Origin of the sequence: Oceanobacter sp. 1_MG-2023, assembly GCF_030689025.1 — a bacterium.
Classification (GTDB): Bacteria; Pseudomonadota; Gammaproteobacteria; order Pseudomonadales; family Oceanobacteraceae; genus Oceanobacter.
The window spans coordinates 1-115,343 of the sequence record NZ_JAUYWA010000004.1 but is presented as its reverse complement, the minus strand read 5'-3'; the positions used below and the strand labels follow the sequence as shown (position 1 = coordinate 115,343).

General features: G+C 53.8%; 95 protein-coding genes (1 of these 95 running past the window's edge). 59 read left to right on the top strand and 36 right to left on the bottom strand.

Annotation, left to right across the window (positions count from 1 at the left end; translation table 11 throughout):
* The 10 genes from eno to rpoS all read left to right on the top strand — a co-directional run.
* On the top strand, positions 1–1,164 hold the 3' portion of the coding sequence (gene eno / locus Q8W22_RS04495; protein ID WP_303432209.1) for a phosphopyruvate hydratase. It extends 129 nt beyond the left edge of the window; the window shows 1,164 of its 1,293 coding nt (coding positions 130–1,293); the start codon falls outside the window, past its left edge; it ends in the stop codon at positions 1,162–1,164.
* Positions 1,165–1,233: 69 nt separating this feature from the next.
* Positions 1,234–1,527 (top strand): septum formation initiator family protein, encoded by a 294-nt coding sequence (locus tag Q8W22_RS04490; RefSeq protein ID WP_303432208.1) that lies wholly within the window; start codon positions 1,234–1,236, stop codon positions 1,525–1,527.
* A complete protein-coding gene (gene ispD, locus Q8W22_RS04485; protein ID WP_305451712.1) occupies positions 1,524–2,255 on the top strand; it encodes a 2-C-methyl-D-erythritol 4-phosphate cytidylyltransferase in 732 nt (243 codons plus the stop codon). The genes Q8W22_RS04490 and ispD overlap by 4 nt, the downstream gene beginning before the upstream one ends.
* Positions 2,252–2,731, top strand: coding sequence for a 2-C-methyl-D-erythritol 2,4-cyclodiphosphate synthase (gene ispF / locus Q8W22_RS04480; RefSeq protein WP_303432206.1), 480 nt, complete (start codon positions 2,252–2,254; stop codon positions 2,729–2,731). Before ispD ends, ispF begins: the two co-directional genes overlap by 4 nt.
* A 103-nt stretch (positions 2,732–2,834) precedes the next feature.
* Positions 2,835–3,935: a tRNA pseudouridine(13) synthase TruD gene (gene truD, locus Q8W22_RS04475; RefSeq protein WP_303432205.1), complete on the top strand. Its 1,101-nt coding sequence runs from the start codon at positions 2,835–2,837 to the stop codon at positions 3,933–3,935.
* Entirely contained in the window at positions 3,932–4,672 is a 741-nt protein-coding gene (gene surE, locus Q8W22_RS04470) for a 5'/3'-nucleotidase SurE (RefSeq protein WP_303432203.1), read from the top strand. The genes truD and surE overlap by 4 nt, the downstream gene beginning before the upstream one ends.
* Before the next feature lie 43 nt (positions 4,673–4,715).
* Complete coding sequence (locus Q8W22_RS04465; RefSeq protein WP_370694162.1) at positions 4,716–5,351, top strand: protein-L-isoaspartate(D-aspartate) O-methyltransferase; 636 nt, start codon at positions 4,716–4,718, stop codon at positions 5,349–5,351.
* A 27-nt stretch (positions 5,352–5,378) separates the two neighbouring features.
* Positions 5,379–6,284 (top strand): DUF368 domain-containing protein, encoded by a 906-nt coding sequence (locus tag Q8W22_RS04460; protein WP_305451710.1) that lies wholly within the window; start codon positions 5,379–5,381, stop codon positions 6,282–6,284.
* A 142-nt stretch (positions 6,285–6,426) separates the two neighbouring features.
* On the top strand, positions 6,427–7,341 hold the full coding sequence (locus Q8W22_RS04455; RefSeq protein WP_305451709.1) for a peptidoglycan DD-metalloendopeptidase family protein: 915 nt from the start codon (positions 6,427–6,429) through the stop codon (positions 7,339–7,341).
* Positions 7,342–7,430: 89 nt separating this feature from the next.
* Complete coding sequence (gene rpoS, locus Q8W22_RS04450) at positions 7,431–8,354, top strand: RNA polymerase sigma factor RpoS (RefSeq protein WP_303432197.1); 924 nt, start codon at positions 7,431–7,433, stop codon at positions 8,352–8,354.
* 145 nt (positions 8,355–8,499) lie between these two features.
* Here rpoS and fdxA read toward each other — a convergent pair whose 3' ends face one another.
* The 4 genes from fdxA to Q8W22_RS04430 all read right to left on the bottom strand — a co-directional run bounded on the left by fdxA (position 8,500) and on the right by Q8W22_RS04430 (position 13,126).
* Positions 8,500–8,823 carry a ferredoxin FdxA gene (gene fdxA / locus Q8W22_RS04445; RefSeq protein WP_303432195.1) on the bottom strand — a complete coding sequence of 108 codons (324 nt, stop codon included), beginning with the start codon at positions 8,821–8,823 and terminating at the stop codon, positions 8,500–8,502.
* A gap of 204 nt (positions 8,824–9,027) precedes the next feature.
* A complete protein-coding gene (mutS, locus tag Q8W22_RS04440) occupies positions 9,028–11,622 on the bottom strand; it encodes a DNA mismatch repair protein MutS (RefSeq protein WP_305451708.1) in 2,595 nt (864 codons plus the stop codon).
* A gap of 279 nt (positions 11,623–11,901) precedes the next feature.
* Positions 11,902–12,342 (bottom strand): alternative ribosome rescue aminoacyl-tRNA hydrolase ArfB, encoded by a 441-nt coding sequence (gene arfB / locus Q8W22_RS04435; RefSeq protein WP_303432192.1) that lies wholly within the window; start codon positions 12,340–12,342, stop codon positions 11,902–11,904.
* Between the two features lie 76 nt (positions 12,343–12,418).
* Positions 12,419–13,126, bottom strand: a complete 708-nt coding sequence (locus Q8W22_RS04430; protein WP_303432190.1) for a hemolysin III family protein — start codon at positions 13,124–13,126, stop codon at positions 12,419–12,421.
* Between the two features lie 67 nt (positions 13,127–13,193).
* Here Q8W22_RS04430 and Q8W22_RS04425 point away from each other — a divergent pair, with 67 nt between their 5' ends.
* From Q8W22_RS04425 to gspD, 4 genes are all read left to right on the top strand, one after another.
* Positions 13,194–13,532, top strand: a complete 339-nt coding sequence (locus Q8W22_RS04425; RefSeq protein ID WP_305451707.1) for a GIY-YIG nuclease family protein — start codon at positions 13,194–13,196, stop codon at positions 13,530–13,532.
* Between the two features lie 141 nt (positions 13,533–13,673).
* The gene (gspN, locus tag Q8W22_RS04420) at positions 13,674–14,435 is read left to right on the top strand and encodes a type II secretion system protein N (protein ID WP_303432186.1); all 762 of its coding nucleotides are present in this window, start codon (positions 13,674–13,676) and stop codon (positions 14,433–14,435) included.
* Positions 14,436–14,462: 27 nt separating this feature from the next.
* Entirely contained in the window at positions 14,463–15,326 is an 864-nt protein-coding gene (locus Q8W22_RS04415; RefSeq protein ID WP_303432185.1) for a type II secretion system protein N, read from the top strand.
* Positions 15,327–15,330: 4 nt separating this feature from the next.
* Positions 15,331–17,214 (top strand): type II secretion system secretin GspD, encoded by a 1,884-nt coding sequence (gene gspD / locus Q8W22_RS04410; protein ID WP_303432184.1) that lies wholly within the window; start codon positions 15,331–15,333, stop codon positions 17,212–17,214.
* Positions 17,215–17,333: 119 nt separating this feature from the next.
* Here gspD and Q8W22_RS04405 read toward each other — a convergent pair whose 3' ends face one another.
* Together Q8W22_RS04405 and sodB are read right to left on the bottom strand one after the other, a co-directional pair.
* On the bottom strand, positions 17,334–17,942 hold the full coding sequence (locus Q8W22_RS04405; RefSeq protein ID WP_305451706.1) for a nucleoside triphosphate pyrophosphatase: 609 nt from the start codon (positions 17,940–17,942) through the stop codon (positions 17,334–17,336).
* Between the two features lie 138 nt (positions 17,943–18,080).
* Positions 18,081–18,665 carry a superoxide dismutase [Fe] gene (gene sodB, locus Q8W22_RS04400; protein WP_303432180.1) on the bottom strand — a complete coding sequence of 195 codons (585 nt, stop codon included), beginning with the start codon at positions 18,663–18,665 and terminating at the stop codon, positions 18,081–18,083.
* Positions 18,666–19,055: 390 nt separating this feature from the next.
* Here sodB and Q8W22_RS04395 point away from each other — a divergent pair, with 390 nt between their 5' ends.
* The 4 genes from Q8W22_RS04395 to Q8W22_RS04380 all read left to right on the top strand — a co-directional run bounded on the left by Q8W22_RS04395 (position 19,056) and on the right by Q8W22_RS04380 (position 25,465).
* The gene (locus tag Q8W22_RS04395) at positions 19,056–19,811 is read left to right on the top strand and encodes a hypothetical protein (RefSeq protein ID WP_305414506.1); all 756 of its coding nucleotides are present in this window, start codon (positions 19,056–19,058) and stop codon (positions 19,809–19,811) included.
* Positions 19,812–19,974: 163 nt separating this feature from the next.
* The gene (locus tag Q8W22_RS04390) at positions 19,975–21,486 is read left to right on the top strand and encodes a fumarate hydratase (protein WP_303432177.1); all 1,512 of its coding nucleotides are present in this window, start codon (positions 19,975–19,977) and stop codon (positions 21,484–21,486) included.
* Positions 21,487–21,851: 365 nt separating this feature from the next.
* Positions 21,852–23,705 carry an alkaline phosphatase PhoX gene (locus Q8W22_RS04385; RefSeq protein ID WP_305451705.1) on the top strand — a complete coding sequence of 618 codons (1,854 nt, stop codon included), beginning with the start codon at positions 21,852–21,854 and terminating at the stop codon, positions 23,703–23,705.
* Positions 23,706–23,875: 170 nt separating this feature from the next.
* Positions 23,876–25,465, top strand: coding sequence for a hypothetical protein (locus Q8W22_RS04380; RefSeq protein ID WP_305451704.1), 1,590 nt, complete (start codon positions 23,876–23,878; stop codon positions 25,463–25,465).
* 22 nt (positions 25,466–25,487) lie between these two features.
* Here the strand turns inward: Q8W22_RS04380 and ppnN are convergent, their stop codons facing one another.
* Positions 25,488–26,870 carry a nucleotide 5'-monophosphate nucleosidase PpnN gene (gene ppnN / locus Q8W22_RS04375; RefSeq protein ID WP_303432172.1) on the bottom strand — a complete coding sequence of 461 codons (1,383 nt, stop codon included), beginning with the start codon at positions 26,868–26,870 and terminating at the stop codon, positions 25,488–25,490.
* Positions 26,871–27,294: 424 nt separating this feature from the next.
* Here ppnN and Q8W22_RS04370 point away from each other — a divergent pair, with 424 nt between their 5' ends.
* From Q8W22_RS04370 to Q8W22_RS04360, 3 genes are read left to right on the top strand one after another with little or no spacing between them, the layout of a single operon-like run.
* Positions 27,295–30,018 carry a hypothetical protein gene (locus tag Q8W22_RS04370; protein WP_305451703.1) on the top strand — a complete coding sequence of 908 codons (2,724 nt, stop codon included), beginning with the start codon at positions 27,295–27,297 and terminating at the stop codon, positions 30,016–30,018.
* A gap of 51 nt (positions 30,019–30,069) precedes the next feature.
* Positions 30,070–31,944, top strand: coding sequence for a DUF1302 domain-containing protein (locus Q8W22_RS04365; protein ID WP_305451702.1), 1,875 nt, complete (start codon positions 30,070–30,072; stop codon positions 31,942–31,944).
* 33 nt (positions 31,945–31,977) lie between these two features.
* A complete protein-coding gene (locus Q8W22_RS04360) occupies positions 31,978–33,339 on the top strand; it encodes a DUF1329 domain-containing protein (protein ID WP_305451701.1) in 1,362 nt (453 codons plus the stop codon).
* Positions 33,340–33,473: 134 nt separating this feature from the next.
* Here the strand turns inward: Q8W22_RS04360 and Q8W22_RS04355 are convergent, their stop codons facing one another.
* The 3 genes from Q8W22_RS04355 to Q8W22_RS04345 form a co-directional block, all read right to left on the bottom strand.
* Entirely contained in the window at positions 33,474–33,971 is a 498-nt protein-coding gene (locus Q8W22_RS04355; RefSeq protein ID WP_303432164.1) for an outer membrane beta-barrel protein, read from the bottom strand.
* Positions 33,972–34,076: 105 nt separating this feature from the next.
* Positions 34,077–35,060, bottom strand: coding sequence for a serine/threonine protein kinase (locus tag Q8W22_RS04350; protein WP_303432161.1), 984 nt, complete (start codon positions 35,058–35,060; stop codon positions 34,077–34,079).
* A 30-nt stretch (positions 35,061–35,090) separates the two neighbouring features.
* Positions 35,091–35,909: a ComF family protein gene (locus Q8W22_RS04345; protein WP_305451700.1), complete on the bottom strand. Its 819-nt coding sequence runs from the start codon at positions 35,907–35,909 to the stop codon at positions 35,091–35,093.
* A 452-nt stretch (positions 35,910–36,361) separates the two neighbouring features.
* On the opposite strand from Q8W22_RS04345, the gene Q8W22_RS04340 reads away from it, so the two are divergent.
* Positions 36,362–38,170, top strand: a complete 1,809-nt coding sequence (locus Q8W22_RS04340; protein WP_305451699.1) for an acyl-CoA dehydrogenase C-terminal domain-containing protein — start codon at positions 36,362–36,364, stop codon at positions 38,168–38,170.
* A gap of 318 nt (positions 38,171–38,488) precedes the next feature.
* Here the strand turns inward: Q8W22_RS04340 and Q8W22_RS04335 are convergent, their stop codons facing one another.
* On the bottom strand, positions 38,489–38,851 hold the full coding sequence (locus tag Q8W22_RS04335; RefSeq protein ID WP_303432156.1) for an HPF/RaiA family ribosome-associated protein: 363 nt from the start codon (positions 38,849–38,851) through the stop codon (positions 38,489–38,491).
* 457 nt (positions 38,852–39,308) lie between these two features.
* Between Q8W22_RS04335 and Q8W22_RS04330 the strand changes: the two genes are divergently transcribed.
* From Q8W22_RS04330 to trpC, 5 genes are all read left to right on the top strand, one after another.
* Positions 39,309–39,986: an HAD family phosphatase gene (locus tag Q8W22_RS04330; RefSeq protein WP_303432155.1), complete on the top strand. Its 678-nt coding sequence runs from the start codon at positions 39,309–39,311 to the stop codon at positions 39,984–39,986.
* Between the two features lie 214 nt (positions 39,987–40,200).
* Positions 40,201–41,685 (top strand): anthranilate synthase component I, encoded by a 1,485-nt coding sequence (gene trpE, locus Q8W22_RS04325; RefSeq protein ID WP_303432153.1) that lies wholly within the window; start codon positions 40,201–40,203, stop codon positions 41,683–41,685.
* Positions 41,686–41,757: 72 nt separating this feature from the next.
* Positions 41,758–42,345 (top strand): aminodeoxychorismate/anthranilate synthase component II, encoded by a 588-nt coding sequence (locus tag Q8W22_RS04320; protein ID WP_303432152.1) that lies wholly within the window; start codon positions 41,758–41,760, stop codon positions 42,343–42,345.
* A gap of 13 nt (positions 42,346–42,358) precedes the next feature.
* Positions 42,359–43,405 carry an anthranilate phosphoribosyltransferase gene (gene trpD / locus Q8W22_RS04315; RefSeq protein WP_303432150.1) on the top strand — a complete coding sequence of 349 codons (1,047 nt, stop codon included), beginning with the start codon at positions 42,359–42,361 and terminating at the stop codon, positions 43,403–43,405.
* A 29-nt stretch (positions 43,406–43,434) separates the two neighbouring features.
* Complete coding sequence (gene trpC / locus Q8W22_RS04310) at positions 43,435–44,241, top strand: indole-3-glycerol phosphate synthase TrpC (protein ID WP_303432149.1); 807 nt, start codon at positions 43,435–43,437, stop codon at positions 44,239–44,241.
* A gap of 119 nt (positions 44,242–44,360) precedes the next feature.
* Here the strand turns inward: trpC and crp are convergent, their stop codons facing one another.
* Positions 44,361–44,999: a cAMP-activated global transcriptional regulator CRP gene (gene crp, locus Q8W22_RS04305; RefSeq protein WP_303432147.1), complete on the bottom strand. Its 639-nt coding sequence runs from the start codon at positions 44,997–44,999 to the stop codon at positions 44,361–44,363.
* A gap of 389 nt (positions 45,000–45,388) precedes the next feature.
* Between crp and Q8W22_RS04300 the strand changes: the two genes are divergently transcribed.
* Together Q8W22_RS04300 and speD are read left to right on the top strand one after the other, a co-directional pair.
* Positions 45,389–45,808, top strand: coding sequence for an OsmC family protein (locus tag Q8W22_RS04300; RefSeq protein WP_303432145.1), 420 nt, complete (start codon positions 45,389–45,391; stop codon positions 45,806–45,808).
* Between the two features lie 78 nt (positions 45,809–45,886).
* Positions 45,887–46,681 carry an adenosylmethionine decarboxylase gene (gene speD / locus Q8W22_RS04295; protein ID WP_303432143.1) on the top strand — a complete coding sequence of 265 codons (795 nt, stop codon included), beginning with the start codon at positions 45,887–45,889 and terminating at the stop codon, positions 46,679–46,681.
* 117 nt (positions 46,682–46,798) lie between these two features.
* On the opposite strand, the gene Q8W22_RS04290 is transcribed toward speD, so the two are convergent.
* From Q8W22_RS04290 to Q8W22_RS04280, 3 genes are read right to left on the bottom strand one after another with little or no spacing between them, the layout of a single operon-like run.
* Positions 46,799–48,808, bottom strand: coding sequence for a TonB-dependent siderophore receptor (locus tag Q8W22_RS04290; protein ID WP_305451698.1), 2,010 nt, complete (start codon positions 48,806–48,808; stop codon positions 46,799–46,801).
* Between the two features lie 35 nt (positions 48,809–48,843).
* Positions 48,844–49,860, bottom strand: a complete 1,017-nt coding sequence (locus Q8W22_RS04285; RefSeq protein WP_305451697.1) for a class I SAM-dependent methyltransferase — start codon at positions 49,858–49,860, stop codon at positions 48,844–48,846.
* Positions 49,857–50,780: a MerR family transcriptional regulator gene (locus Q8W22_RS04280; protein WP_303432138.1), complete on the bottom strand. Its 924-nt coding sequence runs from the start codon at positions 50,778–50,780 to the stop codon at positions 49,857–49,859. The genes Q8W22_RS04285 and Q8W22_RS04280 overlap by 4 nt, the downstream gene beginning before the upstream one ends.
* Positions 50,781–51,003: 223 nt before the next feature.
* Here Q8W22_RS04280 and Q8W22_RS04275 point away from each other — a divergent pair, with 223 nt between their 5' ends.
* Entirely contained in the window at positions 51,004–51,468 is a 465-nt protein-coding gene (locus Q8W22_RS04275) for a PAS domain-containing protein (RefSeq protein ID WP_303432137.1), read from the top strand.
* Positions 51,469–51,554: 86 nt separating this feature from the next.
* Here the strand turns inward: Q8W22_RS04275 and ppa are convergent, their stop codons facing one another.
* Positions 51,555–52,088, bottom strand: a complete 534-nt coding sequence (ppa, locus tag Q8W22_RS04270; RefSeq protein ID WP_303432135.1) for an inorganic diphosphatase — start codon at positions 52,086–52,088, stop codon at positions 51,555–51,557.
* Positions 52,089–52,243: 155 nt separating this feature from the next.
* Between ppa and Q8W22_RS04265 the strand changes: the two genes are divergently transcribed.
* Genes Q8W22_RS04265 through Q8W22_RS04255 form a run of 3 tightly spaced genes read left to right on the top strand, consistent with a single transcriptional unit; the run spans position 52,244 to position 57,309 of the window.
* Positions 52,244–54,484, top strand: a complete 2,241-nt coding sequence (locus tag Q8W22_RS04265) for a TonB-dependent siderophore receptor (protein ID WP_305451696.1) — start codon at positions 52,244–52,246, stop codon at positions 54,482–54,484.
* An 18-nt stretch (positions 54,485–54,502) separates the two neighbouring features.
* Positions 54,503–55,405 (top strand): hypothetical protein, encoded by a 903-nt coding sequence (locus tag Q8W22_RS04260; protein WP_305451695.1) that lies wholly within the window; start codon positions 54,503–54,505, stop codon positions 55,403–55,405.
* Positions 55,402–57,309 carry a response regulator gene (locus Q8W22_RS04255; RefSeq protein ID WP_305451694.1) on the top strand — a complete coding sequence of 636 codons (1,908 nt, stop codon included), beginning with the start codon at positions 55,402–55,404 and terminating at the stop codon, positions 57,307–57,309. The genes Q8W22_RS04260 and Q8W22_RS04255 overlap by 4 nt, the downstream gene beginning before the upstream one ends.
* Positions 57,310–57,338: 29 nt before the next feature.
* Here Q8W22_RS04255 and Q8W22_RS04250 read toward each other — a convergent pair whose 3' ends face one another.
* Complete coding sequence (locus Q8W22_RS04250; protein ID WP_303432129.1) at positions 57,339–58,307, bottom strand: class 1 fructose-bisphosphatase; 969 nt, start codon at positions 58,305–58,307, stop codon at positions 57,339–57,341.
* A 201-nt stretch (positions 58,308–58,508) separates the two neighbouring features.
* Here Q8W22_RS04250 and mpl point away from each other — a divergent pair, with 201 nt between their 5' ends.
* The 3 genes from mpl to Q8W22_RS04235 are packed head-to-tail and all read left to right on the top strand — an operon-like array spanning position 58,509 to position 60,884.
* Positions 58,509–59,879: a UDP-N-acetylmuramate:L-alanyl-gamma-D-glutamyl-meso-diaminopimelate ligase gene (gene mpl / locus Q8W22_RS04245; RefSeq protein ID WP_305451693.1), complete on the top strand. Its 1,371-nt coding sequence runs from the start codon at positions 58,509–58,511 to the stop codon at positions 59,877–59,879.
* The gene (locus Q8W22_RS04240) at positions 59,876–60,511 is read left to right on the top strand and encodes a flavin prenyltransferase UbiX (RefSeq protein WP_303432126.1); all 636 of its coding nucleotides are present in this window, start codon (positions 59,876–59,878) and stop codon (positions 60,509–60,511) included. The genes mpl and Q8W22_RS04240 overlap by 4 nt, the downstream gene beginning before the upstream one ends.
* Entirely contained in the window at positions 60,504–60,884 is a 381-nt protein-coding gene (locus tag Q8W22_RS04235; RefSeq protein ID WP_303432125.1) for a hypothetical protein, read from the top strand. The genes Q8W22_RS04240 and Q8W22_RS04235 overlap by 8 nt, the downstream gene beginning before the upstream one ends.
* Positions 60,885–61,066: 182 nt before the next feature.
* On the opposite strand, the gene Q8W22_RS04230 is transcribed toward Q8W22_RS04235, so the two are convergent.
* Positions 61,067–61,807: a glutathione peroxidase gene (locus Q8W22_RS04230; RefSeq protein ID WP_303432123.1), complete on the bottom strand. Its 741-nt coding sequence runs from the start codon at positions 61,805–61,807 to the stop codon at positions 61,067–61,069.
* Positions 61,808–62,016: 209 nt separating this feature from the next.
* On the opposite strand from Q8W22_RS04230, the gene Q8W22_RS04225 reads away from it, so the two are divergent.
* Both Q8W22_RS04225 and Q8W22_RS04220 read left to right on the top strand, forming a co-directional pair.
* Complete coding sequence (locus Q8W22_RS04225; protein ID WP_303432121.1) at positions 62,017–62,394, top strand: hypothetical protein; 378 nt, start codon at positions 62,017–62,019, stop codon at positions 62,392–62,394.
* A 27-nt stretch (positions 62,395–62,421) separates the two neighbouring features.
* Positions 62,422–63,246 carry a sugar nucleotide-binding protein gene (locus Q8W22_RS04220; protein WP_303432120.1) on the top strand — a complete coding sequence of 275 codons (825 nt, stop codon included), beginning with the start codon at positions 62,422–62,424 and terminating at the stop codon, positions 63,244–63,246.
* An 89-nt stretch (positions 63,247–63,335) separates the two neighbouring features.
* Here the strand turns inward: Q8W22_RS04220 and Q8W22_RS04215 are convergent, their stop codons facing one another.
* The 4 genes from Q8W22_RS04215 to leuS all read right to left on the bottom strand — a co-directional run bounded on the left by Q8W22_RS04215 (position 63,336) and on the right by leuS (position 68,285).
* Positions 63,336–63,929, bottom strand: a complete 594-nt coding sequence (locus Q8W22_RS04215) for a hypothetical protein (RefSeq protein ID WP_303432118.1) — start codon at positions 63,927–63,929, stop codon at positions 63,336–63,338.
* Between the two features lie 242 nt (positions 63,930–64,171).
* Complete coding sequence (gene holA, locus Q8W22_RS04210) at positions 64,172–65,194, bottom strand: DNA polymerase III subunit delta (protein ID WP_305451692.1); 1,023 nt, start codon at positions 65,192–65,194, stop codon at positions 64,172–64,174.
* Positions 65,191–65,691, bottom strand: a complete 501-nt coding sequence (gene lptE / locus Q8W22_RS04205) for an LPS assembly lipoprotein LptE (RefSeq protein ID WP_303432114.1) — start codon at positions 65,689–65,691, stop codon at positions 65,191–65,193. Before lptE ends, holA begins: the two co-directional genes overlap by 4 nt.
* A 14-nt stretch (positions 65,692–65,705) precedes the next feature.
* Entirely contained in the window at positions 65,706–68,285 is a 2,580-nt protein-coding gene (leuS, locus tag Q8W22_RS04200; RefSeq protein ID WP_305451741.1) for a leucine--tRNA ligase, read from the bottom strand.
* 283 nt (positions 68,286–68,568) lie between these two features.
* Between leuS and Q8W22_RS04195 the strand changes: the two genes are divergently transcribed.
* The 4 genes from Q8W22_RS04195 to Q8W22_RS04180 all read left to right on the top strand — a co-directional run bounded on the left by Q8W22_RS04195 (position 68,569) and on the right by Q8W22_RS04180 (position 76,265).
* Positions 68,569–69,210, top strand: coding sequence for a c-type cytochrome (locus tag Q8W22_RS04195; protein ID WP_303432113.1), 642 nt, complete (start codon positions 68,569–68,571; stop codon positions 69,208–69,210).
* Positions 69,211–69,252: 42 nt separating this feature from the next.
* On the top strand, positions 69,253–73,038 hold the full coding sequence (locus Q8W22_RS04190) for a hydantoinase B/oxoprolinase family protein (protein ID WP_305451691.1): 3,786 nt from the start codon (positions 69,253–69,255) through the stop codon (positions 73,036–73,038).
* A 90-nt stretch (positions 73,039–73,128) separates the two neighbouring features.
* On the top strand, positions 73,129–73,449 hold the full coding sequence (gene grxD / locus Q8W22_RS04185) for a Grx4 family monothiol glutaredoxin (protein ID WP_303432107.1): 321 nt from the start codon (positions 73,129–73,131) through the stop codon (positions 73,447–73,449).
* Positions 73,450–73,670: 221 nt separating this feature from the next.
* Positions 73,671–76,265 (top strand): LuxR C-terminal-related transcriptional regulator, encoded by a 2,595-nt coding sequence (locus Q8W22_RS04180; protein ID WP_305451690.1) that lies wholly within the window; start codon positions 73,671–73,673, stop codon positions 76,263–76,265.
* An 86-nt stretch (positions 76,266–76,351) separates the two neighbouring features.
* Here Q8W22_RS04180 and Q8W22_RS04175 read toward each other — a convergent pair whose 3' ends face one another.
* The 6 genes from Q8W22_RS04175 to Q8W22_RS04150 form a co-directional block, all read right to left on the bottom strand.
* Complete coding sequence (locus Q8W22_RS04175; RefSeq protein WP_303432103.1) at positions 76,352–77,320, bottom strand: LysR family transcriptional regulator; 969 nt, start codon at positions 77,318–77,320, stop codon at positions 76,352–76,354.
* 172 nt (positions 77,321–77,492) lie between these two features.
* Complete coding sequence (locus Q8W22_RS04170; RefSeq protein ID WP_305451689.1) at positions 77,493–79,568, bottom strand: TonB-dependent siderophore receptor; 2,076 nt, start codon at positions 79,566–79,568, stop codon at positions 77,493–77,495.
* Between the two features lie 146 nt (positions 79,569–79,714).
* Positions 79,715–81,178 carry a deoxyribodipyrimidine photo-lyase gene (gene phrB / locus Q8W22_RS04165; RefSeq protein WP_305451688.1) on the bottom strand — a complete coding sequence of 488 codons (1,464 nt, stop codon included), beginning with the start codon at positions 81,176–81,178 and terminating at the stop codon, positions 79,715–79,717.
* Entirely contained in the window at positions 81,171–82,067 is an 897-nt protein-coding gene (locus tag Q8W22_RS04160; protein ID WP_305451687.1) for a MerR family transcriptional regulator, read from the bottom strand. Before Q8W22_RS04160 ends, phrB begins: the two co-directional genes overlap by 8 nt.
* Positions 82,064–83,041, bottom strand: coding sequence for a DUF523 and DUF1722 domain-containing protein (locus tag Q8W22_RS04155; protein ID WP_305451686.1), 978 nt, complete (start codon positions 83,039–83,041; stop codon positions 82,064–82,066). Before Q8W22_RS04155 ends, Q8W22_RS04160 begins: the two co-directional genes overlap by 4 nt.
* A 290-nt stretch (positions 83,042–83,331) precedes the next feature.
* The gene (locus tag Q8W22_RS04150) at positions 83,332–83,721 is read right to left on the bottom strand and encodes a sirohydrochlorin chelatase (RefSeq protein ID WP_303432092.1); all 390 of its coding nucleotides are present in this window, start codon (positions 83,719–83,721) and stop codon (positions 83,332–83,334) included.
* A 601-nt stretch (positions 83,722–84,322) separates the two neighbouring features.
* Between Q8W22_RS04150 and Q8W22_RS04145 the strand changes: the two genes are divergently transcribed.
* From Q8W22_RS04145 to Q8W22_RS04070, 16 genes are all read left to right on the top strand, one after another.
* Positions 84,323–85,252: a TIGR01777 family oxidoreductase gene (locus tag Q8W22_RS04145; protein ID WP_305451685.1), complete on the top strand. Its 930-nt coding sequence runs from the start codon at positions 84,323–84,325 to the stop codon at positions 85,250–85,252.
* A 141-nt stretch (positions 85,253–85,393) separates the two neighbouring features.
* The gene (locus Q8W22_RS04140; protein ID WP_303432088.1) at positions 85,394–85,723 is read left to right on the top strand and encodes a hypothetical protein; all 330 of its coding nucleotides are present in this window, start codon (positions 85,394–85,396) and stop codon (positions 85,721–85,723) included.
* Positions 85,724–85,888: 165 nt separating this feature from the next.
* Positions 85,889–87,367 (top strand): FMN-binding glutamate synthase family protein, encoded by a 1,479-nt coding sequence (locus Q8W22_RS04135; protein WP_303432292.1) that lies wholly within the window; start codon positions 85,889–85,891, stop codon positions 87,365–87,367.
* Positions 87,368–87,847: 480 nt separating this feature from the next.
* Positions 87,848–89,215 (top strand): V-type ATP synthase subunit B, encoded by a 1,368-nt coding sequence (locus tag Q8W22_RS04130; RefSeq protein ID WP_305414541.1) that lies wholly within the window; start codon positions 87,848–87,850, stop codon positions 89,213–89,215.
* A gap of 1 nt (position 89,216) precedes the next feature.
* Entirely contained in the window at positions 89,217–89,822 is a 606-nt protein-coding gene (locus Q8W22_RS04125) for a V-type ATP synthase subunit D (RefSeq protein ID WP_305451684.1), read from the top strand.
* Positions 89,819–91,675: a V-type ATP synthase subunit I gene (locus Q8W22_RS04120; RefSeq protein ID WP_305451683.1), complete on the top strand. Its 1,857-nt coding sequence runs from the start codon at positions 89,819–89,821 to the stop codon at positions 91,673–91,675. The genes Q8W22_RS04125 and Q8W22_RS04120 overlap by 4 nt, the downstream gene beginning before the upstream one ends.
* Positions 91,668–92,126: an ATP synthase subunit C gene (locus tag Q8W22_RS04115; RefSeq protein WP_303432081.1), complete on the top strand. Its 459-nt coding sequence runs from the start codon at positions 91,668–91,670 to the stop codon at positions 92,124–92,126. The genes Q8W22_RS04120 and Q8W22_RS04115 overlap by 8 nt, the downstream gene beginning before the upstream one ends.
* A 57-nt stretch (positions 92,127–92,183) precedes the next feature.
* Positions 92,184–92,873, top strand: a complete 690-nt coding sequence (locus Q8W22_RS04110; RefSeq protein ID WP_303432080.1) for an HrpE/YscL family type III secretion apparatus protein — start codon at positions 92,184–92,186, stop codon at positions 92,871–92,873.
* A 28-nt stretch (positions 92,874–92,901) separates the two neighbouring features.
* On the top strand, positions 92,902–93,684 hold the full coding sequence (locus tag Q8W22_RS04105) for a hypothetical protein (RefSeq protein ID WP_303432079.1): 783 nt from the start codon (positions 92,902–92,904) through the stop codon (positions 93,682–93,684).
* A complete protein-coding gene (locus Q8W22_RS04100) occupies positions 93,681–95,576 on the top strand; it encodes a V-type ATP synthase subunit A (protein ID WP_303432078.1) in 1,896 nt (631 codons plus the stop codon). The genes Q8W22_RS04105 and Q8W22_RS04100 overlap by 4 nt, the downstream gene beginning before the upstream one ends.
* 945 nt (positions 95,577–96,521) lie before the next feature.
* The gene (locus tag Q8W22_RS04095; RefSeq protein WP_303432076.1) at positions 96,522–97,982 is read left to right on the top strand and encodes a circularly permuted type 2 ATP-grasp protein; all 1,461 of its coding nucleotides are present in this window, start codon (positions 96,522–96,524) and stop codon (positions 97,980–97,982) included.
* Positions 97,982–98,917 carry an alpha-E domain-containing protein gene (locus tag Q8W22_RS04090; RefSeq protein ID WP_303432075.1) on the top strand — a complete coding sequence of 312 codons (936 nt, stop codon included), beginning with the start codon at positions 97,982–97,984 and terminating at the stop codon, positions 98,915–98,917. The genes Q8W22_RS04095 and Q8W22_RS04090 overlap by 1 nt, the downstream gene beginning before the upstream one ends.
* A gap of 102 nt (positions 98,918–99,019) precedes the next feature.
* A complete protein-coding gene (locus Q8W22_RS04085; RefSeq protein WP_303432074.1) occupies positions 99,020–102,397 on the top strand; it encodes a DUF2126 domain-containing protein in 3,378 nt (1,125 codons plus the stop codon).
* Positions 102,398–102,542: 145 nt separating this feature from the next.
* Entirely contained in the window at positions 102,543–105,080 is a 2,538-nt protein-coding gene (locus Q8W22_RS04080; RefSeq protein WP_303432073.1) for a circularly permuted type 2 ATP-grasp protein, read from the top strand.
* Positions 105,080–105,961, top strand: coding sequence for a transglutaminase family protein (locus Q8W22_RS04075; protein ID WP_305451682.1), 882 nt, complete (start codon positions 105,080–105,082; stop codon positions 105,959–105,961). The genes Q8W22_RS04080 and Q8W22_RS04075 overlap by 1 nt, the downstream gene beginning before the upstream one ends.
* Before the next feature lie 42 nt (positions 105,962–106,003).
* A complete protein-coding gene (locus Q8W22_RS04070; RefSeq protein WP_303432071.1) occupies positions 106,004–106,981 on the top strand; it encodes a magnesium transporter CorA family protein in 978 nt (325 codons plus the stop codon).
* Between the two features lie 125 nt (positions 106,982–107,106).
* Here Q8W22_RS04070 and metG read toward each other — a convergent pair whose 3' ends face one another.
* Both metG and menA read right to left on the bottom strand, forming a co-directional pair.
* Positions 107,107–109,224, bottom strand: a complete 2,118-nt coding sequence (gene metG, locus Q8W22_RS04065; protein ID WP_305451681.1) for a methionine--tRNA ligase — start codon at positions 109,222–109,224, stop codon at positions 107,107–107,109.
* Between the two features lie 109 nt (positions 109,225–109,333).
* Positions 109,334–110,209 carry a 1,4-dihydroxy-2-naphthoate octaprenyltransferase gene (gene menA / locus Q8W22_RS04060; RefSeq protein WP_305451680.1) on the bottom strand — a complete coding sequence of 292 codons (876 nt, stop codon included), beginning with the start codon at positions 110,207–110,209 and terminating at the stop codon, positions 109,334–109,336.
* A 174-nt stretch (positions 110,210–110,383) separates the two neighbouring features.
* On the opposite strand from menA, the gene Q8W22_RS04055 reads away from it, so the two are divergent.
* Positions 110,384–111,265 (top strand): bile acid:sodium symporter family protein, encoded by an 882-nt coding sequence (locus Q8W22_RS04055; protein WP_305451679.1) that lies wholly within the window; start codon positions 110,384–110,386, stop codon positions 111,263–111,265.
* A gap of 57 nt (positions 111,266–111,322) precedes the next feature.
* Here the strand turns inward: Q8W22_RS04055 and Q8W22_RS04050 are convergent, their stop codons facing one another.
* From Q8W22_RS04050 to Q8W22_RS04025, 6 genes are all read right to left on the bottom strand, one after another.
* Positions 111,323–112,615, bottom strand: a complete 1,293-nt coding sequence (locus tag Q8W22_RS04050) for an HlyC/CorC family transporter (RefSeq protein ID WP_303432067.1) — start codon at positions 112,613–112,615, stop codon at positions 111,323–111,325.
* A gap of 146 nt (positions 112,616–112,761) precedes the next feature.
* Entirely contained in the window at positions 112,762–113,142 is a 381-nt protein-coding gene (locus Q8W22_RS04045; protein ID WP_305451678.1) for a hypothetical protein, read from the bottom strand.
* A gap of 53 nt (positions 113,143–113,195) precedes the next feature.
* The gene (locus Q8W22_RS04040; RefSeq protein WP_305451677.1) at positions 113,196–113,792 is read right to left on the bottom strand and encodes a glutathione S-transferase family protein; all 597 of its coding nucleotides are present in this window, start codon (positions 113,790–113,792) and stop codon (positions 113,196–113,198) included.
* A 53-nt stretch (positions 113,793–113,845) separates the two neighbouring features.
* A complete protein-coding gene (locus tag Q8W22_RS04035) occupies positions 113,846–114,307 on the bottom strand; it encodes an EVE domain-containing protein (protein ID WP_305451676.1) in 462 nt (153 codons plus the stop codon).
* 225 nt (positions 114,308–114,532) lie between these two features.
* Positions 114,533–114,958, bottom strand: a complete 426-nt coding sequence (locus Q8W22_RS04030; RefSeq protein WP_305451675.1) for a CZB domain-containing protein — start codon at positions 114,956–114,958, stop codon at positions 114,533–114,535.
* Between the two features lie 90 nt (positions 114,959–115,048).
* Positions 115,049–115,264: a hypothetical protein gene (locus Q8W22_RS04025; RefSeq protein ID WP_305414552.1), complete on the bottom strand. Its 216-nt coding sequence runs from the start codon at positions 115,262–115,264 to the stop codon at positions 115,049–115,051.
* Positions 115,265–115,343: the final 79 nt, after the last annotated feature.

Here is a 115,343-nt window from a genome sequence, read left to right as displayed (position 1 = left end):
GGAACTCGTGAAGCACTTGAACTGCGTGATGGTGATAAAAGCCGTTACCTGGGCAAAGGCGTACTGACGGCCGTTGCTAACGTCAATGACATTATCAAGCCTGCTCTGATTGGCATGGACGCAACCGGGCAACGTGCCCTGGATGAAAAAATGCTCGAGCTGGATGGTACCGACAACAAAGCCAAATTGGGTGCTAACGCCATTCTGGCCGTGTCTCTGGCAGCTGCCAAAGCGGCGGCTGTGTCCAAGGGTGTTGAACTGTACGAACACATTGCTGATCTGAACGGTACCGCTGGCCAGTACTCCATGCCAGTACCCATGATGAACATCATCAATGGTGGTGAGCACGCCGACAACAACGTCGATATTCAGGAATTCATGGTTCAGCCCGTTGGCGCTGCAAGCTTTGCTGAAGCGTTACGTGCCGGTGCTGAAATCTTCCACAGCCTGAAAAAAGTGCTGGGCAACAAAGGCCTGAGCACTTCTGTTGGTGACGAAGGTGGTTTTGCTCCGGATCTGGCCTCCAACGCCGATGCCTTGGCCGCCATTCAGGAAGCGGTTGCCGGAGCCGGTTACGAACTGGGTAAAGACATCACTCTGGCACTCGACTGTGCTTCTTCTGAGTTCTACAAAGATGGCAAGTACGATCTGAAAGGCGAAGGTAAAGTCTTCACTGCAGAGGCGTTCTCGGATTACCTGTACGACCTGTGCGAACAGTATCCGATTGTCTCTATTGAAGACGGCCAGGATGAGTCCGACTGGGATGGCTGGAAATACCAGACTGAAAAACTTGGTGCCAAGGTGCAATTGGTTGGCGATGACCTGTTTGTTACCAATACCAAGATCCTGCAAGAAGGTATTGACAAGCACATTGCCAACTCCATCCTGATCAAGTTCAACCAGATCGGTTCTCTGACCGAAACACTGGAAGCCATTAAAATGGCCAAGGACGCCGGTTACACTGCAGTGATCTCGCATCGCTCTGGTGAAACGGAAGATACCACCATTGCCGATCTGGCCGTGGGTACCTGTGCTGGCCAGATCAAGACCGGTTCGCTGTGTCGCTCTGACCGTGTATCCAAGTACAACCGCCTGTTGCGAATCGAAGAGCAGCTGGGTGCCAAGGCCCCTTATAATGGCCTGAAAGAGATCAAGGGTCAGTAATCGACACCTGATCAAATAACAAAGCCGGGCGATTGCCCGGTTTTTGTTCGCCTGACTTCCGGAAATACCATGAGCACTACGACCCAGCGAGTCATGTTATTCACCGGTACCCTGTTGGTACTGGTGCTCCAGTACCGCATTTGGTGGGATGACAGTGGTATATTGGCCAGCCGGACGCTGGCGCATCTGATTGACCGTATCGCCGAAGATATCGATGTACTGGAAGGCCGTAACGATCAGTTAACACTGGAAGTCGACGATTTACGCCATGGCAGTGCCATTCTCGAAGAAAAGGCCCGTGAAGATCTTGGTCTGGTACAAGATGGCGAAACCCTGATCCTGTTTGTTGAGCCACAACCATGACGACCTGGCCATTAGTTGTTGCCGCAGGGGTTGGCCGCCGTATGCAGGCCGATCGCCCGAAACAATATTTACGTCTGAATCAGCGCCTGCTGATGGACTATACCCTTGATACCTTGCTGACCTATCCGGGCATAACACGCCTGGTGCTGGTGCTGTCTGAATACGATCCTTACTGGCCTGATAGTGAATTTGCTGATGATGCGCGGATTCTGCGTGCCTGTGGTGGAGCGGAGCGGTGTGACTCGGTATTAAACGGCTTGCGCGCCTTGCAGACACTGGCAGCAGAAGATGACTGGGTGATGGTGCATGACGTGGCCCGTCCATGCCTGCAGCACAGTGATCTGGACGCCTTGCTGGAAGCGTTATGTTTTCCCGGTGCCATTCTGGCCAGCCCGACCCGCGATACCATGAAGCGTGGCCGGATCAACGCCCAGGGGCAGGCCGATATTGTCGCCACGGTGGAGCGGGAACAGCTCTGGCATGCGCTGACACCACAGGTGTTTCCGCTGGGGTTATTGATCCAGGCACTGGAGTACTGCCGGGCTGAAGGTCTGGCGGTGACCGATGAAGCCTCTGCCGTTGAACACTTGGGGTATGCGCCCAGGCTGGTCGAAGGCCGGGCAGATAACATCAAGGTCACTCGTCCTGCCGATCTGGCATTGGTGGCTTTTTATTTACAGCAGACCTCAGAGTCTGACCAGGCAATCAATAAACGAGGTGCGTTGTGAGAATTGGCCACGGTTTTGATGTTCATGCGTTTGAGGACGGTGACTGTATTACCTTGGGAGGCGTTACGATTCCTTATCATCAGGGCCTCAAGGCGCACTCGGATGGGGATGTAGCCTTGCATGCGTTAGCCGATGCACTGCTGGGCGCTGCTGCCCTGGGGGATATTGGCCAGCATTTTCCGGATACCGATGCACAGTGGGCCGGTGCCGACAGCCGCTTGCTGTTGCAACACGTGGTGAGTCTGTTGGCTGACCGAGGTTATGGGATTGGCAATGTGGATATTACGATTATTGCCCAGGCCCCGAAAATGGCGCCTCATATTGCCCGGATGCGTCAATTGATTGCCGCAGACCTGAATGTGCGGCTGGATGATGTCAACGTCAAAGCCACAACCACCGAGAAGCTGGGGTATGTGGGCCGCAAGGAAGGCATTGCGGTGCATGCTGTGGCACTGATTCTTGCGCTGCCCGGATAATCTCCGGCTATGGCTGTTGGCAAGTATATAATCGACCGTCTGTTTTAACTTCTTTGGTTTGGCCCCGGTGGCTACCAGAACTGATAACTGAGTAACTGATTCTTTGACTGATTCCATCGATAGCACTGCTGCTCCTGCTTCTGCTTCATCAGCAGAACCTGACGTCACCACGGCGAACCATCACTGGCCCATTGGTTGGCCTGCATCCTTACCGGACACCGCTGCCCACGGCATACTCAAGCAGGTGCCGGAGGACTTTATCGTTGATGAGCTGCCGCTGGCCTTGCCTCAGGGAGAAGGTGAACATATCTGGCTGTGGGTCGAAAAGCGTGGAGCCAATACCGCATGGGTGGCGTCGGAGCTGGCGCGTTACGCAGGTGTGCGCGATATGGATGTCGGTTTTGCCGGCCTCAAGGATCGTTATGCGATCACCCGCCAGTGGTTCAGTGTGTATTTTCCCAAGGGAGAGACGCCGGACTTTCTGGCCCTGCAGCACGATGAATTCCGTGTGATGCAGCAGCAACGCCACTCGAAAAAAATACGCCGGGGTGATTTGCTGGGCAACCGTTTTGAATTATTGCTCCGTGAGGTCGAAGGATCCCAGGCAGCGATTGACGCCAACCTGACCGCTATTCGTGACCGGGGCTACCCCAACTATTTTGGTGCCCAGCGTTTTGGTCATGGCGGTGCGAATGTGCCTCAGGGGGTGGCCATGTTGCGCCGTGAAATCCGGGTACGGAATGCCAATAAAAAAGGCCTTTATCTATCGGCTGTTCGATCCTGGATGTTTAATCAGGTGGTGGCAGCACGAATCGTTGCCGGTGACTGGACAACGCCCATGTTGGGCGAACCCCTGACTCCAGCCGGTGAGACGACCGCACCGATGTGGGGGCGGGGCCGTTCGCTGGCCACGGAGGAGGCGCTGGCGTTTGAAGCAAAAGTCCTGGCTCCCTATAGCGACGTACTGGATGCTCTGGAACACAGCGGCTTGAGCCAGGAGCGGCGAGCGCTGGTGGTGAAACCGGAGCGCATGAGTTGGCAATGGCAGCAATGTGATGACGAGACATTGCAATTGCGAGTCTGTTTTTCGCTGGGAGCCGGGTATTATGCGACGTCACTATTACAAGAAGTACTGACAGTCCGTGAGCCGGACCGTATGGCGGCGGCTGTTATCGACACCACAGCAGCAGGAGAAATCCCATGAGCCGGTTGATGCTTTCCAACGACGATGGTGCCCATGCACCGGGGTTACGGACTCTGGCGGAATATCTGCAACAGGCCGGCCATGAGTTATCGGTGATTGCCCCGGATCGTGATCGCAGCGGTGCCAGTAATTCCCTGACACTGGATGGCCCGTTACACCCGGTATTACTTGAAAACGGCTTTTATTGCGTTAACGGTACACCGACGGATTGTGTGCATCTGGGCACCAACGCCCTGTTTCGCGATCAGTGTGAACGGGTGGTTTCAGGCATCAATGCCGGGGCCAACCTGGGTGATGACGTATTGTATTCCGGCACCGTGGCAGCGGCGATGGAAGGTCGTTTTCTGGATAAGACACCGATTGCGATTTCCCTGGTGGGCAAACAGCATTTTGATACTGCTGCCCGTGTTCTGGTGGCATTGTTCCCCCAACTGGAACAGCTGCAGCTGCCTCCGCACTCGGTGATCAATATCAATGTGCCGGATCGACCATACGCTGAACTGAAAGGTCATCGGATAACCCGGTTGGGTCATCGCTACCGTTCGGATAATCCGGTGTTGGCGACCAATCCGCGGGGTAAAGAGTGTTACTGGATTTCTGCTGCTGGTGCTGTCGCGGATGCCGGGCCGGAAACCGATTTTTTTGCAATAGAAGCGGGGTATGTTTCGATTACCCCGATTCAAATGGACATGACTCGGCATGCGGTGCTGGAGCATATGCAATCAGTGCTTGGTTAATGGAGATAGGTGGTTGGATACGCAACAACTGAGTGGAATAGGAATGACATCCCAGCGCACCCGGAATCGGCTGGTGCAGCGCTTACGGGAAGCGGGTGTAAGTAATGAGCAGGTGCTCAGCGTGATAGCGTCAACGCCACGGCATGTATTTATCGATGAAGCCCTGGCACATCGGGCCTATGAAGACACTGCCTTGCCCATTGGTTATGGTCAGACCATCAGCCAGCCCTATACCGTGGCCCGGATGACGGAAATCCTGCTGGGTAATCAGCAACGTCTTGGGCGGGTACTGGAAGTTGGAACCGGCTGTGGTTATCAGGCGGCGGTCTTGTCACCGCTGGTGGATCATCTCTTCAGTGTTGAGCGCATAGAACCACTGTTTTCTCGTGCCAGAAACCGTCTTTCTGAACTGGAATACCGTAATATCCATTGCTCATTATCGGATGGAAGCTGGGGACTGCCAGAAAAAGGCCCGTTTGACGGTATTATCGTTGCCGCGGCCCCGGAACAGGTGCCCAGTGCGCTACAGGAACAACTGGTCGATGGTGGCCGGATGGTGATTCCAGTAGGGGGTGAGCAGCAAAAACTGACTCTGATTACCCGTGATGGTGACACCTTTGTCACTGAGATTCTGGAAGATGTGTTGTTTGTCCCTTTTCTGTCCGGGATTCAGCGTTAGTTTTCCCTTTGTTAACAAGGATTTTACATGCACCACTTCTGGCTGTTTCTGAAAGGTATCGCGATGGGATCGGCCGATGTGGTTCCTGGCGTCTCTGGCGGTACGATCGCATTTGTCACCGGTATTTATGATCAGTTGCTGGGTTCTATCCGCAAGGTCGATGCCGAGGCGGTGAGGTTGTTGTTCAAGCAAGGCCCGAAAGCCGCCTGGCAGCATATCAATGGCACCTTTCTGGTTATTCTGGGAGCCGGGGTGCTGACTGCACTTCTGAGCCTGGCCAAAGGCATTCATTATTTGCTGGTGCATTACCCGGTCTGGCTGTGGGCTTTCTTTTTTGGTTTGATTATCGCGTCGGTGGTGCATGTTGGCCGTGAGATTCGTCAATGGAATGCGCCCACTCTGTTATTACTGGCGGCAGGAGCCGTGGTGGCAGGCTGGATCAGCATGGCCGCTCCAACCTCGATTGAAGCCACACCGCTGGTGGTTTTTCTGGCGGGGAGTATCGCTATCTGTGCCATGATTTTGCCGGGTATATCCGGCAGCTTTATTTTATTGTTGATGGGGTTGTACGAACCGATTCTGGGGGCATTAAAAAGTTTTGATCTGGGCATTATGGCTCTGTTTGGTGCTGGAGCCGTGATCGGACTGTTGAGTTTTTCCCGCTTTCTCAGCTGGTTGCTGGCCGGTTGGCGAGAGGCAACCTTTGCGATTTTGACGGGATTTATGATCGGCTCGCTGGTCAAGGTCTGGCCCTGGAAAGAAACGCTGACCACCCGCCTGAACAGCAAGGGAGAGACAGTGCCGGTGTATCAGCAGAATATTCTGCCAGATATCGGTACCGATTTACTGCTGGCGCTGTTGTTGATGGTGGCCGGGCTGGCGACGGTGCTGTTGCTTGAATGGATCGCCAAACGTCAAGGTGATGCCGACTGACTCATCTTTGCTGATGGCCGGAACCGGCCGTCAGGGGTTAAGGGTCTATTATTACATAGTGTCGTTAGACTGGTTCAACGTGCGCCTGCTAATGAAAATCTGTCACTCCAAGGTGTCAAGAACCAACCAATCAGGAAACACCATGAAACGCCTGACTGTGATTATTGTCGCCGTGATTATTGGCACACTGGCTGGCTGCTCTTCAGGCAGCGGCTTTATTTCCACCGAAGAAAAATTCGGCGGCTCTGAAGGCTCGATCTATCAGCCGACCGGGAGCGTCAATAATTCGTCAGGCTATCATGTCGTTAGAAAAGGCGACACGCTCTACTCCATTGCCTGGCGTTACGGTCTGGATTATCAAGGTCTGGCCAGAGCCAATGGTATTTCCAGCCCCTATACGATATTTCCGGGTCAGAAAATTGACGTTCGAGCGAAGTCATCGACCGTTGCCGTGAGTAATCCATCGTCTGCTTCTACCAGCGTCAGTAAACCGGCACCTGCAGCACCAGCCCCCGTTATTTCTGCACCGACGGCTCCGCCAGCGGCCGTTTCAACCACTGTTACGTCGACACCTGTTGTTTCAACACCCTCAACACCGGTGGTCTCCGGCCCTGTTGCTACCACTCCTGTTGCCACTGCTCCGGTACCGATTGTCGTCACACCGGTAACCACCGAACCGGTTAGCAGTGCTGCGTGGCGCTGGCCTGTGCCTGGCAAGATACTGGCTCAATTTTCGACCTCAAAACCCGTCAATAAAGGGATTGATCTGGCAGGAGTGCAGGGAGAATCGGTGTCTGCCGCCGCTGGAGGCACCGTGGTGTATGCCGGTCAGGGACTGCGGGGGTACGGCAACCTGGTGATTATCAAGCACGATGAAACCTATCTCAGCGCCTATGCCCACGCCAGCCGCATACTGGTTAAGGAAAAAGATCAGGTCAAGGCCGGGGAGGTGATTGCTGAGGTTGGCTCTACCGGCACAGACAGCGTGAAACTGCATTTTGAAGTCCGTAAAAACGGTAAGCCGGTGGATCCCTTGCTGTACTTGCCAGCGCGCTAACCGCACCAATTATTCTGTGAACAGTTGTTCTGGCATGGATCATGTTTAACTCTTTGTACAATAAAAGAATTAAACAGGCGGGAAGGATTATGGCGGTACAACAGCAGCGTGACGAACGAGAAGGTTCGGACAGTCACCAGGACGGAAAACGAATTACCGACGACAGCACTTACAAGTCAATGGATGCAACCCAGTTGTATCTGAATGAAATTGGCTTCTCTCCGCTGTTATCTGCAGAAGAAGAAGTGCATTACGCTCGCCTGGCGATCAAGGGTGACGAGATGGGACGCCGTCGCATGATTGAAAGCAATTTGCGTCTGGTGGTAAAAATCTCTCGCCGTTATCTCAACCGGGGTCTGGCTTTGCTGGATCTGATTGAAGAAGGCAATCTGGGGCTGATCCGGGCGGTCGAAAAGTTCGATCCTGAGCGTGGTTTCCGTTTTTCAACCTACGCTACCTGGTGGATTCGTCAGACCATTGAGCGTGCCATCATGAACCAGACGCGGACGATTCGCTTGCCAATTCATGTGGTGAAAGAGCTGAATGTGTATTTGCGCGCGGCCCGTGAACTGACCCAAAAGCTGGATCATGAGCCAAGCGCTGAAGAGATCGCCTTGCTGATGGACAAGCCGGTAGCCGATGTAAAACGGATGCTGAAGCTGAATGAGCGAGTTACTTCGGTGGATACGCCATTGGCTGGTTCACCCGACAAGTCCTTGCTGGATACCATTGCTGATGAGCGCAGTGCTGATCCTGGTGAAGAGCTGCAGAAAAACGATATCCAGAACAATCTGGAACACTGGATTGATGAGCTGCCAGAAAAACAACGGGAAGTGTTATCCCGTCGTTTCGGGCTGCGAGGTCATGATATCAGCACGCTGGAAAAGGTTGGTCATGAGATCGATCTGACCCGTGAACGAGTACGCCAGATTCAGGTTGAAGGGTTAAAACGCCTGCGCGATATCATGGAAGGTCAGGGATTGAATGCCGAGACCCTGTTCGGCGAAGCCTGACACGCCGCCCCTGACACTCGTTCGTCGTACCGCCTGCGGTGAGCGAATGACAGGGGCAGTTCAAGCCATTCAGCCTGGCAATGGCCAGACTGAATGCAGTGGCCGCCAGACATACGGCCCGAATAATCCGCTGGATTCTTGCGCCCTAGCGCTCCAGCATGGCAATTTTGTTTTCTTTACCATCCCACTCTTCGGCATCTTTCAGCGGCTCTTTGCGCTCGGCGATGTTCGGCCATATTTCTGCCAGCTCGGCATTCAATTCAATAAACTGTTCCTGACCTGTCGGGATTTCGTCTTCGGAATAAATCGCTTCTGCGGGGCATTCTGGTTCGCATAATGCGCAATCAATACATTCATCCGGGTGAATCACCAGAAAGTTAGGGCCTTCGTAAAAGCAATCGACCGGGCAGACTTCAACACAGTCGGTGTATTTGCATTTGATGCAGTTGTCGGTGACAACAAAAGGCATGGAATATCTCCTCATGGTGCGCCAGAGACAGTGAGTTGGCGCAGGCTAATCGGTTGGATACCTGAGTTCTTTGCTCAGGCTTGGAATAAGCGTTCATTCTAGGTATCCGTCTGTCAGGTCGCAAGCCAAACAAGGGGTTGGTGTGGTTGTTGGCTTGCGCGGTGGTGGCAACACTCTGTTTTTCGACCTGTCTGTCAGCTCTGCTCAGACCAGCCGCTTGAGTTCATACAGTAACTCCAGGGCGGCACGGGGCGTCAGGTTGTCTGGGTCCAGTTCTGCCAGGCGGGTTTCGGCTGCGGAAGGGACACTGGCGAACATATCCGATTGGAGAGGTGGCTCGGCAATACCGGGTGTCACTGATGCCGGGCTGCTGGTTGGGGGCAAGCTGCCTTGTTCCAGTTTCTGCAATTGCTGCCGTGCATTGTTGATCACTACAGCGGGCACGCCGGCCAGTTGTGCGACCTGCAAGCCGTAACTTTGACTGGCCGGGCCGTCTTCTACCGAATGGAGGAAGATAATCCGGTCTTCGTGTTCTGTTGCCTTGAGGTGTACGTTCGCCACCTGGGGGTGAGACTCCGGCAGTGCCGTCATTTCAAAATAGTGGGTAGCAAACAGAGTATAGGCGGCGGTTTTTTCGGCCAGATAGGCAGCACTGGCCCAGGCCAGCGATAGGCCATCAAAGGTGCTGGTACCGCGTCCGACTTCATCCATCAATACCAGGCTGTTGGCGGTGGCGTTGTGGAGAATATTGGCGGTTTCGGTCATCTCTACCATAAAGGTCGAGCGGCCACCGGCAACATCATCGGCCGAACCCATGCGGGTAAAAATACGGTCAACCGTGGTCAGGGTACAGTGTTCGGCGGGGACATAGCTGCCGATATGGGCGAGCAAGACAATCAAGGCCACCTGACGCATATAGGTCGATTTACCGCCCATATTGGGGCCAGTGATAATCTGCATCTTGCGGCGGTTATCCAGGTGGGTGTTGTTGGCCACAAACGGATCGTCGAGCAGGGCTTCGACCACCGGATGGCGCCCCTGGCGAATATCAATCACCGCGTCACTGGTCAAGGTCGGGCAGGTCAGCTGCAGGGTGTCGGCCCGTTCACTGAGGTTGACCAGCACATCCAGCTGCGACAGTGCTGCGGCACAGGTTTGTAACCCCGGCAGTGCCAGACCCAGGTCGATGACCAGCTGATCATAGAGGTGTTTTTCCCGACTCAGGGAACGACTTTTGGCGCTTAATGCCTTGTCTTCGAAGGTTTTTAATTCCGGGGTAATAAAGCGCTCGGCGTTTTTGAGTGTCTGGCGGCGAATATATTCAGTTGGTGCATCGGCGGATTGGGCTTTGCTGATCTCGATGTAATAGCCGTGCACCCGGTTGTAACCGACTTTCAAGGTGCTGATGCCGGTGCGTTCCCGTTCGCGGGTTTCCAGTTGCAGCAGAAAATCACCGGCGTTTTCACTCAGGCTGCGTAACTCATCCAGTTCGTCATCATAACCCGGAGCAATCACCCCGCCGTCTCGAATAACGACCGGCGGGTTGTCGATAATGGCGGCTTGCAGGCGTTCAACCCACTGTGGGAACTCCTGAATCTCGCTCCACAGTTGTTGGGCCAGCAGGCTGTCGACAGGCTCAAGCAAACTGCGAACGGCTGGCAAGACGGTCAGGGCATCGCGCAGGCGAGCGAGATCGCGAGGGCGGGCCGACCCCAGAGCAACGCGGGACAGAATCCGTTCAATATCACCAATCTGGCGTAACAAGGGTTGCTGGTCTTGCCAGCTGCCGGTCTCTAACAACTGTTTGATGAGTGTCTGGCGCTGCTCCAGTAGCGTGAGGTTGCGGATTGGCCGGTTGAGCCAGCGTTTCAGCAAGCGACTGCCCATGGCGGTGGCGGTTTTATCCATTACCCAGGCCAGGGTATGGCTGTTGCCGCCTTGCTGGTTGATGTCTATTTCAAGGTTTCGGCGACTGGCCGGATCAATCACAATGGCATCGTCGCACAGTTCAACCTGCAATGAGCGGACGTGGGGCAGGTCATTACGCTGGGTTTCCCGGGCGTAATTCAGCAGCGCACCGGCGGCACGTACCGCCAGGGTCATGTCTTCACAGCCAAAGCCCCGTAAATCCCTGGTTTTTAATTGCTGGGTTAACAAGCGGAAGGCGCTGTCGGCATCAAAATGCCAGGGCGACTGGCTCCGTGCGCCAGCGCGTGCTGGCAGTTCTGCGGGTAGCTGCTGGTCTTCGGCATAGAGCAGTTCGGCCGGGCGCAGGCGTTCGATTTCGGCCAGTAGCTCAGCCTCGGTGGTGACTTCCAGTACCGAAAAACGTCCGCTGGAGATTTCCAGTACCGAGAGACCATAGGTTGTGTGCTGGGCGCAGACGGCGACGATCAGGTTGTCACTGCGCTCATCGAGATAGGCTTCGTCGGTGAGGGTGCCAGGAGTGATTACCCGCACAACTTTGCGTTCTACCGGGCCCTTGCTGGCGGCCGGATCGCCAATCTGTTCAGCAATGGCAATCGAGACACCTTGTTTGACCAGTCGGGCGATGTAGTTATCGGCGGCATGGTAAGGCACACCGGCCATCGGTATCGGCTTGCCGCCGCTCTGGCCACGGGCGGTGAGGGTGATATCCAGCAGTTGCGCTGCTTTTTTTGCGTCATCAAAAAACAGTTCGTAGAAGTCTCCCATGCGATAAAACAGCATGGTGTCCGGGAACTCGGATTTGATTCGCAAGTATTGCGTCATCATCGGGGTTTGAGCGGGTTTTGAGTCTTTTTTTGCTGTGGCTTGCATACGCACCGAGGACAATAAGGGGTTTAGAGGCTGTGCCAGCGATAGCTGGAAATCGAGCCGCTAAGATTACCAAACCAGCCCCCACTAGAACACCTGCCAGTGTTCAGGTCATACCACCAGGGTGGCCGGCTGTTGTTGAATGAAGACCGGCGGCTTGCTGGATCGTGCCAGCGGCATCCGGGGGCATGAGCAGCTAGCAATGGGGCCGAGAGGGAATTCGGGTTGTTTGACGTGGTGGATTCTGGCAAGGATGCAACGTTTTTATCGTTGGCTCATTGGTTAGCCATCGTATTTGTTCACCTTGCCTCTCATGTTCTTGATCTGGCCGCGGCGGGTTTTCTGGTCGACCCGTTTACGCTGTGATGAACGCGTCGGGCGAGTAGCAACCCGGGGTGGCAAGACCACCGTGGCTTTGCGGATCAGCTCTGCCAGACGATCCAGTGCATCCTGGCGGTTTTTTTCCTGGGTGCGGTGTTGCTGGGCCTTGATCACTATGATGCCGTCCTTGCTGATCCGGCTGTCCGAGATGTTGGCAAGGCGTTCCTTGATATAACCAGGCAGGGACGATGCACCGATATCAAAGCGCAAATGGATGGCACTGGATACCTTGTTGACGTTCTGGCCACCGGCACCCTGGGCACGGATGGCTTGCAGGTCAATCTGATACAGTGGAATGGAGAGGCGGCTGGAAATTTCCAGTTCGGTTTCGGAATCAGTCATGGCGTTCTGTTGGTTGAGAATGGGTCAGCCCGTGGTGATGGCAGAGTTGCTGTTCGCATTGGTCATGGTCGCTTTCTCATGCAGGCGACGATGGAGGAACGGGTAAATCCGCGAGGCCAAAGGCAATCGCCCAAAAATGACAGAATACGCCGGCCAGTACAAATAAATGCCAGATTTCATGGAACCCCAGATGATCTGGCCACGGGTTGGGCCACTTGAAAGCGTAAATCATTGCACCAACGGTGTAGAAGCCGCCGCCAGCGGCCAGCCATAACAGGGCGTCAACCGGGATACGTTCCATGGCGGGCTGCGCTGCGACAACCACTAGCCAGCCCATGGCAACATACACCAGAGTTGATAGCCAGCGTGGTGCGGTAATCCAGACCAGTTTCAGTACCACGCCAAATCCCGCCAGCGTCCATACGATTGCAAACAACCACCAGCCCATCGGGCCATGGAGTGGAATCAGGCAAAACGGGGTGTAGGTTCCGGCGATCAGTAAAAAAATCGCGATATGATCCAGCCGCTTGAGCCGGGTGATTGTTTGCCCGGAGCCTTGTACCAGGTGGTACAGGGCACTGCTGGCAAACATCAGCAGCATGGTGATGCCAAAAAGACTGAAAGATACAATGTGCCAGAGGTTGCCGTACTGCGCTGCCCGGCTATACAGAATATAAAGTGCTACCAGCGAAAGAAGAGCGCCGGCAAGATGGCTAAAGCCGCTGACTGGCTCACGAAAAAGGGCTTGGGGGCTGGCAGATGAGTGCGCGAGTATCCGGGTCATGGAGCATTCCTTGACGTGCAGGGCTGATAGCACCGGCATCGTCATGATCAAAGCAGAGAGTATATCGATGGCAGAGTTACAGTATGACGCCAATGTTGCGGCCGGTGCCAGTGCTGCCGACACGCGCTGGTTTCTGTATTTTATCCGTACTCGCCACGATACCTTGTATTGTGGCGTCAGCACGCATGTGATCCGGCGTTTCCGTGAGCACAGTGCCGGAGGCGTGCGGGCGGCGCGGGCGTTACGGGGCAAGGCACCCTTGCAGCTGGATTTCAGTTGGGAACTGCCAAACAAGTCTGTCGCCTTGAAAGTCGAGTATCGGGCCAAGCAATTGAGCCGTACGCAAAAGGAACGGTTGATTGCTGGCGATGCAGCGATGCAGCGGCGTTTGTTGGCAGGTTTATAGAAACGAGACGAACGGGAGCAGAATGTTTGTTACCGTCACATTGTGTAATTGTTACATGGATGTCATAACTTCGCTTTAGACTCCGGCGTCCTGTCAGTAGAATGGCATGCAATTTGTAGCGATACGGACACAATAATCATCATGTTTTCAGCTATTTGGGCAGCTCGCTGGTATCTGCTGCTTGGTTTGTTTGCCTTCTTGATCTTTCTGGTCGTCAATGCGCCATTACATTTTGTCTGGCGCATGTTGGAACCCGAGCTAAAGAATTTGCCGGTTGATGTCAGGTCTGTGTCTGGAACGATCTGGCACGGGCAAGTACAGGCTGAGCAACGGGATTTGGGTTTGTTGGATGCCGAGTGGCGTTTATCGCCTGCTTCGCTTCTGGTGGCGGCACCCGAAGTGGATTTGACCCTGACATCACCTTTCGTGCGATTGCAGGGTCTGGCTCGTCTGGGGGCTGATCAAGCGCTGCATATCCGTGGCCTGGATGGTTTTCTGGATACCGAGCTGTTACGGCCGCTGCTGAGACCGTCCCGGGTGGAATTGTCTGGCAATATCGAAGCCAGCGACCTGTCGGCGGTGATTCATCTGGATACCCGGGTAATCAGTGCTCTGGATGGTCGCCTGGTGTTTGGTGGCGGTAGCGCAGTATTTCCGGTACAACGCAAGCGTATCTCTGCCGACGTGCCGATGCTGGTCGGACAACTGGGCATGACACAGGAACAGGCGGTGCTGGATGTGACAACCGTTGAAGGCCAGCCGCTGGTACAAGGATTTGTACAGCCCGATGGCTGGGCAGGGGTGGCAGTACGACGCCGGATGATTGATGTATTGGGGCAAACCTGGCCGGACAAAGCCGAAGTAGACACCGTGATTTTTGAAGTGTCGCGAAAGATTCTATAACCTTGGCGCCGATTCGGAGCAGTCGATTTGGAAAAGAATGTGGTAGAGCCGCTGTTATGGCAAAAGTGGACATTACTGACGGGCAAGCTGGTGCTGACGGTTTTATTAAGCTGGCAGAGTGCACAGTTGGCCTGGATGGTTATCGCCCCGACGCCGTTAGTGTTGAAAGCGCCGGCTCAGGCAAGTACTGACAGTGACGATGGGCAGGTGCGCGGAACGGCGGCTTACCATCTGTTTGGCGAGGCAACGGCAGTTGCCCCCCGAGTCGTACAAAAAGCGGTGGAAGCACCGGATACCCGCTTGAAGTTAACCTTGATGGGGATCAATCAGTCCTCTCGGGAAGAGTTATCCAGTGCGATTATCTCGGCTGCCGGTCGTTCCGGCGAATTTTATCGTATGGGTGATACGGTACAGGGCCGCACCCGCCTGGCCGGGGTGTACCCCGACAAGGTCATTCTGGACACCGCTGGCAAGCTCGAAACGCTCAAATTTGAAGAGCACACCAGTCGGGGGTCAGATGTGCGGGCGGTGCCGGAGGCCAAATCAAGGTCCGGCGCCAGCTCGTTGAAAGAACGCTTCAGCAAGGTCCGTAATGCCACCGAACTGGTCGACCTGGCAACGTCCGAGCTGGAGGATGATCCGCTGGAAGCACTGGGTCGTATGGGGCTGGCAGCACAAGGGAGTGGTCAGGGGTATCGGGTACAACCCGGCTCGCCCCTGATGCAGTTCAAACTCCGACCCGGAGATTTGCTGTTGTCCATTAATGGCCAGTCACTGGGCGATCCGGCCAGTGACCAGAGTCTGTTGGCTGACTTGCAGAATACTGAAAGTGTGCGTATCGAAGTACAACGCGGCAATGATCGTTTTACCGTTAACCACAGGCTGAATTAAAGATATGGGTGTGTTTAAACATTGGGTAGTGGCTGTCCTGGTCTCGCTGAGCTTTACGGTCAGTGCCCAGGAAAGCTGGCAGATCAATCTGAAAGAAGCCGATATCGGTGCTTTTATCAGCCAGGTGGCGGACATTTCCGGCAAAAGCTTTGTGGTTGACCCGCGTGTCAAAGGCAAGGTCAACGTCCTGACCAGTGAAGCACTGGATTCTACCGGGGTGTATGAACTGTTTCTTTCCGTGCTGCAGGTACACGGTTATGCCGCGGTTCCGGCAGGAGACGTGGTGCTGATTGTGCAGCAAAACGAGGTCAAGCAGGTTGGCCGTGACCTGAATACGCAATCAACCAACGACAGCCAGGAAATGCTCACCAAGGTGATCATGATCAAGAATACCCCGGCTCTGGATCTGGTGCCTATCTTGCGTCCGCTGGTGGCCAAGTACGGCCATCTTGCCGGGGTAAAGTCTGCCAATGCGCTGATTATTTCCGACCATGCCATGAATATTCGTCGTATCGAGCAGATCATCGACCGGCTTGATAAATCCGGCAACGATGAGCTGGAAGTGGTGCAGCTGAAAGAAGCCTGGGTGGGGAATGTTGTTACCATGTTGCAAAGCCTGGACCCATCCAAGGTGGTGCAAGGTAACGGAGAAAGCGATAACACCGCAGGCACCATCCGTGTTGTGGCCGATGAGCGCAGCAACCGGTTGATTATCAAAGGTGAAAAAACCGCCCGTGACCGTATTCGGGTATTAATTGAACAGCTCGACCAGCCGTCGTATTTCAGTGGTACGGCCCAGGTGATTCGCCTGCAATATGCAGATGCCACCAAGTTGGCTGATTTGTTGAAAAACCTGATGAGCGAAGCCACCAGTAGCGATAAAGACGCCGAACAGGTGAAAGGTACGGTGGGTATCCATGCGGATGAAGAGCTGAATGCGCTGGTCGTACGTGCAGAGCCATCATTGATGAAAGAAATCCAGGAGCTGGTGGCATCGCTGGATGTGCGCCGTGCCCAGGTGCTGATTGAGTCTGCAATTGTGGAAGTCACTGGTGACGTCAGTGATGCAATGGGGGTGCAATGGATATCCGGCGATTTGGATAACCCGGTCGCGATGACCAACTTCAGCAATGCCGGGCCGTCGCTCAGTACCATTGCCACCAGCATTGCGTCGGAGACCTACACCAGCGCCGTCAGCAGTGGTCTGACCCTGGGGGCTTACAGCGAGGACAATGGCTTGCTGGACTTTGGCCTGATTCTGCAGGCGCTGCAAAGCGACAGCAATACCAATCTGCTGTCGACGCCCAGCATCATGACCATGGACAATCAGGAAGCGGAAATCATTGTTGGCCAGAACGTGCCCTTTATTACCGGCTCGACATCATCCAGCAGTAATTCCAACCCTTTTACCACCATCACCCGCGAAGATATTGGTGTGACGCTGAAGGTAAAACCACATATTCATGATGGCACTGCCATTCGTCTGGAAGTGGAAGCCACCGCAGAATCGGTATCAACCACGACCGTTTCGGGCAGCGCTGATTTGATTACCAACAAGCGTTCGATCAAAACCATGATTCTGACCGGTAACGAAGAAACAATCGTACTGGGGGGACTGATTCGTGATGATATCGTCGAAAGCACCAGCAAGGTGCCGCTGCTCGGGGATATTCCGGTACTGGGCTGGCTGTTCCGTTCATCCAGCAGTGAGCATGTCAAAAGTAACTTGATGGTGTTCCTGCGTCCGACCATTGTGAACAGTGCCGAGACATCCCGTGACGTGACCCGTGAGAAGTACAATGGTATCTGGGAGTTTGAGCTATCCGATCAACTGGGTAGTGATGATATTGATGCCTCGCTTGAACGTTTGTTTGATGGACGTCCTTAACAACCGTTAGCCAAACAACCATTAGTCGATGATTGTTGATAGAGCGTTCCCCGTGCCGGGGAACGGCTTGCCGTTATTCTTGTGTTGCCGCTGATGCTGTTTGTTGATGTCGCTTGCTGTTATGCCAAACGAGTCGTCTTGCGGTAATGGGCAGCCAGACCCAGAGGATTCAGCCCGGCCGCACGCATCAGGTCACACAAGCGAATCAACGGCAGTCCGATCAGGCTGTTGATATCGCGCCCGTGCAAGGCATCAAACAAATGGATGCCCAAGCTTTCAACCTTGAAACTGCCAGCACAATCGTACGGCTGTTCAAGCATCAGATAATCCTCAATCTCTTCCGCAGACAATGGCCGGAACTGCACCTCAACATGCTCGACTGCGCTGGTGATTTCACCGGCATGCCACAAGGCCACACCGGTCGAAAAACAAATACGCTGGCCTGAACTGGCCAACAGTTGTTGCCGGGCTTGCTCATGATTCCCCGGTTTGCTGACCACTTCGCCATTGAGAGAACAGGCCTGGTCGCTGCCGATGATCCAGTGTTGCGGGTATTGTGCTGCCAGTGCCCGTGCTTTTTGTTCAGAGAGCCGCTGCACACAGGCATCAACGCTTTCATCAGGGTATGGGGTTTCGTCAATATCTGGACTGGCCCAGTCAAACGGCAGGCCCAGCTGGGCCAGCTGTTGGCGTCGGTAGGGGGATGAAGAGGCGAGTAACAGTTGCATGGAAACTCCGGCAGCGTGATAGAAAACAAACAACGCCAGGACGTCAGCGTAGTGGCTGGTCGCTGATGGTATGCCTGCGTCAGTAACGTGTTGACATAAAAAAAGGAGCCGAAGCTCCTTTTTTTATTGGCGTGGTGATCAGGCAGCGAAGTTAGCGTTCGCAAATTCCCAGTTCACCAGTGCCCAGAAACCTTTCAGGTAATCCGGGCGTACGTTGCGATAGTCGATGTAGTAGGCGTGTTCCCACAGATCAACCGTCAGCAGAGGCGTCAGGCCTTCTTCTGTGATTGGTGTAGCGGCGTTGGAAGTGTTGACGATGTCCAGAGTGCCGTCTGCTTTTTTCACCAGCCAGGTCCAGCTGGAGCCGAAGTTGTTGACAGCCATGTCGTTGAACTTGGCTTGAAACTCTTCGAAAGAACCAAAGGCAGCGTTGATTGCATCTGCAATTGCACCTGTTGGAGCACCACCGGCATTAGGTGCCAGGCTGTTCCAGTAGAAGGTGTGGTTCCAGATTTGAGCGGCGTTGTTGAATACGCCACCGGAGGAAGACTTGATGATCTCTTCCAGGGTTTTACCTTCAAATTCGGTACCACCAATCAGGCCGTTCAGTTTGGTGACGTAGGTGTTGTGGTGTTTACCGTGGTGGAACTCGAGGGTTTCTGCGGAAATGTGAGGTTCCAGAGCAGTTTTTTCGTATGGCAGAGCAGGCAGTTCGAAAGCCATGAGCGTTCTCCATTATCAGGCTGGGTGGTTGCATTCAGGGGTAGATGGGGCTTTATAAAAATAATTCAACGGCTCCATCCCGCCTTCCGAAGTCGCAGCATGATAACACCGGCGCGGGCAGAGGGGCTATGTGTTACTGATAGTGAATATCTATCGAGCATGGTTGCCATGAATGATGGTGAGTTTATGTTGTCGTACCGCCTGTCGCCGTCCTTCGTGCTGTTGCTTGGGGTCTGTTGCTCCGGCTGTGGTCGTGGCTGCTGGCGTGGTGGTGAGCTGGCCGCCCGGGCGGCAACGCGGAGGAAAAATTCCAGTCCCATCAGTATTTCAGCGCTAATGTTTGTATACTGCGGGCCATTTATTTTTTGATCTCCAATTGCGGAAATCCTTATGGACAACGTTAAAGAACCGCTTATTCCTGATATCAAACCATCGCAAGACGATATCGAAATGCGTCAGCGGCAAACCAAACCGCGCCGTACATCACCGGCCAAAGCTGACAGTAAACCCAGTGGCTCCTCCGGCTTGGCGGTGGTCGCTGTGTTGCTGGCGCTGGCTGCCCTTGGGGGTGGTGCCTACCTTTTTAAAATGCTGCAGGCACAGCAATATGAACTGCTGGAAGCCCGACAGATTATCGAGGAGCAGTCGAGCAATCTGAAGCTGCTGAACGAGCGATTATCTGCTACTGGTGAAAACGCCAGTTTGTCGCTGGATGCGCTGAAGGTGTTGTTAAAAGAACACGATTCCGAAATTCGCAAATTGTGGGATGTGGCCAACAAGCGCAACAAGGGCCTGATTGCCAGTAATGAAAAGGCCATTGCTGCAAGCATTGCGTCGCTGAAGGCGCTCCAGTCAAGGATAGAGACTAGCCTGACAGAACAACAAACGCTGCTGGAACAGCAGCAACTGGCGAGCAGTGCCTTGTCTGAGCGAGTCTCGGCCAACGAAGCGGGGCTGCTATCCTTGCCGGAATCCGAGCTGCGTATCGCCCAGAACAGCGAGGCCGTACAAATGGCGAGCCGGAATGTCGCCAGTCTGAAAACATCGCTGGCCAGTCGTCAGCAGGAAATCGACAGCCTGCGTAAGCAATTACGTCAGGTCGAGTTACGTATCACCACGTTACACGCGCCCGCCGCCACGAAGTGATATGTGACTAAAGGCGTTGTCTAGCGCATTTGAGCCGCTTGTTCCTTCGGGTACAATCGGCCACCGTTCGCGCCAGCATCGGTCTGGCGCATTGCACTGCTGAGCGTTTTGTCGCAAGACGGAGCCAGGGCACCCGTGAGAGAGCACAGAGAGAGAACCCACCATGACAGTGATCAAGCAAGAAGACCTGATCCAAAGCGTCGCTGATGCGTTGCAGTACATTTCCTACTACCACCCAAAAGACTTTATCGATGCGGTTCACGCCGCGTACGAGCGTGAAGAGTCCAAGGCCGCCAAAGACGCCATGGCCCAGATTCTGATCAACTCTCGTATGTGTGCCATGGGCAAGCGCCCGATCTGTCAGGACACTGGTATCGTCACCGTTTTCCTGACCATTGGTATGGACGTCAGATTTGAAAGCGACATGTCGGTAGAAGACATGTGTAACGAAGGTGTACGCCGTGCTTACCTGAATCCGGACAACGTCCTGCGCGCTTCCGTGCTGGCGGACCCGGACGGCAAGCGGACCAACACCAAAGACAATACGCCTGCCGTGATTCACATGAAGCTGGTACCCGGTAATACCGTTGACGTGCACGTGGCAGCCAAAGGCGGTGGTTCTGAGGCCAAGTCCAAGTTTGCCATGCTGAACCCGTCTGACGATGTGGTGGAGTGGGTACTGAAGCAAATCCCGACCATGGGCGCTGGCTGGTGCCCGCCAGGCATGTTGGGAATTGGTATTGGTGGCACAGCAGAAAAAGCCATGGAAATCGCCAAGGAATCGCTGCTGGAGCCGGTCAATATCCAGGAGCTGCAAGCGCGTGGTGCCAGCAATCGTGCCGAAGAACTACGTCTGGAATTGTACGAAAAGGTCAACAAACTGGGGATTGGTGCCCAGGGGCTGGGTGGTCTGACCACGGTTCTGGATGTGAAAGTGGCAGATTATCCGACACACGCAGCCAACAAGCCGGTTGCCATTATTCCTAACTGCGCAGCAACGCGTCACACGCATTTTGAGCTGGATGGCTCCGGCCCGGCGGTACTGCCGGTACCGAAGCTGGAAGACTGGCCAGAAATCAGCTGGGAAGTGGGTGACAGCGTACGTCGTGTGGATCTGAACACAGTGACGCCAGAAGACGTAAAAGACTGGAAAACCGGCGAAACCGTACTCTTGTCCGGCAAGATGCTGACTGGCCGTGACGCGGCCCACAAACGTATGGTGGAAATGCTGGCCCGTGGTGAAGAGCTGCCAGTGGATCTGAAAGGCCGCTTTATTTATTACGTGGGTCCGGTCGACCCGGTACGTGAAGAAGTGGTTGGCCCGGCTGGCCCGACTACCGCAACCCGTATGGACAAGTTTACCCGCACCATTCTTGAAGAAACCGGACTGCTGGGCATGATTGGTAAATCCGAGCGTGGCCCTCTGGCGATTGAGGCCATCAAGGACAACGAAGCGGTGTACCTCATGGCCGTAGGTGGTGCTGCTTATCTGGTATCCCAGGCGATTCGTGCGGCCAAGGTACTGGCATTTGATGACCTGGGTATGGAAGCTATCTATGAGTTCGACGTGGTGGATATGCCGGTGACAGTTGCCGTGGATACCAAAGGTGAATCTGTTCACATGACTGGCCCGATTGAGTGGGCAGCCCGTATTGCGGCGAAAGAAGTGGATTGATCACGTTTATGTGACCGAATAACCGGCTTTGCGTGTTCGCAACGCCGGTTTTTTTGTGTTTGACATATATTGACAAAACTGACACCCGTTGTTTATTTCTTTACTCTTCTCTGGCTTCTACAGTATCGTTGATCCGATCAAGTCCTCTCGCCACTGTGTTGCTCTGAGAGGTAAATCAGATCCGGGGGCATTTGCCTGTTCCGCGTCCACTGCCACATGAGTCCATCCACTTTCGTCAGCAGGTACCTGCTAACGACCGTCACAATAATGTCTTTTTTTTGACATGAAATCTCACTTAATTTGTCATTTTTCGAAGCTAGCCTGTGCCGCACTAAACATCCATATAAAAGATGAGAGAGAGCGTTATGGAACTAAAGAAAAATGCACTGCTACAAGCATTGCTGATGGCCGTTTTGGCTACTGGCTTGTCTGCTTGCGGTTCAGATGGTGATGACGGCACTGATGGTGTTGACGGTACCAATGGTGTTGACGGTACCGACGGTGTTGACGGTACCGATGGTGTTGATGGCACCGATCTGACCGTAGCCGATCATACTACCGCAACCTACGGCACTGAGCTGACGTTTGAAGGTGTTGATGCACCTGCAACCGATGCTGACAAGCGCGCTATTTTCGCTGCTACAGCCACTGTTGGAGAAGGCACCTTTGGTGGCTCTTTTAACACTCTGGCACGCTCCGGTACCGATTATAATGGTGTGACTTTTGGACAGCTGATTAATGAATCCGGCACTGTGCTGCAAAGCACTGACGGTAGCATCAACGTCACCAACAGCAACGAACACACGTCACTGTTGCCTATCGGTGACAAGTTGTTCTCTGTTTCTCAAATGGAATCTACTCCTGGAGCCATGTTCCTGATGGAACTGAATCAGGATGACGATACTGGCGCTCTGTCTGTTAAAAGTATGAAGCAGATTGATCAGTCTGGTGTGAACGGTGGTTGGGTACATTGTGCAGCTTCTGTTACTCCATGGACCACTCACCTGGCCTCTGAAGAATATGAACCGAATGCCCGTAACCCGGATAGCGGCCAACGTAGCATGCTGTCCTACTACGAGGACGAAGCTTCCTGGAACCCGTACTTTTACGGCTGGAATATCGAAATCGAAGTCTCTGAAGATGCATCTACCGATCTGACCAAGCATTACGCCATGGGTCGTCTGGCATTTGAGCTGGCTTATGTAATGCCAGATTCCAAAACAACTTATATGACAGATGACGGCACCAACGTTGGCTTCTATATGTTTGTTGCGGATACCGCTGGTGATCTGACCGCTGGTACTTTGTACGCCGCCAAGTGGACACAGACTTCTGCTGATAATGGCGGAACGGCAGACATCAGCTGGATCGACTTGGGCCACGCATCTGATGATGATGTGAAACCTTATGTTGTTGGTACTGATACACAAGAACAGCTGACCTTCACTGACCTGTTTGACAGCGAAGATGTCACGGATGGTGCTTGCGCAACTGACGGCTTCACTTACGTGGATACTGCTAGCGGTGGTGCTGAGTGTTTGAAAGTGATCGAAGGTATGGAAACTCAGGCCTCTCGTATGGAAACCCGTCGTTATGCTGCGATAAAAGGTGCTTCCATCGAATTCAAGAAAGAAGAAGGCGTTACGTTCGATCCAACTCGTAGCAAGTTGTACGTTGGCATGTCCAGTGTTGGTAGTGGCATGAGCGATAGCAGCGGTGACATTCAGCTGGCTGAAAGCAATGATTGTGGCATCGTCTATCAGCTGGATGTAGCAGCAGATACAGACATCGGCTCTGACTACGTTGCCAACTCTATGTACTCACTGGTAGAAGGTGTTCCTGTTTCTGAGTCAGAGCAAGTGACTGGTTTCGCAGATAACAACTCTTGTCATATTGATGGCATCGCCAACCCGGACAACGTGACGTACATGTCTGGCTACGACAAGCTGATTATCGGTGAAGACACGGGTTCTGGTCACCAGAATGATGTGATCTGGTCTTATGAGTTTGATGATGAATCACTGACTCGTATCCAGACTACGCCTTACGGTGCAGAAACCACGTCTCCTTACTGGTACCCGAACATCAATGGCTGGGCTTATCTGATGTCGGTTATTCAGCATCCATATGGTGAGTCTGATCGCGATATGGACACAGGTGCTGGTGAAGACATGGCTTATACCGGTTATGTTGGTCCTTTCCCTGGCATCGCTGAGTAATAATATCAGTATGAGTTTATAAGGGCGGGGAGACCCGCCCTTTTTCCGTTTGTGAGGTTGTTGTGAGAATTTTCCATTTGTTGTTAACATCCGGTTCTATGGTTGCTGGATTACTAGCGTTTGATGTCGTTGCTGAAACCTCGTCAAATAGCAGTCTTGTAAAAAAGCAGGTGAGTGATTACCTGACCGCGGATCGCCTTGATAACAAGACTCCTTATTTACTACCTCAGTGTTATACCGACCCGGTAGATGACAGTGGATCTTATAACCCTTGTTATGCCTGTCATACCGAGAGCAAAGAACCTAATTATTTTAGTGATATTGATGTTCAGGTGGCCTATAACATGCCCGAACCCGGGGTTAATAACCCTTGGATGAATGTCTTTAAAGATCGTACCCAAGCTATTCAAAATATCAGTGATGAAGATATCCTGAGCTATGTACGAGAGGATAACTACGCCAGTCGTCATGGTGAGATTTATCTGGCAGAGAAATTGAAGAATGTCCCTGCAGAATGGGATCGCAACAAAAACGGTCAATGGGATGGCTATATCCCGGATGTCTGGTTCGATTTCGATAATCAGGGATTTGATCATGACCCTTCTGGCAACCCGACAGGCTGGCGTGTATTTGCTTACTATCCGTTTCTGGGTACCTTTATGCCAACCAACGGTTCAACGGACGACGTGTTGATTCGCTTGCCTGAAGCGTTTCGTGAACTCAAGCCGGGGGAATATGATCAGGAAACCTACATAATCAACCTGGCCATTGTGGAAAGCCTGATGAAGCAGCAGGATGTGGTTATCCCTGAAGTGGATGAAAATCGCTATGGCGTTGATCTGAATAAAGATGGAAAGCTTGGTAAAAGCCATCTAATTCGTTATGAATGGGCCCCACTTGACAAAATCTATATGAGCTATGTGGGTCAGGCCAAAAAACAGCTGGAAAATAAACAGGTGCATTTGGCGGCACGTTTATATCCAGAAGGAACAGAGTTTGTACATACCGTGCGTTATATCGATGTGGATGATCAGGGTAAAACCAGTATTGCTCCACGGATGAAAGAGCTTCGATATGGCCGTAAAGCCAGCTGGCGCACTTATTTTAATTTGCAGCGCTATGTGGAAAAAGAAGAGAAAGAACGCTACGACTTCCCGGAACGTACCAAAACGGTTATTGGTAATATGGAAGAAGGCCTGATTGTTCCTCTGGGCTGGGTGTATCAAGGATTTATTGAAGACAAGGCCGGTGACCTAAGACCACAAAGTTACGAAGAAAACTACTTCTGTGTTGGCTGCCACTCCGGTATTGGGGCGACCAATGACTCAACTTTCGCCTTTACGCGCAAACTGGATTCCGGGCATTCATTCCAGAATGGCTGGTACCATTGGATGGAAAAAGGCTTTGAAGGCGTTAAGGATCATGTCCGTGAAGACGGTCAGGGAGAGTACGCTTTTTATCTGGAGCACAATCCAACGGGGAATGAATTCCGCACCAACGACGAGGTGCTCAACAAGTTCTTCCATTCGGATGGCAGCAAAAAACCAGAAGCGTTCGAGCGTTTGAAAACCGATGTCAGCTATCTGCTGATGCCAAGTCGTGACAGGGCCCTGACGTTGAACAAGGCGTATAAGGCCATTGTCGACGAGCAAAGCTACAAGCTGGGACGGGATGCGGTAATCACTCCTATGAATGTGGTGCATAAAGAAGTGGAGCTGTACGGCCCTACTGGTATCACTGAAGTATTGAACCTCTATTGACTGAGCGTGTGTGCAGGATGGCCTAACGGTCGTTCTGCACAGCATCGTCAGCGGTTGTAATTTCATAACACGGGGTATATTCCCCGGTCATCTTCATACGTCCACTCGCGACCATATGAGCCAGCAAGGCGTTCATTTCTTCCATGATTTTCGGGTCACCCTGTAACTGATACGGGCCATGCTCCTGTACCCGTTGAATGCCAGCGGCCTTAACATTGCCGGCGACAATACCAGAAAAGGCACGGCGTAAATCCGCAGCCAATTGGTGCCCCGGTGCATCGAAGGACAGATTCAGAGCAGACATGGCCTTATGAGTGGGGTCGAACGGGTGTTGGAATTCGGCCGGGATGTGCAAGGACCAGTTAAAAAAGTAGGCATCCTTTTGTTGCTGGCGCCAGAGCTGGACACTGTGAATCCCTGTCTTCATGGCCTGGGCAACCGCCTGGGCGTCATTAATGATCAACTGGTAACGGGCCTGGGCCGGTGCCCCCAAAGTGGTACCGATAAAACGGTCAATGGCACGCAGGTAGTCACCGCTTTCTTCTGGCCCGGTGATGATAACGGGGAAGGGCAGTGTGATGTTCTTCGGGTGCGTCAGAATGCCCAGCAAATACAGTAATTCTTCTGCTGTGCCTGGCCCGCCAGGGAAAATAACAATGCCGTGCGCCATGCGCACAAAAGCTTCCAGACGTTTTTCAATATCCGGCAAAATGACCAGTTCATTAACAATGGGGTTGGGCGCTTCGGTGGCGATAATACCAGGCTCGGTAATGCCGATATAACGACCGTCGCGATTGTGCTGCTTGGCATGGCCGATGGTGGCACCCTTCATCGGGCCTTTCATGGCGCCCGGGCCACAGCCGGTACCGATGTCGAGGCCTCGCAGGCCGAGGTGATAACCAACTTCCTTGCAGTATTTGTATTCATTGCGGGGAATGGAATGTCCCCCCCAGCACACCACCAGGTTGGGCAGCCGGTCGGCGCAGAGTACATCGGCATTTCGCAGCAAGTGAAAAATCGCATTGGTGATGCCATCGCTGTCGTTCAGATCAAAGCGCTGGGGCTTGATAATGGAATCCTGCGCATAGAGGACATCGCGCAAGACCGAAAACAGTTGCTCCCGCACACCGCGGATAATGTCGTTGTCGACAAAGGCACTGGGAGGCGGGTTGACCAGTCGTAATACCAGCCCACGATCTTCCTGTTCAAAATGAATATCGAACGGCTGATAGGCCGCTTCCATATCAATATAGCTGTCACTCTGGCTGCCAGCATTCAGGACGGCGTAGCAACAACGGCGTACCAGATCGTGCTCCTGGCTGCTGACATCGCGTAGCTGCTGAATTTCGTAGCGCGATAAAACACGCAGGTGAGTTTTCGGGTGAATCAGTTCGTAGCTGCTCATAATGCGATTATTTCCTGCCGTCGGTCGTATTATTACTATACGACACCTGTGAGGAATCGGCCGTATTTGTGTTCCGTGCATGGTGTTGCCGGCGGTGTTGCAGGGGGTGTGTGGTTACGGAGCGCGGTTTTAGCGTCGGATGACGGCCGAAATCCAGCAGATTTTTTCCCGAATCAAGGTTCTTTGTCTACGCTTGTAGATACTGCTGATGATCCTTGATGATCATTTGTGTCGTCAGATCGCATTACTTTTGTTACATATAATTACAAAAGGAATGGGCATTCTCAGCGGAATCATACTTTGGAGGGATGAGTGTGGTTGCTTGGGCAGATTATATTCCTCTTACAGTTGTGACATCGCTGTGACAGAGGATGTTTCCTTGCTGGGTCACAGCACTAATAACAATAAAACGACAGGTAGTAATATGGTTAACAAGACGATTCTCAGTCTGGCCATGGCGGCAGCAACCGCAGGCTTGGTTGGCTGCAACATCAGCAGTGTGGATGGTAACAGTGACGTTGAGCAGACACCGGTGCAGGCCGGTAGCGGTGACAGTCTGGATGCCTTTGTTTCTCCGGTATTTAATCCGGCGACGTCAGAACTGCCGCTGAATATCGATTTTCTGTTCCAGACCTACCCAACCAATGATGATGGTTCGGCTGTTGATGCCACCGATGCCGATGGCACGCTGTATTATGAAGCGGGTAAAGACATTGAGCCGCTGACGGCGACGGGCAGCATCAATCCAGACTACAACCCGGTCTATGATGCCATTAACGATCTGGATGGATTCTCGGCAACGGCTCCGTTTGATATCGCTTTTGATGGTGAATTATCGACCGAGGTACCGAGCGGTTCGGTTTATCTGGTGCCACTGAACTACGACGGTGGCCCCAAACTGGGCAGCCTGGTCAGTAGTTCGCCGTATTTGTATCAGGATATCCCGGCCATTCGTGCCGAGGTGGTGAGTTATACCGATGGCAGCCTGAATAACAACGTGCTGCGTATCAGCCCCGAAGAACCGTTGCTCGAAAGTACCCGTTATCTGGTGGTTGTGCTCGACAGCCTGTTGGGTGCCAACGACAACCAGATTGATGCCTCGACGCAATACAAATATTTGTCTGACCCGGATCTGGATGCCTACGTTGATGAGCTGGCCTCTGCCAAAGTCGCGATTGAAGGCTGGCAGCAGCTGGCAGAGGGTTTTGTCGGTAGCGTATTGCAACGTAACGACGTGAATGTCGCTCTGGCCTATACCTTCACTACCGGTGGTTCAACGTCGGTGATGAACGCGATGGCCGCACCGGGCAATGCCAACAGCGCCTTGAGTAACAAGGATATTCCGGCGTTGGTGCAGCATTACCTGAATACCACCGACGATGATGCCACAACCCAAATGGCCACCGTCACCATGATGACCAGTGGCGACACCGAAGCAGCGACGGCCCTGATTCAGGGGAATGCGCTGTTATCGACCTTACCGGCCCCGGCCCCCCGCAAAACCGATTTCAGCAGCAGCGCTTCAGTACCTTCTGCGTTGCTGGCCGACGGCTTGCAGGCGACTTTCCGTAGTGGTCGTATCGAATTACCTTATTATCACAGCGCGCCGGACGGTGCTTACAGTGGCGAAGACCCAACCAGTGGTTATGCCTGTACGCCGACAAGCGATACAGATGATAGCTGTTTGTCGCAACAGCTGAGCGCCGCCAATGTAATCACCTCCCAATGGCAGTCGGATGCGGAAGTGATCAGTAATATCCAGCTGGCGCTGGGCGCTGATGCTGCTACCGCTGCGGCTTATACCGCACCGTCAGAAAACGTCACCGACCTGTTTCCATTTGCTGCTGCCCAAGGCACGGTATCGGCCCCGGTACTGGTGGTTGAACCTGTCGCCAGTTGTGAAAAACCGGCCACTGGCTGGCCGGTGGTGATTTACCAGCACGGCCTGAACTCCCAGCGACTGGATACTCTGCCACTGGCCGACCAGTTCGCCCAGAACTGCTATGCCACCGTCGCGATTGATCTGCCCTTGCACGGTGTGATGCCGACCGACACCGTCGATTTGTCTGCGCTGTTGGGGGCTGAATTTGCCGCCGTACCGGCTCTGGCGATTGTCGAAGGCAGTGAGAACAGTGACAACAGTGCTTCCAGCCTGTACGCGCTGGCACAAACCGACGGCACGACGGCATTACTGGAAAAAGTCACCGAGATAGTAACGGCGCAAACCTACAGTCAGCGCCACTTTGGCTTGACCGCAGATGGCGTGGCGCCGACAGCCGTCAGCGCCACCGATGCTTCGGCCAACAGCTCCGGCTCCTTGTATATCAACTTTGTCCGCTTCCAGACCACCCGGGATAACACCCGTCAGGCAGTGATGGACTTGCTTAACCTGAATGCCTCGATTCCCTTTATGGATATTGATGGCGACGGCAATGGGGTGTTAAACAGTGCCCCGGATTTTGATGCCAGCCATATCTATTTTGCCGGTATCTCACTGGGTGCCATTGTGGGGACGGAATACGTGGCGATTAATAACGCCAATACCCTGACGGCTAACGCAGCAGGCAACAGCGCGCTGAATCCGATTCAAGCGGCAGTGTTCGGGGTGCCCGGAGGCGGATTGGCGAAGATGCTGGAAAGCTCAGACGCTTATGGCCCGACGATTGTGGCAGGACTAACCGACCCGGATAGCTTTAATCTCACCCAGGGCGGGTCAGATTATGAATCCTTGTTGTACGTGTACCAGGCTACCGTCGATGCGTCTGATCCGGTTAACTATGCCGCGCAACTGACTGCGACCGGAACGCCTTATACGCTGATCGAAGCCGTCGGTGATCACGTGATTCCCAATGCGGTGGATGCTGCGCCGTTGGCGGGTACCGACCCACTGATCGATGTACTGGGTGCCACATTGGTGGATACCTCCTCGGATTTGTCGGCCAGCAGTCCGGTACAGATTGCCTTCCGTCTTGCCGATGAGTTGAGCAGTCATAGCTCCATGGCAGTACCGGATAGCAATGATGCATCGACAGAAACGGCGGCGACCTTTGGTGTTATCGCCAACCATATTGTGAGCCTGTTTGACGATCCTGCTGCTCCGACTCTGGTCGATGACGGCGCGGGTATTGTTGAAGCAGTGACAGAATAAGGCTGAGAAACCGAGGCGACTATGAATAATAAGAATACAGGCGGGCACGCTATGAAAAAGCTTCCATTGGCTCTGGCCATTTCGGCTCTTGCAGCCACTTCAGCCCAGGCTACCGAGTTTTCGGTGGGCGCGGTCGACATGCGTCTGGACAACACCATTAGCGCCGGGATTGCCTGGCGACTGGAAGAGCCGGGGGCAGAGCAAATCATGCCGGGTAACGGCGCGGCTACGGGCAACAGTGCATCTGGCTCATCGTATAACTATGACGACGGTACGCTGAATTATGGCAAAGGTGATGTCTACACCCGGGTGATCAAGTGGACATCCGACCTCGAAATGAGCTACGAAAACTATGGTGGCTTCTTTCGGCTGCGGGCGTTTTACGATGACGCCATCATGAATGACTCAACCGATTTCAAAGACCTCAGTGATGAAACCAAAGACGCTGCCGGTAGTGGTTACGACCTGCTGGATGCCTACGTCTGGGGGGATTTTGATTTCGGTGAAACACCGGTATCGGTGCGCCTGGGGCGTCAGGTATTAAGTTGGGGTGAGAGCACCTTTATCCAGGGTGGTATCAACAGCATTAACCCGGTGGATGCCTCGGCCTTCCGCAAACCGGGCGCTGAGCTGAAAGAAGGCTTGCTGCCCGTCAATATGCTGTATACCTCCGTCGGTTTGACGCCAGACCTGTCGGTAGAGGCTTTTTATCAGCTGCAGTGGGAAAAAACCCGTACTGACCCTTGCGGTACGCTCTTCTCAAGCTCGGACTTTGTCGCTGATGGCTGTGGCCCGGTGATCTTGTCGGGCACGTCCAGCGAGCTGGATATTCTGGCGGCACGGGATCAGGAAGTGGCCGACAACCAGCCGTTGTCTGAGCGTGTGGCGCCGGTGGCTGAACGCTTGCCAGATGGTGAACCCAAAGACTCTGGCCAGTACGGTCTGGCCTTTCGCTGGTATTCCGAAGCGCTGGGTGACACGGAATTTGGTGCTTACTACATGAATATTCACAGCCGCTTGCCGTTTATTAATGGTGTGGTGGTGAATAAATCCGACAGCAGTTATTACAACGCTGATGCCACCTATGAGAGTAACTATCCGCTCTACCAGATCGCCTACCCGGAAGACATTCAGGTCATGGGGTTAAGCTTTGCAAGGGCCACGGAAGGCGGTGCTTCCATATCCGGTGAGGTCAGCTATCGTCCGGATATGCCTCTGCAGTGGAATGCCTTCGAGCTGTTGTTGGCGGGTAACGCCGCACCTTATAGCCGTTTGTATCAACAACGACTGGCGGAAGCCGGTGGTGATCCAACGGATCTGTCGGGTGAGTTTGCCATTGGTTACGACGAGTTTGATATGTGGCAGGCCCAGGCAACCTATATCACCTTCCTGGACCGGATACTGGGTGCTGATCGGGCGGCGCTGGTGGCCGAAGTGGGGGTGAGCTTTATTCCTGATCTGCCCGATACCGATGATGCACGTTATGGCCGTTCCGGTGCCTATGGCATCGGTAACAACGATGGCGTTTACAGCGCCGCCGGAGATACCAACTTCTGTACGGCCGATACCGTTCCAGGGACGGACGAAGCCAACAGCGGCCAGAATGCCAACACCGACAACTGTACTGACGATGGTTATGTGACCCAGTTGTCCGGGGGCGTGCGCTTCCGTATGTCGTTCGACTACAACAATGCCTTGGCCGGGGTGAATATCACTCCGATTGTCTCGTTGGCGTATGACAAGGGGTATGGCCCGGAGCCGGGTGCCCAGTTTATTGATAACCGCCTGACCACAGGTTTGGGGCTACGCTTTGTATACCTGAACACCACGTCGGTTGACGTGAGCTACAGCAACTACTCTGGTGGCGATTACAACACCATGAAAGACCGCGACAATATCAGCCTGTCTGCAGCCTACTCATTTTAATTGGCAGCCAGCGGAACAAGCGAGGAATACAGCATGATCAAATCAACGATTCGCGTACTGGGCAGTGCCTTGATTCTGTCACTGCCGATGTTGGCAGTTGAAGCAGCCGTCCCGGCAGCAGAAGCGGCCAAACTGGGTAAAGAACTGACACCGGTGGGAGCCAACAAGGCCGCATCCGGCGATATTCCAGCCTGGACAGGAGGGCTGTTACAGCCTCCTGCGGGGTACACCAAAGGCGGCAAACTGGTCGATCCTTTTACCGATGAAAAGCCGCTGTTTGTGATCGACAGCAGTAATTACAAACAGTATGCCGATCACATATCGGATGGCCAGCAAGCCATGTTCGAGAAATATCCGGATAGTTATCGCATGCCGGTGTACCCGACTCACCGGACTGCGGCCTACAGCGACAGCATTTATCAGGAAACCGCCCGTAACGCCACAGCCACCAAGCTGGTGGATGGCGGTAACGGCCTGGAAAATTACGTTCAGGGGACACCATTCCCGATACCGTCCAATGGTCTGGAAGTTATCTGGAACCATATCGTCCGTTATCGTGGTGGCAGTGTTGAACGTACCATTGGTCAGGTGACACCGCAGGAAAACGGTGCCTATACACTGGTACGCTTTCAGGAAGAGTTTACCTTCAGGGACAAGCTGACCGACTATAATCCCGACAAGGATGACAACGTCCTGTTCTACTTCAAGCAGGATGTACTGTCACCGGCGCGTTTGGCGGGCAATGTGCTGCTGGTGCATGAGACTCTGGATCAGGTTAAAGAACCCCGTAAAGCGTGGATCTATAACGCCGGATCGCGCAAGGTGCGCCGTGCTCCTGCCATCGCCTACGACAGCCCCGGAACCGCGTCTGACGGCATGCGTACCTCGGACAACTTCGATTTGTACAACGGTGCGCCTGACCGTTATGAGTGGAAGCTGGTGGGTAAACAGGAAATGTACATTCCCTATAACAGCTACAAGCTGAAGTCTGGCCAGCTGAAATATGACGATATCGTTCAGCCCGGTCATATCAACCAGGATGTCACCCGTTACGAATTACACCGGGTCTGGAAGGTGGAAGCGACGCTGAAAGACGGTATGCGCCATGTCTATGCCAAGCGGGTGTTCTATATCGATGAGGATTCCTGGCAAGCGGCAGTGATTGATCATTATGACGGTCGTGGCCTGTTATGGCGGGTAGCAGAAGGACATGGCGTGATGTACTACAACGCCACTGTGCCATGGTACGGACTGGAAGTGTTGTACGACCTGACTTCTGGCCGTTATCTGGCACTGGGACTGGATAATGAGGAAGAGGGTTCGTTTGTATTTGGTGGCGAGCGCTCATCCCGGGACTATTCAACATCGGCCTTGCGTCGTTCTGGTCGCCGTTGATTGTATAGGCCAAAGGTAACCACCGCTTGCAGATGACCTCGTGGTCATCGCTGGCAATACGATCCATAACGTTTGCTTAACAGCACCGTGTGAGTACTCACACGGCGCTGTTTTTTTTGGCGGAAACCTGAACGTCAGAGATGAATCACCAAGCTGGCCAGGTATTGATTGGAAGCATCCTTGTTTACAAACTCTCCGCGTACTTGCAGTTGGCTGTTCAGCCGATAACCCACTCCGACGCCGGTCAGAATGCCGTCGTCATCGCCGACATCAATACCAACCCGACCAATCAGGGATAACTCCGGATTGATTTCCGGCAGGTCTTTTTCCACAACCGCCGCAATCCACAGGCCGCTGATGCTCTCATCGGTGTTGTCAAAGTCATCGGTCTGGCTGATACCCAGCTCCATGCTGGTGTGAATGCCTCCATCGATTGACCCCATGTCATACCCGACCAATCCCTGCAGGCCTCCAGCATCGGCACTGCTACCGCCGAACGGAGAATCAATGGTGTTATAGGAGAGACTGCCACCGAGATACAGTTTGCTGGTGTCCATGCCATCGGCTTGAACGGCCGTTGCCGCGCAGAACAGCGTGGGCAGCAGGAGAGTGGGTAGCATTAAACGAGTCATAATAATTCCTTAACACGTGTTAGATAACAATAAGTGAGCGTATCACTGCCATAACAGACCCATAACAGGCCCATAACAGGCCCGGCGCTGGTTCAGGCAAACGGTTCAGGCAAACAGTACCAACGGCTCCTGTTGCAGCGCGGCCTGCTGTTCGCGCAAGGTCAGGATGTGTTCAGACCAGAAGCGGTGGCTGTCAAACCAGGGAAAGGCGATAGGGAAGGCCGGGTCATCCCAACGCTGGCACAACCAGGCAGCGTGTTTCATTACGCGTATGGTTCGAAGGCACTCCACCAGTGAAAGTTCCGTATAAGGGAAGGGGCGGAACATCTCGTAGCCGTTACGAATCACATTGAGCTGGGACACCTGTTCATCACGGGCGCCGCTCAACAACATCCAGATATCCTGCATGGCCGGGCCTTGTAAACAATCATCGAAATCGACCATCCACAGCTGTTCATTACGTAATAACAGATTGCCGGGGTGTAAATCGCCATGTAACCGGATGGTACGGAACGACCTGGAAGACATCTGTTGCTCCAGGCTTGCTACCAGTTGCGGCCAGATGCTTTGGTAAACAGCGTGGTAGTCCAGAGGCATATGACCTGAGGCCAGTACCGTGTCGGCGGCCTGGGCCAGATCCTCAGCTCCCAAAATCAGTGGGCGATGATCAAAGTTCTTCCAGCTGCCTACCTGGTGCAAGCGCGCCAGCCAGCGACCGAGCAACTCCAGGTCGGCATTGGAGGACAGTTCCGGGGCATGACCACCACGACGTGGAAACAGCGCAAACAGAAACGGCTCGCTGTAGAACAGGCTTTCGCCGTCGATTTGAATCGGGGCAACCACCGGAATTTCTTCTTCGACCAGATCAAACATGAAAGCGTGTTCTTCCAGAATCGCCGCACGGCTCCAGCGATCGGGGCGATAGAACTTGGCGATCAGTGGTTCGCTGTCTTCGATGCCGACCTGGTATACCCGGTTTTCATAGCTATTCAGCGGGAATACCCGGGCGTCACAGAGATAGCCTACGGACTCAATGGCATCCATCACCCGCTCCGGGGTCAGGTTGGCGTAAGGATGTGTGGTAGACATAATCGGCCCTCGTCTGGATTCAACGGGCGATTATGCCTGACTCTCTGGCAAGCCACATCCATGCAATGCTAACGGCATGGTCATTCCAGGGGGTGGTGTTCGCGCCAGTGTCCAGACGCCAACAATGGCTGCCCCTTGCTGCTTCAGCAAGGTCGCTACCGCATCGGCCGTGGCACCGGTGGTGAGTACATCGTCAATCAGCAGCAGGTGCATGCCGTGCAGGGATTGCTGGCCGCTGTCGAACTGTTGCCGGGCTTGCTGCAAGCGGGAAGCGCGGTGCTGGCCTCGTTGTGGGGTACTGCCTCGACGGCGTAGCGCCTGGTGTAATATCGGTTTGTGATGACGGGAAGCCAGTTGTTCACAAATAATCCGGGCAGGGTTAAAGCCGCGCCAGAGACGCTTGCGCCAATCGGATGGCACGTACACCAGCGCATCGACCTGGGTAATCGCCGCGGGTGGATGATGGGCCATCCAGTGACCCAGGCGTAACAGCCACTCATAACGACGGCGGTCTTTGGCCTGGCGTAACCAGTGACTAACCGGTGTTTGGTAAGGTAAAAAAATGTGAGTGTAATCGAAAGCCGGTGGCGTTTGTTGGCAATGCTGGCAGCGGCGTTCGTTGTTATTGAGTAACTCACCACACTGGCTGCACGCCGGATAGGGGGTGCGCAGCACTTCTTCACAGTGGTGACACAAAAAACCACTGATGCTCTTGCTGACCGAGCTCTGGCACCATTCACAACGAAAGTCCGACAGCGGCCCGGCGGCTGATTGACGGGACAGAGACCGCTGTCTGGGTAGCTGGTTTTGCTGCTGTTTTTGTTGCTGCTGCTGTGGGTTGCCTGCCATCGTCTTCCCTGACTCTGATTGGGTATTGATTGAATACTGATTGTTGATAAAACGCAGCCACTATCCTGCTTGGAGGGTGATATCGGGTCAATGGTTGCTAATCCGTATTGTGCCTTCTCGGTGGTGGAATTTGTGTCCTATGCTGGGTTGATAGCCGTTGTTGTATTGGCGTGGGATTTTGCCTGCTACCAGTGTCGGGATGACAAGTCATTGTTGTGTGTTTTTGCTTGACAGAGCTATAAAGCAAACGTATGTTTCAAACAGTTGTTTTAAAACATCAAGTGATACACCACGGCAACACACGCGCATGACGCGGTCACCGGGCGATCAAGCAACAACGGAACAACGAAATAACAACAGCGTACTGGTTCATTGATTGATGGCCGGTACGACTACTAATAAACAGAGCGCCATCAGGCGACCCAAACCAGTCAGGCGACGAGGTATCCCTAATGCCAGAATACAAAGCCCCCCTGCGTGAAATTAAATTCGTTATGGACGAGCTGCTGGATATGCCGTCCCATTACGCCAATATTCCTGCTTACGCCGATGTGGCGACTCCGGACATGGTGGATGCCATCCTTGCTGAAGGCGCTCGTTTTTGTGAACAAGAGCTGGCACCGCTGAACCGTGTCGGTGATATCGAAGGCTGTCAGCGTCACGAAGATGGCACCGTCACCACACCGACCGGCTTTAAAGAAGCCTACGCCAAGTTTGTTGAAGGCGGTTGGCCGTCTCTGGCCCATGACGAAGAATTTGGTGGTCAGGGTTTGCCTGAATCACTAGGGATTGTGATTTCCGAGCTGGTTGGTTCATCCAACTGGTCTTGGGGGATGTACCCCGGCTTGTCTCACGGTGCCATGAACACCATTGAACAACACGGTACCGATGCCCAGAAAGCCACCTATCTGACCCGTTTGGTCTCTGGTGAGTGGACCGGCACCATGTGCCTGACTGAGCCGCATTGTGGTTCTGACCTGGGGATTCTGAAAGCCAAGGCAGAGCCAAACCCGGATGGCAGCTATGCCATTACCGGCACCAAGATCTTTATTTCTGCCGGTGATCACGATATGGCAGACAATATTATCCATATCGTGCTGGCCCGTTTGCCTGGTGCTCCGGCTGGTACCAAGGGTATTTCGCTGTTTATTGTGCCCAAGGTACTGCCGAATGAAGACGGCACGCTGGGAGATAAAAACGCCGTTGAATGTGGCTCGCTGGAACACAAAATGGGCATTCACGGCAACTCTACCTGTGTCATGAACTTTGATGGTGCCCAAGGTTGGTTGATTGGACCGGAGAACAAAGGCCTGAACTGCATGTTCACCTTTATGAACACCGCCCGTATCGGTACTGCCTTGCAAGGTTCTTCTGCGATGGAAGCGTCTTATCAAGGTGCTCTGGCGTATGCCAAAGAACGTTTGGCGATGCGTTCACTGACCGGGGCAAAAGCGCCGGAAAAAGCCGCCGATCCGATTATTGTGCACCCGGATGTCCGTCGTATGTTGTTGACGCAGAAAGCCCTCAACGAAGCGAGCCGGGCACTGGTGTATTTTGCCTCGCAGCAAAACGACATTGTCAAAAAAGCCGAGACCGAAGCCGAACGTAAAAGTGCTGAAGAGCTGCTCAGTTTCCTGACGCCGATTGCCAAGGCCTTCCTGACCGAAGCCGGTTGTGAAGCAACCAACCTGGGTATGCAGGTGTATGGTGGCCATGGGTATATTACGGAATGGGGAATGGAGCAGCTGGTGCGGGATACCCGGATTGCGACTATCTATGAAGGAACCACGGGTATTCAGGCGCTGGATTTGCTCGGCCGTAAAGTATTGATGACGCAAGGGGCGAGCCTGCGCACCTTCACCAAGATCGTGCACAAGTTCTGCAAGGCGGAGTCGGGTAATAAAGCCTTGTCCAAACTGATCAAGCCCTTGATGGAAGTGAACAAGGAGTGGGGCGACCTGACCATGAAAGTGGGGATGGGGGCGATGAAAAATCGCGATGAAGTAGGCGCCGCTGCTGTCGACTATCTGATGTACTCCGGTTATATCGTGCTGGGTTACTTCTGGGCGCGCATGGCCAAGGTAGCTCAGGACAAGCTGGCTGCAGGTACCAGTGAAGAGGCCTTCTACAAGGCCAAACTGACCACGGCAAACTTTTACTTCCGCCGCATCCTGCCCCGTACCCGGATGCATGCTGCCACCATGACAGCAGGAGCCGCCAGTCTGATGGATATGGCCGAAGAGGATTTCTCTTTCCTGTAAGCCGGTCGCGATTGCGCTGATGGATACCAGCCACTCTTCGGAGTGGCTTTTTTATGCCTGGATTATGTGTCTGGGTTGTTCGGCTGGGTTGTTCGGCTGGATTGTTCGGCTGGATTGTTCGGCTGGATTGTTCGGCTGGATTGTTCGGCTGGATTGTACGGCTGGATTGTACGGCTGGATTGTACGGCTGGATTGTACCGTGTGGATATGAAACCGGCTTGCATGGCGCTTGGCCAGTGCTGGATGTTGGGTAGCCACAAAAAAGCCGCTGGTATCAGCGGCTTTCAGAGCTATTTAACAGGGTTTTAACGACAAGGTTCAGGTTGCCTGAGCAACAATCGAGGCCGTGCGACGATTACGATTAACCCGTTTTTCATGAATCTTGCGGATTTTACGCTGGGCCTTTTCAAACGCATCCCTGACAGCAACATACATATCTTCGTGGTCAGAGTTGTCGTGATTGTCATGGGTGATCGCGACAGTTTCTCCAGGCAAGCCAACCTCCAGCGACACATGAGCCAACTTGCCTTTATAGCTGTGGTTATGTGGCATGGCGACAACCGCACGAATCCCGGTGATGTCGTCAAAGGTGGAGATAAGTTTGGTGGCTTTCTCTCGGATAGATGCTTCTATACCGTCTGAATGTTCGATGTCACGAAAACTGATTGCCAGACCTTTCATAAACGCTCCTTGGTTAAAATAAGCATGAGGCTACGCCGGGAAATCCGGCGGACAACATCGCGTTGGCGCTGTTGTCTTTACGCACGTGCCAAAGGGCAGATCCGTATTGGTATACAGACCGGTTTCTGGATCTTGCCGAGTGCGCCTGGATCGGTATATTTACCTCCCTTCAACGTAACGGTAGTCTTTAAAACCTTTATAAAACAATAAGTTGCCATTAACACTGGCGAACTGGAAAACATCTTTTGCCAGTTCTTGTTGCCGTGTCTCTGTCATTTCCTTATGTCTTCAGACTACATTAACTTGTCACAAGGTCAATCATCTGGATGTAACATTTTTATGTTTTTTTTGCGGAACTTTTTGCCTTGGATGCAACAGTGAATGGACGCGACGAATTCGCATTGGGCAGGGTTTGAATGCGTGTTAGTCTGAGCGACAGCATCGTGGGCGGAGTGTCATGCAGGTATACAAGGTAAAGGTCGTTTTTTTTGATCTGGACGACTCACTGATTAACAAAGACGCAAACAGTCTCTGGATCAAATGGCGAGTACGCCGTGAGCGCTGGGCTTTGGTCGAGGCGACGCTGGCGCTGGCTTCCTTGTATCGTGCCTATAAAAAGGGTCGGGTAACACACTGGCGCTTGTCCAACTATTACAAGACCCGTGCTCGCGGGATGGCTTTGTCTGTATATCAGCAGCGGGTGGCGCAATTTTTTGCCGAGCGCGGGCACCTGCATATTTATCCGCAAGCGGCTTCGCTGTTATTTGCCTACCAGCGCCAGGGGGTTGAACTGGTGATGATTACTGGCGCTGATGATTATGTTGCCCGTGCTTACGCCGACGCGCTGGGTATCACTCATGTGATCAGTAATCGCCTCAAGGTGGTGAATGATCGTATCGTCGGCTTGCAGCGCCCCTTGTGTTACGGCAGTGGCAAGGTTGGCCTGGCTAGGGCATTTTTGCGTGAGCGTGGCCTGAAATTCAGTGATGCCGCCTTTTATACCGACAGTCATGCAGATTTACCCTTGCTGGAAAAAGTCGCCCAGCCAGTGGTGTTGAATCCGAACGCCCGTTTACGTGATGCAGCGGCCTTGCGCAGTTGGCCTTGTCTGGACTGGCGACCACTCAAAAACTGAAATCAACCATTGTAAGGCTTGCCGGAGGTGGGCCTTCTGGTATGATCTATGCTCGATTAAATCACGACTAGGGAGCCCGTGGTGTTCTACCCTCTGGATCGTCCTCAGCAACAGGGCCAGCTACTCGCCCGTCGATGGTGATAAACGCCTGATTTCCTGCATCACACAAAAGGATGCATCCGTTATTGCGTTTACTCACACTCAGGTTCCTATTATGACTCCGCAAGAATTTGAAACTCTGGTTGCCCAGGGCTACAACCGTATCCCTGTGTCGCGCCAGGTGTTGGCCGACATTGATACCCCTCTCAGTACCTACCTCAAATTGGCCGACCGGCCTTATTCCTACCTGTTCGAATCGGTACAGGGTGGGGAGAAATGGGGGCGTTATTCAATGATCGGATTACCCGCCCGCCATGTTATCAAGGTAACGGGCCATCGGATTATCCGGCAAGAAAACGGTGACACGGTCAGCGAGCTGGAAGTGCGTGACCCGCTGCAATACATCAGCGAGTTACAGCAAAGCTACAAAGTCCCGGACTTGCCCGGCTTGCCGCGTTTTCAGGGCGGGCTGGTCGGCTACTTTGGTTACGATACCGTGCGCTATATCGAACCCCGGCTGGAAAAAGGCTGCCCCGCTGATGAGCTGAATACCCCGGATATCCTGCTGATGGTGTCCGAAGAAGTGGTGGTGTTCGACAACCTCAGTGGCACCTTGCATCTGATCGTGCTGGCCGATCCGCAACAGCCCAACGCGCTGGCGGTGGCTGAACAGCGTATCGAGCAACTGCGCGAACAGTTGCGTCAGCCCTATCAGGGGGAAATAGGCCAGCCGTTGGCGCAGCCGCGCGAGGTCGAGGAAAAAGATTTTCGTTCAATGTTTGGTGCCGATGAATTCCGTGCGGCAGTCGCTTCGATCAAGGATTACATCTTCGCTGGCGATATCATGCAGTGCGTGATATCCCAGCGGATGCAGATTCCGTTTGCCGGTGATCCGGTCAATATCTACCGCGCCCTGCGGACGCTGAACCCGTCACCCTATATGTATTGCATGCATCTGGGTGACTTTCATGTGGTCGGTTCTTCACCAGAGATTCTGGCCCGGCTGGAAGATGGTGAAGTCACGGTGCGGCCGATTGCCGGTACACGCAAGCGTGGTCACAACGCCGCTGAAGATCTGGCGCTGGAGCAGGAATTACTGGCCGATCCGAAAGAAATCGCCGAACACCTGATGTTGATCGATCTGGGGCGTAATGACGTTGGCCGGGTTGCCCAGACGGGCAAGGTAGAGCTGACCGACCGGATGGTGGTGGAGCACTACAGTCATGTGATGCATATCGTTTCCAATGTCACCGGGCAAGTGAAAGAAGGCACCACGGCCATGGATGTACTGAGAGCCGTACATCCGGCCGGTACTTTAAGTGGTGCGCCCAAAATCCGGGCAATGGAAATCATTGATGAGATGGAAAGCACCAAGCGTGGTGTGTATGGCGGTGCGGTCGGTTATCTGAGCTGGAATGGCAATATGGATACGGCGATTGCCATTCGTACCGCGGTCATCAAGGACGGCATGCTGAATATTCAGGCGGGAGCCGGGATCGTGGCCGACTCGGTGCCGGAAATGGAATGGCAGGAAACCCTGAACAAGGGTCGCGCCATGTTCCGTGCCGTTGCTCTGGCTGAAGCCGGGCTGGATCAATAACGACCTGCAGACAGGTCGCTACCTACCGAATGAATGACAGGGGCCTGATGCCGGGCGCCGTTGGAGTACAGCATGCTGGTAATGATAGATAACTACGATTCTTTTACGTACAACATTGTGCAATATTTCGCCGAGTTGGGCGCAGAAGTACGGGTGTTTCGTAACGACGAGGTGACGCTGGAGCAAATAGAGGCTCTGGCTCCTGATCACCTGGTTATTTCCCCGGGGCCTTGCACGCCGAATGAAGCCGGAATGTCGATGGCCGCTATCCGGCACTTTGCCGGCAAGGTGCCAATTTTGGGAATTTGTTTGGGCCATCAATCGATTGGGCAGGTATTTGGCGGCACCATCGTACGAGCCGGACAGGTCATGCATGGTAAATTATCGGCCATTCATCATGGCGATGTCGGTGTGTTCAAGGGCCTGACCAATCCCTATCAGGCGACCCGTTATCATTCTTTGGTGATTGATAAAAACACCTTGCCGGATTGCCTTGAAGTGACGGCCTGGACCCAGAATGACGATGGCAGCCAGGAAGAAATCATGGGGATTCGACATCGCGAGCTGGCGATTGAAGGGGTTCAGTTTCATCCTGAATCCATTCTGACTGAGCACGGCCATGACTTGCTCAACAATTTTTTGCACATGCGGCTGAACTGACCAGGAGACTGATATGGAAATGCGTGCTGCCCTCGCTCGGGTTGTCGAACGTAATGACCTGACGACGGACGAGATGACCGACGTTATGGGACAGATAATGGCCGGACAGTGTGACGATGCCCAGGTCGGTGCGTTTCTGGTTGCCTTGAGAATGAAAGGCGAAAGCATCGATGAAATCGTCGGAGCCGTCCGGGTTATGCGAGAGCTGGCCCATGGCGTCACCATTCATCCGTTACACGCGGTGGATATTGTGGGGACCGGTGGTGATGGATCGAACCTGTTTAATGTCTCGACGGCTTCATCCTTTGTGGTAGCGGCGGCCGGCGGCAAAGTGGCCAAGCACGGTAATCGCGGAGTGTCATCAAAATCCGGCAGCGCCGATTTACTGGAAGCTGCAGGGGTCAAGCTGACGCTGGATGCCACTCAGGTGGCCCGTTGCATAGAGGAGCTGGGCGTGGGCTTTATGTTTGCGCCTCAACATCACAGTGCCATGAAACATGCGATTGGTGTACGCAAGTCGCTGGGCATGAGGACAATTTTTAATATTCTCGGGCCAATGACCAATCCGGCCAGTGTCCCGAACCAGTTGATCGGTGTGTACAGCAAAGAGCTGGTACGGCCGCTGGCAGAAGTGATGCAGCGGTTGGGCGCGGGCCATGTCATGGTGGTACATTCAGACGATGGGTTGGATGAGATCAGTCTGGCGGCTCCAACCTTTGCGTGTGAGCTGTATATGGGTGAGTTGCGGGAACGTATCATTCGTCCGGAAGAGCTTGAGATTGAACCTCGCAGCCTGAGTGGTCTGACGGTCAATGGCGCCGAGGAAAGCCTGGCACTGATTCAGGATGCACTGGGCAAGCGTAAAACCGAAGCCGGTCAAAAAGCCGCCGATATGCTGGCGCTGAATGCCGGTGCTGCGATTTATGTTGCCGGTCTGGCGTTGAACCTGAAAGATGGTGTCAGCATGGCGCAAGACGCGATTTATTCGGGTCTGGCACTGGAAAAAATGAAAGAGCTGGTCAGCTTTTCAGTCTGTCTGGCCGAAGATGGTGCGGCCTGACGGCGGCGAAACCAAAGGCGAATAACGCAGTGAATAACGAAACACCAACCGTACTCCGAAAAATTCTCGCTACCAAGGTGGTGGAAGTCAGACAACGGCAGCGTGAGCTGCCGGTCGTCGAGCTGAAAGCGCAGGCACAGGACCAGGACCCGGAACAGTTGCGAGGCTTCTGTCAGGCCATGCGTACCCGTATTGATGCGGGTGATCCCGCGGTGATTGCTGAAATCAAAAAGGCATCACCCTCCAAGGGCGTGATACGAGAAGATTTTGTGCCGGGTGCGATTGCCGAATCCTACGAGCAAGGCGGTGCAGCGTGTTTGTCGGTGCTGACAGATCATGAGTATTTCCAGGGCCATGAAGATTTTTTGCAGCAGGCGCGTCAAGCCTGCTCGCTGCCGGTGATCCGCAAGGATTTCCTGGTCGACCCCTATCAGATTTATGAAGCCCGCATGCTGAATGCCGATTGTGTTCTGCTGATCGTCTCGGCGCTGTCGAGAATGCAGCTACAGGATCTGGAAGGCCTGGCTCATGAACTGGGAATGGATGTACTGGTAGAAGTGCATGACCACGATGAGCTGGAATCAGCCTTGACGTTGACCACGCCGTTGCTGGGAATCAATAACCGCAACCTGCATACGTTTGAAGTAACGCTGGAAACCACTTATGGATTATTGGCGTCGATACCCGATAACCGCTTGCTGGTGACGGAAAGCGGGATTCTGCAGCGTGCCGATGTGGATGCCATGCGTCAGCGTAACGTGCACGGTTTTCTGGTTGGCGAAGCCTTTATGCGGGCACAAGATCCGGGTGAGGCATTGAGTCAGCTGTTTTTCTGACCATCACTGGTTATCCTGATACGCGTTACAAACAAAAAAGCATTGCCACAGGCAATGCTTTTTTTGGTCGCAGCTTTGGCTGGCGTAGCGCACAGCCTGCTCAATGATTGTATGTACAGCTAGCGGGTGCCGTAGACCACCATGGTTTTGCCTTTGACTGATACCAGGCCACCATCTTCAAGGTCTTTTAATACACGACCAACCATCTCACGGGAACAGCCAACGATGCGGCCAATTTCCTGACGGGTAATCTTGATTTGCATACCATCGGGGTGCGTCATGGCATCTGGCTCCTTGCTGAGTTCCAACAGGGTGCGGGCCACTCGACCGGTTACATCCATAAACACCAGATCACCTGCTTTGCGGGTGGTATGGCCAAGGCGATGTGCCATTTGACGGAACAGGCGGAACAGTAATGACGGGTTCAGTTTGACCAGTTCTTCAAATTTGCTGTAGCTGATTTCGGCCACTTCGCATTCGGTTTTGGATTTTACCCAAGCGGTGCGGGTTTTGTGTTCTTCATCAAACAGGCCCATTTCACCAAAAAAGTCACCCGGATTCAGGTAGGCCATGATCATATCGCGGCCATCTTCGTCTTCAATGATGACGCTGACGGAACCTTTAACCAGATAGTACAAGGTATGACTTTCTTCTCCAGCATAAATCAGAGTGCTGCGCGCCGGATAACGGCGTCGGTGACATTGAGACAAAAAGTCTTCCAGGTAGGGATCCTTTTGGGGCAGTCTTACCAGGCTCATAGTTGGGCTTCCAATCCGGTACTGATGCAATTATTGCTCATGAACAGAATAAGTTAAACAGTATGTCAGTTTGTGACGCGGTGCGTTAGTGCTTTTACCATTACAGAGCGTATGGTTTTCAGTTCCGTGAACCAGATCATTAATATTGGTCATATAGGGTAAATATCGCGTAAGCCGTTGATTTATATGTTAGATCGATTTTTTCAAAAGGCAGAGGATACTACTTTTTGCCGGACTGCTGACGTCTGCAGGAGCAGTTAAATTGTATCTTATTGTTAAAATGACAAAATACGGCAGTAGGGTGACACGTCTGACTGAGACAATTTAACCGGGCGTGCTGGTTATGATACGCTCCGCGCCTTCCTCCAATAACTGTGCTGGTTGATAAGATGAAAGCAGAAATCAAGTGGGTAGATGGGGCCATGTTCCTGGGTGAATCTGGCAGTGGTCACACAGTTGTCATGGATGGACCAGAAGATCACGGCGGCAGAAACATGGGCGTCCGGCCAATGGAAATGCTGCTGCTGGGGCTGGGCGGTTGTACCAGTTTTGATGTCATGAGTATCTTGACCAAGCAGCGCCAGCAAGTGACCGATTGTGTGGCCGCCATTGAAGCGCAGCGGGCCGATACGGTGCCGTCGGTTTTTACGCGCATACACGTACACTTCAAGGTATCTGGCAAGAACCTGAAGGCGGGCAGTGTCGAGCGGGCTGTGGCTTTGTCGGCAGAAAAATATTGTTCAGCATCGATTATGCTCGAACAGGCTGGGGTTGAAATTACTCACAGTCATGAAGTGATTGAAGCCTGATATCAGGTATTCAGACCGAAGGTTAACCTACTTAACATCCACACCACCGCATCAGGCGGGGTTGATGAGGATACGCTATTGAACGACAAGTTGCGCCTGCACGGCTTCAACAACCTGACCAAGTCCTTGAGTTTTAATATCTACGATATTTGTTATACCCAGACCGAGAAAGAGCGCCAGGAGTATATTGAATACATTGATGAGCTTTATAACGCCGATCGTCTGACCCAGATTCTGGGCGATGTGGTGGATATTATTGGTGCCAATATTCTGAACGTGGCTCGTCAGGATTATGAACCCCAGGGTGCAAGTGTAACCATTCTGATTGCTGAGCATGAAGTGCCGCCCAGCGATGACCTGATGGAAGAGAAGCCGGGGCCGCTGAGAGATTCTGTGGTGGCACACCTCGATAAAAGCCATGTGACCGTGCATACCTACCCGGAAAGCCATCCGGATGGCGGGATCAGTACTTTCCGGGCGGATATTGATGTATCGACCTGTGGGCTGATTTCACCCCTGAAGGCTTTGAACTATCTGATTCATGCGCTGGACTCCGATATTGTGACGGTGGATTATCGGGTGCGCGGTTTTACCCGCGATGTTGATGGCAACAAGCATTATATTGATCATGATATCAACTCGATCCAGAACTACCTGACCGAAGATACCCGTAACGCCTATCAGACCATCGATGTGAATGTGTATCAGGAAAATACCTTCCATACCAAGATGCTGCTGAAGGATTTTGAACTGGATAACTATCTGTTTGGTGAAGCTGCGCTCAGCCTGAGTGACGCTGAACGGGATGTGATCGAGAACAAGGTGCGCAAGGAAATGCTGGAGATTTTCTACTCCCGTAATATGCCAGACTAAATACCGCAGTTCTGCAGTACTCCGGGAGCGGCTGTGATCAGCGCGCTGCCCGGTATCAGCCAGCGGCTGTTTCGGCTGACCCGTTCTGGTGTCAGTCTCTTGATCTTTTGGGGTGATTCAGCTTTCTTTGCGTAGCTGTAATTGCCAGCGCCATTCGTTGTCGTTTTCCATGTGGAAGGCAGGGGAGTCACTGTCATAGTCGCCGGCCTGGCGCTGATTGATGGAAACACCAATCCGCCAGCCTCCTTTCCATGAATAATCCAGATAGCCGCCAGCATTGTGGGTCGATGTATTGTGGACGGTGATATCACTGCTGTCGCCAATCGCCAGATGCGTCGACGGGCCCTGATAACACCAGTAGGCACCGATACGGGCATGGCGCAGGTACCAGTACTCGACACTGGCTTTGACCACTGAATCCGGGGTCTGGTCCAGTCGTCGCCGTTGTTCAATCACCTCGCTACCGCGAATGTCGGAGTCATACAGATTGACTCCCAGCTCGATGATCAGCGGATTGTCTCCCCGTTGTAACGGCTTGCGCATGGTCAGGCTGACGCCACGTAATACCGCCGGGACGGCGCTGTTGACCGGAGTGACCTGAAATTGCCCGGAGGTGGTGGCACTGTAAAGATAATGAATCGGCTGATAGATGCTGCGCTGAAACAATGACAGCACCACACCTTCTTCTTCGGCCCGGACGCCGGTCTGGAACTGGCGTTGGTAGCGGATCACATAAGACGTCATTTGTTCGTCGACCAGGTCGGCATTGCCGATCCATACCAGCTCTTCGTCGTCCAGATTATGGGGTACGCGGTCGCTGGCACGGGCCGGGCGGATACTTTGACCAAGGCTGATTTGCAGCTGTTGGTGATAGTCGAGGCGGCGGCTTAGAATTGCACTGGGTAACCAGTAACTGGCGGTGGCGATTTCAGATTGCTGGTCCAGATTCTGGCTCCCGGCGTTATCCTGGCTGAGTTCATAAGACTCGAGGCGTAACCCCAGGGTCAGCCGAGTGCCGGGAGTGACCTGCCAGGCATCCTGCACAAATGCAGAAGCCCGATTCTCCTTGAACTTGAGCCGTTGCTGGCCGGTGCCAGAATAAAAAGTGTTTTGTTTGCGTTGCTGATAGCCAAGGCCCAGGGACCAGCGATGTTCGTCGCGAGTTTCTGCCAGTGTCCAGTGGAGTCGATAACGGCTGGCATTCTCGTCGTTATTGGTGGTGTCGCGCTGCTGCTGTTGCTTGAACTGTTCGCCCGCCAATGACACTTGGCTGATGAGGCTATCACTGCGATGACTGGCATTCAGGCGCAGGTGCTGGTTTGTCCGGTTATGCTGGTAAGACGTATCACTCAGACCCGGGTGAGTGGCATCGTAACGCAGGGTGAACGGCAGTGGCTCGTGTTGGCGGTCATAGTCGCTGTTCATCAGAATCAGTTCACTGCTCAGGCGAGTGGCGGTGGACCAGGTCATTTGGTGGGACAGCCGGAAGGTGTCATCCTGTTGCTGACGCCGTTGTGACCAATCCTGATTCAGGTCAGCAGTGGTGAACGAGCCCTGGCTGTGGCTGACCTGACGGATGCGGGAGAGCCCGACGCGCAGGTTCGGGGATGGTGAGGCATCTGCCAGTAGCTGATAACCCTGGTAAGGGCCGCTGATACCAGCCAGATAAGTATCGGGGCTGAACTGGTCTTTGAGAATAAGATTGATGGCCCCGGCGGCACCGCCTCCCCAGTCCTGATCTGCCTGGCTGTTTTCACTGATGTCGATACGCTTGATCATGGCTGCGGGAATACGTTCCAGCGCCACTCGTTGAGCATTACTGTCGCCCAGTAATGGCTGGCCATTGATCAACAGGCTTTGATAGCTGCCGCTCATGCCGTAGAGAAGTACGTCATCTTCCAGATTAAGGTTCTTGCCCAAACCGGCTGTCGGGAGTTGACCGAGCAGGTCGAGGGCGGTCAGAGGCAGGAAGCGATTATAATTTTCCGGGTCGTAGGACAGTGTGGCGTCATTGGCCTGGGCTGTCGTTGCTGCTCCGAATAGCAGCACCATCAACAGCTGAATAACCCCAGACCCAGGGAGATACTGATGCTGCTTGATCTTGGCCACTGGTGCGGTGCGGAACATGAAACATCTCCCTGGCATCTGGCTCTGGTCTGACATTAATGGCTGATGCGCAGTATCTTGAAGCCATTGGCGGTAGCGACTTCCTCGACCTGGCTGAAGCAGCGCGCGGCCCACTCTTCGTAAGGCAAATGACGATTGGCCACAATCCATAGTTTGCCTCCTGCCCGTAATTGCTTGCGCGCATTGGCAAACAGCTGTTCGGCAAACTGATAATCGGTTTCCTTGCCGGCGTGGAACGGTGGGTTGCTGATGATGGTATCGAAGTAGCCATTGACCTGGCCCAGTCCGTCACTGGCCACAATATCTGCTTTTACGCCCATACGGGCTGCGTTCAGGGCACTGCTGCGCAAGGCGAAGGCATCGGTGTCTGCCAGCGTAAGATTGATGTCGGTGCTGCGTAATGCCTGACTGATTCCGAGCAGGCCAGAGCCGCACCCCAGATCCAATACGTTGCCATGCAGTGGCTTGAGCTGGGCCAGCAGTAATTCGCTGCCCTTGTCGAGGGAACCCTGGCTGAACACTCCGGGCAAGGAGAGGTAATCCCGGCCGTCATAATGGGTAGCCTTGGCGAGAGCGAGCCAGTTGAAAGACGTTTGTTGGGGCCGTAACAACGCTGACCACAAGCTGCAGCGGCGGGCGCTATCGTGTTTCATGGTATCGGCCAGATGCTTGATCGCATTGTTGATGCTTTTGCCGCCGCTGTCGTTGGAGCCAACCAGCCAGACTTCTGGCAGATGTCGGTGAGCCGGAATCCGGGTCAGCATCTGTACCAGGGCGATGGCCAGCTGTTTGGCTTTGGGCCAGACGATAATGACGCGTTCGGTATTGTCTGGCAGTTCAACTTCGGGGATGGCGAAGGTGACCTTGTCTTCTCCGAGGGCGGCCAGCATGACCTGATAGCAGCGCCAGTCCCAGGTTTGCACACGGCATCCGGCGCTGCGTACCATGGCTAGCCAGGCCGGGTCGGTCTCACTTTCACTGGTCAGAATCAGTGTGTTGGCAGTCAGTAAATCCGGGTGGCGGGTCAATAATTGATAGGGGGCCTGGTTCATGCCGTCATTCCTTGCACTATGTCTCGTACGTTTAATGCTGCTATTTGGTAATCGTCACCAAGCGGGACCAGCCCTTGTTGGCGTAGCGGACCATCAAATTCACTGGCCTGCCCGGTGACAAACAGCGGGCAGCCGGTTTCTGCGGCAATGGTGTGTAATTGCTGGATACGTTCTGTCGAAGGAATTACTTCTATTTGTAGAACTGCGACGGGCCAGTGTCGGCACTCGTTCAGTAACAGAATAATCTGATCCAGCGCCATCAGGCCGGACAGACGGGTGGCTCCAAGGCCCAGCTGGCGGATCAATAACCCCAGCAACAGCAAGTTGATTTCGCTGTCTCTGGTGCAGTTGGCCAGCAGGATTCGAGGTTGTGTGGTGACGGCCGTGGTGTCGCTCTCTGACAGTCGCCAGGCCAGTCGAGCCTGTAGAAAAGAACTGAAAAAACACAGTCTGGCGTCGCCCAAAGGCTGGGATTTGCTCTCTTTAAGTTGACGATAAAAGGGTACAAACAGAAATCTCAAAGCCAGTTCAACCGGAAAAAACTGGCTGACTTCATCAAAGGTGGAGGCCAGCAAGCGGTCGTCAAAATGTTGGGTTGCTTGTTGCAGCAGCTCCCGATAATGCTGCCATTGAGAGGGTTTGGTCGCCGTCAGGGGGCTATCGTTATTGGAGTCGCCATTGGCCAGCATGGCCTGTGCCTGGGAGATGGGGATACCGCGATTCAATAAGGTGGTTACTTGCTTGATCAGTTGTATGTCTTGCTCGGTGTAGAGGCGATGGCCCTTGGCGGTTCGTTTCGGTTCAATCAGCCCGTAACGCCGTTCCCAGGCGCGCAAGGTGATGGCATTCACGCCTGTTTCCGCAGACACTATCCGGATTGGATAATACGCAGCATGGGAGTCAGAACCATTGCCTGTCATGTTAGGAGCTCTTGCGTTATCTGGTAACAATCAGGCTGTCACCTCGGGTGGACGGTTACCGGGCCAGTGGAGAAAATCCGCACACTTGCCAATGGTATACAAAGGTGTACAGATTCTATTCTTACATTGCTACAAAGTAAAAGTCGCCTTCCAAGTCTGTCAATTACTTGACCAGGACAGAGGGGCTGCTTAACTTGCCGGAATGATAACTTGGAGAGTGGGTATGTTTGCTGATGCGTCAGATCCTCAAGGGCCGATCAGCCTTGAGCTGTTGAAAAAAGCGATTGATGTCTCCAACGATGGCATTGTGATTGCCGAGCAGGAAGGTGACGATAATATTCTGGTGTACGTCAACAGGGCGTTTGAGCGTATGACGGGCTATCAGGCGGATGAAATCCTTTATCAGGACTGCCGTTTTTTGCAGTTGGGCGACAAAGACCAGCCTGCTCTGGAGGAAATTCGCCAGGCGATGGCGGCAGGGCGTTCTGCCCGTGTGGTGCTAAGGAATTATCGCAAGGATGGTTCGCTGTTCTGGAATGAACTGAGTTTGTCGCCGGTATTCAGTGACGAAGAACAACTGATGTATTACATCGGTGTGCAGAAGGACGTAACCTCGACGATAGACGCTTTGCAGCGAGCCGAAAAAGCGGAAGCGGAGCTGGCCGAATTACGCCAGAAGCCGGCTTGAATCATCACCCAGCGACATAAAAAAAGCAGAGACGCGATAGCGCTCTGCTTTTTGGGGAACATTAAAGCGCTGCTTTTGGACGCCGATTATTTGGCGTTGTTGTAGGCTTCGGCAGATTCCATGATCAGGCGACGTGCTTCATCGGCATTACCCCAGTCACGCACCTTGACCCATTTGCCAGCTTCCAGATCCTTGTAATTTTCAAAGAAATGGGCGATTTGGTTGCGCAGCAGTTCAGGAACGTCATTTACGTCCTGTACGTCATCATAAATTTTGCTGAGTTTTGTGTGAGGCACGGCCAGCAACTTGACGTCTTCGCCACCTTCGTCTTCCATGTTAAGTACAGCAACCGGACGCGCGCGAATAACGGAACCAGGTTGTACCGGATACGGTGTGATGACCAGCACGTCCAGAGGATCGCCGTCACCCGCCAGTGTATTTGAAATGTAACCATAGTTGGCTGGGTAGAACATCGGTGTGGCCATGAAACGATCGACCATCAGACAATCCATGTCCTTGTCGATTTCGTATTTGATCGGGGCGTGGTTGGCTGGAATTTCAATAACGACATAAACATCGTTTGGCAGGTCTTTACCTGCGGAAATGGCGTTGTAGCTCATTTTATTTTCCTGGGATTGTTGAGTTATTTGAGCGGATTATAGCCAAGCAGCTCTTGTTCTGTCAGGTCTACATCAGTATAAAACGGCAGGCATCGACCAAAGATGCAGGCACGATGGTTTGATAGCTTGAACAACGAGAAAAAGAAATACAACTTATGGCGGTATTAGTCTGGACCCTGATGGTTATCTCCTTGTTCTGTATCGCAGACAAGGCGATGGCCAATAATCTTGAAGAAGAGCTGATTCCGGGCTTGGCGGAATCATATCGTCTGGATGATGAGGATCTTCCGGTTGTTCTGACTGCGACCCGATTGCGCCAACCCCGTGCCGAAGTGCCTGCCAGTGTAACGGTGATCGATGCTGAGCAGATTGAGGCCTGGAACGTCACCACCTTGCCGGAATTGATGCGTTTTGTTCCCGGCATGTTTATTGGTCATGGGGATGACGAAAATAATGCCTCCCTTGCCTATCATTCTTCCAGCCCCAGTGTGATGCGGCGCTTGCAGGTGCTGGTGGACGGCCGTTCGGTCTTCCGGGCGGGTATTGCATCGGTGGTTTGGGATGATATTCCCATTGCGCTGGAAGATATCCAGCGTATCGAAGTCACCCGAGGTCCGAGTTCGGCGACCTATGGATCGAACTCATTTCAGGGAGTGATCAATATTATCAGCAAACATCCTGGGGATACGCTGGGTGTGCGCCTGCGTTACCGGAATGGTAATCAGGGTGAAGACGACAGTTTTGCCAGTTATTCCTGGCAGCAGGGGCGCAGTGCCAACCGCCTGACCGTACAGATCAATGCATCCGATGGCTTTGACGGGGCGGGCGCTGAAAACGGTGCAGATGAGTTACGAGACAGCAAGCGCCACGGCTTTATCAATTTTGATCAGCAGCGGAACTTCGATGGCGCTTGGCAGTTGCATACCCAGGCTGCTTACAAGAGTGGTCATACCGATATTCGCAAAAGTGATTACGATCAGGTCGCCCCGGATCAGGACACACGTCAGGGCATGCTGATGGCAAAATTGTCGCGGGATTTTAATGCCAACCACTCCGCCTCATTACGAGCCTACTGGCAGCATGACCGGCGCACGCAGGAAACCTTTGTGCGGGTGCCGACTGCCTTGCTGGACCCGGCTCTCTATGATCTTTATCGTGATAATCCGCAACTGGCCTCGCAGGGGGTGAGTGTTCCGGTGGTCAGTGCGGTTGCATCCGGGGCGTCGGCAGAGCAGCTGGAAGCGTTGGCGGCATCAGCGGGTTATGCGCTGGATGTCAGTGAGTCTGACCTGGCCTATTTACAGGAGATAGTGGCTAACACGGGTGGCGACCTCTCCAATCTGTCACAGCAGGTAAACGGTTATACCGACTCCAATATAACCGACGAGCGGTTTGATATTGAATTTCAGGATACCCGTCGCTGGAACCGGTCACTGCGTACCGTCCTGGGTGTCAGTATGCGCCGCGACCAAGTAACTTCCGAGACCTACTTCGGCGGCAAGGTAAATAACGATACCTACCGGTTTTTCGGTAATCTGGAGTGGCGTCAATCCGATCGCCTGATTGTGAATATGGGGGGGACCTACGAGCGTGAAGACGCCAACAAGGACGCCTTTTCTCCTCGAGTGGGCCTGAACCTGTTGTTGGCGCCACAACAAGGAATTCGCCTGATTCATTCCGAGGCGGTGCGCTCACCCGATTTGCTGGAGCAAAATCCCAACTATAATGTAATCATCAGTGGCCTGGATGATAATTATCTGGGCATTTCGGAAGGGACGTTTTTTATACATCAATGGCCGGAGTCCCGGGATCTCGATCATGAACGAATTATCAGTACGGAACTTGGCTACTATGGCCGTTTTTCAGGCCCTGATATTGAGGTCGATCTGAAGTTGTTCCAGGAGCATATGACACATTTGATTGCGGACTCCATCCAGCTGCGGAGCCTGGCTATCGGCTCGGATAGCCAGATTGATATCGACGGTGCTGAGCTGCAGGTTAACTGGCGCATCCGGCCAACCGACTGGATCTGGTTGTCGTCGGCCTATATTAATGTTGAACTCAAGGGCGAAGAAGGCGAGCGGCGTCAGCAGCGTGTGGATACCAGACTCAGCGCCCAGGACAGTGTGGTGGCCAGCTGGCATCATAAAGCGCATAACTGGAGTCTGACGGCTTCTCATTTCTGGTACGACGCCTACAACAGCAAGTACAGCCGTCACGGAAACCGTTATCGGCGTTACGAGATCAGTATGAAGGTATTTGACCGGGTTGGTCGCTTTAACCCCTGGCTGGGTTTCCACTTGCAGCATTTGGTGGATGACGGCAGTCTGGTGTACGTGAATCAGCAGTACTCGACCACTAATCTGTACAATGTACAGGTTGGTCTTAATTTCTGACAAGGAGTGGATGCTTGCATGGATGCATGGTCTTTCAGGCAATGGCTTAGATTATTGGCTCTCCCCTTGTTGATCGGGCTGAGTGGTACTGCCAATGCATTGGAATTACTGTTTATTACTCACAAGATTGTTGGGTTGGTCAGTGAGTTGGCAGAAAAAACGGCGACCGGTTCGGACGCCCGTTCGACAGTGTTGTTGTTAACGGACCCGGCTATCAATACCGCGGTTGCCAGCGCTGATGTGGTCGTGCTGGTTGGCCCTGTGGCGATACAGCAGGTGGCATCGCTGCCGTTGCCAGACGATATGCCGGTGGTGGCGGCACTGATCACACGTGAAGACAGCATCAATGCCAATTATCTCTCCAGTGCGCTGTATCTGGAACCACCGCTGATGCGTCAGGTAGCGCTCGCACACGAGATTATGGGCCGCAAAGTACCGCTTGGATTACTGGCAAGCAGTCCTGAACGGTTACAGACCTTGTGCTGTTCTCCTCAAGCTCTCCGCGAGCACGGTGTCAGTGCGTATTTTATCAATGACTATCCCAGCATGAATCGCGCCCTGGTCGACCTGTTACAAGATAATCAGGCGCTGGTGGGTATCTATGACCCGGAATTGTTCAGTGCGGCCAATATCAAGAATATCCTTATTACCGCCTACCGCCAGAACCGGCCACTGATTGGGCCATCCAGTGCTTATATTCGTGCCGGAGCATTGGCGACCACTTATAGTGATATTGATGACATCGTGCGCCGTCTGGTGGAGATTATTCAGCAAGGGTTGCGCTCCGGCCACTGGCCTGAGCCGGGTTATAACCCGTATTTCAATGTACGCTACAACGGGCAAGTCGCTCGCTCGCTGAACCTGGTGCTGCCGGATGAACAAGAGATGGTCAGCCGTCTCCGAGACCGGGAACAACCATGATTTCGGTTCGACGCTGGTCGATCCGTCTCAGAATCCTGCTGGTGGCAACCATTCCTGTGGTGCTGGCAGCAATGCTGATTACCAGCTATCACATGGTGCAACGCTGGAAAGAAGTGCAGCGTGAAACCGATAGCCTGTCGAGTATTGCGCTGGATCATTTGGCCGTTGGTGCCGAGTATCCGATTTTTTCGGGTAACTATCAGTTACTGGACCCTGTGGTCGCCGCGGTACTCAAACAGCCATTTATCGTCGTGGTCGAGATACTGGATGTGAATGGCCAGACGCTCTATTTTCAGCAGTCCGAGCGTTATGGCGACATTCCGGCGGATGATATCCGTATTCTGGTTCGGGATATTGTGCCTGAGATGCCCGCTCTGGATGGCTTCGCTGAACTGGATGCCCGGAGAGCAGTGAATCCTGCGCGGATTGGTCAGGTGCGTATGCAGGTGGCCAATACGATCATGAGCCAGCGCCAGCGGGCCATTATGTACCAGTCGCTGTTTACCGGACTGGGCTTTATCCTGATTTCGATACTGGTGGCGGGGGGGATCTCGACAACGATTATCCCGCCGTTGGAGCGGTTGGTTTCTTTTATTGGTCATTTGGCCCGAGGGGAGGTCAAACAACGTCTGGTGGTCGATAGTGGCGCCGAGATCGGTAATCTGCAAAAGAGTGTCAACCAGTTGGCGGCGTCACTGCAACAGGCTCAACAGGCGCATCGTCGCTATACCGCACAGCTGCGCCAGGAACAACACAAAAGCCAGCAAGCCAGTCAGGCCAAAAATGAATTTCTGGCGATGATGAGCCATGAATTACGCACGCCACTGAATGGTGCTGTGGGAATGTTGCAGCTGATTGACCGGAACAACAGCCCGGATGAGTTTGCCGAGTACAAGTCGACGGCCGAGCAGTCACTGACCAATCTGACGCAGCTGTTGGAAGATGTTCTGGTGGTGGTGGATACAGATAAAAACAATTTGCCAGTGGCATTTGCCGAGCATTCCCTGCCTGCAACACTGGATGCCCTGACGCACGAGTTCAGCCTGCAGGCGCTGGAAAAGCGTTTGTCGTTTGTCGTCGAATATGACGACGAGCTGTTACAAAACAAGGTTCAGATAGACCCTTCGTTAGTACGGCAAATCGTGCGACATCTTGTTGATAATGCCATCAAGTTTACCGAGCAAGGGTATGTGGTGGCGCTCCTCTCGATACATCATCAAGCGCTGAAACACTGGTTATGTATTCAGGTGCATGACACTGGTATTGGTATTCCGCCTGACCAGCGTCAGCAGGTGATGGAGGCCTTTTCCCAGATTAACTCATCGTTCAGTCGCCAGCACAGTGGTGCTGGCCTGGGGCTGACGATTTCCCAACATATCTGTCAGATACTGGGTGGCAGTATCCAGATTCAGGATAACGATGGAGGCGGCACCAGGGTGATGGTCAATCTGCCCGTCAAGCCGGTGGCTTCTGCTGAGCCTGAGGATGCTGGCCCGATCAGTACTGCACTCAGCGTTCTGATTGTTGAAGATAATGACATCAACTATCGGGTGGCTAAAAAGATGATTATCAAGGCTTTCCCGGAGACGGAAGTCGTGGTGGCAGAAGACGGGGAAAAATGTCTGCAGCGTGTGGAAGAACAGGATTTTGACCTGATTCTGATGGATTGCCAGATGCCGGTTCTGGATGGTTTTGAGACCACTCGTTGTTTACGGGCCAGGGGAGTGACAACACCGATTGTTGCCTGTACGGCAAATGGCTCGGAAGTGGTATTCCGCCGCTGTATTCGTGTTGGAATGAACGACTATCTGAGCAAGCCGGTTTCATTGGCTGCGATGAAAGCTATCCTGATGAAATGGGGACAACAGCAAACCGACGCAGAGGCCAACACAATCGATGGTTGACCTCTGGTATGACGCAGATCCGGGCAGTGTTACTGGTGATACTGCTCGACGATCGTGACTTCAGCGGCAGAACCCATAACCACCGGGACGCGTTGATGAATACCCTCGGGTTGAATCGACATAATGGCGTCACTGGCAGTGCTGCAGCGGCCACCAGCCTGTTCCATCAGCATGCTCATGGGGTTGGCTTCGTACATCAGACGGAGCTTGCCAGGCTTGCCAGGATCGCGGTTATCAAACGGGTACATGAAAATACCACCGCGGGTCAGGATACGGTGAATCTCCGCCACCATGGCCGCCACCCAACGCATGTTGTAACGCTTGCCCAGTGGGCCGGTTTCACCTTTCAGCAGGTCATCAACATATTGCTGCATGGCCGGATCCCAAAAACGCTGGTTCGACATATTGATGGCGAATTCGGCGGTTTCTTCCGGTACCTGGATGTTTTCTTTCATCAGCAGGAACTCTCCCATACGGGTGTCCAGTGTGAATGAATACACGCCATGACCAATCGTCAGCATCATGATGGTGGATGGCCCATACAGTACGTAGCCAGCCGCTACTTGCTGATTGCCGGGTTGCAGATAGGCTGCCTCATCTCCGCCGAGCGTGCCTTCCGGCGCTTTCAGGATAGAGAAGATGGTTCCAACGGTGACATTGATGTCGATGTTGGAGGAGCCATCCAGTGGATCAAACAGCACCAGATAGGAACCGTCGTCGTTGCAGGCAACGGGGTCTGGTTCTTCTTCGCTGGCGATACCTCGAACAGCGGGCACCTCGGCCAGTGAGTCCTTCAGCAGATCGTTGGCAATCACATCCAGTTTTTTCTGGCATTCACCTTGTACGTTTTCTTGCTCGGCGCTGCCAAGGATACCGGCCAGTTCACCGAGGGTGAGCTGGTGGGCGATATCTTTGCAGGTCACCGCTAACTGGTCGATGACATCGATCAGTTCTGCCTGATCGCAGTGCTGCTGTAAAAAAGTCCTCAATCTAAGCATGGGTCGCTAGGCCTCGTTGGTCACATTCTTTCCGTTGCGGCGATACTACCGGAATCAGGTGCCAATTGCAGTGTTGGCGGCTGGTGACGACCTGATTTCGCCTTCTTGTAGCGACAGACAGGTCGATTTATCTGTGCTTGGGTCAGCGAGAGGCAACGGCTACACTAGCGGCCTTTTGTTAGTTTGCAGGGGTAGTTGGCCATGCGTGTTCATATTTTGGGAATTTGTGGCACCTTTATGGGGTCGCTGGCGCAGTTGGCCAAAGCGCTCGGGCATCAGGTGTCGGGCAGCGATCATGGAGTGTATCCGCCGATGAGTGAACAACTGGCGGCAGCGGGTATCGAGCTGATTGAAGGCTTTGATCCTGCGGCGATTCCTGTGGATACCGATCTGGTGATTATTGGTAACGCCATGTCGCGAGGCAATCCATCGGTCGAATATGTGCTGGAACGGGGGCTTCCCTATTGCTCCGGTCCGCAATGGATGAACCAGCACTTGTTGCAAGGGCGCTGGGTCGCCGCAGTTGCGGGCACACATGGCAAAACCTCAACGGCCAGTATGCTGGCCTGGATTCTTGAATGTGCCGGCATGGCTCCGGGATTTCTGATCGGTGGCGTACCCGGGAATTTTCCGGTATCTGCGCGCTTGGGTGACAGTCCGTTTTTTGTGATTGAAGCGGATGAATACGATACCGCCTTTTTTGACAAGCGCTCCAAATTTGTTCACTACCTGCCACGCACTGTGATCATGAACAATCTGGAATTTGACCATGCGGATATCTTTGACAACCTGGCCGCCATCGAACGCCAGTTTCATCATCTGGTACGACTGGTTCCGGCCTCTGGACGGATTATATTACCGCGCTTCGAACCCGCACTGGAGCGGGTGTTGGCGCAAGGCTGCTGGAGTGACGTTGAACGCTTTGGTGAGCCGACTGGCTGGCATGTCCGCAAACAGCGGGAGGATGGCGGTGAGTTCTCGCTGTGGCAGGGTGAGCAGTGTCTGGGTCAGGTTCAATGGACCTTGAACGGTGATCACAATGTGAATAACGCCTGTGCGGCGGTGTTGGCAGCCCGGCATATGGGGGTGCGGCCAGAGCAGGCATTAGAGGCGCTGGCGTCGTTCCGCTTGCCGCGGCGACGGATGGAATGCCTGGCTGATACCGGTCAGGTGAGTGTGTATGACGATTTTGCTCACCATCCGACAGCCATCAAGACCACACTGGCTGGAGCCAGAGCCGCCATGCCTGCTGCTGGTCGTTTGATTGCGGTGCTTGAACCGCGCTCCAATACCATGAAAATGGGGTTGCACAAGGATACCCTGCTGCCTGCGGTGGCTGACGCTGATCTCTCTTTCTGGCTGGAAGCGGAAGGACAGGGATGGAGTTTGGCCGAGCGTTTGCCTGAGTCACAAGGGCAGTGCTTCCATGGTACCGAGGCGTTGTTGGCGCATTTGCAGCAGCACGTGCAGTCGGGTGACCGCGTGGTATTTATGTCCAACGGGGGCTTTTCCGGCTTGCCTGCCCGCTTTGCCCGTTGGCTAACACAACAAGCCGAGAGTACTCCCTCGTGACAGAACGTCGTATCTGTATCGCGGTGACCGGTGCTTCCGGTTCGCCCTACACCTTGCGGTTGATCGAAGTGCTGCTGGCCGCTGATCAGCCGGTAGATCTGATCTTTTCGAAGGCGGCCTTGCTGGTGATGGCAACCGAGACCGAATTACAATTACCGGGCCGGCCTCAAGGACAGGCCCGGGTGTTACAGCAATATTTTCAGGTGGACGAGCAACGTTTGCGCGTCTTTGGCCGTGATGACTGGATGTCCCCCTGGGCCTCTGGCTCTGGCCAGCCGGGCACGCTGGTGATTTGTCCGTGCAGTACCGGTACATTGTCTGCGATTGCGGTGGGTGCCAGTGATAACCTGATTGAGCGGGCGGCTGATGTGGCATTAAAAGAGGGCCGCCAACTGATTCTGGTGCCACGGGAAAGCCCGTACTCAGAGATTCATCTTAATAATATGCTGACCCTGAAACGTATGGGGGCGACGATTTTGCCGGCCAGTCCGGGGTTTTACCATCAGCCACAATCAGTGCAGGATCTGATTGATTTTGTGGTCGCCCGTATTCTTAATCAACTTAATATACCCCAGTCGCTGATGCCGCTGTGGGGAGCAACTTACCAGCCAGGAGAAGTACCCGGTGACTGAAGCCAATAACGAATCAAATCAACAGGCGGTCGAGCCGCCGGACATGACCCGCTGGGCATTAATCGGCTTTGTTGCCGGTGTCATCCTGGCTGTACTGGCGATGGAGTATTACGGTTTTGTCAAACATCCCTCAACGACTGACAGGGCCCGTATCGATGAGTTTGTACTGATGTCTCTGGAGCCGGGTTATGACGTCAAGGTATCGCACAAGGCATCCGGAAAAGAAGCCTTCTGTGTGGATGGCTATTTATTGCTGCGACCCACCAATGGTCATGAAGTGGCCGGTATCCTGGTTGATAGTAAAAACCGGCCGGTTGCGTGCCGGGAGACGCTGGGACACGGGCAGCCAGAGGCTGATAAAGCTGGGGAATAAGCGGGAAAGAGTGCGATAGATAGGCCGATTGTTATCGGCCTTTTGACTGGTCGCAACCATCAAACAGAAGCGGTCAACAGAACCATCAAGCTACAACTAACAACTAATCAAGACAACCAACAAGATACACAATCCACAAGACTGGCTGGTGGCAGCCTTGCGGGTTGTTGATCGCTGTCGGCCTATTTGCCAGACAGGTATTTGATCAGTTCATCCGAACCACCGATGTGCTCACCACCAATGTACACCTGTGGCACGGTTTCGTTGCCAGTAATCGCCCGCAACGACACAATGCTGGCATCGGTGCCCATAACGATCTCTTCGTAATCCATACCGGCCGCTTCCAGTGCACCCTTGGCACGGGCACAGAAAGAACAGCCCGGTTTGGTGAAGAGTGCTACCGATTTGGGTTTTGCCGCATCGGCATTGATATAGTCAAGCATGGTATCCGCATCGGACACTTCAAACGGGTCGCCTGGCTTTTGTGGTTCAATAAACATTTTTTCGATGATGCCGTTTTTCACCAGCATGCTGTAACGCCAGCTGCGTTTGCCAAAGCCGATGTCATTCTTGTCGACCAGCATCCCCATACCTGAGGTGAACTCACCGTTACCATCGGCAATCATGCGAATGTTGCCTGCTTCCTGATTGGCAGCCCAGGCATTCATAACAAAGGTATCGTTGACACTGATACAGATGATTTCATCAACACCGTTGGCCTGAAACACGCTGGCCAGTTCATTATAGCGAGGCAAGTGTGTGCTGGAGCAGGTTGGCGTGAAAGCACCGGGTAGTGAAAAAACAACAACGGTACGATCTTTGAAAATATCATCACTGGAGATTTGTACCCAGTCATCGCCGACACGGGCGGGCCAGCTGACGGATGGTACTGGCTGGCCTTCTTTGTTGATCAATGTAGTCATGGTTGCTCCTTGAGCTGGATGTTCACAAGCGGATAATGTCTGTCTGGATCATGTTTAGCACTGTCTGGTCAGTATGGTATGTTCTTTTTGGTTATAAAAGTTCATTGGTTTGTTTTTTCATGATCCAGATGCGCTATCTGCTTTCATCGCTTTTCGCGTATCACTTTGACGTATGATAGCGGCTTGGCCGTCATGTTATGGTGAACCGTATGTTGATAGAAACCAGTTCGGATCTGATTGTCTCGAGTCATGTTACTCAGCTGGCGAATGGTACCTGTGTGGATGCCGCGACCCTGTTAAATGGTTGTGTTCTGACCATCAGTTGTGATGGGTTGGCTTTATATCGCCATCTGGATGCCCTGCAAGATCCTTTGGGGAATGGCCTGATCCGTAGCGTGGCCCTGACAGCAGAGGCGTGTCTGCCTGATTGCTCGCCCCTGATTCTGGAATACCGGGCGGGTTATGTCGGTCTGGAGGGCGGGTTTGTGCTGCTGATCGGGTTGAATGATGTGCGCCTGTTTGCTTGCAAACAGGATGCTTTGAGTAATACAAATGAATTGCAGCGACTGTCGTTGCAATACCAGTAATAACGCAATGGGCGGGGAGTCACAGGTTTGTCGGTAAATCCTTTTTACAGCTATGTGATTGGTGCAGACCGCTCGATTGGTCAGTGTCTGACCAGGGCGCTGGCAGCAGAAAACTATGTTTACAAGGGCCTGGCGATTGAACGGCAGGAGCGCCTGTCGGTGCAGTCGACTGGCCAGCCGTTTTTTGTGCTGGTGCCGTCGCTGTATCATCCCGGTGATCTGAGCGAGGTGCTGGCCTGGGTCGATCTGGCAGACAAGCATGATGCGCCGGTGGTGCTGGTATCGTCACTGGCATTGTTTGCCGCCGACGATTCGCATCGGTTTTCAGAGTCAGACGAGCAGTACAGTTCGTCTGAGTTGGGTATGCTCCTGCAAGAAGTGGAGCAACGAATCCGCCAATGTCGCCGACACTTGATCTTACGGGTGGGCCAGACGTTTTCGGTACAGGCCGGGGACTTTGCTCATGCCTTGCTGACCCGTATCCGCGACAGTGGTCAGATTGAAGTTGATGATCAGCGTACCTTCAGCCCGACACCGGATGATGATATTGCCAGTGTATTACTGGCGATGCTGAAGCAAGCGGACTGTAGCGATGAGTTGTGGGGGACGTACCATTTTTGTGGTGTCGAGCCGGTGACATCCTACGCCTTTGCCGAAGCCCTGCTGGCTGAAGCCGGGCAGTTTGAAGACTTGTCTTGTGCTCGCTTGATAGAACACAGCGATGGAATATCGCCCGCTATCTGGACTCCAAACGGCGATGTTGCACGACTGTTCCACACCTTCGGGATCAAGCGCAAGCCATGGCGAACCGGGTTGGGGCGTCTGGTACGGCGTTATTATCGGGCAGCATGATATATCGCAGGAATGCGGTGGCTGTCAGACATAAAAAAACAGGCCAGTGGGCCTGTTTTTTTATGTCTCCTGACTCAATCACATCAGACTTATGACAGATTCAGGGCACTGGATTCCTGATACAGCGTCATCAGCTTGTCGGTGATAACCGTGCGGATACTTTCGCGATCGAGAGATGACAGGGATTGTAATTCATTCAGCCGCAGGCGGTGCAGATGGAGACAAGGCAGCTGATCGTTAAACTCGCGCAGATCGCCTTTCATCAGTACTGGCAAGAACGGATCTTCGCTATTGGAACGCCGCAGAATCTGTCGAATGCCTTCCTGGAAAGGAATAGGGACTGAGCGTACGTTTTTATCCCGGTGAGAAATAATCAGATACAAACCACTTTTGCCAATCAGGTTGCCGGGAATCACGTGCAAGCCGGTGGATTGTACCGCGGTTGGATTCAGGTGGTTAAACGTATCGTGGAATGCATAAGGATCCGGCAGGATCACCAGCTGGCGATGCGCTTCTTCAGGGAAGAAGACATTGTAGTTGGTATAAAGCTGACGCACGGAAGAAGAGAACACACAGAAGTGGTTCTCGAACTGTTTGACAAAATTGACGGCCCGCTTGTGCTGGTGGATTTTTTGAAGATCCCACACCAGGTCCGCGTTACGTTGTTGTTTCACAGAATTCATCCTGTATACCTTACGAGTAATATGCAGTTTAACGTATGGGCCCAACGTTACTAGATTTTTCGGTAACGGGGCAGACTAATATGCCGCATTTTGTATTTTGTGGACAAAAATTGTCAGTGATCAAGCCAGAGTGAGCATTTGTCGACGGCCTTTATTTCTGACAACGTCTTGTCAACTCCCAACGAACATCAGTATGGCAGCTTGAATAGCGGGAAACTGTGCGTTGGTCGGAGGGTGTGCTGTTAACTCTGTCCCAAACGGGGAGGACAAAATAGTTGGGTCGAAGTGACCAAAAGTGTCAGTTCACTCATCAGCAACCAGGCATTGCCCCCCTGGCCTTTGGCAGCAGCATCCACTTTGGCGGCGATGATCAGTGCTTGCTGTAGCTCTTGCCGCGTCAGTCGGGTGAGTGCTGTCTTGTAGCTGCCCTGTTGCCGTGGCCAGACCCGTGCTTGCTTGAACGCTTCTGCCAGGGCTTGGCCGGTCTTGCCAGAGAGGGTGAGCAACTGGCGAATTTTATGGGTCAAGGCTCCGAGAATGGAGAGCACTTCAACCCCCTCGGCGCGCAAATGCGACAGAATCCGGCTGGCATCCTGGACACTGCCATCAAGGCAGGCATCAGCAAAGCCAAACGCCGTGAAGCGGGCATTGTCTCCCAGTGCGTCCAGCAACAAGTCTTCTGTGATACGGCTCGCACCACTCATGCGCAGCTTTTCTATCTCTTGTACCGCAGCCAGCAGGTTGCCTTCGGTCTGGTGGGCCAGCAATGCGATCGCGGTCGGGTCGGCCTGCAAGCCGGCTTGCTGCAGGCGATGGCGTAGCCAGCCAGCGTACTGGTTGCGTTCAATCGGCCAGATTTGCACCAGCGCGCCGTGCTTGTCGACGGCTTTGTGCCAGGCGGTGTTTTGTGACTTGCTGTCGAGACGTGGGCAGATAATCAGCAGCAGGTTGTCAGGATTGGGTCGTTGTAACAAGGCTTTGAGGGTATCGCCCTTATCGCTGGGTTTGCCATTGGGAATCCGGATTTCCAATATTCGGCGACTGGCAAACAACGACATGGCATCGGCTTCATCCCGGAGTTGACTCCAGTCGAACCCGGCTTCTGCATGAAAAAGCTGACGCTCCTCAAAACCTTGCTGCCGGGCGGCGGCGCGAATCTGGTCGCAGGCTTCCATCACCAGCAAGGGTTCGTCACCAGATACCAGATACACCGGTAGCAAGGGCTTGCCCAGATGTGCGAGTAGCTGGTTGCTATGCAGCTTCAAGAGTCGCTCCGAATGTGCTGAAGACGGATCAGCAATAACTCCACCATACGCTCGGTGAGGCGTTCACGAGTGGCGTCTTCTTCCAGATCGGTGGCAATCACCCGGGTGACGTCATTGTCAAACCAGGATTGGGTTGACAGTGTGATGGGGTCGGCAGCATCGGTCGAGGTGACCAGCCGTCCCTGAAGTTCGGCTTCCAGTTGGTATTCCGCCACCTGGCCTTCACTGTTAATCGTCAGGGTGCGGCGACTGATCGTGAAGGATTGGATGTCCAGCACGGCCTGGGCGCTGTCACCATGACTGACCAATAGCCAGCCCTGATTTTCCAATGCCTGTTGCAGGCGCTGGTTAAACAGATTGCTGGCCTGGCTCTGCAACATCAGGACGGTGGTGTCTGCGGGAGGCTGGTAAGCCCCGCGCAGTTGCCAGCCGCAACCACTGACCAGCAAGGTCAGTAGCAACGGCAGGAGGCTGTATGGCCGACGAAAATAGCTCAAGATAGTGTGCCTGTTCAGTTCGCGACGATATTGACCAGCTTGCCGGGTACAACAATCACCTTACGTACCGTTTTGCCTTCCAGCTGCTTCTGGACTGCTTCGTCAGCCATGGCCTGAGCCTGCAATTCATCCTTGCCGATTGTGGCACTGACATCCAGTTTGGCGCGTAACTTACCGTTTACCTGCACAACGACCTGAATGGTATCGGCAACCAGTGCGGATTCATCAACCACTGGCCAGCTGGCATCAATCACCAGTCCTTCGTTGCCGAAGGCAACCCAGAGTGCCTGGGTAATATGCGGCGCCATCGGGCTGAGCATACGAATCACTGCGTCCATGGCTTCGGCAGCCACAGCACGGCTGGACTCAACCGCAAGGTCGAGTTTGGTCAGGGTCTTCATCAACTCCATGATGGCCGCAATGCCAGTATTGAAGTTGTAACGGCGACCAATGTCATCGGACACCTTGGCAATGGTTTCGTGCAGCTTGCGACGAGCGTCCTTGTCGGACTTGCTCAAGGTAACGGCTGCCACTTCGACCGGGTCGAGCTGTTGCAGCTCGTAGGCCAGACGCCATACCCGCTGAAGGAATTTCTGGGAACCCTGGACGCCGGAGTCTGACCATTCCAGTGTTTGCTCCGGGGGCGCTGCAAACATGGTATAGAGGCGGACGGTATCGGCACCGTATTGGTTGATGGCTTCTTGTGGGTCGACGCCGTTGTTTTTGGACTTGGACATCTTGCTCATGCCGGAATGTTGTAATTCCAGCCCGTCGGCGGTGCGTTTGGCGGCGATCATGCGGCCTTTTTCATCACGCTCAACGGTGACTTCCAGCGGATTGACCCATTCCTTGCCGCCATTGGGGTTGGTGTAGTAATAGGCGTCCGCCAGAACCATGCCCTGGCAGAGCAGGCTTTTGAAAGGCTCATCGCTATCAACCAGGCCGGCATCACGCAGCAGTTTGTGGAAGAAGCGGGCGTACAACAAATGCAAAATGGCATGTTCGATACCACCGACGTATTGGTCTACCGGTAACCAGTAGTTGGCTTCGGTCGGGTCAAGCATCTGGTCGGCCTTGGGCGAGCAGTAGCGGGCGTAGTACCAGGACGACTCCATAAAGGTGTCGAAGGTATCGGTTTCACGGAAAGCAGGAGCACCGTTGAACTCGATGTTTTCGAATGCCGGATTATTCTTGATGGGAGAGTTCACACCATCCATCACCACATCGGTAGGCAGGATCACGGGCAACATGGAAGCCGGTGCTGGCACTGATTCGCCGTTTTCGGTACGGATGATCGGAATGGGCGAACCCCAATAACGCTGGCGGCTGACACCCCAGTCACGCAGGCGATAATTGGTGGTGACTGTGCCTTTGCCAAGCTCGGCCAGTTTGGCGGCGATGGCATCGAACGCCTGTTCGAAGTTGAGGCCATCAAATTCACCGGAATTGATCAGGGTGCCTTTTTCGGTATAGGCAGCCTGACTGAGGTCGATTGCATCGCCCTCGTTGGCGGCAATCACCTGTTTGATATCAATGCCGTATTGGGTGGCAAATTCAAAGTCGCGCTGATCATGGGCAGGAACGGCCATAACCGCGCCGGTGCCAAATTCCATCAGGACAAAGTTGGCGACCCAGATGTCGACCGTTTGGCCGGTCAGGGGATGGATGGCACTGAAACCGGTTTTCAGACCCTGTTTGTCCTTGGTGGCGACGTCGGCTTCGGCGGTACCGGCTTTATTGCAGGCTTCAATAAAGGCTGCCAGCTCCGGATTGTGGGCCGCGGCTTCACGTGCCAACGGATGGCCTGCAGCTACGGCAAGATAACTGACACCCATCAGGGTGTCCGGACGGGTGGTATACACTTCCAGCTCATCGTCCCGGCCTTGCAGACCAAACGTCAGCTGTACGCCACGGGATTTGCCAATCCAGTTGCGTTGCATGGCTTTGACCTGATCCGGCCAGCCATCCAGCTGGTCGAGATCGGCCAACAGTTCTTCTGCGTAGGCGGTGATGCGGATAAACCACTGTGGAATTTCCTTGCGCTCAACCGGGGTGTCACAACGCCAGCAGCAACCGCTGATCACCTGTTCGTTTGCCAGTACGGTCTGGTCGTGAGGGCACCAGTTGACCGCGGATACTTTTTTGTACGCCAGGTCTTTTTCAATTAACTGGGTGAAAAACCATTGTTCCCAGTGGTAGTAATCCGGGTCACAAGTGGCAATTTCACGTTCCCAGTCGTAACCAAAACCCAGCGATTTCAGCTGGTTTTTCATGTAGGCGATATTTTCTTTGGTCCACTTGCCTGGCGCGACCTGGTGTTTGATGGCGGCATTTTCTGCAGGCAGACCAAAGGCGTCCCAACCCATTGGTTGCATCACATTCTTGCCTAGCATGCGCTGGTAGCGGGAGATGACGTCACCGATGGTGTAGTTACGGACATGGCCCATGTGCAGTCGGCCGCTGGGGTAGGGGAACATTGACAGGCAGTAGAATTTTTCTTTGCTGGCATCGGCCACTGCGCGGAATACCTGATTTTCTTGCCACTGTTGCTGGACAGCGGGTTCAATGTCGTGGGGAGCGTAAGTCTCTTGCATCATGTTGGTTTTGACGTCGGGTACGTGATTGGGAAAGTAGGAAAGGGAGTTTAACCGAATGCGCCCGGCGCGAACACCGACTGAACCGCGGAGTCTGTTGATTGGGCCAGAGGACAATGCGTGACAATGTCGCGTTCGACGTATTCTGAACGACCGTGCTCCAATAGGCCTGTTGACTCAGGTCAGTAGCTGTCCGACAAACTGGCAAAACAGCCCATTCAGGGGTTGGAGCAACGCAGCCGGATCGGTATTTTATCGGATCATCACTGGGACTGTTATGGCAATGAAAAATATCATCCAACCTGTACTGTGTTTGCTCCTGTCGTTGGGGCTGTTGTCCGTCTCTGTGCAGGCGGAGACTGTTGACGAATTGTTGGCCGATATGGCTCGTATCCAACAAGACCCGGTAGCACTGAAAGCTGCTATTCAGCAGGGAGAATATCGCGGTACCTTGTGCTTTTCCTGTCACGGCAAGGATGGCAATAGTACCCGGACATATATTCCCAATCTGGCCAGCCAGAATCCGTCTTACCTGTTTACCCAGTTTGAGCACTTCGCCAGCGGCGAGCGCAAGGACTATGTGATGAGCAAGCTGGCCGGGCAGATCAGCGATTCGGATCGGGTCGCGATCGCGCTGTACTTTGCCAATCGCCCGGTTATGGAAAGAGAGGCACCGGTTGCGTCTTCCCCTGAGGGCAAGGCGCTGTTTGAGGCGGTGTGCTATGTCTGTCATGGAAAATCGGGTCATGGTTCCCGTGACTATCCCCGGATTGCAGGCCAGCCTTATGAGTTTCTGGAAACAACCCTGCTGAACTTCAAGAACAAGAATGTGGATCGGAAAACATCGCCAATGATTGGTGTGGTCCAGAATCTGACCGAGCAGCAATTAAAAGACCTGGCAGCGTATGTGACCCATATGCCCTGATTATTAACAGCAGTCCGACTTCGCATAACCGGATGCCGGGTTATGCGAAGATTTTCTCGCCCGCTGGCTGCTCTGCTAGACTGGTCTGCCCGACAGACCAGTGACCTCGCCATGACACATTCTCCCATTGATTCTTCTGCCTTATGTTCCTCTGCCCGTCGTTGGCAATTCTGGGTTGATCGTGGTGGCACCTTTACCGATCTGGTGGCGTTACGCCCGGACGGTCAACTGGTGACGCACAAATTGCTGTCTGAAAATCCGGATCATTATGACGATGCCGCGATTGAAGGCATTCGTCAGTTATTGGCGCTTTATCCAGACCAGGGGCGTCTTATTGGTCAAGTAAAAATGGGTACTACGGTCGCCACCAATGCACTGCTGGAGCGCAAGGGGGCGGCGGTGGCGTTGTTCATCAGTCGTGGCCTGCGCGACCAGTTGCAGATTGGCTATCAAACCCGCCCGGATCTGTTTGCCGTTGCCATCGAACAACCCGAGCCGTTGTATCAGGCGGTGTACGAAGTGCCAGAGCGGATATTGGCCAGTGGTCAGGTTGACTGGCCGCTGGACCTGGACGCTGCCCGTGTGCAACTGCAGGAAGCCAGGGACAACGGTATTCGTGCGGTCGCCGTGGTGCTGATGCACGCTTACAAATACCCGCAGCATGAACTGGCACTGGCGGAACTGGCGCTGGCGCTGGGCTTTGAACAAATCTCCCTATCCCATCAGGTCAGCCCACTGATCAAACTGGTCGCCCGAGGCGAAACCACTCTGGCAAATGCCTATCTGACGCCGGTATTACAGCGTTATCTGATACATGTTGAACAGCAGCTGCAGGCGATTTGCCCGGATGCGACATTGTCATTGATGCAGTCGAATGGTGGCCTGGCAGCGGCGGCCTTGTTATCCGGCAAGGATGCCGTTTTGTCTGGTCCGGCCGGTGGTGTGGTGGGCATGGTACGTACCGCCAGTGCCGATGGATTTGAGCGCCTGCTCGGCTTTGATATGGGTGGCACCTCAACGGATGTCAGCCATTTTGCCGGTGAGCTGGAGCGCGAGACCAGCACCCGTATTGCCGGTGTCGGTTTGCGGGTGCCGATGATGAATATTCATACTGTGGCGGCTGGTGGTGGTTCCATCGTCAAGTTTGCTGACGGTCGGTTACAGGTCGGACCGGAGTCTGCCGGTGCCAATCCGGGGCCGGCTTGTTATCGTAATGGTGGGCCGTTAACCGTCACCGATTGCAATGTTTTGCTGGGGCGTATCCAGCCACAGTATTTTCCCAGTTTGTTTGGGCCGAATCAGGATTTACCCCTGGATGTGGACAGCGTCCGGCAACAGTTTCAACAGTTGGCACTTGAAGTGAGTCAGCAGACCGGGCAAGTGCAGACCGCAGAATCACTGGCGCAGGGTTTTCTGGCCATCGCCGTCGATAATATGGCCAGTGCCGCCAAAAAAATCTCGGTACAGCGCGGCTATGATGTACGGGACTACGCCTTGGTTGCCTTTGGTGGTGCCGGCGCCCAACACGCCTGTCAGGTGGCAGAGGCAATGGGCGTGACACAGGTCTACCTGCACCCGATGGCTGGGGTATTGTCCGCTTATGGTATTGGTGTTGCGGATCAGCGTTGGCTGGGAGAACAGCCGGTCGAAGTGGTACTGGCCGAGATGGACACCGTTCGTGAACGGGTTTGTCAGCAATTGAGCGATCAAGCCCGACAAGCGTTACCGGATTCTGCCGGGGTGACGGATCAGTGGCGTGCTTATCTGCGTTACCAGGGTGCCGATACGCCCTTGTTGGTAACGCTGGCTACGCCAGACAAGATGACCGCCGAATTTACTGCCCGACACCGGCAACTGTTCGGGTTTGCGGCTGCGGATCAGGCCTTGATCTGTGACGCCATTCAGCTGGAACGTATTCAGCCCGGTGAGCCATTACCCCGGTTGCTGCCGACAGCCAGGGCCACTCCCGAGCCATTGGCCACCATCGACATGGTCTTTGCTGATGGTCGGCAGTCGGTCACTGTCTATCCCCGCGCCCGTTTGCCCGATGGCTTTTGTGCTGCCGGGCCACTGCTCTTGACCGACAGTAACAGCACGTTGATCGTTGAGCCGGGCTGGGTGTGCAAGATGATCGCCAGCGGTGCACTGGTACTGGAAAAGATGCCGGATACCGTGCAGAAACAGGCGCTCCTATCCGTGCCGCTATCGGATATGGCACTGCCTGACCCGGAACCATCCAGGGCGGATCCGGTACAACTGGAAGTCTTTAATAACCTGTTTATGGCCGCCGCAGAGCAGATGGGGCTGGTGCTGGAAAAAACCGCCAGCAGCGTCAATATCAAGGAACGGCTGGATTTCTCCTGCGCCATCTTTGACCGTCATGCTGAACTGATCGCCAATGCGCCTCATATTCCGGTGCACCTTGGCTCCATGAGTGACAGCGTGCTGGCCGTCGTCCGTCGCCACCCGGAAATGGAAGCGGGGGATGCCTTCGTGCTGAATTCGCCCTATGAAGGAGGCACACATCTACCAGATATCACCGTCGTCAAACCGGTTTTTATTGACGGTAACCGTTCCGGAATGGCGGATTTTTTTGTGGCGGCTCGTGGTCATCATGCTGATATTGGTGGCATAACCCCAGGATCGATGCCCGCCAATAGCCAGCATATTGAGGAAGAAGGTGTACTGATCGATAACCTGTTGCTGATGCGACACGGAGTATTGCAGACGGATTCAATGCTGGATGTGCTGACGAACGGCCGTTACCCGGCGCGTAACCCAGCGCAGAATATGGCCGACCTGAAGGCCCAGCTGGCGGCTTGTGAAACCGGTGCCCGAGAGCTGGCGCGTCTTTGTCAGCGTTATGGTCGGGAACGGGTACATCAATACATGGGCCATGTGCTCGACAACGCCGAAGATACTCTGAGAGCGTGTTTGGCCCAGCTGCCATCGGGGCAGTTCGAGCAGCAGATGGATGATGGCACCCGCTTTGCAGTAACGATCAAGGTTGATCAGCAGGCGCGCAGTGCCCTGATTGACTTTACCGGCACCGGTTATCGGCCGGACCAGGCCATGCATCCGGGCAACTTTAACGCGCCCACATCCGTGGTCCGAGCTGCCGTGTTGTATGTATTCCGGGTGCTGGTGGCTCGGCCGATTCCGCTGAACGCTGGCCTGTTCCGGGCGTTAACCATTCGAGTACCGGAGGCATCGATTATTGCCCCTTGCTATCCGGCGGCAGTGGTCTCCGGCAATGTCGAAACCGCCCAGTATCTGGTTGATACCTTGATGGGCGCACTGCAGCTGATGGCGGCCTGTCAGGGCACCAATAACAATCTGACCTTTGGTAACAAACGTTACCAATATTACGAAACCTTGTGTGGTGGCGCCGGTGGCAGTGCTTCGGGAGACGGTGCCAGCGCTGTGCACAGTCATATGACCAACTCACGGCTGACCGACCCGGAAGTGCTGGAGCAACGTTACCCGGTGGTGCTGGATCACTTTCATTTACGCCGTGGCTCGGGTGGCGCTGGCCAATACCCGGGCGGCATGGGCGTTGAGCGGCATATCCGTTTTCTCGAACCGATGACCGCCAATATTATCAGTGGCCGCCGCCAGGTAGCCCCTTTCGGGATTCAGGGGGGGGATGCCGGTCGTTGCGGAGTCAATCTGGTGATGCGCGGTCGTACCGCCGCCGGAGAACCGCTATCGGTATTGCCTGTTGCCGGTTGTGCCCGACTGGAGTTGCAAGAGAACGATACCTTGGCGATTCATACACCGGGTGGTGGTGGTTACGGTACCGCCACTGTGCCAGTGGCTGGACGCTAAAACCCAAGTGCGGCTGTCGGGATTAGTCAGGATTGTGGTAATCTGGCCGCTGTTTATTCACCTTATTCACCTGATGAGAGATTTGTCACCATGGATATTATGGAAGTCATCAAAGACCAGATCGCAAGCAACGATATTCTGCTGTACATGAAGGGTTCACCCAATCAGCCCATGTGTGGCTTCTCGGCTCGCACAGTGCAGGCCGTGATGGAGTGTGGCCAGAAGTTCGCGTATGTCGATATTCTGTCCAACCCGGAAATTCGCACCAATTTGCCCAAGTATGCCAATTGGCCAACCTTTCCCCAGTTGTGGGTTAAGGGTGAGTTGGTCGGTGGTTGCGATATCATCACCGAGATGTTTGAAAAGGGCGAATTAAAAGCTCTGCTTGACGAAGCAGCGGCAGAGTCCTGATCGTTACGAGTGCGAAGCCGCCCGGCTTCGCACCGGTTGTGCTTGCCGCCATTCGCCATGACGTGCTTGCGTTGTTGCTCGTCTGCATGGCTGTTGCTGTCGCTGGAGAGCGTTGGCCCACGTTATCAAACGTGGCGCGATGGTTTGCATTGCCGTTGACGGCGGTTGCTGTACGTCGACAAAACTCGCCATAATGCTGCAAATGGTCACAGCAGTCCGTTATGTCAGCTTCTGAACACTATTCCGATAACACATCACTTGCACCGTTAGTGGACATTCTTGCGTCTCCGCTGTTACTGGCCCGGCGACGTCCTCCCTTGTCCTTGTCTCCATCTATCAAACGTCTCGATTATGCGCTGGATATGGCGGCACCAGGATTGGTGTGGATTCATGCCCCGGCGGGTTTTGGCAAGACGCAATATCTGCTGGAGTGGTATCAGCGCTGGCAGGGGCAAGGGCTGAATGTCCTCTGGTTCAATTGTGAAGTGACGGATGATGCCGCCTTGTTGCTGCAGGCATTATTGGCCGGTGATGGGTCGGCAGAAGCGATGGCGCTGGCGCGGCGTTGCTGGCCTCTGGAGGAACCTCCGACCTTCGCTGTCGAGCAGTTGGAATCCATTCTGCTCAATTGGTTGGCGCTGATCGACCGGCCGCTGTGCCTGTGTATCGATAACCTGCAGAACCTTGATGACACTGGCTGGCAACTGGTTCAGCTTCTGATCCGGCGGGCTCCTGAGTCTTGTTTCCTTGCATTGGCGACCCGTCGCGCTCCCCGAGGTGCCTGCGCCGTGTTCCAGCACCCATCCATGTTGGCCGTTGGTATGCATCAGCTCAGCTTTACCAGGCAACAGCAACAGCGCTGGCTGGAACAGCATGGGCTGCAGCTGGCTCCGGAGGAACGGGCACTGCTGGATCGCCGGTTGGCCGGTTGGCCGGCAGCGATGAGTATCTGGCTGGCCTGTGTCCGTGCCTATGCCACGCTGGATGTAATGGCCCCAGGCCTGGGGGTTTTTGAGTTGCAGGACTATTGGCTCAGTGACGTGGTCGCCGAGCAGTCGGCAGAGTGCCGTTTGCTGTTACAGCAGCTGTCGGTGCTGGAACAGGGCTGTGAGGATTTGTTGCGGCGATTGAATCATCAGGATGCCAGTGCCGGGATTAAAGAGCTGGTACGGAATGGTTTTTTGCAGCCTCTGGAGCAAAGTGGCTGGGTATCGATTGCGGCACCGTTCCAGCGGCTGGTGGCTGCCACGGTCACGGAAGTGCAGCGTGAACAATGGCATCGACAGGCCTTTTATTGGTACGGCGAGCATCAGCAGCCGGTACGGGCGCTGGAACACGCGCAGAAAACGGCGATGGTGGCAGAGTTGGCGCCGTGGATGGAATCCCAGGCCGAGGCATTGATGGCCAGTCTGGATATTGCCGGTCTGATTGATTGGTGTGAGCTGGCAGGGGAGCAGGTGCTGAATCGGTCGCCACGGCTGATGCAGTTGGCCTGTTGGGCCTGGCTGGTCAGTCACCGCCAGCGCCGGGCCGACGCGATGCTGCGCCAGCTGATCCACCGGCAGTTGCTGAATGAGGCCGACCTGGCGGCGTTGCAAGGGTATCAGGCGCGACTGAAAGGACAGCACAAAAGTGCGATGAACTTGTGTAAAAAAGCGCTGGCCGGGTTGCCGGGCGATCGTTACAGCAGCCGTTTTCTGATGTGCAGTACGTTGACGTATTTGAGTCTGGGTGAGACCGACCTCGACAATGCCCGTGCCTGGAACCGGCAGGCGATGCAACTGGCGCGACAGCATGGCGTCTGGGCACTGGAAGCCCTGGCCATGTTTGATCAGGCGCGTATCGAGCTGCACCGGGGACATCTGGAGTTCAGCCTCGATATCGTCGATGCCAGCATTCAGCTGCTACGGGACAAGCCCGGACGTATCCCGGTTGTGCCGATGGGGCGACTGATGGTCTACCGGGCTTTTTTATTGTGGGTGACTCGTCGCGAAACCGAGACCCTGCCCGAGTTGTTGCAGCAGGGCAGTCGTTATTGTCGCGAAGGTGCGGATGTCATTGTGTGTTATGGCTATGGTTTGCAGGCGATGATGGCCGCCGCTGACGGTGAGTATCACCGGGCTCTGGGTATGCTGGATGAGGTTGAACGGTTGATGCATGGCTGGGGGGTTGAGTCTGATACTTATCTTTGGCTGATTCTGGTAAAGGCGAATGTCTGGATCTCCCAGGGCAAGCACCATCGGGCCCAGGGCTGTCTGGTTGAACTGCTGGATGGGCAGCCGGTAGCGCAGCTGTCACGACCGGATGTGTTTCCGTTATTACCGGATTTTGCTGCCGCGACCCAGGCCAGGTTGTATCTGGTCTGTGGCCGTTTTAATGAGTGTCTGGCGGAAGTGGATGAATGGCTGCGTTGTAACTCCAGCCCAATGATCATGATGTTGATTCAGCTGATTCGTGCCGCGGCGTTACGTGGCCGTAATCAGATTGCTGAAAGTCAGCATATTTTTAATCAGGTCGGGCACCAGTTGCGGCAAGAAGGTATCAGTATGAGCTTCAAGGCCTGGCTGCCAGAGTTGTATGCTCCGGCCAGAGAAACAGAAGCGTCGATTACCGAGCCGGTACGGGTCCAGCTCAGTGATCGGGAGCACGATGTGTTACGCAAGATTGCGGAGGGATTATCGAATCAGGACATTGCTTCGCAGCTGTTTATTTCCTTGCATACCGTCAAGACCCACGCCCGCAAGATCAATATCAAACTGGGGGTGAAAAACCGCACTCAGGCGTTGAATAAGGCGAAGGAACTGCTGCTGCTATAACAGGCAGATGGAGATTCACCCACCGGGCATGATTGCTCTGGTGGGTGATGATTTGTTGAGCGGTGCGGAATAGTTCAGAGCGGAATCTAGTGTTCGGTCACTTTGGGCACTTCACATTCCCTGGAGGCGTGTGGCATGTCCACTTCCCAGGGCGGGTTCGGACGAATGTGATCAATCACGAAGTCAACAAAGCTGCGTACCTTGGCAGACAGATGGCGGTTACTCGGGTACAGGGTATGGATCGGGTTGGCTTCAAACGGATAGTTACAGCAAATGGGTACCAGGTCGCCAGACTGAATGGCCGGTGCTGCAATCAGCACAGGTAGCGGCGTAATACCGCTACCGGACAAGGTCAGGGCATACAGTGAGGCAAAATCGTTGGCCTGTAACTTGGGTTTGACCTGTACCGTCAGCTCTTTGCCTTCCGGGCTGGTCATATTCCATTGCAGCCAGCGTGATGCTGAAATCAGTCGGTGATTGGCGAGGTCATCCGGATGTTTCGGTGTACCGAAGCGTTGCAGATAGTCCGGGCTGGCGCATAACAGCATGCGCACATCGCCGAGATAACGGCCAATCAGGGAAGAGTCTTCCAGCTGCCCGATGCGGAAAGCCACGTCGATGCCTTCCTGTACCAGATCCAGCAGTTGATCAGACAGCACCAGGTCGATGGTGAGCTGGGGATGTTGATCCATAAACTCGGCCACCAGACTGGATAATACCGTTGAGCCAAACAGCACCGGTGCCGTAATACGCAGGGTACCGGTTGGTGTGGTCTGCATCTGGGTAACTGCGATATTGGCCTCTTCGATTTCACTGAGGATACGGGAGCAATGGCCATAATAGGCATTGCCGGTATCCGTCAGGCGCAAGCTGCGGGTGGTACGCTGGATCAGTCGCACACCAAGACGCTCTTCGAGTTGGGTTATTTTGCGGCTGACAGTGGACTTGGGCAGTCCGAGATTTTTAGCGGCACCGGTGAAGCTGCCAGCGTCCACAACATGGACAAAAATCGCCATTTCATTGAGGTCAAATTCTTCGCGCTTGCCAATCTGCATTAGGCTCTCCTGGTATTGGCGGTTGGTCTTCGAACACATAACGTTTGAAGTAGCATTTCGGGCCTTACCGTGCCACAAAGCCTGGAACAATGGTAGATTAAAAATATCTATTGTTCTTTATTTTGGTGTATATATCCATGCGTTATTGGTTATGTTAAGACATTGTTCTTATCTATAGGCGTATTTTGACGCCCAGAGAAACAATGGTTGGCAAGTCAGTCACGTCTTCCCGCTCGCTGTAATCAGCATTTTTGTAGCGATAGTCAGTGACATTATTACGGCCATACAGGTTGAGAATTTCACCGTACAGGGTCATTTCCCAGTGGCTGTAAAAGAAGTTGCGATCGGCCCGGACATCCAGGGCGTGATAAGCCGGTAAACGTTCGGAGTTCAGTGCGCCATAAATCGGATTGTATAGCTCCGGGTCATTGGCGTCTTGTTCTGCCCCAATAATCGGTGTCACCAGTTGACCGGATTGGTAGCGCCATTTGAAGCCCAGGGACAATACATCGCTGTAATCATAGCTGGCGACCAGATTGACGATTAAGGGCTGATCATAGCTGTAGCGGAAATCTTCATTGGTCAGCTCATTGGTGCGGCGGGTACGGGACCAGGCAACGGAAGCCCAGCCGTACCACTGTTCACTCAGGTCCTTGTTGATAAACAGTTCCATGCCCCAGGCCTCGCCACTGGCATCGTTGGTGTAACGGGGCAGGTCGAGATATTCCTCATCCGACAGATCAGGGTAAACCGTTTGCTGGTTGGCCCGGGCAATTACCAGCCGCTGCATGGTTTTGTAGTAGCCTTCGAGGCGGATCAGCAGATCATCCCGTAGCTCATGTTCAATGCCGGTTTCGTAGTGGGTTGCCGTTTCCAGTTTGAGATCGGGATTACCAAAGTTTTTGGCGTATTGGCCAAAGTTGTCGGGGAAGTTGTGGTAGCGGCCATAGGCGGCTGTCAGATTCCAGCCGGGAGCAACCTGCCATTCAGTGCTCAGTTTGGGTTCAATAAACAGCTCGTCAGTATAGTCTTCCTGAGCCACCAGCACGCCGGGGGTTATGGTCCAGTTGTCTGTGGCTTGCCAGCTGTCGGCAACGTTGAGGTTGACGCTGGTGATAACGATATTTTCATGGAGGGTGACCGTTTCTTCGCCATCAACAAGGCGGCAGTCCGGGTTGTACTCGTCGCAGGGTGGGCCGGAATAGCTGCCTTTGATAGAGGCGTGGGATTCGGACAGCTCAGCTCCCCAGTGTAAATAGTGATTTATGCCTAGCGGTTGGGAAAACTGGCTGCGCAGTATGTAGTCATTGGTTTTGACGTCAACAAAATTTCCCTGGCCGATAGTGAGCTGGAATTTCTCCTCCAGTTGGGAAAGGCCGCTCTGGTGTTGCAGGCCATTGCCATAAAACTTGTCCCAGACAATCGCCTGGCTGTTGAAGTAGCGTTCAGAGCTGATGCCACCCTCCAGACCCGGGTCTTGCGCCAGCTCGTCAGAATCTTCGTCGAATTTGAGACCAGCCTTGTCCCGTGAGCCAATGACCTGAACCACCAGGCTTTCTGTAAGACTGGGCTGATATTCATACTTGCCCTGATAGTCGTAATATTCGGGCAAGGTCGTAAACTGGAAATCTTCATCGTCCAGCAAGGCGTCGATATAGTACTGGAACAGGCTCTGCCGGCCCGATAAATAAAAGCCCTGTTCACTGTTGATAGGCTGTTCGATAAAAAGCCCGGCCTTGAGCAGGCTGACATCGATGACCGCCTGGGGAGTGGCAAAATCCGGAGAACGTGAGCTGGCATCAATCACCGCGGCGGTCGAACCATTGTATTCTGGCCCGAAGGCGGCGGCTTCGAGAATAAAACCATCAATGACGTTGTCGTTGAGAATGCTCGACGAGTCGCTATGAAAGATATAACCAACCGGGAAAAAATCGATGTAATAAGCGTTGTCATCCGGTGACGAGCCACGCACTGCGGGGGCGGATTCCCGGCCACCGCTGAAGACAACACCGGGCAGGCTTTCGATGGCTTGCAGTGGATCATTACCCGCACCCGGGACGCGCAACAATTTGCGCGGACTGACCGATGTTATCGGTTCGGTGACCCCCAGTACCTCGACCACCTCAATATCAGGATCATCAGCCAGAGAGGGCTCTGAGAATTCGTCTTGTGTTGCCGCGACCACAAGAGGAGAGGCAAACATTGTCGCGACGAATGGCAGAAGTCGGGATGAAGAAAGCGCTTTCATGACGGCGTCCTGTGTCCATGGAAGGTGCATTGATAGGGCGGTCAATGACATTGATGGTGGAGCTAATAATAGCGTTAATCAATATCAACTTACTGCTAGTGAGTGAAGTATCTGTGACATGAGTGGTTCTCTTTTGACCACTTCCGTCATTCCATTTCTGTCTGCATGATCTTGAGTGACTTGAAAGCTTGCAGGGCACGCTGACGGGCAAAGGCGTGGTCGACGATCGCTGCCGGGTAACCACATTGCTGGCGTTCGAGGGTATTGGGCTGATGGCGGCGGGCGGCGGGCAGTGCGGCCAGCTCCGGTAAATAACGCACCAAGAACTGGCCGCTGGCATCAAACCGTTGCGATTGGGTGGTGGGGTTAAAAATACGAAAATAAGGCACCCCGTCAGCACCGGTGGAAGCACTCCACTGCCAGCCACCGTTGTTGGAGGCAAAATCCGCATCCACCAGATGACGATTAAAAAAAGCCTCGCCGCGACGCCAGTCGATCAGCAGGTGTTTGGTCAGAAACATGGCGCTGACCATACGCAAGCGGTTATGCATCCAGCCGCTGGCGAGTAATTGTTTTTGGGCAGCATCCACCAATGGATAGCCAGTACGGCCCTCGCACCAGGCCTGGAAGTCGGCCTCCGCATCGCGCCATGGCAGCTGTTCTGTGTCTGCCTTGAACGCCTTGTGTTGACACAGCCGGGGGAAGGCGACCAGCAAATGGCGGTAAAACTCACGCCAGGTCAGTTCGTTGATCCAGCTGTCCAGACCGGCCTGTCCTCCTGCCAGCAAGCCATTGTTCATCTGACTGGCAGCAAACAGGCATTGACGGGGCGACAGCAAACCGAGTGCAAGGGCAACGGATAATTGGCTGGTGGCATCCAGTGCTGGCAGGTCTCGTTGCTGGTGGTAAAGCCGGCCTTGCTGCTGCAGGAAGTCCTCCAGTGCATCATGTGCACTGGCTTCGTCGTCAAACCAGAGAGCGTCCGGGGAGCAATCAGTGTCAACCAGCCCATGGCGCAGTGAGAGACTTGGGCGGGTATGTGTTGGCAAGGCATCTGGGCAGGGCAGCGGGGTAAGCTGCGCGCCTTCGGCCCGGGCTAGCCAGGCTTTGCGGAACGGGCTGTAGACCTTGAAAGGTGAGCCGCTTTTGGTGGCCAGGTCGCCGGGAGGAATCAGGCACTGGTCATGAAAACGATGAACCGAAATCTGGTGTTGCCTGGCCCAGCGCTCCCAGTGGCGATCACGGTTGCTTTCGTTAACTTCGTATTCGTTGTTGAAGCTGACGTGACGAATATCCAGCTCAGTTACCAGCTGTTGCAGTTGCTGCAGGCTATGACTGAAGGTATCCGCCTGTAATACCAGCAGTTCGACACCCAGCCTGGCCAGTGATTGTTTGAGGTTATGTACCGCGTTCTGTATCAGGCGGATTTTACGTTGCCCGAGGCCGTGTTGTTGCCATTGCCGTGGTGTGACGAAGTACAGCGCCAGTACGGATGCTGATTCATCGGCGTTACTGGCCGCTCTCATGGCATGGTGCAGCGCCGGGTTGTCATGTACGCGCAGATCGGTTCGAAACCAGACCAGATGGCGGATTGGGTGGTCGTTATGCATTGGTTGCCCTGCCGGTGTTCAGTACATAGTGCTGTATCTGTCGTGGTAATGGCGTTCGTAAACGCTGCATATTGGGTCGGCCACCCTCATGGTTGGGTGGTGTGCCGGTAATAATGTTGCTGCGTTCGGTGTGAGAGAGGTAGCGCTGCCAGCGTGTCTGTTGGTCGGTCGTGGTCGCGATAAAATGAATCCAGATCTGTCTGGCTTCCAGAACGGAGGCGGCCAGGCATAGATCATTGGGGGTGAGGTTCGGACCAAGGTATTCGACCCGGAGGCCGACAGCCCCAATGGCGCAGGCTCGTACCAATACGTCCAGTTCACCGCTGGGGTGATTGGTCGCCATTAACAGAGTGGGGCTGCTGGCCCGGCGCTGTTGCTGATAAAACAGGCAGTTCAGCTTGCGCTGTAGCAGATATTCCATGGTGTGTAGCAGCATGGGATCGTCCAGCTTGCTACCGGCACGTAACTGCTGCCGCAGGGGTGCCAGGCAATGCTGGTAATACAGTGCAATCGGATAGGTCGAGAATGCCTTGCACCAGAGCGCATCGAGACGTTTGAGGTCAAGTGCCATCAGGCTGTCGATCACGCCTTGTTGCTGTTGCTGCCAGTGATCCGGGTTGCCAGCTGAGCCATGTCCTTCGATATGTTCATGATGGCCAAGCAGCAACAAGCTGATCTGGCGTATCGGGTAGCCCTGTTCCAGCCAATAGAGGATACGCCGGACATGACGGACGTGTTCTTCACTGAAAAAGCGATGGCCTTGTTCGCTACGAAAGGGATGAATCAGGCCATAGCGTCGCTCCCAGGCCCGCAAGGTTGCCGGGTTAACCCCTGTGCAACGGGCAAACTCCCGGATCGGGTAGCTACCCTGAGGAATCGACGAGCTCACAGGGTGTTCCTCAATCCCATTTCATACGGATGTGGATTGAGGTAGACCTGCTGGCGAGCGTAAGCGTTGACTGTTTTGTCGTGATTAAGGTGATGCTTCAGCAACATCAAGGGCACCACCAGAGGGACAATGCCCTGGCGATATTGTTGAATAACTTCCGTCAGTTCCGCCTTGTCTGCTGGTGTGATCAGACGTTTCAGGTAGCCCTGCAAATGCATCAGGGTATTGGTGTGCATTTTACGGCTGGCGGGGGTGGCCAGAGCCGTCATTAACTGGGTGAAATACTCGTTGGCAATATCGTCCAGTGATGCATGGTGCAGGTCGGCCAGCAGTTTTCCCATGGACTTGTAATGCACCAGGCTGTGGGCCATCACCAGATATTTGTAGCGACTGTGAAAATCGATCAGTTTGGTGGCCGTCATACCGGCTGCACGGCAGGTTTGCCATTCCTGATAGGCAAATACCCGCACCATAAAATTTTCTCGCAAGGCATCATCGTTCAGTCTTCCAGCTTCTTCCATAGGCAGTAGCGGGTGACGTCGCCGGAATTCCCGTGCAAATACGCCGGTGGTGGTACCTTCGGGGTGGCCGTTGGTGAGATAGCGCTTGACGCCAAACAGGCCACAACTTGGACTTTTTTGCATCAGAATAAAGCCACTCAGATCGTTCATCTCCAGGGCTTGTTGCTGCGCATACTGTTTAAGTGGTTCAGTGACGTCCTGTTCTGCGTCGGCACTGGCCAAGGCACGTACGGTTGTATCATGGCTGTTGTCACTGACCAGGCGAATAGGCTTTCTCGGGGTACCCAGACCAATTGCGACCTCCGGGCAGACCGGCACAAACTCTGCGTATTGGCTTAATACATCGGTGCAGAAACGTGACTGTTTGTGGCCGCCGTTAAACCGTACCGGCTGACCAAGAAGACAAGCGCTGATGCCAATTTTGAGAGTGGCAGTTTGCTGGGTATTATTCATTTGTATAACCTTTGTTAAGGTTTTTTGTATAGATTTTATTTTGAGGTGATTGCCGCACTGTTGTCAATAGAAGTTATGCAATTATGGTTATTTGCATAGGTTTTTGTATAAGTATTGGTATGCAAGAGACAAAATGACATAACGCACAGCCTGACTGTCAGGCGGATTCTGGCGGGGCGGCAGCAAAGGCAAAAGGCAGGGAGTCGTAAGGAGTTCAGGGGCAAACTCAGGGGCTGGTATCGAAATACCATGGCCCTGAATGGAAGGTGTTCTACATCAAGCCGGGCTATTTATTCTCCCATTAGTTTTCGCACCACTACATTGCTGATGGCGGTGGCGACTTCTGGCTCGAGGCCGACTGGGGGATGAAGGGTCAGCTTGACCAGATGTTGTCGTTGCAAGGCTTCTATTTGCTCTGGCACATCCTGACGCAAGTGGCGGCCAGCAGCAAAAAACAACGGCAATATATCAATGTGAGTGACGCCGTCATTGGACAGGGTAGCAATCATATTCTCGAGGGAAGGTTCAGCCAGCTCCATATAGGCCAGCTGTATCTGATTGGATTTGGCCATGCCTGCGCAAATATTCCCTGTCAGCTGTTCAAAAGGCTTGAGCCAGTTTGGATCGCTACTTCCGTGCGCCAATAAAATAGTGGCGTGGTTATTAGATCGGGTTTGCATAATGCAACCTCCTGATTGATAGCGAAATTCAATACAGACCATGTCCATAGAGCAAGGCCTTGTCGACGGCTCTGTCGCTTGGCCAAGCATCTTCTATATCCGCAGAATGTAACCAGTTTCTGCAGATTGCCAGAATTAGTTGCCGGTGAATGTGAAAATACTGTTTCAGTTTCTTTTCAGGAATGGCATATCACTGGTAGTGAACGATTAACTCATTGTGAACAAGCACCGCCGTACATTGTACCGACTGCTCCGGGCTAAGGTGTCGGTGGCGGTGCTGGTTTATCTTATGCCATATCGGTCATGGGGAACGGCGATGTCATTTGTGAGGTGGTCGTCAAATACGCATGGCTGTCTGTGAGCAATTCCCCAGAGAGGGCGAATCTTTCAGCAATGCTGTGTGGTTGCTGTCATTCTGGATGGAGTCCGCCCATGTCAGCATCATCTCTGTTTATGCCAGCAACAATAATCATGCTGGGACTGGTGTTGTTTGGCTGTTTTTTGCATCCGCTTTTGATTTTGTCCTTGGATATACTATTGTATAAGTATTGTATATATAAATGTACTTGCTGATCACAAGGCAATTTCTCCGGAGTGAAGTATGAGCAAACGTATACTGATAACGGGTGGTAGTGGATTTATAGGCTCTCGCCTGGTGAACGGATGGCTCGCGGAAGGCTATGAGATTGCCGTATTGACCCGACGCCCTGACTGGGTGGTTAAACGATGGGCTGGTCGCGTGATGGCGGTGAATGATTTGTATCAGTTGGTTGGGCCCTTTGACTGGCTTGTCAATCTGGCGGGAGAAGGGATTGCCGACCAGCGCTGGAGCCACTCGCGCAAGCAGGCGTTGCGCGAGAGTCGCATCGGTGTGACCAATCGTCTGGCCGAGTGGGCAATACAAACCGGTCGGCGCTTTGATGTTGTGGCCAGTGGCTCAGCGATCGGGGTCTATGGTGCCCTGAGCGGAACTGCCGCCCAGCAGACCGTGGCTGAAACCAGCCCGGCAGGCGAAGATTTTGCCGCTCAGCTGTGTGCCGATTGGGAACAGGCTGCGCACCCTTTGTTTGCCTTGTCGCGGCGGTCGCTGATCTTGCGGACCGGTGTGGTGCTGGGAGAGCAGGGGGGCATGCTAAAGCGTTTGTGGACGCCATTTTCTCTGGGGCTGGGAGGACGTATTGGCTCCGGCGAACAGTATTTGTCCTGGATTCATATTGAGGATTATCTGGCAGCACTGAACCATCTGCTGGCCTCGGAGGCAGAGGGGATTGTTAATATGACGGCGCCAGAGGCGGTGACAAACCGTGATTTTACCCGTGTGCTGGCGACTTGCCTGAAGCGTCCGGCACTGTTGCCCATGCCCGCAGCCGTGGCGCGTATCGTGTTTGGTGAGATGGCGGACCTGCTGCTCAAGGGGCAGCGAGTATTGCCTCTTCAGCTGCAGGAGCAGGCGTTTTCGTATCGGTACACTACACTATCTGAAGCATTGGCCAGTATTGGCCGTAATTGGACCCACTATCGTCAAGTCTAGAGGTTGACCGTGTTTGTGCCATGCCCGGATGCCCGGAATGACGTCAGTGAGTGTGATCCATTGGTATCCGCTTCGTTGTTTTGGCCAGGTTGGCACCGACACGTTTATTGGCCGCTGGTCAGCATTGACGCAGGATATATCATGAGTACAAGCCGCCAAACCATGGAACCTTACCTGTATGAATTTGGTCAGGAATACCGTATCAGCTACATCAATTTCTTGCGTGCCGGTGAGTTGACCGATGCGCGGCTGTTATTGGCGCTGGAACGCGGTTGTGAGCGCCACTCCTTTGTTTTCTCGTTGCCCTTGTTTAATGACATAGAGAAGAGCCTGGTGGCCTGTCGCAGCCTGTATATTGCCGCCATCAAACATTCTCCCTTGTCCCCGTCTCAAGTAGAAGTGGGAGATGCTGAAGGTAAATTCGTTTATTTCACGGCCCATGCCGTTAGAGACATCACGCCCACCGCCTGACCTGAATTGCCCTGCCTGTTTTATCTCCAGAACAGTCTGATGGAACGATCATGGCTTTTTTCAGTCGTGCCATCAGGTTAGTCTAGCCTCCTTTCGAACCATGTACCGAGGCTGGATGTGACCGAGACCCTGTTTGAGCTTGCTGCATATAGTGTATTAACCCTGATGGGCCTGTTGGCGTTATTAGCGTTGCTGCTGGGCGCCTGGGTGATCTACGCCTGGGTGGTGGATGTGCGACAGACGCAGCACACAGTCCGGCGTAATTTCCCCGTGATTGGACGTTTCCGCTACTTGTTTGAACACCTGGGTGAGTTCTTTCGGCAATACTTTTTTGCCATGGATCGCGAGGAGATGCCGTTTAACCGGGCGGATCGTACCTGGGTATATCGCGCCGCCAAACAGGAAAGTACCACCATCGCCTTTGGTTCTACCCGTCGTCTGGATGTGCCGGGCACCGTTATCTTTGTCAACAGCCCGTTTCCGGCATTGAAGCAGGATTTTGCCAGCTCAGGCCCCTTGACCATTGGTGAGCATTGCCGCAGCCCCTATACCACCAGCTCACTGGTGAATATCTCGGGCATGAGTTTTGGTGCGCTGTCGAGTGTGGCAGTTACCGCCTTGTCCCGTGGCGCTGCCATGGCAGGTAGCTGGATGAATACCGGTGAAGGCGGTTTGTCTCCGTATCATCTGGAAGGCGGCTGTGATCTGGTGTTCCAGATCGGCACGGCCAAGTACGGTGTGCGGGATGAACGTGGCATGCTGGACGATACCAAGTTGAAGGCCATCGCCGAGCACTCACAGGTACGCATGTTTGAAATCAAGCTCAGTCAGGGGGCCAAGCCAGGCAAGGGGGGTATCTTGCCGGCTACCAAGGTGAATGAAGAGATTGCCCGTATTCGTCATATTCCCCTGCACGAAGCCTCAATCAGCCCCAATGGCCACCCGGAAATCCGCTCGGTTGATGACTTGCTCGATATGATCGGTCATGTGCGGGCGGTGACTGGCAAGCCGGTGGGCTTCAAGGTCGTACTGGGAGATATTGGCTGGATTCGGGACTTGTGTCGTGCCATCCAGTTGCGCGGCAAACAATCTGCGCCGGATTTTATCACTCTGGATGGTGCCGAAGGTGGCACGGGAGCGGCACCCCAGTCGCTGATGGATTATATGGGGCTGCCTTTGAATCAGTCCTTGCCCATGCTGGTGGACACGCTGGATGAATTTCACTTGCGACCACGTATCCGGGTGATTGCTTCGGGCAAACTGATTACCCCGGACCGGGTCGCCTGGGCGTTATGTGTGGGCGCTGATTTTGTGGTGTCGGCCCGAGGCTTTATGTTTGCTCTGGGCTGTATCCAGGCGTTGCAATGCAATAAAAACACTTGTCCCACTGGCATCACTACTCACAACAAGCATTTGCAGAGTGGTTTGGTACCTTCGGACAAGGCCGTCCGGGTACAGCACTTTGTCGAGAGTCTGGTACAGGAAGTCGGGGTTATCGCCCATTCCTGTGGTGTTGATGAACCGCGTGGCCTGAGTCGTCGACACGCCCGTATTGTGCAACCGGATGGTGAGGCTCGCTGTATGACGGATATTTATCAGCCCGTCTCTTTTCATCCGGGTAATGACCTGATGCCGGAAGACTGAGCCCCCGATCTGTCTGCTCGCTGTTACTTGCCGGTTCGATAACCAGCTCCCTATGGTCTGGTTATCGAAGGGCGAGTTGAGTGAAGTGCTCTTTACCGGTGTTGGGATAGGGAAAATGCCATTGGCAGGGAAAGTGACATTTTGTTGATTTATATCACCTTGAGATTGTAATGATCGTCAAAAATCGCAGTCATATGGCGCAATATGTTGAACCTCGTCGCAGTGGTACCGCGACGAAGTGACGGCTGCCTTGTGATATAGCCAGCCAGGGTCGGGCGACTCTCTGGTGCGGGTGACGTACCGTATTACCGCATGAAATACCGTGACACTTCCGTGAAAGCAGTTTAATCCTGAGCGGGGTCAAGGTGATGTGTTTCAGGCCCGTCATGATGATGTCCCCAGAGATATTGTCCTGGTGACAACTATATCTGTTGGTAATACATACCCGCCCCTTGGTGGGCAGGGTTCAGGAGGTTGGAAATGGGTTCAGACAGTACGTCCTATCGTTCGATTGTTGCGATTGTGGGGGATCTGGTGCGGTTGCGCGTTGCAACCCCTGAATCAGGTAAATCAACCCGGGTGCGGCTGGATGACCTGGCCGTACTGGTCAGTGGGGATGGCACCACCCGCCGTCTGGCGCAAGTGATCGACATCCGCGATGAGCAAGTCTCGATGCAGGTGTTTGATGGCACCAAAGGGCTGGCGACCGATGCCAGTGTGCAATTCCTGGGTCATCCGATGCAGGTGACTTACTCCGCCAATATTCTCGGGCGTATCTTTGATGGTCGCGGCAAGCCGATGGATCATGGCCCGGCGCTCGATTTTGACAGCCAGGTCGAGATCGGCGGACCAACCGTCAACCCGATGCGACGGGTGCTGGCATCCCGCATGATTCGTACGGGTGTTCCCATGATCGACCTGTTTAATTGCCTGGTCGAGAGTCAAAAAATTCCTGTTTTTTCCGTTTCTGGAGAACCATACAACGCCTTTCTTGGCCGTATTGGTACGCAGGCCGACGCCGACATTATCGTGTTTGGTGGTATGGGGTTGGGGTTTGACGACTTTTATTCATTCCGCCAGACCTTTGAAGATCAGGGTTCTTTTGCCCGTACCGTTATGTTTGTTAACCAGGCCTCGGATTCGATCGTCGAACGCTTGTTGGTGCCGGATATGGCGCTGGCTGTAGCGGAACGTTTTGCGGTGGAAGAAGGCAAACGGGTATTGGTGCTGCTGACCGATATGACCGCCTACGCCGATGCCCTGAAAGAAATCGGTATCGCCAATGAGCGGGTCCCCTCGAACCGTGGCTATATGGGGGATCTGTACTCACAGCTGGCCCGTCGCTACGAAAAAGCCTGTGATTATGCCAAGGGTGGATCGGTCACGATTCTTGCGGTTACAACCATGCCTGGCAACGACGTCAGTCACCCGGTACCGGATAACACAGGTTATATCACCGAAGGACAATTCTATTTGCACGATGGCCAGCTGGATCCGTTTGGTTCCTTGTCGCGCCTGAAACAGCTGGTGATCGGCAAACAAACCAGGGAAGACCACAGCCAGGTGATGAATACCATGATCCGGCTTTACTCCGGCGCCGTCGAAGCCGAACAGAAACAGGCCATGGCCTTTGATCTCAGTGATTACGATCAGCAGCTACTGCAATACGGGCAACTGTTCCGTCAGCATTTTATGTCTCTGGATGTGTCGATGCCGCTGGAACAGGCGCTGGACAAGGGGTGGCAGCTGATGGCGCAATGTTTCCGTGCCGAGCAATTGCTGATGAAGCCCGAACTGATCGACAAGTATTACCCGACCGAGATGGCGGGCAGCCTGGAGACGGTCTGATATGGCACGTTTGCTGTTGTCGAAGGCCACCTTGTCGGCCCAGCGGCAAAAGCTGGCGGCTTACCAGCGCTTTTTACCGGCACTGGATATGAAACGCCAGCAGCTGCAAGGAGCCATCAAACAGGTGGAAGTGCAGCAGCAGGAGCTGGTACAGCAACGGCAGCAACTGGCACAACGTATTGGCGAGCAGATGCCGATGCTGGCGGTTACCTCAATCGATTTAAAGGGATTATGCACCGTGCGGAGTTTACAGCTGCGGCGACGTAACATCGTCGGTGTCTGGATCAACGAGCTGGAGGCAATTGACTTTGATCTGGCCATTATCCCCCTGATGGCAAAACCGCACTGGGTTGCACCTCTGCAACAATGGTTACAGGAAGGCATGACTCTGGACGTCAAACACCAGTTGTTGCAGCAGCAACACCGCGTGATGGCGGCGGCTCTGCGCAAGGTGACCCAGCGGGTAAATCTGTTCGACAAGGTACTGATACCCGAGACCCGATCCAATATCCGCCGTATTGGTATCTATCTGGACGACAAGGACAGGGAGTCGGTAGTGACATCGAAAATAGCTAAAAACAAACGTCAGGCTGCGGGTGGATCATGACAATCGTCGCGTTAAAAAAAGTGGCCATCGCCGGGCGTGAAAAAGACAAGGAAGCGGTCATTGCCCGTTTGCAGGCATTTGGTCAGCTGCATCTGATTGATGGCCATGAGAGCGGCGAGGAAGTGCCGGAAGGGGTTCGTCATTTGAATCAGGCGATCCGTTTTCTGGAGCAAGGGGAAAGTCGCCGGCGGCCGTTAAAAAAATTTACCGGTTTTCATTTGCAACCGGTCGTTAATGAAGCCATTGACGTACAGCACCAGCTGCGGCAACTGGAAGACCAGCGTGACGAAGTCCAGGCCCGGATACAGCGGATGCTGCCCTGGGGTGAGTTTCATTTCCCCGACGACGCGTGGGTTAACCATGTACGGCTGTGGTTTTATTGCTTGCCTGTGAACAAGCGCAGCTGGCTGGATCGGCTCTACAAGGCCGGAGCGGCAATCCGGCTTCCTGACCAGAGCCAGAGTCCGGATGATATTCATTGGGGCATCCCCTGGCAGCTGGTCGGCCGTGACAGCCGCCATCTTTATGTTGTCCTGTTATCTGCAACGGAACCACCATCGGCCTGCATGCCTGTGCCCCGGGAACATTTGGGTTCACGTACCCTGGAGCAGCTGACCGAAGCGTTGGAAACCATTGAGCAATCGCTCGATTCTCTGCAATCGCGACGGGAAGAATTAACCCGTTATCTGTTGTTGCTCAAACGTCATCAGGCAAGGACGCACAATCACACACTCTGGCGTCAGGTGGTGGATCGATTGTCCTCGGATGGCCAGGTGTTTACGCTGCTGGCCTGGGTGCCGGTATCTTCCTTGCCGGCGTTATCAACCCTGGCTCGGGAAACCGGTTTTGCCTTTGTTGCCAGTGACCCTGCCGCTGATGAATCTCCCCCTACCTTGCTGAAGCCGCTGGCGGGTTTTGCTGCTGGCGGGTTGCTGACCCGTTTTTACCAGTTACCGGCCTACCGTTCCTGGGATCCTTCCGTGCACCTGTATCTGTCGTTTATGGTCTTTTTTGCCATGATTCTGTCGGATGCTGGTTATGCCCTGGCATTGGGCGGGTTATTGGCGTTGCGCTGGAAAGCGATGGGTAAGAGTGAAACCGGTCGCGGTCTCCGCCAGCTGTTTTTGTCTCTGGTCGGGGCCGCGCTGGTATGGGGTGTTATGGCGGGCGAGTACTTCGGGGTGGAGCTGGCGGACGATAACTGGCTGACCAGTCTGGTGGTCATGGATATCGAGGATTACAACACCATGATGAAGGTATCGATCCTGACCGGGGTTGTGCATCTGCTGCTGGCGAATGCCAGCCTGGCCTGGCATCGCCGCCATGAACACTGGTTTGTGGTTAGCCGGGCGGGCTGGGCCGGGGTCGTACTACTGGGCTGCTGGGCCGGTTTTATTGGTATTTCGGCCACAGTAGTGGTGTTGGCGGTTGTCGCGGTGCTGGCCATTATGGTGGGTTCTGGCTGGGCCAGGCCGATATCAGCCTCTGCCAGTCCGCTGCAACGAGGCGTACAGCGGCTATTGCGCGGGTTGATGGTGTTGCCGGGCCTGAGTCAGCTGTTTGGCGATGTGCTCAGTTATATGCGCCTGTTTGCGTTGGGGCTGGCGTCGGTATCACTGGCGCTGACATTTAATCAGCTGGCAGTACAGGTGATGGCTACCGAAGGTGGGCTGGCCTTGCTTGGTGGGGTGCTGATCTTGCTGTTGGGGCACGTAGTGAATATTGCTTTGGGAGTGATGAGTGGTGTTGTACACGGCCTGAGGCTGAATTTTATTGAATTTTACAACTGGGGCGAGCCGGGTGAAGGTTACGCTTTCCAGCCGTTTCAATTAAAGGAGTTGGAAGATGAATGAGCTGGTCATAAGCCTGGGCTGGATTGGAATGTTTTCTCCCATTGCACTGGGCTGTATGGGCAGTGTGATTGGCTGTGGTCTGGCTGGTCAGGCTGCCATTGGTGCCATGCTGGATACAGACAGTGGCCATGGGCGTTTTATCGGTTTGTCGGTGTTGCCGTCGTCGTTTGTGATTTATGGCATCGTCTTGCTGTTTACCTTGCAACGAGAGGTCGGTATTGAAAACGCTGCCGGGTTGTTTGGTATCGGACTATTATCCGGGCTGTCTTTGATGGTCGCCGGGATCTGGCAAGGACGAGCGTGTGCCGCTGCGATCAGTGCTTCAAAAGAGAAGCCGGAGATTTTTGGTATGTCGATTGCTCCGGCGGCCGTGGTTGAAGGTTTCGGTGTGTTTGTCTTTATTTTTGCGCTGGTGCTGTCGGGCGGTATTCCTGCTCTGGCGGCTCAGTAACAGGCTGATGGATGTTTATCTGTTGTTTGATAAACGGGTAAACGCAGGAGGAATTGGATGAAACAATCAGGCAGTGACGTCGTTTCCGCCGGGATTGACGAGCTGGTTAGCCGTTTGCGTCAGGATGGCGTTGAGGCGGGGGAAACAGAAGCCGAGGCAATTCTGGCCGATGCCCGCCAACAGGCCGCGGCCTTGTTGGCTGATGCTCGCCAACAAGCCGACAAGCTGATTGCCGAGGCGAAAGAAGACGCCCGTCGTGAGCAGCAGGCCGCCAGTGAAGCCATGCAAATCGCCTTTCGGGATCTGGTTCTGGATATGAAATCCATGCTGGAGCAGCGTTTTTCAGCGGATGTTTCGCGCCTGGTGCGCCAGCAACTGGATCAGCCGCAACTGCTGGCCAAGCTGATACGGGCCGCCGCAGGACGGCTACTGGAGCAGGCCGAATTACCCGCCGAGAGTGAGCTGGATCTGCTGTTACCACCGCAGATACTGGCGCTGGATGATATTCGGCGATCACCGGAGTCCGCCATGCAAGGGCCGCTGGCCGATCTGGCTTTTGCGTTACAGATCGACATGCTGCGTGATGGTGTGACCCTGGCCGCCGGTTCGGCTGATCACCATGGTATTACGCTGGTACTGCGTGACGAGAAAATTGAAGTGGATCTCAGTGACCGGGCCATTGCCGGGTTGTTATTGGGTTATTTACAACCCAGATTTCGCGCTATTCTTGATGGCATTATTCGTTAGTTGTTGGTTGTTTGCACTAGGGGTCTGAATGGACTGGCGTGATCGCTACACCCTGTTGATGTCGAGTTTACCGGCCCATGAGCGCTGGGGAAGCCGCCATCAGACACCGCTTTCCCGCTTGAAACTGGAGCGCCGATTGCGACTGTTAAGTCAGCCGGATGCTGACCTGCTGGCACGTATTGAATCCTTGCTGCAATGGCGTGAACTTCCCATTACCAGCGATAACCAGCAACTGGTATTGCGGCAACGAAAACTGCTTGAGACGTTGCGGCATGACGATACCCGCCCGAGGGCCGAAGCAACGGCTCTGCTGGCGTTGATTCAGCAGCGGCTGGATGTCCGGACGCTGGTTGCCGCACTGTGGCGACGGGAGTATCAGCAGGACAACGATCCACCGCCATCCGGCCTTTGGAGTGTGAGTCGTTATCGTCAGACCATAGAGCAGTACTGGCATGAGCCAACGTTCCGACTGGAGGTCGCCCAGCCCTGGTTGCCACAAGCGCTGACCTGTATCCGCTCTCATCAACCCTGGGAGCTGGAGCAGATGTTATTGCAGCATAACTGGATCCTGACCGGGCGCTACCTGTTGCCTGGAGACAACAGTCTGGTGGCTGTCGTGGCGTATGTCCTCAAATGGGACATGCTGGATCGTCGTATCGGTTATGACGCTACCCAGGCCCAGGCCCGTTTCAGTGACTGGGTGGCGGTGGACATTGCTGCGGTAACAGCCGTTGAGCCAGGCCCTCTTGACCCCAAAGCCAGTAGCAACTTTACCCAATCATCGACCATGGCCAGTGGAGCACCGTTATGACGATGGAGACAGCCGCAGAAAAGGCGGACTCAGGTCAGCAAGCAACAGCACGTATTGTCGCAGTACAGGATGATCTGGTGACAATAGAAAGCATCGAAACCGTCGCCGGGTCTGGAGACTATCGGCCATTGTCCAAAAATGAAGTGGTGTTTGTCTTGCCCGGCCGCCTGACCGCAGATGGCAGACAGGAATGGCTGAAAGCCGAAGTCCTGAGGATTCATGGCCGCCGGGCCGACGCGCAAGTTTACGAAAGCACCCGGGGTGTTGGTATCGGTGATCCGGTACTACAAACCGGAGAACTGTTGTCGGCTGAACTGGGTCCAGGTCTGCTGGGTATGGTCTACGACGGCTTGCAAAACCCGCTGGAGCAACTGGCGGCCAACTACGGCACTTTTTTGCCGCGGGGTGTGGATATTCGCGGTCTGGATCAGGCTCGACGCTGGTCCTTCAAGCCGCTGATCAAGGAAGGCGAGAAAGTCCGGGCGAGTGATATTGCCGGCGTGGTGGCAGAAGGACGGTTTGAGCACAAGATTATGGTGCCGTTTGACTGGCCAGGAGAATGGCAGCTGGATTGGATTCTGGAGGGCAGCTTCAGTGTTGCCGATCCGGTTGCCCGCCTGACGCCACTGTCGGCTGAAGGAGTGGCTGACCCGCATCGCAGTCGTAACCTGACCCTGAGTCAGCGCTGGCCGATTCGACTGCCGATTTCTCGTCGATTGATGGCGCTGGGAGAGGCGGAACGTCTCTATCCGAGCCAGCCGTTGTCGACCACCATTCGTCTGGTAGATACCTTTTTCCCCCTGGCCAAAGGTGGTACTGGTTGTATTCCTGGGCCATTTGGCGCAGGGAAGACCGTGCTGCAAGGGCTGATTTCCCGCTACTCCGATGTGGATATTGTGATCGTGGTGGCTTGTGGTGAGCGGGCCGGTGAGGTGGTTGAAACCATTCAGGAATTTCCCGGTATGACGGACCCCAAAACCGGCGGCAGCCTGATGGATAGAACCATTATTCTCTGCAATACCTCATCGATGCCGGTGGCTGCCCGGGAAGCCTCTATTTATATGGGTATCACTCTGGCGGAGTATTACCAGAGCATGGGTTATGACGTCTTGCTGATCGCCGATTCGACGTCGCGCTGGGCCCAGGCAATGCGGGAAACTTCCGGCCGGCTGGAAGAAATTCCAGGTGAGGAAGCCTTTCCGGCTTATCTGGACTCTTCGATTCGCAATATTTATGAGCGCGCTGGGGTGATTCGTCGTACCGATGGCGTTGAAGGTACCTTTACCATGGTAGGGACCGTCTCACCGGCTGGTGGTAACTTTGAAGAGCCAGTGACCCAATCCACGCTGGGGACGGTCAAAACCTTTCTGGGGCTGTCTGCGGATCGGGCTTATCGGCGCTTTTATCCCGCGGTTGACCCGTTGATTTCCTGGTCGCGTTACCTTAAACAGTTACAGCCCTGGTTTGATACCCATTTATCCCCGGGTTGGACGCGGCGGGTCGAAGTGTTGTCGGAACTGCTGGTACGAGGTGATGAAGTCAGCCGCATGATGCAGGTGACTGGTGAAGAGGGGGTAACGCTGGACGACTTTATCGTGCAACAGAAAGCGCTGCTGCTGGATATGGTGTATTTGCAGCAGGATGCCTTCGATGATGTGGATGTGTCGGTGCCGATGGATCGTCAGCAACGGTTGTTTGAATTGATGGAAGCCGTAGCGGCTCATCAGCCGCAGATGGATGCGGATTCCGACTCACAAAGGAAAGCTGCGGTACGCACTTTCTACACACGCCTGACCGGCCTGTTCAAGAACCTCAACTACGCCGTGGACGGCTCTGGTGAATACAATCGTTTGCTGGAGACGATAACTGACCTGTTGGGGGCACCTGTTTAATCCTTACTCCGGGCTATTGGATGGTTTCGAATCACGAAGCCGACTTGCAGGCCTGACGGGTCAAGCCAAAAGTCGGGACGCCGAGTCGAGATCATTCGGTAGCCCCCGGCACCCTCTGTTTGAAATACGCCCCAGAGCGGAGAATAACCGGTCTGTTTTGCTGGGCTAATGCGCATAAAGATGTATAGCGCTCTGGTTGTTATTATGTTTTTGCTATTGGCGGCTTGTTATTTTAATGGCCTGCCATGATCTGTTCAGAATTAAACAGAATGAGATTGCGGAAAGATTATCAGGAAAAGTTATTGATATGGATTGGCCATTTCTTGCCATTGTTTATTGGTACCGTGTTTTTATCAGATCGTGCTGTTATTGATTATTCGTGCTGATAATTCACTAATCTCTCTTGTAGGAGAAGACTGCCCATATCAAGGATATTGAGACTGATCAAATAATAAACGTCTGTCAAAAAATAAGTCTGTGACGATAGTCTGAGCTGACAAAGACCAGGCCTGCTGTATGAAATGATGGTGTGAAGACTGCTCTGCCCTGAGCCATAGGGGCAACAGCTCGCTGTGTTTCTGGGCGGTGTTGACGGATGCTCACGGGTTCAAAAGATTACCTTCAGATCCGGCTGGTTAATAAATCTGGCCCTATCTTGCAGCATGGGTGTTTCTCTATGAGGCGGGTTTTGGCGGATTAATTGATATGCTGCACATTAATGGTGCGCGAGGGCGCTAAAAGTCTGGAATTGGTGCCTTTGTAGCAAGGGTTAATTGCGGTTGCCTGATATGGTGTATGATGCGCCAGAATGGCCTCTGTGGCGGCTTGCAGTCATGCATGGGTAATGGTTTACTTTGAGCACTTTGTAGTCTTTTCAGAGTGACCCAGTGCTTGCCAGCCTGGCGTCAATTCCTCATTAACCTGATGGCAAATTTCAGGAGCTGTATGTCTATCGAGTGGAAGGATTACGCACCGGGCGAGTTCTACGATGAACTTTTCAGCGCACCCGGATGCGCGCGTGAACCTGCTGAAGCACTTATTTCCTATCTGGAATCATTCTCGGATGAAGATGTGAATTCGCGCAAAATTGCGGCCGAATCGACCATTAAGGAAATGGGTGTTTCATTTACGGTATACACAGAAGGTGGGAATATCGACCGGGCCTGGCCCTTTGATATTCTTCCCCGGGTAATTTCAAAGAATCAATGGGATAAGACGGCCGCCGGTCTGAAACAGCGTTTGCGGGCATTAAACCTCTTTATTGATGATTTGTACCACGATCAGAAGATTCTCAAAGATGGTGTGGTACCGGAATTTATACTTAAACAGTCGGTCAATTATCGCAAGGAATGCGAAGGCATCAGCCCTCGTTTTGGTGTGTGGGCCCATATTTGTGGCACCGATCTGGTGCGTGACGGGGATGGCCAGTTTTATGTGCTGGAAGATAACCTGCGCGTACCATCGGGCGTATCCTATATGCTGGAAAACCGCTCCATCATGAAGCGGGTTATTCCGGAAGTATTTGAAAAAGTCAGCATTGCTCCTGTGGGCGATTACCCTGAGCACTTGTTTGAGACCCTGGCCGCCCTGTCACCACGTGAAGTCGAAAAACCGGTCGTTGTGGTTCTGACGCCAGGGATTTACAACTCCGCGTATTTTGAACACGCCTTTCTGGCACAGCGCATGGGTGCCGAGCTGGTTGAAGGCAGTGACCTGATGGTGACTGAAGACGACTGCGTCTACATGAAAACCATCGCCGGTCTGGAACGGGTCGACGTGATCTATCGCCGTATCGATGATTTGTTCCTCGATCCGGAAGTGTTCCACCCCGATTCAACGCTGGGTGTTCCTGGTCTGATGCGTGCCTGGCGTGCCGGTAATGTCGCCTTGGCGAATGCACCGGGCGCCGGTGTGGCGGATGACAAGGTGGTGTATGCCTTTGTTCCAGCTATCATCAAGTATTATCTGGGTGAAGAGCCATTGATTCCCAATGTGGAAACCTTTTTGTGTTATGACGATGTCCAGCGTCAGCACGTGTTGGAGAACCTCGACAAACTGGTGGTTAAACCCGCCAATGAGTCCGGTGGTTATGGCATGTTGATTGGGCCACATTCCACCAAGAAAGAGCGCGAAACCTTTGCCGATCTGATCAAGGCCAACCCGCGTAACTACATTGCCCAGCCAACGCTGGCCTTGTCGACCTCACCAACACTGGTGGGCAAAAACAAGGTTGAACCCCGTCACCTGGATCTGCGGCCGTTTGTACTGCAGTCCCGCGACAGCTATGTCACTACCGGTGGCTTGACCCGGGTTGCCATGAAAAAAGGTTCTCTGGTGGTTAATTCTTCTCAGGGTGGCGGCAGCAAGGACACCTGGATTGTCGATACAGGAACAGGAATCGAATAATGCTATCGAAAGTTGCAGAACGTATTTACTGGTCCGCTCGCTATCTGGAGCGGGTTGAAAGCACAGCGCGACTGCTGAGCATTTATGACAAGCTGTTGTTTGACATGCCTCGGCGGGTCAATCTGGGCTGGTACAATCTTATTGTGATCAACAGCCTGGAAGACGACTACAATAGTCGGTATTCCGTTCGTGATGAGCGTAATGTGGTGAAGTTCCTGCTGGGTGATGACACCAACCCTTGTTCGATAGTGAATTCTTTGCGAGCGATTCGTGAGAATATCCGTACGACACGGGATGTGATTCCAGCGGAAGCCTGGGAACTGGTCAACGAGCTGAGCATGTTTGTGCAAGAGAATCTGTCTCTTGGCATTAACCGTAGTATGCGTCACGAGTTCCTGGAGAGCATCATCAAGTCCTGCCAGCAAATTGTTGGCTTGCTGTACGTCAATATGACCCGGGACGAAGGCTGGGACATGTTGTTGATGGGGCAAAACCTGGAACGGGCAGACATGACCTCCCGTAATCTGGATGCTGCTATTGCTGCGATCCATCAGGTGGCTGATGATGAATACGCCGTTAACAGTCGTCAGATTATCTGGGGTAATGTGCTGCGCTCATTAAATGCCGACCAGCCGTTCCGCCGTACCATGCGCTCAGCCATCAAGGGAACGCCGGTGGTCACGTTTCTGTTGGGCGATGAGCAGTTTCCCCGGTCCATTGCATTTTGTTTGAAAAAAATCGTGGCAAGCTCGGATTGTTTGCCGAAAGGTGAGGGTGTGATTGCTCGCACCCGACTGATTTGTGACGAAGTGGCGGCGGACCTGGAAGCTGAAGAATTTAATGTCGCTTTCCGTGAAGATCTGAATGAACTGCAATTGTCACTGGCAGATGTTCATGACCTGATACAAAAAACCTGGTTCCTGTCGGATCAATAGCGAAGTCCCAACCGGCATCAGGGATGAAAATGAAATGCTGGTCTGGCGATGCCGGCCAGCATTTATAATGATATTCAGAGATTTCCTATTTCGGGAGCAGTTATGACTATCCGTGTTGCGATTCAGCACAACACATACTACGACTTCGACCGGCCTGTTTCACTGTCACCCCATGTGGTTCGACTGCGTCCAGCGCCTCATTGTCGTACACCTATTGAAGCGTATAGCCTCAAGGTTCAGCCAGAAGAGCATTTTATCAACTGGCAACAGGATGCTTATGGCAACTATCTGGCTCGATTGGTATTTCCCGAGAAGACCCGCAAGTTCTCGGTAGAGGTTGAAGTCATTGCCGATATGACGGTTGTGAATCCGTTTGACTTTTTCCTGGAAGAAGACGCGGAAGAGTTTCCATTCGAATACGACAAGCAAACCAAAAAAGAACTGCAGCCTTATCTGGAGCTGGAGCCACAAGGGCCGGCTTTCGAAAAGTTTCTGGCTGGTATCTCGACAGAAAAACGCCGCACCATCGACTTTCTGGTCGACGTCAATTCCCAGCTGGAACAGCTGATTGACTACACCATTCGTATGGAGCCAGGCGTTCAGACACCGGAAGAGACGCTGGAAAAACACCTCGGCTCCTGTCGTGACAGTGCCTGGCTGATGGTGCAAGCCGTGCGTCATTTGGGTATGGCGGCGCGGTTTGCTTCCGGTTATCTGGTGCAGTTGACCTCAGACGAAAAGTCGCTCGACGGCCCTTCCGGCCCGGAAGAAGACTTTACCGACCTGCACGCCTGGTGCGAAGTTTATCTGCCAGGAGCAGGCTGGGTTGGTCTGGATCCTACTTCCGGGCTGTTTGCCGGTGAGGGCCATATTCCTCTGGCCTGTACACCACACCCGGTATCGGCAGCCCCGATCAATGGTTTCACCGACAAGTGCGAAGTAGAGTTTGACTTCAAGAACGACGTGACCCGCTTCCATGAAGACCCTCGTGTCACCAAGCCGTACACCGATGCCGAATGGGCCGATGTGCTGTCACTGGGCGACAAGGTCGACGCCTTGCTGGAAGAAAACGATGTCCGGCTGACCATGGGGGGTGAGCCAACTTTCGTATCGATTGATGATATGGAATCGGCCCAGTGGAACACCGAAGCCCTGGGTGCCCACAAGCTGAGTCTGGCCAAAACCCTGCTGTTGAAATTGCGTGACCGTTTTGCTCCGCAAGGCATGCTGCATTACGGCCAGGGCAAGTGGTATCCCGGCGAAGAAGTTCCCCGTTGGGCACTGGGTGTGTTCTGGCGGACCGATAACGAACCGATGTGGACACGCCCCGAGCTGTTGGCCCGGGTCGATAAAGACTACGGCCACACCGAAAAAGACGCAGGCCGGTTTGCTACCCTGTTGTCGGAAAAACTGGGTCTGTCTGACGAATATGTGCAAGCGGCGTATGAAGACGGCTTGCATTACCTGCTTGAAGAACAGAACCTGCCGGTCAACCTGGATTCTGAAATTGCAGAAGCCAAGGATGAGCTGGCCCGTCGCCGTCTGGCTCGTGTGCTGGATCAGGGGCTGAATACCCCCACCGGTTTTGTTGTGCCGGTTGAGTGGGACTTTTATGGCCAGAGCTGGCGCTCCAGCGTGTGGGAATTACGCCGTGGCCGCATTACGCTGATACCGGGTGATTCACCCATGGGTCTGCGTTTGCCATTGCAAGGGCTGCCATGGTCAGAAGAAGTACCGCTGCCACAGGAAGCCGACCCGTTCCGCACCACAGAAGCGCTGCAAAGTCGTGAAGACATTATCAGCAACTTTACGGCAACAGTTGCGGAGCCGATTGCGGAACAGGTTGTCTCGGACGAACAGTCACAGCAACAACGCACTGACGATGACGACCAGTCCGAAACCTACTGGCGTAATCTGGTACGGACGGCAATGTGTATCGAGGCCCGTGGTGGCAAGATTCATATTTTCCTGCCACCACTGCCGTATCTGGAAAGCTACGTTGCCTTGCTCACCATGATCGAGGAAACCGCTGCTGAACTGGAGATGCCGATCATTATCGAAGGCTATGAGCCTCCACGTGACTGGCGGATGCAGAAGTTGCTGGTTACACCGGACCCTGGTGTTATCGAGGTGAATATTCACCCGGCCGACAACTGGCGCGATATGATGCATACCATGAATGAACTGTATCAGGCGGCTCGTGAGTCGCGCCTGGGAACAGAGAAATTCATGTTGGATGGCCGTCACTCCGGTACCGGCGGTGGTAACCACATCACTTTGGGTGGTAAAACACCGGCAGACAGCCCGATGCTCCGTCGTCCCGATCTGCTCCGCAGCTTCGTGACCTATTGGCAGCATCACCCGAGCTTGTCCTACCTGTTTTCGGGCGCTTTTATCGGCCCGACCAGTCAGGCACCTCGTGTGGACGAAGGTCGTGATGAAGGCTTGTATGAGCTGGAAATCGCTTTCCAGCAAATGCCGGAAGGTGAGTCCGCCTTGCCATGGCTGGTCGATCGTATCATGCGTAACCTGCTGATCGATGTGACCGGTAATACCCACCGGGCTGAATTCTGTATCGATAAACTGTTTGCACCGGGTAGCCCGTCAGGCCGTTTGGGGATTCTGGAATTCCGTGGCTTTGAAATGCCACCGCACAGCCGCATGGGTCTGGTGCAGGCATTGCTGATCCGGGCCTTGCTGATCCGTTTCTGGAAAGATCCATACAAGCATGATCTGGTGCGCTGGAATACCCAGTTACACGACAAGTTCATGTTGCCGCACTACGTCTGGGAAGACGTCAAGGAAGTCGCCCAGGACCTGCAGGAACATGGTCTCGATTTCCGCGCCGAATGGCTGTTGCCGTTTGAAGAGTTCCGCTTCCCGCACTACGGTCGGGTTGAACTCGGTGATATCAAGATCGAATTACGCTGGGCCATCGAGCCATGGCATGTATTGGGTGAAGAAGTCTCCAGCTTCGGTACATCCCGTTATGTGGATTCTTCCGTGGAACGTTTGCAGGTCAAGGTCTACGGCATGACCAACAAGCGCTATGTACTGGCGTGTAATGGTCGTCGTGTACCACTGACCAGCACCGGTCGCCATGGCGAAATGGTTGCCGGGGTGCGTTACAAGGCATGGGCGCCACCGTCGGCGTTGCATCCAACCATTGGCGTGCAATCACCATTGGTGTTTGATCTGATTGATACCTGGAACGGTCGCTCCGTGGGTGGCTGTAGCTACCACGTATCGCATCCGGGTGGCCGCAGTTACGACACCTTCCCGGTGAACTCCTTTGAAGCGGAATCACGTCGGGTCAATCGTTTCTCGACACTGGATCATAGCCACGGTGAGTATTCACCCCGTCCGGATGTGGATGCTATTCGGGAGTTTTTCCCTCATAGCGAGCCACGTCCAATGGCTCCGCCACCGGAAGAGTCTCCGAACGACTATCCTTGTACGCTGGACTTGCGGCGGAAATAAATCAGGCTGGCTCCCCTCGCTGCTGAGGGGAGCAAACAAAGCTGAGACAATTTCCCCAATCTGACATAATGGTCGCTAATAAGCGGCCATTTTTTTGGTCTGAATTTTTAACGAGCATTTATTGAAATCCGCAGCGAGAACAAGCATGTCGCAGACTATGTCACAGGCCTCCGGGCCAGACAGCGATGATCTGATCTATCGTCATAATCCGGCGCTTCAGGATGAAGCTGTCGATGCCAATGGAGAGCTGCGCCCGCACTGGTCCTATCTTCTCGACAGCCTGAAAGAGCTGGGGCCAGCGTTATTTGATGAACGACAGTCAAAAGCGTTGCGTATTCTACGGGACGATGGGGCGACCTATAACATCTACAGCGACTCCAGCACGCCATCTCACACCTGGAATATGGATCTGGTTCCGTATGTGATTGGCAGTGAAGAGTGGGGCCGGATCGAGGCAGGCTTGCTGGAGCGGGCGGAGTTGTTCAATCTGCTGCTGCGCGACCTGTACGGTAATCGGGAGCTGATTCGTTCCGGTGTGATTCCGCCGGATGCCTTGTTTTGCCACCGTGGTTTTTTACGAGCCTGTAACGGTATCAAATTACCCGGTGAGCACGATCTGATTTTGCACTCGGTTGATCTGGTGCGTGGTGCCGATGGCCAGATGATGGCCATGGGTGATCGCGCCCAAAGCCCGAGTGGGGCCGGGTATTCGTTGGAAAACCGCAACGTGATGTCACGGGTTTTTCCTAGCCTGTTTCGCGATAGCCACGTACATCGGTTGGCGGCCTTTTTTCAGCGTTTACGTACCAAGCTGAATTCCTTGTCACCCAACAGCGCACCGCGTGTGGCTGTGATGACGCCAGGTGCCCATAACGAAACCTATTTTGAACATGCCTACCTGGCCAACTACCTGGGTTTTCATCTGGTTCAGAGTGATGATCTGGTCGTCCGTAATGGCTTTTTATGGATGAAATCTCTGGATGGCCTGAGCCGGGTCGATGTCTTGCTGCGCCGGGTAGACGACTGGTTTTGTGATCCGGTCGAATTACGGGGCGATTCCCGTCTCGGGGTGGCCAACCTGCTGGAAGTAGTGCGTGCCGGTAATGTGGTGGTGGCTAATCCACTGGGCTCCGGTATTCTCGAAAATCCGGTTTTTTTGCGTTATCTGCCCGGTATTGCCAAACATTTTCTTGGCCGTGAACTGCGTTTGCCATCGGTCGAAACCCACTGGTGTGGCCGTGAGGACGATCGGGCGTATGTGCTGGATCACTTGCATGAGCTGGTGGTCAAGCCGGTGTATCGTAATCTTGATAACCGCAGCTTGTACGGCCCGGAGCTGAGCGCAGAAGAAGCCCGCTCGCTGAAAGCCCGGATTGAGGCGGACCCGACCCAGTATGTGGCTCAGCCGGTCATGGAAGCCGCCCACGTCCCGTCGTTTGTTGACGGTGTGCTGAAACCACGTCCGGTAATTTTGCGCAGCTTTGCCGTCGCAACGGATACCTCGTATACCGTGATGCCCGGTGGCCTGACCCGTATCGGTCAGGACGAACGTTCATTCATGATTTCCAACCAGACCGGTGCCAAGAGCAAGGACACCTGGGTGATCGCTTCTGAGCCGGAGCGTATGGTGCATGATGAGCAGGTCGATGAGCCGGTCAGTCGCGAAGCCGACCTGATCAGCTTGCCCAGTCGGGTGGTGGAAAACCTGTTCTGGATGGGACGTTATGCCGAGCGTGCCGAAGCCGCGCTGCGAATCCTGCGTACCGCCTTTATGATGTTGAACGGCGAAGAGCGAATCAGTGATATAACCCAGCATCAGTTGCTGCATGCGGTATCGATGATTACTGCCACACCGTCACGCTCCACCGATGAACAAACCGCAGAAGAAGCCTTGCGCGGCATTATCGAAAACGGCTCAGTATTACGCAGTATTTCCGGCAACCTTAATGCCATGCTTTATTGCGCAGAAGAGACCAAAGAGCTGTTGTCGTCGGATACCTATCGTGTCATCAACGACATTCGTGATGCCCTGAATATGCTGGGGGTCAGTTTCTCGGGCAGCCTGGCATCGGCACCGGAAGAAGCCCTCGACCCCTTGGTAACCGCCTTGATGGCCTTGTCTGGCCTGACCCAGGAAAGCATGATTCGAGGCTTTGGCTGGCGCTTTATGGATATGGGACGGCGTCTCGAACGGGGTTATCAGATCGCCATTGCCATCGACAGTCTGATTGTTCCGGTGTTGTCGGAGTCGGATCAGAGCAAGCTCTGTGAGGCACTGCTGTTATCGCTGGAAGCCCTGATCAGCTATCGTCGCCGTTATCGTGCCCGTGTCGGTATTCAGACCAGTCTCGATCTGGTGATGATGGACCCGACCAATCCACGTTCGTTGATGTATCAGGTTGAGCAATTACGCCAACATATCGGGGCGTTGCCAAAAACACCGACCCAGATGCACGAGTTGTCTGCGGATGAACGTCGTATCCTTGAATGTGAAACCTTGCTCAAGCTGTCATCACTGGCAGAGCTCAGCAAGGCTGACGGCTTCCAACGCAGCCATCTGGGTGAGCAAATGACCAAAATAGCCGACCAGTTAAGCGGCCTGAGTGAAATGATTACAGACAAATACTTTGATCACCGGGAAGCGTCACAGCAACTGGTTAACAGTACCTGGGAAAGCATCTAGTGTTATATCGCATTCGTCATACCACAGAATATGTGTACCACAGTCGGGTTTCCCACTGTTACAACATGGCCCACGTGACGCCACGGGACACCCTGCGTCAGCAGTGTCTGTCGACCCGTGTTGACGTCTTGCCCGGTGCGGCTTTTACCTCGAACCGGTGTGATTATTTTGGCAATAATGCCTATCACTTTGAAATACAGAAACCGCACAAAAAACTGGTGATCACCTCGACCAGCGAAGTGCGTACCAATCTGCAAAAAGCCGCTCCAGAGCTGGAACTGGGTATCAGTTGTCGTGATGCGCGGGAGGCGATGAGTTCATCCCGGGCACCGGAAGTCTTGTTGGCGCGGGAGTTTTTGCTGGACTCGCCGATGCTCAAGGCATCACAGACCCTGAAGGAATATGCCGATAGTCTGTTTGACGACAATACGCCGTTACTGACTGCCGTTATGAACCTGACCAGCAAGATCTATCAGGAGTTTGAATACTCTCCGGCGTCCACCACCATCGCCACTCCCTTGCAGGAAGTTCTTGAAAGCCGTCGTGGCGTTTGCCAGGATTTTGCGCATCTGCAAATTGCCATCTTGCGATCGTTAGGTTTTGCAGCCCGTTACGTTTCTGGCTATCTGGAAACCCTGCCGCCACCGGGGCAGGAAAAAATGGTGGGTGCCGATGCTACCCACGCCTGGCTGGCGGTATACGCTCCCGGAGAAGGCTGGTTTGAATACGATCCAACCAATAACTGCATGGCCCATGAACAGCATATTGTCACAGCCTGGGGCCGCGACTTTTATGATGTGACGCCGCTGTGTGGCGTTATTTATGGTGGCGGCAGTAATCCGGTATTACGTGTTGCGGTTGATGTAACGCGCCTGACCTGAACGCCACTTTTTGTTGAATGTTTTCTCGTCGCAGGACAGAGCATGATTCGCACCCTGATGATCAACAGCAGCGGCCAGTCGTTCAGTGGCGGTGAAGAGCTGATACACGATTGGCGTGGCGACAATAACAGCCGACTCTGGCTGGACCTGACGTCGGAGGGGGCTGAAAAATATCATCAGGAACGGCAGTTGTTACTGGGCCTGGGGTGTCATGCCCTGGCTATCGAAGACGCCCAGCGCGATCGCCATCCGCCCAAATACGAAGCCTTTGAAGATCACGTCTTTATTCTGTATCGCGGTATTGCCCATTTCGACAGTGAGCTGCACTACCAGCCCCAGTCCGTGGCATTTTTTATCAGTGAGCGCTTGCTGATCAGTTACCATCCGTTGCCGACCGAAAGTATTAATCTGCTGATGACAGGTCATGGCGGCATTCATTTACAACGCTGCCCGGCCCAACTGGCGTTACGCATCATGCATACCTCCGCCGGTATGTACCTGGAGCATGTGCTGGCTTTTGAAGACCAGCTCAGTGATCTGGAAGATGCCTTGTACGAGCAGGGCACTGACGCCTTGATGCGCCAGTTAATGGGGTATCGTTCCCGGTTGGTGAAATTGCGGCGGGTGTTTAATTATCACCAAAGCATCACCGATGAATTAAAAACCAGTGATCTGGCGTTGTTTACACAACCAGATCTGGAGCTGGACCACACACTGAACGACTTGCATGACCGCTTTGAGCGGCTGGCCAGCCTGGTAGCGATGTTTTATGACATCTGTGGTGATCTGATTGATGGTTATCTTGCTGTTGCATCACACCAGCTTAACAACACCATGCGGGTGCTCACCGTGATTACCGCGATATTTATTCCGCTTGGGTTTCTGGCCGGTTTGTACGGCATGAACTTCGATTATATCCCCGAGCTGAAAGTCGCAAACGGCTATTTTATTTTGCTGGGAGTGATGGCGACTCTGGCCGTGGGGCTGTTGGTCTGGTTTCGCAAGTTACGCTGGTTATAACGCAGAGGTCAGGAGGCAATACCTGGATACCTGTCCGGTACCCATGGGACTGCGCTGAACAGGCCACGACTCCTGCCCCAGCCTTGGGACGGGACATGAAGCGTGGCGCTGAACGATTGCCAGATTTACATCACTCGCATGCCTGGCTGTGAACCTTCATTGGGTTCCAACAGGTAAATCTCGGAGCCACCTGGCCCGGCGGCCAACACCATACCTTCAGACAGGCCAAACTTCATTTTCCGGGGTGCCAGGTTGGCAACCATAATGGTGAGTTTGCCTTCAAGGTCTTCTGGCTGGTAGGCCGCCTTGATACCAGAGAAAACGTTGCGGGTCTCGCCGTTACCAATATCCAGCGTCAGTTGCAGCAGTTTGTCGGCACCTTCAACGTGGTCAGCCTTGATGATGCGGGCAACGCGCAGGTCGACCTTGGCGAAGTCGGGGAATTCGATGGTGTCGGCAATCACTTCGTTGCCATCTTCCCTGAGTTCAGGCCCTTTGGATTTTTTCTTCTTCTCTTGTTTACTTGTTTTGGCCGGGGCCGTGCTGGTTTCCGGCGTTGGTTGTTCACCGTTTTCGATCGCCAGTTCGGCCTTGGTTTCTTCCAGAATCGCAGTAACCTTGTCCATCTCGGCCCGGGCCAGCATGGGTTTGAACTTGTTGATCTCGTGGCCCAGCAGGATATTGCTGCGGGCTTCCCAGTCGAGGGAGTCGAGGTTCATGAACTGGCAGGTTTTTTCTGCCAGCTCAGGTAATACCGGAGTCAGGTAGGTCATCAGCTGGCGGAACAGGTTGAGGGCAACGGAGCAGACGTCGATAACTTCTTGCTGACGGCCTTCTTCCTTGTTCATGGCCCAGGGGGCTTTTTCCTGAATGTATTCGTTGGCGCGATCGGCCAGTGCCATGATGTCTTTCATGGCTTTGCCGAAATCGCGTGCTTCGTAGTGGGCGGCAATCGGGGTTCCGGCGTCGATAAATTCCTGCACCATGGCTGGCTCAGCACAGCTGTCGCTGAGCTTGCCTCCGGCTTTGAAGACAAAGTTGGCGGTACGGCTGGCGATGTTGACCAGTTTGTTGACCAGGTCGGTGTTGGCGCGCTGGACGAAGTCTTCGAGATTGAGATCGAAGTCATCAACGCTGGAGCCCAGTTTGGCAGCAAAGTAGTAACGCAGGTAAGTCGGGTTCAGATGGTTGAGATAGGTGCGGGCCTTGATAAAGGTGCCTCGCGATTTCGACATTTTGGCACCGTTGACGGTGACAAAACCATGGGCGTTGACTGCCGTCGGGGTGCGGTAGTCTGCTGCACTGAGCATGGCTGGCCAGAACAGGGCATGGAAGTTGACGATATCCTTGCCGATAAAGTGGTACACCTCAGCGTCGGAACCAACTTTCCAGTAGTCGTCGAAGTTCAGGCCACGGGCCTGACCGGCGTCGGAGTTGCAAAGGTTTCTGAACGAGGCCATGTAGCCAATCGGTGCATCCAGCCAGACGTAGAAGTACTTGCCTGGAGCATCAGGAATTTCAAAGCCGAAGTAAGGAGCGTCACGGGAGATATCCCACTCTTGCAAACCGGAGTCCAGCCATTCAGCCAGCTTGTTGGCAATTTCCGGTTGCAGGGTGCCGGAGCGTGTCCAGTCCTTCAGAAAGGCATCAAAATCTTGCAGCTTGAAGAAATAATGCTCGGACTCTTTTTCAATCGGTGTGGCGCCCGAGATGGTGGAGTACGGGTTTTTGAGCTCTGCGGGTGTATAGGTTGCGCCGCACGCTTCGCAGTTGTCACCGTATTGGTCTGGCGTTGAACACTTGGGACAGTCACCCTTGATGTAGCGGTCGGCAAGGAAGATTTCTTTTTCCGGGTCGAATGCCTGCTTGATTGAGCGTACGGCAATGTGACCCTTGTCGCGCAGACGGGTGTATATCTGACAGGACAACTCACGGTTTTCTTCACTGTGGGTGCTGTGAAAGTTGTCAAAACCGATCTGGAAAGCGGCAAAGTCGGCTTCGTGTTCCGCCTTGACGGCAGCAATCTGGTCTTCCGGTGAGCGGCCTTCCTTTTCGGCGCGTAGCATGATCGCGGTGCCATGGGCGTCGTCAGCACAAACATAGGTGCACTGGTGACCACGGGACTTCTGGAAGCGAACCCAGATGTCGGTCTGGATGTATTCCAGCAGATGGCCGAGGTGAATGGAGCCGTTGGCGTAGGGCAGGGCGCTGGTGACCAGAATTTTGCGAGTGCTGTTTGTCATGGAAAGGGCTACCGGTGGAAAAACGGGTGGAAATCAAAGGGCGACATTGTAGCGGGTACAGAGAGGAGGTTCACCCTCGATGGTGAGGGTAATCCGTTGGCGGTGCGATTTATGGTGATGCCAGGAGCATCAGCAGGGTGGCACTGGCGCCACAATAAATCAGCCCCGCTTGGGCGGTCTGGGCCAGCAGGCTGTTTAATGCCCGACCGCGGAGGCTGTCAATACGGCGAATCAGATTCAGCACCGGTTTCAGACACAGTCCTGCTGGAAGCAGCATCAGCCAGGGGCAGGGCCAGGCGGCGACCAGGTGTACAAGCAAGGCCGCTATCATAACGCCAACAAACAGCCGCCGGGTGCGTGTTTCTCCCAGTCGGGCTGGCAGGGTGAGTTTGCCACTGGCCAGGTCGGTGGGAATATCACGCAGGTTGTTGACCAGTAATATGGCGACACTGAACAGTCCGGCGCTGGTGCCATACAACCAGGCGGTGACGGTCAACTCACCGGTTTGCAGCCAGTAGCTGCCCATTACCGCAATCCAGCCAAAAAATACCAGAACCGTAACCTCCCCCAGGCCCATGGAGGCCAGTGGCGCTGGCCCGGCACTGTAGGCAAAGACGGCGAGTAAGCAGGCGATGCCGATAAACAGTAAATTCCAGCTGGTCAGGGCAGCCAGTGTCAGACCGAACAAGGTGGCCAGCAGGGTAAAAATGGCCAGTGCAACCGCCATGGCCGCCGGAGTAATAAAGCCGGATTGCACCATTCGGGCCGGGCCGAGGCGGGCTTCGGTATCGACACCGCTGAGGCCATCAAACAGATCGTTGGCGAGATTGACGGCAATTTGCAGGGCAACGGCACAGAGTATGGCCAGGCCAAACAGCAGACCGTTGAGCTGGGTCTCGGTCGATGCCAGTGCAGTGCCCAATAGAATCGGGCCAATGGAAGCAGGGATGGTTTTCGGGCGAATGGCTAGCCACCAGTACGACACGCGGGATTCCTCAGAATATGGGGCTGTTATCGGAGTATGGTTGCGCGGAGTTATCAGGCCGCAGAAATGCAGAGCTTATAACAAAACCTTGAGTCAGGTGGCTTCTGGATTAATTGAATGAAGGCTAGAGTGGCACTTATATCAATCTGATCGTGAATAACAAAGAGAATCAATATGCAGCAGCTGGTCGCCCCTGTCATCCTTCCCATCGTCCTTGCCTTGATTATGTTTACCATGGGGTTGGGGTTGACCCGTCAGCATTTTGTCGCGGTGTGGCGTCAGCCAACAGTGTGCCTGATAGGCTTGTTCTTGCAGATAGTCTTGTTACCTGTCATTGCCCTGATCATTATTGTGTTGTTCAAATTACCCTTGATGGCCGGTGCCGGCCTGTTTCTGGTGGCGCTTTGCCCTGGTGGTGCCACGTCCAACATGCTGACTTTCCTGGCGCGCGGTAATGTGGCGCTGAGTATTTCTTTGACGGCGATGACGAGCCTGCTGGTGCCGTTTACCTTGCCGGTGTTATTTGCTGTGTATATGCAATTCGCTGGTGCGGAGATCAACCAGTTTGGTTTGCCGGTTGGTCTAATGATTGTTCAGTTGATGGTTGTGACACTGGTACCGGTTGTTCTGGGGATGACCTTGCGCCATTTCTGGACGCGGCTGGCGATGCAGGCCGAGCGACAGGTCAAGTTGGTGGCGACCTTCCTGATGTTACTGGTGATTGGGTTGTTACTGGTGGACAACTGGGGCGTTGTTGAAAAAATGGTGTCATTGACGGGCGTCGCGGTCATGACGTTAAGTGTGTCTGCGTTACTGCTGGCCTGGGTGATTACCCGGCAGTTATCTCTGAATGCATCAGACAGTCGTGCGATTACGATGGAAGTCGGCGTGCAGAATGCAGGAACGGCGATGATGGTGGCGTTAACGATATTGCATCAACCCGAGTTGGCCATTGTACCGCTGATGTATGGTTTGCTGATGAATATTCCGGTGTTTGGATTTATTGGCTGGGTGATCCGGGACGATGGTTCCGAACTGCAGCAAAAGGTCAGTTGATAGCTGGTAACTGTTGCTGCACCCGACCGGTGGCAGAGTGCCACCGGGGGACGTTTGTTATGACGTGACGGGTTCTTTACGCGGGCTGTCCAGAGTGACTCTGACGGCCTTGACCATATTGTCCTTGAGCTGCAGGATCTCAAAACGATAGCGGCCAATACGCAGGCAGACCGGAGATTCCGGGATGTTTTCCAGAATTTCGACGATCAGGCCGTTAATGGTTTTTGGACCATTGATCGGCAAGTCCCAGTGCATGGTCTTGTTCACATCACGAATAAAGGCCGTGCCATTGACAATAAAACTCCCGTCTTCCTGGGGATGTACATCGGGGGAGCTGGTCGACAGCACATCGGTGGTGAATTCACCGACGATTTCTTCAAGAATGTCTTCCAGTGTGCAAATGCCTTGTACATCACCGTATTCATCAACGACCAAAGCAATACGGCGCTGGTGGCTCTGAAAGTTGAACAATTGGGTGTGAAGTGGGGTGCTTTCCGGAATAAAGTACGGCTCGCGCGCTGCTGTTTCGATGTCTTCGCGGGTGAATTCGCCCTGACTCATTACCCGTGCCAGGGAGCGGGCGTGAAGAATACCAATGATGTTATTGATATCGCCCCGGTAGATGGGCACCCGGGTATGCTGGGTGGTACGCAGTTGCTCGATAAGGATATCCATATCGTCATCGAGATCGATACCAAAAATTTCGTTGCGAGGCACCATGATGTCATTCACGGTCATCTTTTCGAGATCGAGAATGCTTAACAGCATGTGCTGGTGACGCTTGGGAATCATTGACCCGGCTTCCCGCACCACGGTGCGCAGCTCCTCGGTACTCAAATGATCGGAATGGGTATTGTGGACGTCGATACGAATCAGCTTCAGCAGACTGTTGGCAATGGCGTTGACAAACCAGACAAAGGGGTGCAGAAGCCACTGCAGTCCCAGCAGGATGGGAGACGCAGGAAAGGCAATTTTTTCCGGCGCAATCGCCGCAAGGGTTTTGGGTGTCAGTTCGGCAAAAATCAGTACCACCAGAGTAAACAGGATGGTATTGACGAATACCGCAAGATCGGGGTTATCGGGCCATAGTCGTTGGCTGATAATAGTCGCCAGTGCCGCTGCGGCAAAGTTGACCAGGTTGTTGCCTGTGAGGATGGTGCCAATCAGACGATCGGGCTTTTCGAGTAGTCTGGCGGCCAATTTGGCGCCCTTGTGATTGTTTTTCACCATATGCCGCAACCGGTAGCGGTTAAGCGACATCATGCCGGTTTCTGAACTGGAGAAGAATCCTGAAAAAATGATCAGTACCGCGAGTATGCCAAACAGCACACTTAAGGGAACTTCGTTCAAGACTGCGTCCTTTGACTATTATGATTCCGTCATCATAGGGTGCCCAAGTGGGCTGTCAACTGCAGAACGATACCGGCTTGATACAGCGGCTGTGTTTGGCTGCTGTCTACGGTGTATCTGGCGCTTTGACAGACGGGGTACTCCGGTCAGCCACGCCCTGAGTAGGACCGGTTTGAGGTCAGTTGGGATAACCCTTTGACAATCCTGAATACCGTCCAGATAAAAGTCCCCATAATAATCAGCCAGCCAATAATAATAAAAGAGGTCACAATTCCTATCACCATCATGCCCAGCCCCCACCAGAATACCTTGATGATATTGGCAAAGTGGTCTTCAAACAGAGAGCCTTGAAAATCACTGATTTTGGCCATGGCCCAGACGCCACCAATTACCCAGAACACGCCGGTAAAATAGCCGGCACCTAACAGGCAATAAGCAATCAGTGCCTGGGTTTTGGCATCATCGTCCAGTGGTGACAAAGGGGGACGAGGGGGCTTGGAAGACGAAGTATCTGGATAGCCTGACATGGAAATCTCCTGAATGGTCTGTCTGGGATATTAGCAGCGGTTATTGGTTCATATCATGCCATGGCAATCCAGTCGGGTGTTGCGGCCAGACGCTGCAACCAGGCCTGAATGGCGGGATAGCGGTCAAGCTCAAAGCCGCCTTCATGTGCCACATGAGTATAGGCATAGAGGCTGATATCGGCATTAGTGATTTGGTCGCCACAGAGCCAGGGGGTGACGGCCAGTTGCTGTTCCATGATATCCAGGGCCCGGTAACCTCCCGATTGTTTGGCGCTATATTCGTCCTGTCGTTCGGCGGGCATTCCCTGATATTTGGCAATAAAGCGGGCAACGGCAATATAGGGCTCATGGCTGTATTGTTCAAAACATTGCCACTGCTGCATCTTGGCCAGGGTAAAGGTATCCGTTGGTAACAGGCTGGAACCGGCTGCCAGGTAGTTGATGATCGCGTTGGATTCACTCAGGGTGCGACCATCATCCAGCTCCAGGACCGGGATCTTGCCATTGGGGTTTTTGCGTAAAAAGGCCTGGGAGTGGGTGTCACCGGCCAGGATATCCATCCGGACCCATTGATGCGGGATATTCAGCAGCGCACATACCAGCTGGATTTTGTAGCAGTTACCGGACTGGCTATCGCCGTAGATTTTCATCAGTACTCCTGATTGTCTGTGTTGTTTGGATCTGTTCGGAGGGCTGGCTGTTGTCAGCTGGCTCGCTGTCGCAAAATATCAAACTCACGGGGGCTGACAGGCATAACGGACAAACGGTTGCCGGTTTTTATCAGCCCCAACTCGGTGATCTCCGGCATGGCCTTGATGTCTTGCAACGGCAACACCCGTGGAAAAACCTGCGCCAGCTGGATGTCGACCTGATACCAGCGCGGCTTTTCCTGCGTGGCTTTCGGGTCGTAGTATCTGGATTCGGGATCAAACTGGCTGGGATCGACATAGCCAGCCCGCACCACTTCCGCCAGCCCGGCGATGCCAATTTCCTTGCAGCTGGAATGGTAAATAAAGACTTGATCACCCGGCTGTATCTCATCACGTAGAAAGTTGCGGGCTTGATAATTACGTACCCCGTCCCAGGGCTCTGTCTGTTTCGGTCGCGATGCCAGATCCAGGATGCTGAACGCTGTCGGTTCTGTTTTAAATAGCCAATAGTTCATAACGTGTCTGATGGGCAATGGTCGTCAGTCCTGATCATGACGGGGTTGTATGTCCAAGTACAGAACCAACCGTTGCTGGTTTGTGGGTCGTGATGACGGGAATGTCAGCGGGTTACTGGCTGTTTTGGGCCGTGGTGTGAACAGGGGAAGGCCAATCGGGAGGGGTAATAATCAGGCACTGCTGGCTGCTGTCGTCAGTGCCTGTGGGTCTGAGCCGGCAATGGGCTAGTCGATGTATTTCAGGTCTTGCAGACGTTGGCGAATTTTCAGGGTCAGCTTGTGGATATCTCCGGCCAGTTCTTTCTCTGCATCAGAATGATTGTCGGCTTGTACCAGGCTGATGATGGATGATGCCTTGTAGTGAAACATTTTATGGGTTGCTTTCAGGTCATTAAACGCTGCGTATTGGCCGAGGTACTTTTCGCCATCGGAATAAATCCATTTGCCCAGTTCGCACTCGTCGTCACAAGCAGCATGGGTTGGATCCAGTGTTTCGTGACTGTGACCGGAGATATAGGTTTCCAGCCGGGTCAACCAGTTTTCGTGCGCAGCAATGGATACATCAATATCCAGCGATACACTGGCTCTCTTGGCTGCTTCCTTGGCATGGATAGCATCTTGATGATCGTGGCCAAATCCAAAAAAGTTCATCAATCTCATCGTCGTCTTCCCTTCGTGTCAGTTCTATCAAATCGTAGGATCGTGCAAATATTAAAATTCTAGGAGCATCGATCAGACCAATCAAACAGCCAGATCAATCATTGATTTGAAAAAGCCTGTTAATCGGTATTCATTCAGGGTAACGGCGATAATCAGCAGCGCAGCGGTGCTATTTTGACGGTCATTTATTGTTTGGGTTGCCATGATTATTGGACTGGTGCCGTATTGGAAGCCGCTGTTTTTGATTAATAATATGTTTGATCTTTTTGAAATAACAACTAGTACTATAGGGGACATTCATTTAATCCGGTGCTCACTCTGGGCTACCGGATGGTTTCGAATCACGAAGCCGACTTGCAGGCCTGACGGGTCAAGT

What these genes read in the sequence shown, in the direction of transcription:
- Q8W22_RS04490 (WP_303432208.1), top strand. Translation starts at nt 1,234, where the DNA reads ATGAGCACTACGACCCAGCGAGTCATGTTATTCACCGGTACCCTGTTG.
- ispD (WP_305451712.1), top strand. Translation starts at nt 1,524, where the DNA reads ATGACGACCTGGCCATTAGTTGTTGCCGCAGGGGTTGGCCGCCGTATG.
- surE (WP_303432203.1), top strand. Translation starts at nt 3,932, where the DNA reads ATGAGCCGGTTGATGCTTTCCAACGACGATGGTGCCCATGCACCGGGG.
- Q8W22_RS04465 (WP_370694162.1), top strand. Translation starts at nt 4,716, where the DNA reads ATGACATCCCAGCGCACCCGGAATCGGCTGGTGCAGCGCTTACGGGAA.
- Q8W22_RS04460 (WP_305451710.1), top strand. Translation starts at nt 5,379, where the DNA reads ATGCACCACTTCTGGCTGTTTCTGAAAGGTATCGCGATGGGATCGGCC.
- Q8W22_RS04455 (WP_305451709.1), top strand. Translation starts at nt 6,427, where the DNA reads ATGAAACGCCTGACTGTGATTATTGTCGCCGTGATTATTGGCACACTG.
- rpoS (WP_303432197.1), top strand. Translation starts at nt 7,431, where the DNA reads ATGGCGGTACAACAGCAGCGTGACGAACGAGAAGGTTCGGACAGTCAC.
- fdxA (WP_303432195.1), bottom strand. Translation starts at nt 8,823, where the DNA reads ATGCCTTTTGTTGTCACCGACAACTGCATCAAATGCAAATACACCGAC.
- mutS (WP_305451708.1), bottom strand. Translation starts at nt 11,622, where the DNA reads ATGCAAGCCACAGCAAAAAAAGACTCAAAACCCGCTCAAACCCCGATG.
- arfB (WP_303432192.1), bottom strand. Translation starts at nt 12,342, where the DNA reads ATGACTGATTCCGAAACCGAACTGGAAATTTCCAGCCGCCTCTCCATT.
- Q8W22_RS04430 (WP_303432190.1), bottom strand. Translation starts at nt 13,126, where the DNA reads ATGACCCGGATACTCGCGCACTCATCTGCCAGCCCCCAAGCCCTTTTT.
- Q8W22_RS04425 (WP_305451707.1), top strand. Translation starts at nt 13,194, where the DNA reads ATGGCAGAGTTACAGTATGACGCCAATGTTGCGGCCGGTGCCAGTGCT.
- gspN (WP_303432186.1), top strand. Translation starts at nt 13,674, where the DNA reads ATGTTTTCAGCTATTTGGGCAGCTCGCTGGTATCTGCTGCTTGGTTTG.
- gspD (WP_303432184.1), top strand. Translation starts at nt 15,331, where the DNA reads ATGGGTGTGTTTAAACATTGGGTAGTGGCTGTCCTGGTCTCGCTGAGC.
- Q8W22_RS04405 (WP_305451706.1), bottom strand. Translation starts at nt 17,942, where the DNA reads ATGCAACTGTTACTCGCCTCTTCATCCCCCTACCGACGCCAACAGCTG.
- sodB (WP_303432180.1), bottom strand. Translation starts at nt 18,665, where the DNA reads ATGGCTTTCGAACTGCCTGCTCTGCCATACGAAAAAACTGCTCTGGAA.
- Q8W22_RS04395 (WP_305414506.1), top strand. Translation starts at nt 19,056, where the DNA reads ATGGACAACGTTAAAGAACCGCTTATTCCTGATATCAAACCATCGCAA.
- Q8W22_RS04390 (WP_303432177.1), top strand. Translation starts at nt 19,975, where the DNA reads ATGACAGTGATCAAGCAAGAAGACCTGATCCAAAGCGTCGCTGATGCG.
- Q8W22_RS04385 (WP_305451705.1), top strand. Translation starts at nt 21,852, where the DNA reads ATGGAACTAAAGAAAAATGCACTGCTACAAGCATTGCTGATGGCCGTT.
- ppnN (WP_303432172.1), bottom strand. Translation starts at nt 26,870, where the DNA reads ATGAGCAGCTACGAACTGATTCACCCGAAAACTCACCTGCGTGTTTTA.
- Q8W22_RS04370 (WP_305451703.1), top strand. Translation starts at nt 27,295, where the DNA reads ATGGTTAACAAGACGATTCTCAGTCTGGCCATGGCGGCAGCAACCGCA.
- Q8W22_RS04365 (WP_305451702.1), top strand. Translation starts at nt 30,070, where the DNA reads ATGAAAAAGCTTCCATTGGCTCTGGCCATTTCGGCTCTTGCAGCCACT.
- Q8W22_RS04360 (WP_305451701.1), top strand. Translation starts at nt 31,978, where the DNA reads ATGATCAAATCAACGATTCGCGTACTGGGCAGTGCCTTGATTCTGTCA.
- Q8W22_RS04355 (WP_303432164.1), bottom strand. Translation starts at nt 33,971, where the DNA reads ATGACTCGTTTAATGCTACCCACTCTCCTGCTGCCCACGCTGTTCTGC.
- Q8W22_RS04350 (WP_303432161.1), bottom strand. Translation starts at nt 35,060, where the DNA reads ATGTCTACCACACATCCTTACGCCAACCTGACCCCGGAGCGGGTGATG.
- Q8W22_RS04345 (WP_305451700.1), bottom strand. Translation starts at nt 35,909, where the DNA reads ATGGCAGGCAACCCACAGCAGCAGCAACAAAAACAGCAGCAAAACCAG.
- Q8W22_RS04340 (WP_305451699.1), top strand. Translation starts at nt 36,362, where the DNA reads ATGCCAGAATACAAAGCCCCCCTGCGTGAAATTAAATTCGTTATGGAC.
- Q8W22_RS04335 (WP_303432156.1), bottom strand. Translation starts at nt 38,851, where the DNA reads ATGAAAGGTCTGGCAATCAGTTTTCGTGACATCGAACATTCAGACGGT.
- Q8W22_RS04330 (WP_303432155.1), top strand. Translation starts at nt 39,309, where the DNA reads ATGCAGGTATACAAGGTAAAGGTCGTTTTTTTTGATCTGGACGACTCA.
- trpE (WP_303432153.1), top strand. Translation starts at nt 40,201, where the DNA reads ATGACTCCGCAAGAATTTGAAACTCTGGTTGCCCAGGGCTACAACCGT.
- Q8W22_RS04320 (WP_303432152.1), top strand. Translation starts at nt 41,758, where the DNA reads ATGCTGGTAATGATAGATAACTACGATTCTTTTACGTACAACATTGTG.
- trpD (WP_303432150.1), top strand. Translation starts at nt 42,359, where the DNA reads ATGGAAATGCGTGCTGCCCTCGCTCGGGTTGTCGAACGTAATGACCTG.
- crp (WP_303432147.1), bottom strand. Translation starts at nt 44,999, where the DNA reads ATGAGCCTGGTAAGACTGCCCCAAAAGGATCCCTACCTGGAAGACTTT.
- Q8W22_RS04300 (WP_303432145.1), top strand. Translation starts at nt 45,389, where the DNA reads ATGAAAGCAGAAATCAAGTGGGTAGATGGGGCCATGTTCCTGGGTGAA.
- Q8W22_RS04290 (WP_305451698.1), bottom strand. Translation starts at nt 48,808, where the DNA reads ATGTTCCGCACCGCACCAGTGGCCAAGATCAAGCAGCATCAGTATCTC.
- Q8W22_RS04285 (WP_305451697.1), bottom strand. Translation starts at nt 49,860, where the DNA reads ATGAACCAGGCCCCCTATCAATTATTGACCCGCCACCCGGATTTACTG.
- Q8W22_RS04280 (WP_303432138.1), bottom strand. Translation starts at nt 50,780, where the DNA reads ATGACAGGCAATGGTTCTGACTCCCATGCTGCGTATTATCCAATCCGG.
- Q8W22_RS04275 (WP_303432137.1), top strand. Translation starts at nt 51,004, where the DNA reads ATGTTTGCTGATGCGTCAGATCCTCAAGGGCCGATCAGCCTTGAGCTG.
- ppa (WP_303432135.1), bottom strand. Translation starts at nt 52,088, where the DNA reads ATGAGCTACAACGCCATTTCCGCAGGTAAAGACCTGCCAAACGATGTT.
- Q8W22_RS04265 (WP_305451696.1), top strand. Translation starts at nt 52,244, where the DNA reads ATGGCGGTATTAGTCTGGACCCTGATGGTTATCTCCTTGTTCTGTATC.
- Q8W22_RS04260 (WP_305451695.1), top strand. Translation starts at nt 54,503, where the DNA reads ATGGATGCATGGTCTTTCAGGCAATGGCTTAGATTATTGGCTCTCCCC.
- Q8W22_RS04255 (WP_305451694.1), top strand. Translation starts at nt 55,402, where the DNA reads ATGATTTCGGTTCGACGCTGGTCGATCCGTCTCAGAATCCTGCTGGTG.
- Q8W22_RS04250 (WP_303432129.1), bottom strand. Translation starts at nt 58,307, where the DNA reads ATGCTTAGATTGAGGACTTTTTTACAGCAGCACTGCGATCAGGCAGAA.
- mpl (WP_305451693.1), top strand. Translation starts at nt 58,509, where the DNA reads ATGCGTGTTCATATTTTGGGAATTTGTGGCACCTTTATGGGGTCGCTG.
- Q8W22_RS04230 (WP_303432123.1), bottom strand. Translation starts at nt 61,807, where the DNA reads ATGACTACATTGATCAACAAAGAAGGCCAGCCAGTACCATCCGTCAGC.
- Q8W22_RS04225 (WP_303432121.1), top strand. Translation starts at nt 62,017, where the DNA reads ATGTTGATAGAAACCAGTTCGGATCTGATTGTCTCGAGTCATGTTACT.
- Q8W22_RS04215 (WP_303432118.1), bottom strand. Translation starts at nt 63,929, where the DNA reads ATGAATTCTGTGAAACAACAACGTAACGCGGACCTGGTGTGGGATCTT.
- leuS (WP_305451741.1), bottom strand. Translation starts at nt 68,285, where the DNA reads ATGCAAGAGACTTACGCTCCCCACGACATTGAACCCGCTGTCCAGCAA.
- Q8W22_RS04195 (WP_303432113.1), top strand. Translation starts at nt 68,569, where the DNA reads ATGAAAAATATCATCCAACCTGTACTGTGTTTGCTCCTGTCGTTGGGG.
- Q8W22_RS04190 (WP_305451691.1), top strand. Translation starts at nt 69,253, where the DNA reads ATGCGAAGATTTTCTCGCCCGCTGGCTGCTCTGCTAGACTGGTCTGCC.
- grxD (WP_303432107.1), top strand. Translation starts at nt 73,129, where the DNA reads ATGGATATTATGGAAGTCATCAAAGACCAGATCGCAAGCAACGATATT.
- Q8W22_RS04180 (WP_305451690.1), top strand. Translation starts at nt 73,671, where the DNA reads ATGTCAGCTTCTGAACACTATTCCGATAACACATCACTTGCACCGTTA.
- Q8W22_RS04175 (WP_303432103.1), bottom strand. Translation starts at nt 77,320, where the DNA reads ATGCAGATTGGCAAGCGCGAAGAATTTGACCTCAATGAAATGGCGATT.
- Q8W22_RS04170 (WP_305451689.1), bottom strand. Translation starts at nt 79,568, where the DNA reads ATGAAAGCGCTTTCTTCATCCCGACTTCTGCCATTCGTCGCGACAATG.
- phrB (WP_305451688.1), bottom strand. Translation starts at nt 81,178, where the DNA reads ATGCATAACGACCACCCAATCCGCCATCTGGTCTGGTTTCGAACCGAT.
- Q8W22_RS04155 (WP_305451686.1), bottom strand. Translation starts at nt 83,041, where the DNA reads ATGAATAATACCCAGCAAACTGCCACTCTCAAAATTGGCATCAGCGCT.
- Q8W22_RS04150 (WP_303432092.1), bottom strand. Translation starts at nt 83,721, where the DNA reads ATGCAAACCCGATCTAATAACCACGCCACTATTTTATTGGCGCACGGA.
- Q8W22_RS04145 (WP_305451685.1), top strand. Translation starts at nt 84,323, where the DNA reads ATGAGCAAACGTATACTGATAACGGGTGGTAGTGGATTTATAGGCTCT.
- Q8W22_RS04140 (WP_303432088.1), top strand. Translation starts at nt 85,394, where the DNA reads ATGAGTACAAGCCGCCAAACCATGGAACCTTACCTGTATGAATTTGGT.
- Q8W22_RS04135 (WP_303432292.1), top strand. Translation starts at nt 85,889, where the DNA reads ATGGGCCTGTTGGCGTTATTAGCGTTGCTGCTGGGCGCCTGGGTGATC.
- Q8W22_RS04130 (WP_305414541.1), top strand. Translation starts at nt 87,848, where the DNA reads ATGGGTTCAGACAGTACGTCCTATCGTTCGATTGTTGCGATTGTGGGG.
- Q8W22_RS04125 (WP_305451684.1), top strand. Translation starts at nt 89,217, where the DNA reads ATGGCACGTTTGCTGTTGTCGAAGGCCACCTTGTCGGCCCAGCGGCAA.
- Q8W22_RS04120 (WP_305451683.1), top strand. Translation starts at nt 89,819, where the DNA reads ATGACAATCGTCGCGTTAAAAAAAGTGGCCATCGCCGGGCGTGAAAAA.
- Q8W22_RS04115 (WP_303432081.1), top strand. Translation starts at nt 91,668, where the DNA reads ATGAATGAGCTGGTCATAAGCCTGGGCTGGATTGGAATGTTTTCTCCC.
- Q8W22_RS04110 (WP_303432080.1), top strand. Translation starts at nt 92,184, where the DNA reads ATGAAACAATCAGGCAGTGACGTCGTTTCCGCCGGGATTGACGAGCTG.
- Q8W22_RS04105 (WP_303432079.1), top strand. Translation starts at nt 92,902, where the DNA reads ATGGACTGGCGTGATCGCTACACCCTGTTGATGTCGAGTTTACCGGCC.
- Q8W22_RS04100 (WP_303432078.1), top strand. Translation starts at nt 93,681, where the DNA reads ATGACGATGGAGACAGCCGCAGAAAAGGCGGACTCAGGTCAGCAAGCA.
- Q8W22_RS04095 (WP_303432076.1), top strand. Translation starts at nt 96,522, where the DNA reads ATGTCTATCGAGTGGAAGGATTACGCACCGGGCGAGTTCTACGATGAA.
- Q8W22_RS04090 (WP_303432075.1), top strand. Translation starts at nt 97,982, where the DNA reads ATGCTATCGAAAGTTGCAGAACGTATTTACTGGTCCGCTCGCTATCTG.
- Q8W22_RS04085 (WP_303432074.1), top strand. Translation starts at nt 99,020, where the DNA reads ATGACTATCCGTGTTGCGATTCAGCACAACACATACTACGACTTCGAC.
- Q8W22_RS04080 (WP_303432073.1), top strand. Translation starts at nt 102,543, where the DNA reads ATGTCGCAGACTATGTCACAGGCCTCCGGGCCAGACAGCGATGATCTG.
- Q8W22_RS04070 (WP_303432071.1), top strand. Translation starts at nt 106,004, where the DNA reads ATGATTCGCACCCTGATGATCAACAGCAGCGGCCAGTCGTTCAGTGGC.
- metG (WP_305451681.1), bottom strand. Translation starts at nt 109,224, where the DNA reads ATGACAAACAGCACTCGCAAAATTCTGGTCACCAGCGCCCTGCCCTAC.
- Q8W22_RS04055 (WP_305451679.1), top strand. Translation starts at nt 110,384, where the DNA reads ATGCAGCAGCTGGTCGCCCCTGTCATCCTTCCCATCGTCCTTGCCTTG.
- Q8W22_RS04045 (WP_305451678.1), bottom strand. Translation starts at nt 113,142, where the DNA reads ATGTCAGGCTATCCAGATACTTCGTCTTCCAAGCCCCCTCGTCCCCCT.
- Q8W22_RS04040 (WP_305451677.1), bottom strand. Translation starts at nt 113,792, where the DNA reads ATGAAAATCTACGGCGATAGCCAGTCCGGTAACTGCTACAAAATCCAG.
- Q8W22_RS04035 (WP_305451676.1), bottom strand. Translation starts at nt 114,307, where the DNA reads ATGAACTATTGGCTATTTAAAACAGAACCGACAGCGTTCAGCATCCTG.
- Q8W22_RS04030 (WP_305451675.1), bottom strand. Translation starts at nt 114,958, where the DNA reads ATGAACTTTTTTGGATTTGGCCACGATCATCAAGATGCTATCCATGCC.
- Q8W22_RS04025 (WP_305414552.1), bottom strand. Translation starts at nt 115,264, where the DNA reads ATGTCCCCTATAGTACTAGTTGTTATTTCAAAAAGATCAAACATATTA.